Origin of the sequence: Streptomyces sp. NPDC004629 (genome assembly GCF_042873595.1) — a bacterium.
Taxonomy (GTDB): domain Bacteria; phylum Actinomycetota; class Actinomycetes; order Streptomycetales; family Streptomycetaceae; genus Streptomyces.
This window is the reverse complement of the sequence record NZ_JBIALO010000012.1, coordinates 115,344-230,686: the sequence shown is the minus strand read 5'-3', so window position 1 is coordinate 230,686 and position 115,343 is coordinate 115,344. Positions and strand designations below refer to the sequence as shown.

At 70.5% G+C, this 115,343-nt stretch carries 87 protein-coding genes, 4 tRNA genes and 5 pseudogenes (1 of these 96 only partly in view); 21 read left to right on the top strand and 75 right to left on the bottom strand.

All coding sequences use genetic code 11. The features are described from left to right. On the bottom strand, window positions 1–994 hold the 5' portion of the coding sequence (locus ACFYTE_RS20555) for an AMP-dependent synthetase/ligase (RefSeq protein ID WP_388712079.1). 878 nt of this gene lie to the left of the window's left edge; the window shows 994 of its 1,872 coding nt (coding positions 1–994); the start codon lies at window positions 992–994; the stop codon falls past the left edge of the window. 271 nt (window positions 995–1,265) lie between these two features. Further along, window positions 1,266–3,134 (bottom strand): translation elongation factor 4, encoded by a 1,869-nt coding sequence (gene lepA / locus ACFYTE_RS20550; protein ID WP_388712077.1) that lies wholly within the window; start codon window positions 3,132–3,134, stop codon window positions 1,266–1,268. A gap of 222 nt (window positions 3,135–3,356) precedes the next feature. Here lepA and rpsT point away from each other — a divergent pair, with 222 nt between their 5' ends. Next, window positions 3,357–3,623, top strand: a complete 267-nt coding sequence (gene rpsT, locus ACFYTE_RS20545) for a 30S ribosomal protein S20 (protein WP_095748610.1) — start codon at window positions 3,357–3,359, stop codon at window positions 3,621–3,623. A gap of 186 nt (window positions 3,624–3,809) precedes the next feature. Here the strand turns inward: rpsT and holA are convergent, their stop codons facing one another. From holA to ACFYTE_RS20525, 4 genes are all read right to left on the bottom strand, one after another. After that, the gene (gene holA, locus ACFYTE_RS20540) at window positions 3,810–4,799 is read right to left on the bottom strand and encodes a DNA polymerase III subunit delta (RefSeq protein WP_388712074.1); all 990 of its coding nucleotides are present in this window, start codon (window positions 4,797–4,799) and stop codon (window positions 3,810–3,812) included. 780 nt (window positions 4,800–5,579) lie between these two features. After that, window positions 5,580–5,825, bottom strand: coding sequence for a hypothetical protein (locus ACFYTE_RS20535; protein WP_388712071.1), 246 nt, complete (start codon window positions 5,823–5,825; stop codon window positions 5,580–5,582). Between the two features lie 101 nt (window positions 5,826–5,926). Next, entirely contained in the window at window positions 5,927–6,808 is an 882-nt protein-coding gene (locus ACFYTE_RS20530) for a YceI family protein (protein WP_388712068.1), read from the bottom strand. Window positions 6,809–6,993: 185 nt separating this feature from the next. Then, a complete protein-coding gene (locus tag ACFYTE_RS20525; protein WP_388712065.1) occupies window positions 6,994–7,914 on the bottom strand; it encodes a LysR family transcriptional regulator in 921 nt (306 codons plus the stop codon). Between the two features lie 58 nt (window positions 7,915–7,972). On the opposite strand from ACFYTE_RS20525, the pseudogene ACFYTE_RS20520 reads away from it, so the two are divergent. Together ACFYTE_RS20520 and ACFYTE_RS20515 are read left to right on the top strand one after the other, a co-directional pair. After that, window positions 7,973–8,625 (top strand): annotated as a pseudogene (locus ACFYTE_RS20520) (NADP-dependent oxidoreductase); the annotation flags it as partial. Between the two features lie 186 nt (window positions 8,626–8,811). Beyond that, window positions 8,812–9,915, top strand: coding sequence for a DUF4037 domain-containing protein (locus tag ACFYTE_RS20515; RefSeq protein WP_388712062.1), 1,104 nt, complete (start codon window positions 8,812–8,814; stop codon window positions 9,913–9,915). A gap of 91 nt (window positions 9,916–10,006) precedes the next feature. Here the strand turns inward: ACFYTE_RS20515 and ACFYTE_RS20510 are convergent, their stop codons facing one another. From ACFYTE_RS20510 to leuS, 5 genes are all read right to left on the bottom strand, one after another. Then, window positions 10,007–12,622, bottom strand: coding sequence for a ComEC/Rec2 family competence protein (locus tag ACFYTE_RS20510; RefSeq protein ID WP_388712286.1), 2,616 nt, complete (start codon window positions 12,620–12,622; stop codon window positions 10,007–10,009). Between the two features lie 164 nt (window positions 12,623–12,786). Next, window positions 12,787–14,031 (bottom strand): helix-hairpin-helix domain-containing protein, encoded by a 1,245-nt coding sequence (locus ACFYTE_RS20505; RefSeq protein WP_388712059.1) that lies wholly within the window; start codon window positions 14,029–14,031, stop codon window positions 12,787–12,789. Between the two features lie 196 nt (window positions 14,032–14,227). Next, window positions 14,228–15,073 (bottom strand): DegV family protein, encoded by an 846-nt coding sequence (locus ACFYTE_RS20500; protein WP_388712056.1) that lies wholly within the window; start codon window positions 15,071–15,073, stop codon window positions 14,228–14,230. Between the two features lie 72 nt (window positions 15,074–15,145). Continuing rightward, a complete protein-coding gene (locus tag ACFYTE_RS20495) occupies window positions 15,146–15,919 on the bottom strand; it encodes a hypothetical protein (protein WP_388712053.1) in 774 nt (257 codons plus the stop codon). Window positions 15,920–16,050: 131 nt separating this feature from the next. Then, on the bottom strand, window positions 16,051–18,933 hold the full coding sequence (gene leuS, locus ACFYTE_RS20490; protein WP_388712050.1) for a leucine--tRNA ligase: 2,883 nt from the start codon (window positions 18,931–18,933) through the stop codon (window positions 16,051–16,053). Between the two features lie 390 nt (window positions 18,934–19,323). Here leuS and ACFYTE_RS20485 point away from each other — a divergent pair, with 390 nt between their 5' ends. Next, window positions 19,324–20,625 (top strand): cytochrome b/b6 domain-containing protein, encoded by a 1,302-nt coding sequence (locus tag ACFYTE_RS20485; protein WP_388712047.1) that lies wholly within the window; start codon window positions 19,324–19,326, stop codon window positions 20,623–20,625. Then, the gene (locus ACFYTE_RS20480; RefSeq protein ID WP_388712044.1) at window positions 20,622–22,232 is read left to right on the top strand and encodes an NADH-ubiquinone oxidoreductase-F iron-sulfur binding region domain-containing protein; all 1,611 of its coding nucleotides are present in this window, start codon (window positions 20,622–20,624) and stop codon (window positions 22,230–22,232) included. Before ACFYTE_RS20485 ends, ACFYTE_RS20480 begins: the two co-directional genes overlap by 4 nt. Window positions 22,233–22,395: 163 nt before the next feature. Here the strand turns inward: ACFYTE_RS20480 and ACFYTE_RS20475 are convergent. After that, window positions 22,396–22,468 (bottom strand) — tRNA-Ala (locus tag ACFYTE_RS20475). A 138-nt stretch (window positions 22,469–22,606) separates the two neighbouring features. Here ACFYTE_RS20475 and ACFYTE_RS20470 point away from each other — a divergent pair. Beyond that, window positions 22,607–23,827 (top strand): glycosyltransferase 87 family protein, encoded by a 1,221-nt coding sequence (locus ACFYTE_RS20470; protein WP_388712041.1) that lies wholly within the window; start codon window positions 22,607–22,609, stop codon window positions 23,825–23,827. On the opposite strand, the gene ACFYTE_RS20465 is transcribed toward ACFYTE_RS20470, so the two are convergent. From ACFYTE_RS20465 to ACFYTE_RS20425, 9 genes are all read right to left on the bottom strand, one after another. Then, window positions 23,817–24,050 carry a hypothetical protein gene (locus tag ACFYTE_RS20465; protein ID WP_004931461.1) on the bottom strand — a complete coding sequence of 78 codons (234 nt, stop codon included), beginning with the start codon at window positions 24,048–24,050 and terminating at the stop codon, window positions 23,817–23,819. The two genes, ACFYTE_RS20470 and ACFYTE_RS20465, sit on opposite strands and share 11 nt — an antisense overlap. Before the next feature lie 3 nt (window positions 24,051–24,053). Continuing rightward, window positions 24,054–24,227, bottom strand: coding sequence for a hypothetical protein (locus tag ACFYTE_RS20460; protein WP_388712037.1), 174 nt, complete (start codon window positions 24,225–24,227; stop codon window positions 24,054–24,056). A 395-nt stretch (window positions 24,228–24,622) separates the two neighbouring features. After that, window positions 24,623–24,695 (bottom strand) — tRNA-Ala (locus ACFYTE_RS20455). 114 nt (window positions 24,696–24,809) lie between these two features. Beyond that, window positions 24,810–25,478, bottom strand: a complete 669-nt coding sequence (locus ACFYTE_RS20450) for a histidine phosphatase family protein (RefSeq protein ID WP_388712035.1) — start codon at window positions 25,476–25,478, stop codon at window positions 24,810–24,812. After that, on the bottom strand, window positions 25,475–25,921 hold the full coding sequence (gene rsfS, locus ACFYTE_RS20445; protein ID WP_388712032.1) for a ribosome silencing factor: 447 nt from the start codon (window positions 25,919–25,921) through the stop codon (window positions 25,475–25,477). The genes ACFYTE_RS20450 and rsfS overlap by 4 nt, the downstream gene beginning before the upstream one ends. 174 nt (window positions 25,922–26,095) lie before the next feature. Next, window positions 26,096–27,808, bottom strand: a complete 1,713-nt coding sequence (locus ACFYTE_RS20440; protein WP_388712029.1) for a LytR C-terminal domain-containing protein — start codon at window positions 27,806–27,808, stop codon at window positions 26,096–26,098. Between the two features lie 16 nt (window positions 27,809–27,824). Beyond that, window positions 27,825–28,511: a nicotinate-nucleotide adenylyltransferase gene (nadD, locus tag ACFYTE_RS20435; RefSeq protein ID WP_388712026.1), complete on the bottom strand. Its 687-nt coding sequence runs from the start codon at window positions 28,509–28,511 to the stop codon at window positions 27,825–27,827. 80 nt (window positions 28,512–28,591) lie between these two features. Continuing rightward, window positions 28,592–28,756 (bottom strand): hypothetical protein, encoded by a 165-nt coding sequence (locus ACFYTE_RS20430; protein WP_388712023.1) that lies wholly within the window; start codon window positions 28,754–28,756, stop codon window positions 28,592–28,594. A gap of 168 nt (window positions 28,757–28,924) precedes the next feature. After that, on the bottom strand, window positions 28,925–29,086 hold the full coding sequence (locus ACFYTE_RS20425) for a hypothetical protein (protein ID WP_388712020.1): 162 nt from the start codon (window positions 29,084–29,086) through the stop codon (window positions 28,925–28,927). Between the two features lie 91 nt (window positions 29,087–29,177). Between ACFYTE_RS20425 and ACFYTE_RS20420 the strand changes: the two genes are divergently transcribed. Continuing rightward, window positions 29,178–30,281, top strand: coding sequence for a M48 family metallopeptidase (locus tag ACFYTE_RS20420; protein WP_388712017.1), 1,104 nt, complete (start codon window positions 29,178–29,180; stop codon window positions 30,279–30,281). Between the two features lie 81 nt (window positions 30,282–30,362). Here the strand turns inward: ACFYTE_RS20420 and ACFYTE_RS20415 are convergent, their stop codons facing one another. The 7 genes and pseudogenes from ACFYTE_RS20415 to ACFYTE_RS20385 all read right to left on the bottom strand — a co-directional run bounded on the left by ACFYTE_RS20415 (window position 30,363) and on the right by ACFYTE_RS20385 (window position 38,022). Continuing rightward, window positions 30,363–31,433 (bottom strand): hypothetical protein, encoded by a 1,071-nt coding sequence (locus tag ACFYTE_RS20415; protein ID WP_388712014.1) that lies wholly within the window; start codon window positions 31,431–31,433, stop codon window positions 30,363–30,365. Between the two features lie 89 nt (window positions 31,434–31,522). Continuing rightward, window positions 31,523–32,119: a hypothetical protein gene (locus ACFYTE_RS20410; RefSeq protein WP_388712011.1), complete on the bottom strand. Its 597-nt coding sequence runs from the start codon at window positions 32,117–32,119 to the stop codon at window positions 31,523–31,525. Window positions 32,120–32,187: 68 nt separating this feature from the next. Further along, window positions 32,188–33,471 carry a glutamate-5-semialdehyde dehydrogenase gene (locus ACFYTE_RS20405; RefSeq protein ID WP_388712008.1) on the bottom strand — a complete coding sequence of 428 codons (1,284 nt, stop codon included), beginning with the start codon at window positions 33,469–33,471 and terminating at the stop codon, window positions 32,188–32,190. A 60-nt stretch (window positions 33,472–33,531) separates the two neighbouring features. Further along, window positions 33,532–33,960: a hypothetical protein gene (locus ACFYTE_RS20400; protein WP_388712005.1), complete on the bottom strand. Its 429-nt coding sequence runs from the start codon at window positions 33,958–33,960 to the stop codon at window positions 33,532–33,534. 140 nt (window positions 33,961–34,100) lie between these two features. Beyond that, complete coding sequence (gene proB, locus ACFYTE_RS20395) at window positions 34,101–35,207, bottom strand: glutamate 5-kinase (RefSeq protein WP_388712283.1); 1,107 nt, start codon at window positions 35,205–35,207, stop codon at window positions 34,101–34,103. A 222-nt stretch (window positions 35,208–35,429) separates the two neighbouring features. Continuing rightward, window positions 35,430–36,233: a S1 family peptidase gene (locus ACFYTE_RS20390; protein ID WP_388712002.1), complete on the bottom strand. Its 804-nt coding sequence runs from the start codon at window positions 36,231–36,233 to the stop codon at window positions 35,430–35,432. Between the two features lie 547 nt (window positions 36,234–36,780). Beyond that, a pseudogene (locus ACFYTE_RS20385) lies at window positions 36,781–38,022 on the bottom strand (transposase). Between the two features lie 286 nt (window positions 38,023–38,308). Here ACFYTE_RS20385 and ACFYTE_RS20380 point away from each other — a divergent pair. Then, entirely contained in the window at window positions 38,309–39,490 is a 1,182-nt protein-coding gene (locus tag ACFYTE_RS20380) for a phospholipase D-like domain-containing protein (protein ID WP_388711999.1), read from the top strand. A gap of 177 nt (window positions 39,491–39,667) precedes the next feature. On the opposite strand, the gene ACFYTE_RS20375 is transcribed toward ACFYTE_RS20380, so the two are convergent. From ACFYTE_RS20375 to crcB (ACFYTE_RS20290), 18 genes and pseudogenes are all read right to left on the bottom strand, one after another. Next, window positions 39,668–40,066 (bottom strand): BTAD domain-containing putative transcriptional regulator, encoded by a 399-nt coding sequence (locus ACFYTE_RS20375; protein WP_388711996.1) that lies wholly within the window; start codon window positions 40,064–40,066, stop codon window positions 39,668–39,670. 21 nt (window positions 40,067–40,087) lie between these two features. Then, a pseudogene (locus ACFYTE_RS20370) lies at window positions 40,088–40,264 on the bottom strand (winged helix-turn-helix domain-containing protein); the annotation flags it as partial. Window positions 40,265–41,182: 918 nt separating this feature from the next. Then, the gene (locus ACFYTE_RS20365) at window positions 41,183–42,340 is read right to left on the bottom strand and encodes a glycosyltransferase family 2 protein (protein ID WP_388712281.1); all 1,158 of its coding nucleotides are present in this window, start codon (window positions 42,338–42,340) and stop codon (window positions 41,183–41,185) included. A gap of 383 nt (window positions 42,341–42,723) precedes the next feature. Then, complete coding sequence (locus tag ACFYTE_RS20360) at window positions 42,724–44,835, bottom strand: hypothetical protein (RefSeq protein WP_388711993.1); 2,112 nt, start codon at window positions 44,833–44,835, stop codon at window positions 42,724–42,726. 139 nt (window positions 44,836–44,974) lie between these two features. Next, on the bottom strand, window positions 44,975–46,474 hold the full coding sequence (locus tag ACFYTE_RS20355; RefSeq protein ID WP_388711990.1) for an SDR family NAD(P)-dependent oxidoreductase: 1,500 nt from the start codon (window positions 46,472–46,474) through the stop codon (window positions 44,975–44,977). 213 nt (window positions 46,475–46,687) lie between these two features. Next, window positions 46,688–47,053 carry a hypothetical protein gene (locus tag ACFYTE_RS20350; RefSeq protein ID WP_388711987.1) on the bottom strand — a complete coding sequence of 122 codons (366 nt, stop codon included), beginning with the start codon at window positions 47,051–47,053 and terminating at the stop codon, window positions 46,688–46,690. Window positions 47,054–47,110: 57 nt separating this feature from the next. Then, window positions 47,111–48,062: pseudogene (locus tag ACFYTE_RS20345) on the bottom strand (alkaline phosphatase D family protein); the annotation flags it as partial. A gap of 232 nt (window positions 48,063–48,294) precedes the next feature. Further along, a complete protein-coding gene (obgE, locus tag ACFYTE_RS20340; protein WP_388711984.1) occupies window positions 48,295–49,734 on the bottom strand; it encodes a GTPase ObgE in 1,440 nt (479 codons plus the stop codon). A 137-nt stretch (window positions 49,735–49,871) separates the two neighbouring features. Beyond that, complete coding sequence (gene rpmA, locus ACFYTE_RS20335) at window positions 49,872–50,126, bottom strand: 50S ribosomal protein L27 (protein WP_071384751.1); 255 nt, start codon at window positions 50,124–50,126, stop codon at window positions 49,872–49,874. Window positions 50,127–50,139: 13 nt separating this feature from the next. Next, entirely contained in the window at window positions 50,140–50,460 is a 321-nt protein-coding gene (gene rplU, locus ACFYTE_RS20330; protein ID WP_133911667.1) for a 50S ribosomal protein L21, read from the bottom strand. A gap of 260 nt (window positions 50,461–50,720) precedes the next feature. Beyond that, window positions 50,721–55,211 carry an Rne/Rng family ribonuclease gene (locus tag ACFYTE_RS20325; RefSeq protein ID WP_388711980.1) on the bottom strand — a complete coding sequence of 1,497 codons (4,491 nt, stop codon included), beginning with the start codon at window positions 55,209–55,211 and terminating at the stop codon, window positions 50,721–50,723. Between the two features lie 261 nt (window positions 55,212–55,472). Continuing rightward, window positions 55,473–56,273, bottom strand: coding sequence for a TIGR03936 family radical SAM-associated protein (locus ACFYTE_RS20320; protein ID WP_388711977.1), 801 nt, complete (start codon window positions 56,271–56,273; stop codon window positions 55,473–55,475). A gap of 48 nt (window positions 56,274–56,321) precedes the next feature. After that, window positions 56,322–57,425 carry a hypothetical protein gene (locus ACFYTE_RS20315; protein WP_388711974.1) on the bottom strand — a complete coding sequence of 368 codons (1,104 nt, stop codon included), beginning with the start codon at window positions 57,423–57,425 and terminating at the stop codon, window positions 56,322–56,324. A 106-nt stretch (window positions 57,426–57,531) separates the two neighbouring features. Next, complete coding sequence (locus ACFYTE_RS20310) at window positions 57,532–58,245, bottom strand: DUF2637 domain-containing protein (protein ID WP_388711972.1); 714 nt, start codon at window positions 58,243–58,245, stop codon at window positions 57,532–57,534. Between the two features lie 428 nt (window positions 58,246–58,673). Beyond that, on the bottom strand, window positions 58,674–59,228 hold the full coding sequence (locus tag ACFYTE_RS20305) for a hypothetical protein (RefSeq protein WP_388711969.1): 555 nt from the start codon (window positions 59,226–59,228) through the stop codon (window positions 58,674–58,676). A 208-nt stretch (window positions 59,229–59,436) separates the two neighbouring features. Further along, entirely contained in the window at window positions 59,437–59,859 is a 423-nt protein-coding gene (locus ACFYTE_RS20300; RefSeq protein ID WP_388712278.1) for a hypothetical protein, read from the bottom strand. Window positions 59,860–60,098: 239 nt separating this feature from the next. Continuing rightward, the gene (crcB, locus tag ACFYTE_RS20295; RefSeq protein WP_388711966.1) at window positions 60,099–60,473 is read right to left on the bottom strand and encodes a fluoride efflux transporter CrcB; all 375 of its coding nucleotides are present in this window, start codon (window positions 60,471–60,473) and stop codon (window positions 60,099–60,101) included. Beyond that, a complete protein-coding gene (gene crcB, locus ACFYTE_RS20290; protein WP_388711963.1) occupies window positions 60,470–60,862 on the bottom strand; it encodes a fluoride efflux transporter CrcB in 393 nt (130 codons plus the stop codon). The genes crcB (ACFYTE_RS20295) and crcB (ACFYTE_RS20290) overlap by 4 nt, the downstream gene beginning before the upstream one ends. A gap of 217 nt (window positions 60,863–61,079) precedes the next feature. Between crcB (ACFYTE_RS20290) and ACFYTE_RS20285 the strand changes: the two genes are divergently transcribed. From ACFYTE_RS20285 to fmdA, 3 genes are all read left to right on the top strand, one after another. Next, window positions 61,080–61,358 (top strand): FmdB family zinc ribbon protein, encoded by a 279-nt coding sequence (locus ACFYTE_RS20285; protein WP_388711960.1) that lies wholly within the window; start codon window positions 61,080–61,082, stop codon window positions 61,356–61,358. A gap of 68 nt (window positions 61,359–61,426) precedes the next feature. Beyond that, entirely contained in the window at window positions 61,427–62,065 is a 639-nt protein-coding gene (locus tag ACFYTE_RS20280) for an AmiS/UreI family transporter (protein WP_388711957.1), read from the top strand. Between the two features lie 27 nt (window positions 62,066–62,092). Beyond that, entirely contained in the window at window positions 62,093–63,343 is a 1,251-nt protein-coding gene (gene fmdA, locus ACFYTE_RS20275) for a formamidase (protein ID WP_388711954.1), read from the top strand. Window positions 63,344–63,431: 88 nt separating this feature from the next. Here the strand turns inward: fmdA and ACFYTE_RS20270 are convergent. From ACFYTE_RS20270 to ACFYTE_RS20215, 12 genes and pseudogenes are all read right to left on the bottom strand, one after another. After that, window positions 63,432–64,513: pseudogene (locus tag ACFYTE_RS20270) on the bottom strand (restriction endonuclease); the annotation flags it as partial. Window positions 64,514–64,975: 462 nt separating this feature from the next. Next, window positions 64,976–66,946, bottom strand: a complete 1,971-nt coding sequence (locus ACFYTE_RS20265; protein ID WP_388711951.1) for a TIGR03960 family B12-binding radical SAM protein — start codon at window positions 66,944–66,946, stop codon at window positions 64,976–64,978. A gap of 69 nt (window positions 66,947–67,015) precedes the next feature. After that, a complete protein-coding gene (locus ACFYTE_RS20260) occupies window positions 67,016–68,530 on the bottom strand; it encodes a CHAD domain-containing protein (RefSeq protein ID WP_388711948.1) in 1,515 nt (504 codons plus the stop codon). Window positions 68,531–68,631: 101 nt separating this feature from the next. After that, complete coding sequence (rodA, locus tag ACFYTE_RS20255; protein WP_388711945.1) at window positions 68,632–69,831, bottom strand: rod shape-determining protein RodA; 1,200 nt, start codon at window positions 69,829–69,831, stop codon at window positions 68,632–68,634. After that, complete coding sequence (gene mrdA, locus ACFYTE_RS20250; RefSeq protein ID WP_388711942.1) at window positions 69,828–72,077, bottom strand: penicillin-binding protein 2; 2,250 nt, start codon at window positions 72,075–72,077, stop codon at window positions 69,828–69,830. The genes rodA and mrdA overlap by 4 nt, the downstream gene beginning before the upstream one ends. 80 nt (window positions 72,078–72,157) lie before the next feature. Next, on the bottom strand, window positions 72,158–72,835 hold the full coding sequence (gene mreD, locus ACFYTE_RS20245; protein WP_388711940.1) for a rod shape-determining protein MreD: 678 nt from the start codon (window positions 72,833–72,835) through the stop codon (window positions 72,158–72,160). 14 nt (window positions 72,836–72,849) lie between these two features. Beyond that, complete coding sequence (mreC, locus tag ACFYTE_RS20240; RefSeq protein WP_388711937.1) at window positions 72,850–73,887, bottom strand: rod shape-determining protein MreC; 1,038 nt, start codon at window positions 73,885–73,887, stop codon at window positions 72,850–72,852. Window positions 73,888–74,049: 162 nt separating this feature from the next. Continuing rightward, on the bottom strand, window positions 74,050–75,069 hold the full coding sequence (locus tag ACFYTE_RS20235) for a rod shape-determining protein (RefSeq protein WP_388712275.1): 1,020 nt from the start codon (window positions 75,067–75,069) through the stop codon (window positions 74,050–74,052). A gap of 756 nt (window positions 75,070–75,825) precedes the next feature. Continuing rightward, window positions 75,826–76,239: a nucleoside-diphosphate kinase gene (ndk, locus tag ACFYTE_RS20230; RefSeq protein WP_388711935.1), complete on the bottom strand. Its 414-nt coding sequence runs from the start codon at window positions 76,237–76,239 to the stop codon at window positions 75,826–75,828. A 64-nt stretch (window positions 76,240–76,303) separates the two neighbouring features. After that, on the bottom strand, window positions 76,304–76,669 hold the full coding sequence (locus ACFYTE_RS20225; RefSeq protein ID WP_388711932.1) for a DUF4233 domain-containing protein: 366 nt from the start codon (window positions 76,667–76,669) through the stop codon (window positions 76,304–76,306). 7 nt (window positions 76,670–76,676) lie between these two features. Continuing rightward, complete coding sequence (locus ACFYTE_RS20220; RefSeq protein WP_388711929.1) at window positions 76,677–78,191, bottom strand: bifunctional folylpolyglutamate synthase/dihydrofolate synthase; 1,515 nt, start codon at window positions 78,189–78,191, stop codon at window positions 76,677–76,679. 266 nt (window positions 78,192–78,457) lie between these two features. Continuing rightward, complete coding sequence (locus ACFYTE_RS20215) at window positions 78,458–81,109, bottom strand: valine--tRNA ligase (protein ID WP_388711926.1); 2,652 nt, start codon at window positions 81,107–81,109, stop codon at window positions 78,458–78,460. 137 nt (window positions 81,110–81,246) lie between these two features. Here ACFYTE_RS20215 and ACFYTE_RS20210 point away from each other — a divergent pair, with 137 nt between their 5' ends. Then, window positions 81,247–82,263: a hypothetical protein gene (locus ACFYTE_RS20210; protein WP_388711923.1), complete on the top strand. Its 1,017-nt coding sequence runs from the start codon at window positions 81,247–81,249 to the stop codon at window positions 82,261–82,263. Window positions 82,264–83,620: 1,357 nt separating this feature from the next. Here ACFYTE_RS20210 and clpX read toward each other — a convergent pair. From clpX to ACFYTE_RS20185, 5 genes are all read right to left on the bottom strand, one after another. Next, on the bottom strand, window positions 83,621–84,907 hold the full coding sequence (gene clpX / locus ACFYTE_RS20205; protein WP_121888706.1) for an ATP-dependent Clp protease ATP-binding subunit ClpX: 1,287 nt from the start codon (window positions 84,905–84,907) through the stop codon (window positions 83,621–83,623). A gap of 212 nt (window positions 84,908–85,119) precedes the next feature. Beyond that, entirely contained in the window at window positions 85,120–85,785 is a 666-nt protein-coding gene (locus ACFYTE_RS20200) for an ATP-dependent Clp protease proteolytic subunit (protein WP_388711921.1), read from the bottom strand. A 67-nt stretch (window positions 85,786–85,852) separates the two neighbouring features. Continuing rightward, window positions 85,853–86,458: an ATP-dependent Clp protease proteolytic subunit gene (locus ACFYTE_RS20195; RefSeq protein ID WP_388712272.1), complete on the bottom strand. Its 606-nt coding sequence runs from the start codon at window positions 86,456–86,458 to the stop codon at window positions 85,853–85,855. A gap of 751 nt (window positions 86,459–87,209) precedes the next feature. Then, window positions 87,210–88,610 (bottom strand): trigger factor, encoded by a 1,401-nt coding sequence (tig, locus tag ACFYTE_RS20190; RefSeq protein ID WP_388711919.1) that lies wholly within the window; start codon window positions 88,608–88,610, stop codon window positions 87,210–87,212. A gap of 179 nt (window positions 88,611–88,789) precedes the next feature. Then, window positions 88,790–88,866, bottom strand: a tRNA-Pro gene (locus ACFYTE_RS20185). 164 nt (window positions 88,867–89,030) lie between these two features. Between ACFYTE_RS20185 and ACFYTE_RS20180 the strand changes: the two genes are divergently transcribed. Continuing rightward, a tRNA-Gly gene (locus ACFYTE_RS20180) sits at window positions 89,031–89,101 on the top strand. Between the two features lie 596 nt (window positions 89,102–89,697). Here ACFYTE_RS20180 and ACFYTE_RS20175 read toward each other — a convergent pair. Beyond that, complete coding sequence (locus tag ACFYTE_RS20175) at window positions 89,698–89,892, bottom strand: hypothetical protein (protein WP_388711916.1); 195 nt, start codon at window positions 89,890–89,892, stop codon at window positions 89,698–89,700. A 449-nt stretch (window positions 89,893–90,341) separates the two neighbouring features. On the opposite strand from ACFYTE_RS20175, the gene ACFYTE_RS20170 reads away from it, so the two are divergent. Further along, on the top strand, window positions 90,342–91,505 hold the full coding sequence (locus ACFYTE_RS20170; protein ID WP_388711913.1) for an acyltransferase family protein: 1,164 nt from the start codon (window positions 90,342–90,344) through the stop codon (window positions 91,503–91,505). Window positions 91,506–91,821: 316 nt separating this feature from the next. On the opposite strand, the gene ACFYTE_RS20165 is transcribed toward ACFYTE_RS20170, so the two are convergent. Next, window positions 91,822–93,003, bottom strand: a complete 1,182-nt coding sequence (locus tag ACFYTE_RS20165; RefSeq protein WP_388711911.1) for a PP2C family protein-serine/threonine phosphatase — start codon at window positions 93,001–93,003, stop codon at window positions 91,822–91,824. 162 nt (window positions 93,004–93,165) lie between these two features. Here ACFYTE_RS20165 and ACFYTE_RS20160 point away from each other — a divergent pair, with 162 nt between their 5' ends. Then, on the top strand, window positions 93,166–94,422 hold the full coding sequence (locus ACFYTE_RS20160) for a GNAT family N-acetyltransferase (protein ID WP_388711908.1): 1,257 nt from the start codon (window positions 93,166–93,168) through the stop codon (window positions 94,420–94,422). Window positions 94,423–94,447: 25 nt separating this feature from the next. Here ACFYTE_RS20160 and ACFYTE_RS20155 read toward each other — a convergent pair whose 3' ends face one another. The 3 genes from ACFYTE_RS20155 to ACFYTE_RS20145 form a co-directional block, all read right to left on the bottom strand. After that, complete coding sequence (locus ACFYTE_RS20155; protein ID WP_388711905.1) at window positions 94,448–95,257, bottom strand: Fpg/Nei family DNA glycosylase; 810 nt, start codon at window positions 95,255–95,257, stop codon at window positions 94,448–94,450. 44 nt (window positions 95,258–95,301) lie between these two features. Next, window positions 95,302–95,790, bottom strand: coding sequence for a ribose-5-phosphate isomerase (locus ACFYTE_RS20150; RefSeq protein WP_388711902.1), 489 nt, complete (start codon window positions 95,788–95,790; stop codon window positions 95,302–95,304). A gap of 169 nt (window positions 95,791–95,959) precedes the next feature. Next, entirely contained in the window at window positions 95,960–96,541 is a 582-nt protein-coding gene (locus ACFYTE_RS20145) for a biotin transporter BioY (RefSeq protein ID WP_388711899.1), read from the bottom strand. 498 nt (window positions 96,542–97,039) lie between these two features. Here ACFYTE_RS20145 and ACFYTE_RS20140 point away from each other — a divergent pair, with 498 nt between their 5' ends. Further along, entirely contained in the window at window positions 97,040–97,246 is a 207-nt protein-coding gene (locus tag ACFYTE_RS20140) for a hypothetical protein (protein ID WP_388711896.1), read from the top strand. Window position 97,247: 1 nt separating this feature from the next. Here ACFYTE_RS20140 and ACFYTE_RS20135 read toward each other — a convergent pair whose 3' ends face one another. Then, window positions 97,248–97,892 (bottom strand): DsbA family protein, encoded by a 645-nt coding sequence (locus ACFYTE_RS20135; RefSeq protein ID WP_388711893.1) that lies wholly within the window; start codon window positions 97,890–97,892, stop codon window positions 97,248–97,250. A gap of 151 nt (window positions 97,893–98,043) precedes the next feature. Here ACFYTE_RS20135 and pepN (ACFYTE_RS20130) point away from each other — a divergent pair, with 151 nt between their 5' ends. Further along, a complete protein-coding gene (gene pepN, locus ACFYTE_RS20130) occupies window positions 98,044–100,629 on the top strand; it encodes an aminopeptidase N (protein WP_388712269.1) in 2,586 nt (861 codons plus the stop codon). A gap of 193 nt (window positions 100,630–100,822) precedes the next feature. Then, a complete protein-coding gene (locus tag ACFYTE_RS20125) occupies window positions 100,823–101,860 on the top strand; it encodes a hypothetical protein (protein WP_388711890.1) in 1,038 nt (345 codons plus the stop codon). An 89-nt stretch (window positions 101,861–101,949) separates the two neighbouring features. On the opposite strand, the gene ACFYTE_RS20120 is transcribed toward ACFYTE_RS20125, so the two are convergent. The 3 genes from ACFYTE_RS20120 to ACFYTE_RS20110 form a co-directional block, all read right to left on the bottom strand. Beyond that, on the bottom strand, window positions 101,950–103,089 hold the full coding sequence (locus tag ACFYTE_RS20120; RefSeq protein WP_388711887.1) for a serine hydrolase domain-containing protein: 1,140 nt from the start codon (window positions 103,087–103,089) through the stop codon (window positions 101,950–101,952). 113 nt (window positions 103,090–103,202) lie between these two features. Beyond that, entirely contained in the window at window positions 103,203–104,951 is a 1,749-nt protein-coding gene (locus tag ACFYTE_RS20115; protein WP_388711884.1) for a TIGR03767 family metallophosphoesterase, read from the bottom strand. 200 nt (window positions 104,952–105,151) lie between these two features. Beyond that, window positions 105,152–105,643 carry an NUDIX hydrolase gene (locus ACFYTE_RS20110; protein WP_388711881.1) on the bottom strand — a complete coding sequence of 164 codons (492 nt, stop codon included), beginning with the start codon at window positions 105,641–105,643 and terminating at the stop codon, window positions 105,152–105,154. 288 nt (window positions 105,644–105,931) lie between these two features. Here ACFYTE_RS20110 and ACFYTE_RS20105 point away from each other — a divergent pair, with 288 nt between their 5' ends. After that, on the top strand, window positions 105,932–109,240 hold the full coding sequence (locus tag ACFYTE_RS20105; RefSeq protein WP_388711878.1) for a S8 family serine peptidase: 3,309 nt from the start codon (window positions 105,932–105,934) through the stop codon (window positions 109,238–109,240). Between the two features lie 86 nt (window positions 109,241–109,326). On the opposite strand, the gene ACFYTE_RS20100 is transcribed toward ACFYTE_RS20105, so the two are convergent. Next, window positions 109,327–110,058 carry a hypothetical protein gene (locus ACFYTE_RS20100; protein ID WP_388711875.1) on the bottom strand — a complete coding sequence of 244 codons (732 nt, stop codon included), beginning with the start codon at window positions 110,056–110,058 and terminating at the stop codon, window positions 109,327–109,329. A 1-nt stretch (window position 110,059) separates the two neighbouring features. Further along, complete coding sequence (locus ACFYTE_RS20095) at window positions 110,060–110,596, bottom strand: sigma-70 family RNA polymerase sigma factor (RefSeq protein ID WP_351730683.1); 537 nt, start codon at window positions 110,594–110,596, stop codon at window positions 110,060–110,062. Between the two features lie 396 nt (window positions 110,597–110,992). Here ACFYTE_RS20095 and ACFYTE_RS20090 point away from each other — a divergent pair, with 396 nt between their 5' ends. Then, window positions 110,993–112,009 (top strand): aspartate-semialdehyde dehydrogenase, encoded by a 1,017-nt coding sequence (locus ACFYTE_RS20090; protein WP_388711871.1) that lies wholly within the window; start codon window positions 110,993–110,995, stop codon window positions 112,007–112,009. 46 nt (window positions 112,010–112,055) lie between these two features. Here ACFYTE_RS20090 and ACFYTE_RS20085 read toward each other — a convergent pair whose 3' ends face one another. Continuing rightward, window positions 112,056–112,403, bottom strand: coding sequence for a type II toxin-antitoxin system PemK/MazF family toxin (locus ACFYTE_RS20085; protein ID WP_388711868.1), 348 nt, complete (start codon window positions 112,401–112,403; stop codon window positions 112,056–112,058). A gap of 219 nt (window positions 112,404–112,622) precedes the next feature. Between ACFYTE_RS20085 and pepN (ACFYTE_RS20080) the strand changes: the two genes are divergently transcribed. Then, the gene (pepN, locus tag ACFYTE_RS20080; RefSeq protein ID WP_388711865.1) at window positions 112,623–115,205 is read left to right on the top strand and encodes an aminopeptidase N; all 2,583 of its coding nucleotides are present in this window, start codon (window positions 112,623–112,625) and stop codon (window positions 115,203–115,205) included. Window positions 115,206–115,343 lie beyond the last annotated feature (138 nt).

The window sequence follows — 115,343 nt, the reverse complement described above, 5'->3', positions numbered from 1 at the left end:
GCCGGAAGGTGTCCTGGCTGGCCTTGGCGTACTCGCGGGCGACCCCGGCCGCCCACTGGAAGATCCGGTACTTGGCGGCGCCGCCGGCGCGGGCCTTGGCGGCCACTCCGTTGTAGACCTTCTCGAAGATGCGCGGCACGGCCGCCATGTACGTCGGCTGGACGACCGGCAGATTCTCGATGATCTTGTCGACGCGGCCGTCCACCGCGGTGACGTGACCGACCTCGATCTGGCCGGAGGTGAGCACCTTGCCGAAGACGTGTGCCAGCGGCAGCCACAGGTACTGCACATCCTCGGCGCTGATCAGCCCGGTCGCGGCGGTCGCCTTCGCCATGTACGACCAGTTGTCGTGCGGCAGCCGCACGCCCTTGGGGCGGCCGGTGGTGCCGGAGGTGTAGATGAGGGTGGCCAGCTGGTCCTTGGTGATCGCCGCCACCCGCTCCTTGACCAGCTCGGGGCTCTTCTCCAGCCGGGCGGCGCCGCGCTGCTCCAGCTCGGCCAGGGTGAGCACCCCGTCACCGGTCTCCACGCCGGCCGCGTCCAGCACCACCACATGGGTGAGGGCGGGCAGTTCGGCGCGCTTCTCCCGCACCTTGGCGAGCTGGGCGGCGTCCTCGGCGATCAGGACCCGGCTCTCGGAGTCGGCGAGGATGAACGCCGACTCGTCGGTGTTGGTCTGCGGGTAGACGGTCGTGGTGGCGGCGCCGGCGCACAGGATGCCGAGGTCGGCGAGGATCCACTCGACCCGGGTGGAGGAGGCGAGCGCGACACGCTGCTCGGGCTCGACGCCCAGCTCGATGAGGCCGGCGGCGATCGCGTAGACGCGTTCGGCCGCCTGCGCCCAGCTCAGCGACTTCCAGTCGTCGGGACCCTGACCGGCGGGGGGCACCGGGTAGCGGAAGGCCTCGGCGTCCGGTGTGGCCGCGACGCGCTCCAGGAACAGGTTCGCCACGGACGGCGGACGGTTCTCGATCAGTGTCTGTGTGTCGCTCACGACATCCTCCGGGGCCCGCGGCGGTGCGGCTGGCTCAGTGCGGCTGGGTGCACCCGCGGGCCGCGCGCCCGGGCCGCCGCCCGGCGTTGTTTAACCCGCGAGTAACTATCGAGCAGAGATCAGAGTAGAGCCCGACCCGCCGACGCGTAAGGGGCGGCGGCCTGTCACTTCCTACAGAGAGCGACCTTACGCACGCGTAGGGGCCCGCCGCACTTTCACACGGCGGACCCCCGTTGGTCCCGGTTTGCCGGCGGACCCGACGCGCCGGCGGTTACTTCTTGCCCTTGCCCGACCCCGCGCTGTCATCGCTGGACAGCACGGCGATGAAGGCCTCCTGCGGAACCTCCACCGAACCCACCATCTTCATCCGCTTCTTGCCTTCCTTCTGCTTCTCCAGCAGCTTCCGCTTGCGGGAGATGTCACCGCCGTAGCACTTGGCGAGGACGTCCTTGCGGATGGCGCGGATGGTCTCGCGGGCGATGACCCGGGAGCCGATGGCCGCCTGCACCGGCACCTCGAAGTTCTGCCGCGGGATCAGCTCCTTGAGCTTGGCGACCAGCCGTACCCCGTACGCGTACGCCTGGTCCTTGTGGGTGATCGCCGAGAAGGCGTCGACCTTGTCGCCGTGCAGCAGGATGTCGACCTTGACCAGGGAGCTGCTCTGCTCGCCTGTGGGCTCGTAGTCGAGCGAGGCGTAGCCGCGGGTCTTGGACTTCAGCTGGTCGAAGAAGTCGAAGACGATCTCCGCGAGCGGCAGCGTGTAGCGGATCTCGACGCGGTCCTCGGACAGGTAGTCCATGCCGAGCAGGGTGCCGCGCCGGGTCTGGCACAGCTCCATGATCGCGCCGATGAACTCGGTGGGCGCGAGGATCGTGGCCCGCACGACCGGCTCGTACACCTCCTCGATCTTGCCCTCGGGGAACTCGCTCGGGTTGGTCACGACGTGCTCGACACCGTCCTCCATGATCACGCGGTAGACCACGTTGGGGGCGGTGGCGATCAGGTCGAGGCCGAACTCACGCTCCAGGCGCTCCCGGATCACGTCGAGGTGCAGCAGGCCCAGGAAGCCGACGCGGAAGCCGAAGCCCAGGGCGGCGGAGGTCTCCGGCTCGTAGACCAGCGCGGCGTCGTTGAGCTGCAGCTTGTCCAGGGCCTCGCGCAGGTCGGGATAGTCGGAGCCGTCCAGCGGATAAAGGCCCGAGAAGACCATCGGCTTCGGGTCCTTGTAGCCGCCAAGCGCCTCGGTGGCGCCCTTGGACTGGCTGGTGATCGTGTCACCGACCTTGGACTGGCGGACGTCCTTCACACCGGTGATGAGATAGCCCACCTCGCCCACGCCGAGCCCGTCGGCCGGCAGCATCTCGGGCGAGCTGACGCCGATCTCCAGCAGCTCGTGGGTGGCGCCGGTGGACATCATCCGGATCCGCTCGCGCTTGTTGAGCTGACCGTCGATGACCCGGACGTAGGTCACGACACCGCGGTAGGAGTCGTAGACCGAGTCGAAGATCATGGCGCGGGCGGGAGCGTCCTGGACGCCGACCGGGGCCGGGATCTCGGCGACCACCTTGTCCAGCAGCGCCTCGACGCCGAGGCCGGTCTTGGCGGAGACCTTGAGCACGTCGCCGGGCTCGCAGCCGACCAGGTTCGCCAGTTCCTCGGAGAACTTCTCGGGCTGCGCGGCCGGCAGGTCGATCTTGTTCAGCACCGGGATGATCGTGAGGTCGTTCTCCATCGCCAGATACAGGTTGGCGAGGGTCTGCGCCTCGATGCCCTGGGCGGCGTCCACGAGGAGGATGGTCCCCTCACAGGCGGCGAGCGACCGCGAGACCTCGTACGTGAAGTCGACGTGCCCGGGGGTGTCGATCATGTTGAGGATGTGCGTGTTGCCCGGGTCGTGGCTGGGAGCCCACGGCAGACGCACCGCCTGGGACTTGATCGTGATGCCACGCTCACGCTCGATGTCCATGCGGTCGAGATACTGAGCACGCATCTGCCGCTGCTCGACCACGCCGGTCAGCTGGAGCATCCGGTCGGCGAGCGTGGACTTGCCGTGGTCGATGTGCGCGATGATGCAGAAGTTGCGGATCAGAGCCGGGGCGGTACGGCTCGGCTCGGGCACATTGTTAGGGGTCGCGGGCACGCAGGGTCCTGTCTCTTGAGGCGCCTTATGCCTCGGGTCGGATCGATACGTAGCCTCCATGGTCCCACGGGCGGGGACCGTGCACGGGTTTGGGCTGGCCGCGGGGCCACTGGTACCGTGAGTGGCTGTGCCTCATGCCCTCTCGGCGCGGGGCCACACCTCAAGAGATCATCGGCGCGGGACCCGTTGGGGGCCCGTACCAGAACCTGAAAAGGCTCATTCGTGGCGAACATCAAGTCCCAGATCAAGCGGATCAAGACCAACGAGAAGGCCCGGCTGCGCAACAAGGCCGTCAAGTCCTCCCTGAAGACCGCGATCCGCAAGGCCCGCGAGGCCGCTGCCGCGGGTGACGTCGAGAAGGCCACCGAGTACCAGCGCGCGGCTGCGCGCCAGCTCGACAAGGCCGTCTCCAAGGGCGTCATCCACAAGAACCAGGCCGCCAACAAGAAGTCGGCCCTGGCCTCCAAGGTCGTCTCCCTCAAGGGCTGAGTCAGCTCCGACTTGACCGCCGGAAGGACCAAGAGCGGGCCCTCTCTCATCCGCTCCCACCCGGCACCCCGAACTCGTACGCGGCCTGCGTTCGCCACGCGGGTGCGAGTTCAACCATCTCGATCCGAAGGCCCCGCCGCCCTTCCCCAGGGCAGCACGGCGGGGCCTTCGACTGTCCCGGGCCGGCTACCCCCGGCCTCTTGAGCGTGCGGCTCGGGCGATGGTCACCACGGCCTTCTCCAACGCGTACTCGGGATCATCTCCGCCCCCCTTCACTCCGGCGTCCGCCTCGGCCACCGCCCGCAGGGCCGTCGCCACTCCGTCGGGCGTCCACCCGCGCATCTGCTGCCGCACCCGGTCGATCTTCCACGGCGGCATCCCCAACTCCCGGGCGAGGTCGGCAGGCCGCCCGCCCCGCGCCGACGACAGCTTTCCGATCGCCCGCACGCCCTGCGCCAGCGCGCTGGTGATCAGCACCGGAGCGACCCCGGTCGCCAGCGACCACCGCAGCGCCTCCAGCGCCTCCGCCGTACGCCCCTCGACGGCCCGGTCCGCCACCGTGAAGCTCGACGCCTCGGCCCGGCCCGTGTAGTACCGCCCGACGACGGCCTCGTCGATCGTCCCCTCGACGTCCGCGACCAACTGCGCCGCCGCGGACGCCAGCTCCCGCAGATCGCTGCCGATCGCGTCGACCAGCGCCTGGCACGCCTCGGGCGTCGCCGACCGGCCGAGGGTGCGGAACTCGCCGCGCACAAAGGCGAGTCGGTCCGCCGGCTTGGTCATCTTCGGGCAGGCCACCTCCCGCGCCCCCGCCTTGCGCGCGGCGTCGAGCAGCCCCTTGCCCTTGGCTCCGCCCGCGTGCAGCAGTACGAGCGTGATCTCCTCGGCCGGCGCCCCCAGATACGCCTTCACGTCCTTGATCGTGTCGGCCGAAAGATCCTGCGCGTTGCGTACGACCACGACCTTGCGCTCCGCGAAGAGCGACGGGCTGGTCAGCTCGGCGAGCGTGCCGGGCTGGAGCTGGTCCGGTGTCAGATCACGTACGTCCGTGTCGGCGTCGGCGGCCCGGGCGGCGGCCACCACCTCCCGCACGGCACGGTCGAGCAGGAGGTCCTCCTGGCCCACGGCAAGCGTCACCGGGGCGAGAGGGTCGTCTTGAGCGGTCTTTCTGGCCATCGCGACAAGCATCGCACGCCCCACTGACAACGAGGCCCCCGAACAGCCCCGGCGACCGGGCACGGGGGCCGCGGAACCCGGGGGTGTAGGCGGCGGCTGAAGGCCGGGAGCCTGAAACCTGGCTCGGAACGGCAGGGGCCAGGGGCCAGATACGGGTGCCTGGAGCCGGGCCAGGGCCCAGATACGGGTGCCTGAGGCCGAGCCAGGTGCCGAGGACCGGGGGCATGGGCGGCGGGTGCCGGGTGCCGGAAGCCTGGGCCAAGACCGCGGGAGCCGGGGCCGGATGCGGAGTGCCTGAAGCAGGGGCTGAGGCGGCTGGGCCCGATGCCGGATGCCGGACTCGGGTTGGCGAATGCGGGGTGTTGGGAGCCCAGAGCCTGGCCGTGGCGACGGGGGCCGGGATGCCCGATGCCGGATACGGGAAACCGGATGCCGGGGCCAAGACGGCGAGAGCCGAGGCTGGACGCCAGAAGCCGGGGGGCCAAGGCGGCGGGGGCCGCGGGTGTGGGGTGCCGGGGGACGGAATGGCGGGGGCAGATGCCGGCGGTGTTGGGCTCCGGGCGCGGGTGCCGTCGGAACCAGGTGCCGAGTGCTGGGAGTCGTCGGGCCGGCGGCACCGCAGGCAGGCCCCGAGAGCCGTCGGGGCGACAGCACCGCCAGCAGGCGGCGGAAGCCGGTGGGTTGACAGCAACCGTGTCGGGGGGCCGGTGTCGAAAACCGGTGGGGGTTGCCATCGGTGTGGAGTGTGGTGGGTCCTGGGCTCGTGGTGGTGGCGTGGGGCTACGGTTCCTCGCGCCAGCCCTCCCACTCCCCCGCGAGCGCGTCCAGCTCCGCCGGGTCCAGCCGGTGTTCCGCGTCCCGCAGGACGACGAGCCACTGCGCGTCCTCGGCGTCGTCCTCGCCGGCCAGCGCGTCTCGTACCAGCCGGGGCTCCTCCGCGACGCCGAACCGCTCCGCTAGCGCCTCCGCCACCTCCTGCGCGGCATCGCGGTCGGGCAGCACCAGCACATGTCTCACATCGCTCACGGAGCCATTGTCCGGCAGCCCGGCGTGACCGGCCCGGCGGCGACGGACGGCGGCGACGGACGGCGGCGACGGACGGCGGCGACGGAGGACCGGTTCGGACGTCAGCTCTTGGGCACGAGCTGAACGTCCAGGTCGATCTTGATGCTGGGCCCGACCACGGCGATCCCCCGCGCCAGCATCGTCTGCCAGCTCACGGTGAAGTCGTCCCGGTGCAGCTCCGTCGTGGCCCGGCAGGCGGCCCGTACCTCGCCCTCCATCCCGTTGCCGAGCCCGAGGTACTGCGTGTCGAGCGTGACCGTACGCGTCACCCCGTGCAGCGACAGCGCGCCGGTGACGGCCCATCGGCTGCCGCCCCGGTGCACGCACCGCTCGCTATAGAACTCCAGCGTCGGATACCGCTGCACGTCGAGGAAGTCCGCCGAGCGCAGATGGTCGTCACGCATCCGCACATTCGTGTCGATGGACGCCGCGTCGATCACCACATGCATCGCGGACTGCTCCACCGGATCGGCGATCCGCACCGCCCCGGCGAAGGTGTTGAACCGCCCGTGGATCCGGGCCAGTCCGATGTGCCGCGCGGTGAAGCCGATCGAGGAATGCGTCGGCTCGATCTCCCAGTCGCCCGGCGTCGGCAGGTCGGGTCCCGGGGCGACCTGGAGCGTCACATCGCCCAGCGAGGCCAGCGAGTTCTCGCCGACCAGCGTGGTCGCCCGGTAGGGCGTGTAGCCCTCCGCGGAGACCGCGAGCCGGTACTCGCCGGCCGGCACCGTCGTCACGAACGACCCGTAGGGGTCCGTTCCGCCGGTGACCACCGTGCGCCCCCTGGCGTCGCTGACCGCGAACTCCGCATGCGAGACGGGCTCGTGGACCGGGTCGAGCACCCGGCAGCTGAGCACTCCCGCGTCGGGTGGGGTGTGGACCGCCGCGAGTGGGCTCGCCCGGTGCACCCGGTTGGTTCGGTTTCCCAGCCAGCGGCCGAACATCTACGACACCCCTGTGCGCCTCGACATCAACTGTTGCCGAAGATACATTCGATCACTGATGCGGCTTTCGAGGCAACACGCGCCCACATCGCGGGAATCCAGCACATGTGATGGGACTACGTACGACTGGCATCAACTGATCATCTGTGGACCGAATTAGCCAAGCAGGTTCCTATTTCGCACAGTCAACGCCCAGGGAAACTCCCCTCGCTCTGCGGGGGTCTGGTGACCAGACAGGACCGGACGAAGTCCTGGACGACCGGGTCGGTGTCGTCGGCGGGGGCCCAGGCGACGGCGACCCGGCTGGGGCTGACGCCGCTGACGGGGCGGTAGACGATGCCCGGGCGGGCGTAGTAACGGGCGGCGGATTCGGGGGCGAGGGCGATGCCGTAGCCGTTGGCGACCGCGCCGAGCCAGTCGTCGGGCCGGTCGGTGACGGCGCCGATGCGGACCGGGTGACCCTCCCGTTCGTCGGCGGCCAGCCAGTGGTCCCGCCAGGCACCGGATTCCGGCGGTGCCGCCACGAACGGCTCGTCCCACAGGTCCCGGAAGGGGATCAGGTCGCGCCCGCTGAAGGGGTGTCCCGCGGGCAGGGCAATCCAGCGCGGCTCGCTGAACAGCACCGCCACCCGCAGGGCGTCCTGCCCGGGGAAGGGCAGCCGCAGCAGGGCGACGTCCGTGTCACCGTCGGCGAGCCCCGCGGTCGGGTCCGACCAGGCGGACTGCCGCATGTCGGCCCGCCAGCCCGGCCGGCGGCGGGCGAACTCCGCGACGATGCGCTGGGTCGCCTCGTTGGCGGCGCTGGCCATGAAGCCGACCCGCAGCACACGGGCCGCCCGGTCGGCCGTGCCCTTGGTCTCCCGCAGCAAGCGGTCCCAGTCGGCCAGCAGCGCAGGAGCGCGCGCCGCCAGGGTGCGACCAGGCTCGGTGAGGGTCATCCCGGCCCGGGACCGGGTGAACAGCCGTACCCCGAGCCGGGTCTCCAACTGCTTGATCTGCTTGGTCAGCGCCGGCTGGGAGAGAAACAGACGCTCCGCGGCACGCGTCAGGCTCCCCGTGTCCGCCACGGCGACGAAGGAGCGCAGCAGCCGGGTGTCCACATCCATTCTTTCAGGTTATAGATGCAGGTATCGGACGCCAAACCGGAGATCGACAAGGCTGGTCGGTCTTCTGCGTTTTCCCAGCTTCGACGGCAGCGCATACGCCGAGTACGTGGCCGCGCCCGCGTCGGACCTCGCACGCAAGCCGGCCGGCATCGACCATGTGCACGCCGCCGGGGCGCCCATGGCCGGACTCACCGCGTGGCAGTTCCTGATCGAACTCGGACACGATCACCCCTCGCCCTTCCAGAAGGCACGGCATCGCCCGATGGCACTCGACGCCGGGACGACGGTGCTCGTCAACGGCGCCGCGGGCGGCGTGGGGCACTTCGCGGTCCAGCTGGCGAAATGGCAGGGCGCACATGTCATCGCGGTGGCGTCGGGCGCGCATGAATCGTTCCTGCGCGAACTCGGCGCCGAGCAGTTCATCGACTCCACAGCAGTCGCTTCCTGCGCACGCTCAAGCGCGGCGGCGCCCAGTTCCCCGTGTTTCCCGGGGACTTCGACGAAGAAGAGACCGCGAAGCTGGGCGTCACGGTCTCCGTCACCCAGGTCCGCTCGAACGGCGCGCAACTCGGCGAACTGGGACGCTTGCTCGACTCGGGCACGGTCCGCGTCGCGATCGACAGCACGTTCCCGCTCGCGGACGCCCGAGCGGCCCACGAACGCGCCGCCCGAGGTCACATCCAGGGCAAACTCGTACTCACCGCCGCTTAGGAATCCCCTGGACATCGGCTCCCTCGCCCACGCACAGCGCGATGAACAGCGCGGCGGTCGCTTCCAGCAGCCCCGCCCGTCCCACACCGACTCACATACACGTGGAGCACTGCGCCGGAGACCGGGCGGGGCCGGCAGCTCGGATAACCGGTGGCCTCGGGTGAGTGCGTCCAGCACAGTGGGGCCATGACGATCTCCGGGGCCCCGTTCATGCCTGGCGTCGAGCTGTCTGAGGTCTTCTACGAGGAGGCGGTGGAGCCGATTCTCCGGGAGGCGTTTCCCGGGCTGCGACACGCGGCCGCCCGGATCGGCAGCGGTTCCGAGGTGCTGGGCTTCGACACACCGCGGTCCGCAGATCATGAGTGGGGTCCGCGGCTGGAGATCTTCCTGACCGCCGCGGACCGCGCTCGGCACGGTGCCGCAATCCGTCACACCTTGGCTCAAAAGCTGCCGAAGCACATTCGAGGCTGGCCCACCCACTTCGAGGAGAGCGACGATCCGCTGGATCCCGTCGGGCGTATGCAGTTGACCGACGGCCCGGTCAACCATCGCGTAGCCGTGTACGACGTGGACGAATGGCTGGCCGCGCGGCTCGGAGTGCGTTCCGCCGGTGCGGAACCGACCACTCGTGAATGGCTGGCGATGCCGCAGCAGCGGCTTGCTGAGACCACGGGTGGAGCGGTGTTCCATGACGGGCTCGGTACTCTCACCGACGTCCGGCGGCGGCTGGAGTGGTATCCGGGCCAGGTATGGAGGTATCTGCTGGCTTGCCAGTGGCAACGCATCTCGCAGGAAGAAGCGTTCGTGGGACGCTGCGCTGAGGTCGGTGACGACATCGGTTCGGCCGTCGTAGCCGCTCGTCTGGTGCGTGATCTGATGCGCCTTTGCCTGCTGCTGGAGCGCCGCTACGCCCCCTACGGCAAGTGGCTCGGCAGCGCCTTCAGCCAGCTGCCTGCGGCGAAGTCGCTCAAGCCGGCTCTTCGTGGTGCGCTGGCAGCGACAGACCACCGGACCCGGGAGGCGCACCTGTGCGACGCCTACGAGGTTGTCGCTGCTTCGCAGAACGCGTCGGGGCTCCACACGCCGGTGGACCCGAAGCGGCGGCCCTACCACTCGCGCCCGTTCCAGGTTCTGCGCGCCGAGCGTTTCGCGCAGGCTCTTGCGGAGACGGTCACGGACCCGGACCTTCGGACGTTGGCCCTTGTGGGAAGCGTGGACCAGTGGGCAGACAGCACTGATCTGCTCAACCGGCCCCAGGCCCTTCAGGCCGCGGCACGCGCTCTCACATGAGAGTGGAGCCAGAACAACGGTTTCCCTTGCTTGCTCCCGGCGTCCGGACCGCGCAGGTCCCGCTGCCGGGGGTGCCGGGAGCGCGGGGGGCTCAGTCGTGGGCCACCCGTAGGGCGCCGGACGGGCCTCCTGAACCGGTGACCGCGAGGGACCCGTCCCGGTCCGTGCGCAGCACCACCGCGCCCACCGCCCGCAACGCCGCCATGGTCACCGGCGCCGGGTGACCGTACGGATTGTCCGCACCGCAGGACACAAGCGCCACCCGCGGAGACACGACGCGTATCAACTCCGGGTCCTGATAGGCCGAGCCGTGATGGGCGACCTTGAGGACGTCCACGCCGGTCAGCCCGGCCACCGCCGGGGATCTGAGCAGCGCGCGCTGGGCCGTGGGTTCCAGGTCGCCGAGCAGCAGCAGCCGCAGCCCGGCCGATCGCACGAGCAGCGTGACGCTGGCGTCGTTGGGGCCGTCCGGCTCCGGCCCCGGGCGCGGCCACAGCACCTGCCAGGCGAGCGGGCCGGTGCGTCGCTGTTCCCCGGCCGTGGCACGGGTCACCGGAATGTGCCGCCCGGCTGCCTCCCTCCTGACGAACTCGGCCTGCTCCGTCGGTTCTTCGTAGCCCGTCGTCTCGATCGCGGCCACCGAGCGCCCGCGCAGCACACCGGGCAGACCCGCGACGTGGTCGGCGTGGAAGTGGGTGAGCACGAGGAGCGGAATGCGGGTGATGCCGAGGTCCCGCAGACACCGGTCGACGAGCGTGGGGTCGGGGCCCGCGTCCACGACCACCGCGCTGCCCTCCCCCGCCGCGAGCACCGTCGCGTCCCCCTGCCCCACGTCGCACATCACGTACCGCCAACCGGGCGGCGGCCAGCCCGTGATCACCCGGGTCAGCGGCGCCGGGCGCACCACCACCAGCAGCAGAAGCAGCAGCGCACACAGTGCGCACCACCACGGCTGCCGGGCCAGCCGCCGCCCGACGAAGACGAGGGCCACCGTGACCGCGGCCAGCAGCAGCGCCCCCGTCCAGCGGCCCGGCCAGTCCACCCCTGCGCCGGGCAACGCGGCCCCGGTCCGTGCGACCCTCGCGATCCAGTCGGTCGGCCAACTGGCGCACCAGGCCAGCGCCTTCGCCACCGGCATCGCCACCGGCGCGATGGCCAGCGCCGCGAACCCCAGGATCGTGGCGGGCGCGATCGCGATCTCGGCGAGCAGGTTGCACGGCACCGCCACCAGGCTCACCCGCGCCGACAGCACGGCGACGACCGGCGCGCACACGGCCTGCGCGGCGGCGGCCGCGGCCAACGCCTCCGCCGCCCGCCGCGGCACCCCGCGCCGGCGCAGCGCCGCGCTCCATCCCGGAGCGAGCACCAGCAGCGCGCCGGTGGCCAGCACCGACAGCAGGAAGCCGTAACTGCGGGCCAGCCACGGGTCGTAGAGCACCAGCAGCAGTACGGCCGTCGCCAGCGCCGGGATCAGGGACCGGCGGCGGCCGGTGGCCAGGGCGAGCAGCGCCACGGCTCCGCAGGCCGCCGCCCGCAGCACGCTCGGATCGGGTCGGCACACGACGACGAAGCCGAGTGTGAGCGCCCCCGCGAGCAGCGCCGTGGTCCGCAGCGAGAGGCCGAGGCGGGGGGCGATCCCGCGGCGTTCGACGTGCGCGGCCAGGCCGGGCGGTCCGACGAGCAGGACGAGCAGGATGGTGAGGTTGCTGCCGGAGACCGCCAGCGTGTGCGTCAGGTCCGTCGCTTTGAATGCCTCGTCCAGTTCCGGGGTGATCCGTGAGGTGTCCCCGACGACCAGGCCGGGCAGCAGCGCCCGTGCGTCCCCGGGCAGTTCGTCGGTCGCCGTGCGCAGCCCGGCCCGCAGCCGGTCGGCCAGCCGCTGCGGCCCGTTCGGCCCGCCCACGACCTCGGGCACGGTCTCCTCTGTCACGCGCAGCACCGCGGCGAGCCCGTCGCCGCCCGTCAGCACGGGCGCCAGCCGCGCGCTCACCCGCAGCCGGGTGGAGGGCAGCAGCGCCAGCCAGGTCGAACGCGCACCGCACGGGTCGGCGCCGGTGGTGCGTGACGGTTCCGGGACGCCCCTCCGGGCCGGCCCATGGATATGCGTCAGAGCCGGTGCCGGGACGTCCGCATCGATGATCATCAGCACCGGCGCCCGCGTCGTCACGGCTGTTCCGTCGGCACGCTCCACGCGCCGTACCTCGGCGCGGGCCAGCACGGCGGCCGGCGCGGTGCGATCGCCCCGCACCCGTGGTCTGCTGAGCCAGGGGTCGGAGCCGAGCCGTACCTCCACCGTCACCGTGGCGTACCGGCGGGCCAGTTCGGGCACCGGTCCGCGGCGCGTGTCCGCCCCGTGCAGCCCGGCGGACACGGCTGCCGCGGCGACGCACAGCAGTACGGCGGCGACCGAAGCGCGCGGCCAGGTCCACCACGCGGGCGCGCGCACCATCCGCCAGGGACCCGTGGGCGGGCCCTTCGTCCGCCGCGTCGCACGGCGCCGGCCGGCCGCGACCCCACGGGTCAGGAGCAGCAGGGCCGTTCCCAACAGAGCGCCGGCCGCGACACCCGCGGTCCACGAGGGCGACGCGTCCAGTGCCACCGCCGCCGTCGCCCAGGCCGCCAGCGCGGGCGGCACGAGACGCAGGTCCGTCGGCCCCTCCTGACGGGGGTGCGCAGCGCCGAGCCGCCGCCCCGAGGCGGCGTGCACGGCGGGGCGGTCGGCCCGGCCCGCGGGCGAGGCGCCTCCCGTCACGGCGGGCTCGGGAACAGTCCGCTCGGGCGGGGTCAGCTCGGGCACGGTGCACTCGGGAACAGTCCGCTCAGGCGGGGGCCGCTCAGGCGGGATGGACTCAGGCGGGGTCGGCTGGTGGCTCATGGCTGGACCAGGTTTCGCAGGTCGGCGAAGCGCCGGTCGCCGATCCCGTTGACCTCGCGGAGTTCGTCGACCGAGCGGAAACCGCCGTGCTGGGTGCGGTAGTCGATGATGTGCTGGGCCAGCACGGGGCCCACGCCCGGCAGGGTGTCGAGCTGGTCCGCGGTGGCCGAGTTCAAGGAGACGGGGGTCGCGGGGCCGGCCGGCCCCGCCATGGCACCCGCCTGGCCGGATCCGGACGCCCCACCGGCTCCGGGGCCGGTCGCCGCGGCGGGAGCGCCGACCACGATCTGCTCGCCGTCCACGAGGAAGCGAGCCCGGTTGAGGCCGTCGGTGTCGGCTCCCGGACGCACTCCGCCCGCCGCGGTCAGCGCATCGACGACCCGCGAACCCGCGGGCAGGCGATGGATTCCGGGCTTGCGCACCTTGCCGCCGACGTCGACCACGATCTCCGCGCCCGCCGTCCCCGGAGCGGCCCCGGCCGAGCCGCCCGCGCCGATACCGCCACCGCGCCCCGCCTTCCCACCGTCCTCGCCCGCCGCGCCTTCTTCCTCGATGCCTTCCGCCGCGAACGGCGCCTCCGCCCGCACCACTTGGGGCGCGCGCACCGACTGGGTACGGCCCGCCCAGAAGTGCAGCACGGCGAACACCGCGACTGCGGCGAGCAGCACCGCGAGCGCGATCACACCGCGTCGCTCCAGCCCGCACCTGGCCTGCAACCACAGCGGCATGCGCTCCCGCAAGGCGGTCCCCGCACGCTCCCGCCAGCCCGGCACGGCGGACCCGATCGGCACGGCGGACCCGATCGGGACGTCCGCCCGGAGGTTGTCCCCCTCGTCCGGGTCGTCCGGGTCGGGCGACGCGGCCACGGCTGCCGTCCGCGCAGGACTCGGCTCGGGCGCCCCGCCGGTCCCGGCCGCCGTCGCCTTCGCTGCCGCCGTATGCCCAGGGAGCGGTGCACCCGGCGGGCCATGGCCCGACTCCCGGCGTTCGCCCGGCTCCCGGCCCTCCTCCGGTTCCTGGCGCGCGCCGTACGCCCAGTGTCGGCCCCGCTCCCATGGTTCCCCGGCGTGCTCGCCGAAGAGGAGTTCCGCGCGGCGGCGCAGTTCCTCCGCCGGTGCATGGCGGTGGCGTGGTGGACGGCGGGCGAGTGGGCGGCGGTGTCGGGTGCGGCCGTCGGAGGCGGGGCCGCGGCCCGGGCCGCTGGTCGCGGTCGTGATGCGTGAGCGTGATCGAAGTGGCATGCGACGAGGATCGGGCATTCCGCCACTTCGCGATGATCTTGCTCAATTCCCGGGGATTACCGCCCGGTTGTGGAAAACCCCGTCACCCGTACGAGTGCCGCAGCCTGCACCGGCGTGCCCCAGCCCGCGACGGCGCGGCACGGCCCACGACGGCATGGCACGGCCCACGACGGCCCGCAACGGCATGGCACGGGCGTCACCTCGGCGAGACGACGGCGCCCAGCAGCCCCGGCCCGGTGTGCGCGCCGATCACCGCCCCGACCTCGCTCACATGCAGGTCGGCCAGCCCCGGCACCCGCGTCCGCAGCCGCTCGGCCAGGGCCGACGCCCGGTCGGGGGCGGCGAGATGATGGACGGCGATGTCGACGTCGGCGCCGCCCGCACGGTCGGCGACGATCTCCTCAAGACGGGCGATCGCCTTCGACGCCGTACGCACCTTCTCCAGCGGTTCGATCCGGCCGCCTTCCAGTTGCAGCAGCGGCTTCACGGCGAGAGCGGACCCCAACAGGGCCTGTGCGGCGCCGATACGGCCGCCGCGACGCAGATAGTCGAGCGTGTCGACGTAGAAGTAGGCGGTGGTGCCCGCGGCCCGTTTCTCGGCCGCCGTGACCGCCTCGTCCGCGGTGCCGCCCGCCTCCGCCGCCTCGGCCGCGGCGAGCGCGCAGAAGCCGAGGGCCATCGCGACCATGCCGGTGTCCACCACCCGCACCGGCACGGGCGCCTCGCGGGCCGCGGCGACCGCCGCGTCGTACGTACCCGACAACTCGGCGGACAGATGCAGCGAGACGATGCCGGCGGCGCCGGACTCGGCGACCCTGCGATAGGTTTCCGCGAACACCGCCGGGCTCGGGCGGGACGTGGTGACGGGGCGCCGCTTCTGCAGTGCCTGGGCCAGAAAGCGGGTCGAGACCTCGGTGCCCTCTTGGAGCGCCTGGCCGCCGAGGACCACGGTCAGGGGTACCGCGGTGATGCCGTGCCGATCCATCGTCAGGGGCGGCAGGTAGGCCGTTGAATCGGTGACGATCGCGACATGGCGGGACATGAGCTGGAGGTTACCTGGCGTATCGCCCGCACTGCAGCCCGACCCCTCTCGCCTGGGCCGGAACCGGCGGGTTCAGGTGGTGCTCTCGGGCCGGGGCTTCTTCTGCCAGGGATAGGCCGGACGCGGGTCCGGCGGGGTGATGGCGGGCCGGTTCGGTTCAACGGCCGGTTCGGATCGCGGTGTCCGGGGCCAGGTCTGCGGGCCGTTGGAACCGTCGGCCGCGGGGGCGTCGGGCCATGAGGGCGCCGGGGTGCCCGGCTGCCGGCCCGGCTGCGACGGTGCGGCGGAAGCGTCCGGCTCGTCATGCTGCCAGTGCCGCAACGCGCCGGTCTCGACGTCGATCTGTGCGCTCAGCGTGTCCAAGTCGTCGTCGGTGAAGCGGTGGGCGCGGTCCCGGGCGGCCCAGCGCAGCGAGTCCGCGGACCGGGTGATCCGTTCGGTACGGCTGCGCAGTTCGGGCATGCGCGCGGCGAGTTCGGCCCGATCCGGCTCGGACTCCAGGCGCTTGAGTTCGCCGTCCAGTTCATGGCCGTGTGCGCTCAGCCGCTCGAAGAGCCCGAGGGACTCCTTCAGCGACGCGTCCTCCACCACGCCCGCGTGCAGCGCGTCCCGCGTGGCCCGCATCGAGGTGCGCAGGTCGAGCCGGAGCTTGGCGATCTCGCCGGCCGGGCCCAGCTGGGCGAAGGACTTGGCGCGCAGTGTGTGGTCCTCGACCGTGCGGCGGGCCTGGGTGACCGTACGGTCGACGCCCCGTTTGGCCGCGCCGATCACCTTGATCGTGGCGTACCCGCCCAGGACGACGAAGAGCAGGAAGAGCACGGCGAACACTGTGATCACTGTTTCCACGACGCTCCTCCTCCGGCCTCACGGCGCTACCCGCCCCGCTCCTCCACGGTAAACGCAGCGGGCAGGCCCGGGGTTCCGAAAAACCCCGAACCTGCCCGTAGGGGATGCCCCGGAGGCAGTGACCGGCGCGTTTACGCGGGGACGATGTTCACCAGCTTGGGCGCGCGCACGATCACCTTGCGGATACCGGCGCCGTCCAGCGCGGCGACGACCTTCTCGTCGGCCAGCGCCACCTTCTCCAGGTCCTCCTCGGAGATGGACGGCGGGACCTCCAGGCGGGCCTTGACCTTGCCCTTGACCTGGACGACGCAGGTCACGGTCTCGTCGACGACGTAGGCGGGATCGGCGACCGGGAAGTCCCGGTGGACGACGGAGTCGGTGTGACCCAGGCGCCGCCACAGTTCCTCGGCGATGTGCGGGGCCAGCGGGGCGATCATCAGCACCAGCGGCTCGGCGATGGTGCGCGGGACCGCTGCGCCCGCCTTGGTCAGGTGGTTGTTCAGCTCCGTGACCTTGGCGATGGCGGTGTTGAAGCGCATGCCCTCCAGGTCCTGGCGCACGCCGTCGATCGCCTTGTGCAGGGCGCGCAGCGTGTCCTCGTCGGGCTCGGCCGCGGAGACGGTGACCTCGCCGGTGGTCTCGTCGACGATGTTGCGCCACAGCCGCTGCAGCAGCCGGAACTGGCCGACCACCGCGCGCGTGTCCCACGGCCGGGACACGTCCAGGGGGCCCATCGCCATCTCGTACAGGCGCAGCGTGTCGGCGCCGTACTCGGCGCAGATCTCGTCGGGGGTCACCGCGTTCTTCAGGGACTTGCCCATCTTGCCCAGCAGACGGGTGACCTTCTCGCCCTGGTAGAAGTAGGCGCCTTCGCGTTCCTCCACCTCGGCGGCCGGCACCGCGATGCCCCGGCTGTCCCGGTAGACGTAGGCCTGGATCATGCCCTGGTTGAACAGCTTGTGGAACGGTTCGGCCGAGGAGACATGCCCCAGGTCGTACAGCACCTTGGACCAGAAACGGGCATACAGCAGGTGCAGCACGGCGTGCTCGGCGCCGCCGACGTACAGGTCGACGCCGCCGTGCGGCATGCCCTCGCGCGGGCCCATCCAGTAGCGCTCGACCTCGGGGTCGACCAGCTGCCGGTCGTTGTGCGGGTCCAGGTAGCGCAGCTCGTACCAGCAGGAACCGGCCCAGTTGGGCATGGTGTTGGTCTCGCGGCGGTACTTCTTCGGTCCGTCGCCCAGGTCCAGGGTGACGTTGACCCAGTCCTCGTTGCGCGACAGCGGCGTCTCGGGCTGGGTGTCGGCGTCGTCCGGGTCGAAGGTGCGCGGCGAGTAGTCCTCGACCTCGGGCAGTTCCAGGGGCAGCATCGACTCGGGCAGGGCGTGGGCGATGCCGTCCTCGTCGTAGACGATCGGGAAGGGCTCGCCCCAGTAGCGCTGGCGGCTGAACAGCCAGTCGCGCAGGCGGAAGTTGACGGTACCCTCGCCGATGCCCCGGCGCTCCAGCCATTCGGTGACGCGTGCCTTGGCGTCGGCGACGGGCAGGCCGTCCAGGGAGATGTCGTCGTTCGAGGAGTTGATGATCTTCGCGTCGTACGACGCGAAGGCGTTCTCCCACGTCGAGGTGTCGGTGCCGCGGCCGTCGGTCGGCTCGACGATGCAGGTGATCGGCAGCTCGAAGGCCCGCGCGAACTCGAAGTCGCGCTGGTCGCCCGCCGGCACGGCCATGATCGCGCCGGTGCCGTAGCCCATCAGGACGTAGTCGGCGATGAAGACGGGGATCCGGTCGCCGTTGACCGGGTTGGTCGCGAACGCGCCGGTGAAGACGCCGGTCTTGTCCTTGGCCTCGGCCTGCCGCTCGACGTCCGACTTCGAGGCGGCCTGCGCGCGGTAGGCGGCGACGGCCTCGGCGGGGGTCGCGTGGCCGCCGGTCCACACCTCGTGGGTGCCCTCCGGCCAGGTGGCCGGGGTGAACTTCTCGACCAGCGGGTGCTCGGGCGCCAGCACCATGTAGGTCGCGCCGAACAGCGTGTCCGGGCGCGTGGTGAAAACCGTGATGTGCTCGCCGTCGATCGGAAAGTCGACGCGGGCGCCTTCGGAGCGGCCGATCCAGTTGCGCTGCTGCAGCTTGATGGCCTCGGGCCAGTCCAGCTCCTCCAGGTCCGCCAGCAGCCGGTCGGCGTACGCGGTGATGCGCATGTTCCACTGGCGCAGCTTGGCCTTGAAGACCGGGAAGTTGCCGCGCTCGGAGCGGCCGTCGGCCGTGACCTCCTCGTTGGCCAGCACGGTGCCCAGGCCAGGGCACCAGTTGACGGGCGCGTCGGAGGCGTAGGCCAGCCGGAAGCCGCCCAGCACGTCGGCGCGCTCGGTGGCGGTCAGCTCCTGCCACGCGCGCGTGTGGCCCGGTACGGCGCGCTCGCCGGACTCGAACTGGGCGATCAGCTGGGCGATCGGGCGGGCCTTGCCGGCCTCGTCGTCGTACCAGGAGTTGAAGATCTGCAGGAAGATCCACTGGGTCCACTTGTAGTAGTCCGGGTCGATCGTGGCGAACGACCGGCGCTTGTCGTGGCCCAGGCCCAGCCGGCGCAGCTGGGACTTCATGTTCGCGATATTGGCCTCGGTGGACACGCGCGGGTGCGTGCCGGTCTGCACGGCGTACTGCTCGGCGGGCAGTCCGAAGGCGTCGAAGCCCAGGGTGTGCAGGACGTTGTGGCCGGTCATCCGCTGGAACCGGGCGAACACGTCGGTGGCGATGTAGCCCAGGGGGTGGCCGACGTGCAGACCCGCACCGGAGGGGTACGGGAACATGTCCATGATGAACTTCTTGGGCTTGGCGACCGTCGCGGGGTCGCCGGCCAGGTCACCCTGCGGGTTCGGTGCGGCGTAGGTGCCCTCGGCGTCCCAGAAGTCCTGCCAGCGTGCCTCGATCTCGGCGGCCATGGCAGCCGTGTAGCGGTTCGGCGCTGCCTCTGCCGACGCGGCGGCAGCGACAGCGGGGTTCGTCTCGCTCATGATCCTCAAAGCTCCATCGATCGTCTCTGCCTGCGGAAACGAAAAATCCCCTCGCACAGGAGGGGACGCCGCGCCGATGCCGACCACAGCATTCACCGGTGGTCGGGACTGATCAGCGCGGCCCGCTAAGCAGAAGGCGTACGGCACGCATGGCGTCAGGGTACCGCAGGGCTTGAGCAAGCCGCGACGCGCTTCCGTATGCCTGGTTGACCCGACGAGCACGGAATGAGGTTCACGTATTACTTCGCGTAACAGTCGCTAACGGACATCACAACAGTCGCATTGTCCTTTGATAACAACGCAATAACTCAAACCTCGTACTGATCGGTATGACGCCGCTTAGAGTGCGGCAGCGGGACCGCTCACCCGGACTGCTCGGAGTTACCCCCCATGAACCCTCGTCGTAGTAACAGTTCCCTCCCCAAACCGGGCCGGTCGGCCTATGGGGTGGCGACCGCCGTCGTCCTGCTCCTCATACCCGTGGTCGTGCTGCTCGGAGGCAACTGGCTCCAGGACTTCCTCAACTTCGGTGCGGGCGTCCTGTCCCTCGTCTGCCTGACCTCCTCGGTGATCTGGGGTCTCGTCGCCCAGGACCGGCTGATCCTCAACACCCGTCAGCGGATCGTCGCCCAGGGCGTCCACCGCGTGACCGCCGTCGCGTCGATCGCCTTCCTCCTGGTGCACATCACGATCAAGCTGGCGCTGGACCACACGGTTCTGATCGCCGCCGTGATCCCCTTCAGCCTCGGCGTCACGGGCAGCGCCGGGCTCATCGGTCTCGGCTCCCTGGCCGCCCTGCTCATGATCTTCGTGGGCGTCACCGGCGCGCTCCGCAACCAGTTCGCGTCCCCGGCCCCGGTCGCGGCGCGCTGGCGTGCCATGCACATGCTGGCCTACCCCGCCCTGTGCGCGGCCCTGATCCACGGCCTGTTCGCGGGCCGCCCGGCCAAGACGTTCTTCATGGTGTCCTACGAGCTGTGCCTGGCCGGGGTGATGGCGGCCCTCGCGTTGCGCGCGGCGCCGCGCCCCTTCAAGCGCAAGGTCGCCGACCGGATCGTCGCCGTCCTGGGCAGCGAGGAGCGGGGCCCGGGCCGCGACGACCTGGAGGCGAGCCGGGCCCGCCTGAGCGAGGGCGGCGCCGCGCTGCCCGGCTACGAGAAGCAGGCCGCGTACGCCGACGCCGCCGACCCCGCGCGACGCGCCCCGGCACCGCAGTACGACACCCAGGCCGCTCCCGCCGCCCCGGAGGCCGCTCCCGGCTTCGCGGCCGCCTACCGGGCCGTCTCGACGCCGCAGTGGCCCCAGCAGCCCTTCGCGGCCGACCAGACCGCGCGCATGGACCTGCCGCTGGATCTGCAGGCCACGGAGGCGATGCCGCGCACGGACGCTCCGTCGAGCACTTCGGGCAGCTGGCCGATCCCGTCCCCGCCGCCGGTCGGCGAGGCGCCCCCGTCGGCGTACGACCCGCTCCAGGACACCGGATACAACATCCCGGTCTATGGCAATCCGGGCGCCGGCGGCTACGCCGGCAGTGACGTGTACGACACCGGTGAGACGAACACCCGCTACGGCACGTACCACCGCGATGACACGTACAACAGCGGTCCCGCCACTGAACCATCGCCCGGCGCGTCGTTCGACGCACCGGGTTCGGGCGAACCTTGGAACACGCCTTCCGGAGGCTACAGGTGAACGAGGCCCTGCCCGACGTCCCAGAAGTCCGCGTGGTCGGCCTTCCCCAGCTCACGTCGGGCTTCGACCTTGTCGAACGGCTCGATCTGCCCATGCACCTGAAGGTGCACGGGCCGCTCGAACCCATGGGCGGCGAGCAGCTCGCGCAGCTCGCCGAACGCATCAATCTGAAGGGCCGCGGCGGCGCGGGCTTCCCCTTCCACAAGAAGCTGCGCTCGGTCGCCGAATCGGCGATCAAGCGCGGCGTCCGGCCGGTCGTCGTCGTCAACGGAAGCGAGGACGAACCGGCCTGCCGCAAGGACACCGTGCTCATCAACCGTGCCCCGCACCTGATCCTGGACGGGGCGCTGCTGTGCGCCGAGGCACTGGGCGCCCGCACGCTCGTGGTGGGCGTCACCCGTGAGTCCACCCAGCGCTCCATGGAGGCCGCCCTCGCCGAACGCGGCCTCAGCAACAGCCGGCGTTCGGCGCTACGGGCGAGCGTGCAGCGCAACCCGGTCCGCATGGTCACCGGCGCCGCCGCGTCACTGATCCGCTCCATCGACGGGGGCCCGGCGATCCCGCCCGGCCGCAAGATCAGCGCCTCGCAGAGCGGCGTCGGCGGCGCGCCCACCCTGCTGTCCAACGCCGAGACGTTCGCCCAGCTGGCGATCGCCGCCCGCATCGGTCCCGACCGCTACGGCAACACCGGCCTGTACGACGAGCCGGGCACCGTCATGCTGACCGTGTCCGGCGCGGTCGCCCGCCCCATGGTGATCGAGGTCCCCACGGGCGTGCCCCTGCGCTACGTCCTGCAACTGGCGGGCGCCCCGCCGGTACCGCAGGGCGTGCTGACCGGCGGCTACCACGGCAAGTGGATCGACGCGGCCACCGTCAACGAGGCGGTCGTATCCCGCAACTCCCTGGATGCCGTGGGCGGTTCGCTGGGCGCGGGCGCGATCCTGCCGATCAGCCAGGAGACCTGCCCGCTGGGCGAGTCGCTGCGGGTGGCGCAGTGGCTGGCCGAGGAGAGCGCGGGTCAGTGCGGTCCCTGCTACCTCGGCCTGCCCGCCGCCGCACGCGGCATGGAGGACATCCTCAACGGCGGCGGACCGGCCGCCCTGGAGGCGCTCAAGCAGGTCGCGAAGAACGTGAAGCGGCGCGGCGCGTGCTCGCACCCGGACGGCTCGGCGATGTTCCTGGAGTCGACCGTCAAGGCGTTCACCGACGACCTCGCCGCGCACGTCCTCGGAAACGGCTGCGGGCGGCCTGTGGAGGGCGTGCTACCGCTGTTCGAGGGCGGCAAGGCCCCGACGGGCATCCCGGGCGGCGGGGAGGCCGAGGAGACCGGCCCGAGCCGCCAGAAGATCTACGTCGACTGGACCCTGTGCCGGGGTCACGGGCTGTGTGCGGACATCCTCCCGGAGGTCTTCGAACTGGGCGCCGACGGATTCCCGACCGTCGCGCAGGCACAGGTGCCCCGGTACGCGGAGGCCAAGGCGCTGCGCGCGGTGCGCCGCTGCCCCGCGCTGGCGCTGCGCATCGAGGAGGACACCCGCTCCCAGGCTCCGTCCCGCAACCTTCCGGTCCTCTCCCAGGGCCGCGGCCGCCGCGCCCTCGGCCGCTGAACACGACCGGCGGCGGGTCGCCCCGGATCGGGCTGACCCGCCGCCGCGCAGGGACGGGCATGCGCGGGAAGGGGCACCGCACAGGAGGGGACGTCGCACGGCAACGGGCGTCGTACACGCCGAAGGCGGACCATCCGTTCGGATGATCCGCCTTCTACTCCTGTGGAGCTAAGGAGAATTGAACTCCTGACCTCCTGCATGCCATGCAGGCGCTCTACCAACTGAGCTATAGCCCCTTGTGGTCCTGCGGCTGAGCCGCTTGCCGACCGTGCTGCCCGGTTCCCCCGGCGGCGACGCCAACATTACACGGTCGACGGGGTACAGCACCAAATCGTTTCCTTTCTGCCCCGATATGAAGGCTAGTGTCGGCCTTCGTGACCGTGATCGCGCCCTCCGGAGCCAGCCTTCGTGTGCCGGTCGCCCTGGGGGCGTGCCTGGTGTCCTTCGCCGCGTTCTGGGCCGCGCAACGGGCCGCCCACGTGTCGATGATCGACCTGATGGTGTACCGGGCGGAGGGCGCGGCCGTCCGCGCGGGAGGCGATCTGTACGCCCTGCGGGCGACCGAGGCCCAGTTGCCCACCACCTACCCGCCGTTCGCGGCCCTGCTGTTCACGCCGCTGACCCTCCCGGAGACCGCGCTCCTGCGCACCCTGGCGACGCTCGGGAATCTGCTGCTCCTGGTGGCGTTCGTACGGCTGTCGCTGGGACTCGTCGGGCACACGCGCGTAGTCGGGCACGCGCGCGTGGAGAGCGTCTGCTGGATCGCGGCGGCGGCCGTGTGGTGCGAACCGGTCTGGACGACGCTGCGCTACGGACAGGTCAATCTGCTGCTCGCCGTCCTGGTGCTGTGGGATCTCGCACGCCACCACCCGGGCGGCCGGAACCGCTGGGCGGGCACCGGGCTCGGGCTGGCCGCCGCGGTCAAGCTGACGCCCGCGCTGTTCGTGGTCCTCCTGGTCGCCACCGGTGTCGCGGCCCGACTACGGGGCGGCGACGGAGGGCCGTGGCTGCGGCACGCGCGCGGGGCGGCCGTCGCCTTCGCCGCGGCGACCCTGCTGGCGGCGGCCGTGCTGCCGTACGACTCGTGGCGCTTCTGGACCGGTACGGTGTTCCGCGCCGACCGGGCGGGCCACGCGGAAGACACCGCCAACCAGGCCCTGCGCGGCGTGCTGGCACGGCTGTTGCACACTCCGGAGCCGGGATCCTGCTGGGCCCTCCTGGCGGCTGTGACGGCCGTCGCCGGGTTGTGGGTTGCGGTCACCGCGGAGTTGCGGGACCGGCGCTCCTGGGCGGTGGCCGCCTGCGCGGTGACGGCGCTGCTGATCAGCCCGGTGTCGTGGTCGCACCACTGGGTCTGGTGCGTACCCGTGGTGCTGCTGCTGTGGACGCACGGCCGCCGGGCGGTGGCCACGGGCACACTGGTGGTGTTCTGTTCGTACGCCCTGTGGTGGGTGCCGCACGGCGACGGGCGGCCCGAGTTGCACCAGGGCGGCGCGGAGTTGACGCTGTCGGCCCTCTACGGAGGCTTCGGTCTGCTCTTCCTCGCGCTCGCCGGACATCGTTGCCGGGCCCGGCGAGCGGTGGTCAGGCCGTGACGAACGAATAGAACCGCTTGAGGGTGCAGTGCTCCTCCAGAAGACGGCCGTAGATCGGCTCGCCCTCCAGTTCGCGGTACGTCTCGATCGGGTCGCCTTTTATGATCAGCGCCCGCGCGCATTCCTCGCACCAGTACTGGTACTCGGGGTTGATCGGCTCCATGTCGCGGACGATCGGCGTACCGCTCCCGCACCAGTCGCACTTCCGCCGGTGTGCACCCATCGATCAGCTCCAGCTGTGGCCGCAGGCCGTGCACACGTAGGAGATTCCACCGTTGTCGCCCAGGACTTGGGCCACGTGCGCGGAACCGCAGGAAGGGCAGCTGAGCCGGGTGGCCGTGTCCCGTATCAACGCCGCGTCGAGGAGGTGGCCGCCCTCCTCAAGGATGCTCGCAGGCATCGCTACTCCCTCCCGTCGGGCCGCGCCCCCTTCCGGCCGTTTGATTCTGCCACGGCCGGACCAATACGGTCAGCGACGCCTCAGTACCAGTCCGGACACGGCAGCCGCCGCGGCCGAACCGGCCGGCGCCCGTGTGCACACCCGAAGCGCCTCCGCGGAGGTATACGCCCACGGGGCCCCAAGTGACTCAAGCCGGTGCGAAGACGTTCCGTCACGAGGCGGTCGCCGAGCCGAGAATGCCGAGGATGACGCGGATGACACGGCGGGCGAAAATCACCCGTATGTGGAACCCGCGTGTGGAATGCGAAAGATCCCGCCCCTGAAGGGACGGGATCCTCATCAACGATCTTCGCCGACTCGGCAGGTATCGAGGAAGATCTCGATCCATGAAGCTGTGGAGCTAAGGAGAATTGAACTCCTGACCTCCTGCATGCCATGCAGGCGCTCTACCAACTGAGCTATAGCCCCTCGCGCCACGCGGCGGAGCCGCATGGTGTCTCGCCCCGCTCGGCGGGGCGAACAAGAAGAACTTTAGCCTGCGACCTGCCGGAAAGTGAAATCAAGGTCCGGGCCGGAGCGGGCTCAGTCGTCGTCCCCGAGGACGGGCTCCGGGAGGGTGCCCGCGTTGTGCTCCAGGAGCCGCCAGCCGCGGGCGCCTTCGCCGAGGACCGACCAGCAGCAGTTGGACAGACCGCCGAAGCTCTCCCAGTGCCGGGCCTCCAGGCCGAGGAGACGCCCGATGGTGGTGCGGATGGTGCCGCCGTGACTGACCACCACGAGGGTGCCGTCCTCGGGCAGCTTCTCGGCGTGCCGCAGCACAACGGGGGCCGCCCGCTCGGCGACCTCGGTCTCCAGTTCGCCGCCGCCGCGCCGGACCGGCTCGCCGCGCTTCCACGCGGCGTACTCCGCGCCGTACCGGTCGATGATCTCCTCGTGCGTCAGCCCCTGCCAGACGCCCGCGTAGGTCTCGCGCAGCGCCTCGTCGCGGGCGACGTCGAGGCCGGTGAGCGCGGACAGCTCGGCGGCCGTGTGCGCGGCCCGCCGCAGGTCCGAGGCGACGATCGCGTCGGGCTGCAGGGAGGCGAGCAGCCGGGCGGCGCGGCGGGCCTGGCCGACGCCGGTCTCGGTCAGCTCGACGTCCGTGGTGCCCTGGAAGCGGCGCTCCACGTTCCAGGCGGTCTGGCCGTGCCGCCACAGGATGATGCGCCGCCCCCGGCCGGTGCGGCCGGTCACCTCACCGGTGACGCTCATCGCCACTCCCCGCCCGCCTCGGCCGCCTCCTCGGCGTCCTGCAGCCGTGCGTGCTCCTCGGCCTTGCCGCGGGTGGCCTTGGCGTCGGCCGGCAGCTCGATCTCGGGGCAGTCCTTCCACAGCCGCTCCAGGGCGTAGAAGACGCGCTCCTCGCTGTGCTGGACGTGGACGACGATGTCGACGTAGTCGAGCAGGACCCAGCGGGCCTCGCGGTCGCCCTCGCGGCGCACCGGTTTGGCGCCGAGTTCCTTCTGGAGCCGCTCCTCGATCTCGTCGACGATGGACTTGACCTGGCGGTCGTTGGGCGCGGAGGCCAGCAGGAAGGCGTCCGTGATCGACAGCACATCGCTCACGTCGTAGGCGATGACGTCGTGGGCGAGCTTGTCGGCGGCCGCCTGGGCGGCGGTGTTGATGAGTGCGAGGGAACGATCAGTGGCGGTCACTACGAGGCTGGCTTTCGGTCGGGGACACAGGTCGGCTGCAGGCGCGGCGGCGACCCCGACTCGGCACGGCCCGTCGGCGGTCACTCGCCATCAAGGGTCTCACGGACCGCCCGGGGCACCCCACGTGATTATCGGATCACCTGGGGTGCCCGCGCCGCCTTCCGGTGCCGTCCGTCAGGAGGACGACGGCTTGTAGTCCTGGCCCAGGACCACCGAGACCTCGGCGTTCGAGGCGACCGTGCCCTTCGTCACGGCGCCGTCGGGCAGGCCCAGGGTCTTGGCGACCTCCGTGGCGTCGTCCTTGTGGGCGACGTCGGAGTAGAGCACCTTCGAGGCGGACTCGGCGGCGTCCGCGGTGCCGCCCTCCAGGAAGGTGAAGCCGCCGTTGAGGAGGACCACGCGGGCCTTGTCGGTGGTGTCCTTGACGCCGGTGGCGTTCTGCACGGAGACCCGGACGGCCGAGCCCTGTTCGGGGCTCTTCGCGGTGCCGCCGAGGATGTCCTTGACGACGCCTGCGCTGGTCTGGGCGCTGAGCGTGCCGTCGGACTGCACGGGCAGCAGGGCCGTCTTGTAGTCGCCGCCCTTGGCGAGATCGGCGAGCTTGGCGAGGAAGGCGCCGAGGTTCCTGTCGGACAGCGGCGGCTCGATGATCTGGCCCAGCGTCTGCACGGTCACGGTCGCGGCCTCGGCGTCGGATGACATCTTGCGCAGTACGCCCTGGAGGACCTGGCCGAACCGCTCCAGCTGGGAGTTCGCGGCCTCGCCGGAGCCGCGGTAGGTGGCGTAGGCGACGGCCGCCTTGCCGCTGAGGGTCTGGCTCTTGCCCTCGCGGACGAGCGGGGCGGCGCCCTTCTTCTTGCCGTCCTCCGGGTCGGGGACCTCGGCGTTGGTGTCGATGTCGATGTTGCCGACGAGTTCGACGAGGTTCTGCAGGTAGGGGGTGTCCAGCCGCCAGGTGCCCTCGATGTTCGTGCCGAGGACGGTGTCGAGCTGGTCGCGGGTGCCGCCGGAGCCGTCGTCGTCGACCGACTTGGCGAGGGTGGTCACGGCGCCGGAGTCGTCGGACAGGGAGAGGGAGTTCGGCAGCAGGACGGTGGTGCCCTGCTCGGTGGTGGTGTTGTCGACGAGCAGCGCCGTGGACGTGCCGCCCTTCGCGGTGTTGTGCAGATGGACGACGATCACATCGCGCTTCTGGGCGCCGGCCGCCGTCGAGGTGCCGGACTTGGCGTCCGACGAGGACAGGCCGGGCAGCTTCCCGGCGTACCAGAGGTAGCCCACGCCGCCGACCGCGACCAGGGCGAGGACGACGACCAGGGCGATGACGCGGCTGCGGGCGCGGCGGCGGGCCTCCTCGCGGCGTTCCGTGCGGTTCTCGGTGAACTTCAGCCAGTCGATGACGTCCTCGGAGTCACCGTCCGGCTCCTCCACGAAGGCGAACTGCTCGGTGTGGTAGTCCCGTTCGCGGCCGGCCGGGGATTCGTCCGGTACCTCGGACGGGCCGGGCTGCTGCGGGATGTGGGCGGTCTGCTCGGCGACCCGGGGCTGCTGCTGGGCGCCCGGCGCCGGCTGCCCGTAGGGGTCGTAGGCGGCCGTGCCGCCCGCGGTGGGCGTCCCCCCGGTGCCGTACGGATCGTAGGCGGGGTCGTAGGAGTCGTACGGCGGCACGGGTTGCTGCCGGCCGGTGTCGTAGGAGTCGTACGGCGGCACGGCCTGCTGCTGCCCGGTCGCGTACGGGTCGTAGCCGTAGCCCTGCTGCGCGTACGGGTCGTACGCCTGCTGCGGGGCCTGCTGTGCCGGGATCCGGCGGTACACGGGCCGCCCGTACTCGTCGTAGCCGACGAGTTCGTACTGGTCGCCCCCGTACCCCGGGTCGTATCGGTCGTTCACCGGTGCCCCTCTCGGCTCACTCGCCGCGGTACAGCTCGCGCTTGTCGATGTAGCGCACGACTCCGTCGGGCACCATGTACCAGATGGGATCGCCCTTGGCGACTCTCGCACGACAGTCTGTGGAAGAGATGGCCAGCGCGGGAACCTCGACGAGCGAGACGCCACCCTCCGGGAGTCCGGCGTCGGTCAGGTGGTGGCCGGGACGGGTGACCCCGATGAAGTGCGCGAGGGAGAACAGTTCCTCGGTGTCCCGCCAGGTCAGCAGCTGGGCGAGGGCGTCGGCACCGGTGATGAAGAACAGGTCCGTGTCCGGGTTGAGCGCGCGCAGGTCACGCAGGGTGTCCACGGTGTAGGTGGGGCCGCCGCGGTCGATGTCGATACGGCTGACCGAGAACTGCGGGTTCTCGGCGGTCGCGATGACCGTCATCAGATAGCGGTCCTCCGCCGGGGAGACCTTGCGGTGGGACTTCTGCCAGGGCTGGCCGGTGGGCACGAACACCACCTCGTCGAGGTGGAACTGCGCGGCGACCTCACTGGCCGCCACCAGGTGCCCGTGGTGGATCGGGTCGAACGTTCCGCCCATGACGCCGAGACGGCGCTTGCCCGAGTGCGCGGGGCCGCCGCCCGGACGGTCCTGCGGGGTCCGCACCGTGCCGCTCGTCGCGTCGACCGCCGGACCGGTAGGCATGTCCTGCTCTCCCATGCGTGCAGACCCTACCGGCCCGGTCCACGGGGTCCGCCCGCCAGACCCCCGGGTACGGCCCCCGGGACGGGCCGTCGGGTTCAGCGGTCGCGGTTGAAGCGGGTGGTGATCCACAGCAGGAGCAGGAGGATGAGCAGCGCGCTGCCACCCGTCACGAGCGGGCTGAGGCTGTTGTGGTTGCCGCCGTGCTCCTCGCCCTCGGCGGCGAGGGTTACCAACTGGGCAGCGGTGCTGTGGAAGCTCATCTTCGGCAGGACCTATCCGGTGTGGGCGGGATAAAGATGTCGGCCCATGGTAAGCGGGCGCCGCGACGGCGACCACGCCGACTCCGCCGTTGCGGACGGACAGGGCACGGCGGGCATCGTCCCCGGAGGTGGGGAGCCTTCCGGGGGGCGGGGAACCTTCCGGGAGGCTCAGTCGTCCTTCTGCTTGTACCCGCGTAGCAGGAACCAAGCGGTCACCACACAACCCAGGACCATCACGACCAGGACGATCCGGAGCAGATTCCCCGCCCCGTGCTGCGGTGCGGCGTCGGCGGCCTCGACCAGCCAGGCGGCCGCGGGGATGTGCTCCATGATGTGGACTCCTTCGGCTGTACTGCCCGTCCACGGTATCTCCGCCTAGGCTGGGCCCCGCCTCGGGGGCACATCGGGCACACCAACGCACATGGGGGACGACATGACCGACGACGGCCATGAACACCACGAGCACGAGCACGTGCCGGGCAGACAGCGCAGGCGCTTCCCCGGAATCTCCTCGCGTGCGTACGAGCACCCCGCCGACCGTTCCGCCCTGGTGGCGCTGCGCCGGCTGAGCGGCTTCGACACGGTCTTCAAGGCGCTCAGCGGGCTGCTTCCGGAGCGGAGCCTGCGTCTGCTGTTCCTGTCCGATTCGGTGCGGGTCTCGGAACAGCAGTTCGCGCATCTGAACGACATGCTGCGGGACGCCTGCTACATCCTGGACCTGGAGAAGGTCCCGCCGATGTACGTCAACCAGGACCCGCAGCCGAACGCGATGTGCATCGGCCTGGACGAGCCGATCATCGTCGTCACCACGGGTCTGGTCGAACTGCTCGACGAGGAGGAGATGCGGGCGGTCGTCGGCCACGAGGTGGGGCACGCCCTGTCCGGGCACGCGGTGTACCGCACGATCCTGCTGTTCCTGACCACCCTCGCACTCAAGGTCGCCTGGATCCCGCTCGGCAACATCGCGATCATGGCGATCGTGACCGCGCTGCGGGAGTGGTTCCGCAAGTCGGAGCTGTCGGCGGACCGGGCGGGCCTCCTGGTGGGGCAGGACCTGCGGGCCTCGATGCGCGGTCTGATGAAGATAGCCGGCGGCAACCATCTGCACGAGATGAACGTGGACGCGTTCCTGAAGCAGGCCGAGGAGTACGAGGCGGGCGGTGACCTGCGCGACTCGGTGCTGAAGATCCTGAACGTGCTGCCCCGCTCCCACCCCTTCACCACGGTCCGTGCGGCCGAGCTGAAGCAGTGGGCGGAGACCCGGGACTACCAGCGGATCATGGACGGTCACTACCCGCGGCGCGACGAGGACAAGGACACCTCGGTCAGTGACTCGTTCAAGGAGTCCGCGGCCAGTTACGCCAGCGATGTGAAGAGTTCCAAGGACCCGCTGATGAAGCTGGTCTCGGACCTCGCGGGCGGCGCCGGGAACCTGGGCGGCCGGGTGCGGCGGGGCTTCGACGGCTTCACCAGCCCGCCACGGCCGAAGAACACGCCGCCCGACGACACCAGCACCGATAACTGACCCGCCCACCACCCACAAACGTCACACGCCCCACCGTGCCGGTGAGAGGGGGCGTTGCCGGGGGGGCTCGGGAGTGTGGGGTTATGGCGTTGGCTGGGCTGTGGTGGCCAGCGTGCCGCACAGTGCTGTCACGGTCCCGGTCGCATAGGGGTCCGTGCCCGCCGGACCGCCCGCCTTGGCGGTCTGCCCGGCCAGCAGCGGGCGCAGATGACTGGCGGAGTCCTCCGCGCAGGACAGGGGGCCCGCCTGCACGGAGGAGACGGCCAGCTGTACCTGGTGCAGTCGCAGGTCGTCCTGGCCGAAGCGGAAGGTCAGCTCGCGGCGGACGGTGAACAGAGAGACCCGTGCCTTGTCGCCGGAGCCGGTGGGCTTGAGCGCGTAGACGAAGGTGTGGTCCGCGGTGACCTCCAGGGTCGCCGAGTTCGTCTCGACGGCCTGCAGCGAGCCCTGCACCCGGATCTTCTGGTCGGCCAACTGGGCCCGGGTGGGGTCGAAGCGGACCAGCCATCCGGTGGCCGCGTGCCGGCCGTCCGCTGCGGGATGCTGGAAGCTCTGGTCGAACTGGTCCAGTTGGTCCGGGTTGAGCAGCATGCGCGCGGGCCGGATCTGGCTGCCGTCCAGCACCTCGGGGTCGAGCGAGGAGCTGACGAGGTAGTCCTTCGCCGTGGTCAGGGCGGTCAGGACCTGGCTTTCGGAGAAGTGCTCGGTGCGCCGGGAGGCGGGCAGCGGGATGCCCTCGGCGCCGACGCTGAACTGCGCCGCGGGGCTGTGGTCGTACAGGCGTTCGGCGTCGCTCGCCCCGGGCACCTTGCCCTGCGGGGCGAGCGGGATGACGGTCATGCGCAGGGGGGCGACGGCCTCCCGGACCCGGGGTGCGCCGTAGGGATGGCGCACGCCCATGTAGATCGCGGTGCCGAACGCGACGGCGATCAGCACGACGAGGATCAGGGCCTGTCGGGACAGCCCGCGGTACAGGTGCGGGCGGCGGCGCACGGCGGGCGCGTGGTCGGTCATGCGCTCCTGTGCGGAGTACTCCTGGAGGCGGGCAGCGCGCACGAACGACTCGTCGAAGACGACGGATCGGTATTCGTCCTCCCCACCACCGGGAGCGCCCTCGGGTGTCCCCTCAGGTGGGTCTCCAGGCCCGCCCATACTTTCAGAGTAGGTCTCAGGAGGCTCAGGTAAACGCCCTGGTACACGACAAGTTCTGACAGGTTCTCACCACAAGCGTGCGCGGGCGTTCAGGGTGTGCGGGGCACCGCGGAGACGGCCGGCCGGGGGTGGTCGGCGGAGCCGGAGGGAGCCGCCGCCGTGCCCTGCTCAAGCCCGGTGGAGGCGGGCGGCGGGACCTGGTCCCGACTGCCCGAGGAGGCGCCGCGGTAGACCGCGGCGAAGGCCAGCGCGACCATGCCGACGCCCATCACGACGGCGAGCACCCAGGCGACGGGGCGGTGCCAGCGGACGTGCCTGCCATAGCCCGCGGCGCCGTAGTGGTCGTCCGGATCGTCGGAGTCGTCCCAGTCGTCGAGGTCGCGGTCATGGCCGAAACCGTGTCCGTGGGGGCCGTACCCCTCGTCGTACCGCTCGCCTCGGGCGTGGGCGCGGCGGGCCTCCGCCTCGGAGGCCTCGGCTCTCGCCTGTGCGGCGGCCAGGAGGCGTTCGACGGCGGTCGGCTCGTGCACCACGGCCGCCCGTACGAAGGCCTCGTCGAAGACCACGGAGGCGAACTCTTCGTCCGACACCCCGCGGTCGTGGTCGTCGTCGGGCTCCCAGCCGTCAGGGAACGGCGTGCCCCCCACGTCCTCCGGCACCGTTCCAGAGTAGACCTGGGGGGTCATTTTGGGCAGACGGTAGGGAAATTCATCCGCCTGCTGAGACGCCTTCGGCGCGGTGCCGGGCGTCCCGGTCAGCGCACGTGGCCGTCGCCGGTCACGATGTACTTGGTGCTGGTCAGCTCCGGCAGGCCCATCGGCCCGCGGGCGTGCAGCTTCTGCGTGGAGATGCCGATCTCCGCGCCGAAGCCGAACTGGCCGCCGTCGGTGAAGCGGGTGGAGGCGTTCACGGCGACGGTGGTGGAGTCGACCAGTTGGGTGAAGCGGCGGGCCGCCTGCTGCGAGGTGGTGACGATCGCCTCGGTGTGGCCCGAGGTCCACAGCCGGATGTGTTCAACGGCCTTGTCCAGCGAGTCCACGACCGCGGCGGCGATGTCGTGGGAGAGGTACTCGGTCTCCCAGTCCTCCGGGGTCGCCTCGACCACGGTGGCCTTGGAGCCCTCGGCGTAGGCGAGGACACGCTCGTCGGCGTGGACGGTGACCCCGGCCTCGGCGAGGGCGTCCAGGGCGCGGGGCAGGAAGGCGGCGGCGATGTCCTGGTGGACCAGCAGGGTCTCGGCGGCGTTGCAGACGCTGACCCGCTGGGCCTTGGAGTTGATCAGGATCTCGACGGCCATGTCGAGGTCGGCCTGGGCGTCGACGTAGACGTGGCAGTTTCCGGTGCCGGTCTCGATGACCGGCACCGTGGACTCGGAGACGACCGTGCGGATGAGGGAGGCGCCGCCGCGCGGGATGAGGACGTCGACCAGGCCGCGGGCGCGCATCAGCTCGCGGACGCTCTCGCGGCTCTCGCCGGGCACGAGCTGCACGGCGTCGGCGGGCAGCCCGGCCCCGCCGACGGCGTCCCGGATCACCCGGACCAGCGCGGTGTTCGACTCGTAGGCGGAGCCCGAGCCGCGCAGCAGGACCGCGTTGCCGGACTTCAGGCACAGTGCGGCGGCGTCCGCGGTGACGTTCGGGCGGGCCTCGTAGATGATGCCGACCACGCCGAGCGGGACGCGGACCTGGCGCAGGTCGATGCCGTTCGGGAGGGTGGAGCCGCGGACGACCTCGCCGACCGGGTCGGGCAGCGCGGCGACGTGCCGGACGTCGGCGGCGATGGCCCGCACCCGCTCCGGGGTGAGGGTCAGCCGGTCGACGATCGCCTCGCTGGTGCCGGCCTCACGGGCCTTGGCGACGTCTTTGGCGTTGGCCTCGATGATCTCGCCGGTCCTGACCTCCAGGGCGTCCGCGATGGCGAGCAGCGCGTCGTCCTTCACGGCGCGCGGCAGCGGCGCGAGGTCGGCGGCCGCCGCCTGGGCGCGGTAGGCGGCCTGGGTGACCGGGGACATTGCGTCGTACGGCGAGAGCGTGGTCATGGGGGAAGGGTAGTGCGCGGCGCGGGGCCGGGCGGCAGTCGTTCCACACCGCGAGACGGGTCAAAAGGGGTGAACACCGACCGGGGTCGCGGGTGCCGGGCCGTAGCCGTCGGCGATGCGCTGGTGGTAGGTCTCGCGGTCGATGACCTCCAGGCCGACGATCTCCCACGGGGGCAGTCCCGCGGTCTGGCGGTGCTCGCCCCACAGGCGCAGGGCGACGGCGGCCGCGTCGTGCAGGTCGCGGGCCTCTTCCCAGTAGCGGATCTCGGCGTGATCGTTGGCGTATCTGCTGGTCAGCAGGAAGGGGTGGTCATGGGCGAGCTGTTCCAGGCCGCGGCGCAGCTCCTTCAGGGGGACCGCCTCGCCGGAGACGCTGAGGGTGACGTGCCACAGGCGGGGCAGGTCTTTCGGCTCCTCGTAGGACTCCCCGGCCGCGACACTCGTCAGAGCACCACGGGACGCCGCAGCCCCAGGGCGCACTCGTCTCACGACGGCCTCCTTCAACCCAGCGCTCGGACGGATGATCGTGCCGCTGAGGCACGTCCCTGGAACAAAGTTGAGCAGGCCGCGCGGCTCCGTGTGGCGGTTTTACGGAACGTCCCCCACCGGGGGCGTCGTTACGCCCTGTTTTACGGGTGCAGGATCACCAGATCGTCCCTGTGTACGACCTCGCGTTCGTACGCCCGGCCCAGCTCGCGCGCCAGTTCCCGGGTCGAACGTCCGAGCAGCTGGGGGATCTCCTTGGCGTCGAAGTTGACGAGGCCGCGGGCCACCGCGTGCCCCCGGGTGTCGCGCAGTTCCACGGGGTCGCCCGCGCTGAACTCGCCCTCGACGGCGGCGATCCCGGCGGGCAGCAGCGAGGTGCGGCGGTGCACGACCGCCTGCACCGCACCGTCGTCCAGGGTCAGCGAGCCCTGCGGGGTGGAGGCGTGCTGCAGCCACAGCAGCCGGTCGGCGGAGCGCTTGCCGGTGGGGTGGAAGTAGGTGCCGGTGTCGCCGCCGGCCAGCGCGACGGCGGCGTGGACGGCGCTGGTGAGCACCACGGGGATGCCGGCGGCGGCCGCGATCCGGGCGGCCTCCACCTTGGTGACCATGCCGCCGGTGCCGACCCCGGCCCGGCCGGCGCTGCCGATCTCGACGCCCTCGAAGTCGGCGGGGCCGCGCACCTCCGCTATCCGCGAGGTCCCGGGCCTGGTGGGGTCGCCGTTGTAGACGCCGTCCACGTCGGACAGCAGCACCAGGAGGTCGGCGTGGACGAGGTGGGCGACGAGGGCGGCGAGGCGGTCGTTGTCGCCGAAGCGGATCTCGGCGGTGGCGACGGTGTCGTTCTCGTTCACGACGGGCAGGGCGCCCATGGCGAGGAGCTTGTCGAGGGTGCGGGAGGCGTTGCGGTGGTGGGCGCGGCGGCTCATGTCGTCCGAGGTGAGCAGGACCTGGCCGACCCGGACGCCGTAGCGGGCGAAGGAGGCGGTGTAGCGGGCGACGAGCAGGCCCTGACCGACGCTGGCCGCCGCCTGCTGGCGGGCGAGGTCCTTGGGGCGGCGGCGCAGGCCCAGCGGTGCGAGGCCGGCGGCGATGGCGCCGGAGGAGACCAGGACGACCTCGCGTTCCCCGCCGCTGCGGCTGCGGGCGAGGACGTCGACGAGCGCGTCGACACGGTCGGCGTCCAGGCCGCCCGAGGCGGTGGTCAGCGAGGAGGAGCCCACCTTGACGACGATCCTGCGGGCCTCGCCCACGGCCTGCCTTGCCCTTGCCACCTTGCGCTCTGTCCCCTCGTCCGCGTCCGGGTGCCTCGCTGGGCAATCTACGCGAAGGACAGCGGATGGTGTGCGTCAGTCCAGTCCGTGAGCAGCCCTCCGTGACCAGCCGAGCACTCTGGGTGCCTCCCGGATCCGACGCGGTGCGGCGGCCCGTACGGCAGGGAAGCCGTGGGCCGGCCGCACGGCGCGGCGGACGGACTAGATGCCGGCGACGCCCTTGATCCAGTCGAGGCTGGTGGGAACGGTCGCCGACCACATCGGGCCGACACACACGTTGTCGCTCACCCGGTAGGTACTGCCGGAGATCACACCAACCTGGTACCGCAGGCCGTCGACGAGCTTGAACTGCGGTCCGCCGGAGTCTCCGGAGCAGGCGATGCCGTTGCCCTTCGCGCTCTGGATGCCGCGGCCCTCGCCAAGGAGGTCCACGCTGTCGATGTTCGTGACGTTGATCGTCGCTCGCTTGAGGCTCTTCGAGGGCGCACCGCCTATCTTGCTCTGTGAGCCCCAGCCGAAGATGTAGTTCGTGCTGCCCTCCACCGGGCTGGCGCTCGCCAGGCGCACGTGCTCGGCGTTCGCGTCACGGGTCAGATGAAGCAGGGCGATGTCGTGCTTGGTGCGCCACTTGATGTCATCCACCTGGATGACGCCGCCGCCCTCGTTGTATTTCTTGCTCTTGACCCGAACCTGGATCTTGGAGGCGTCCTGCCCGACGCTCGTGGTGGAGAAGCAGTGCTTCGCCGTGAGAATCCAGCGTTCCGCGATGATCGAGCCGGTGCAGAGGAGATTGCCTCGACCGGTCCCGGGATCGGCGTTGTCCCACAGGATGGCGGCTATGCCGTCCGCCGATGCCGCGGTTTCTCCGTTCACCACCGTCGGAGACTCGGACACCCCCTCGCCGGTGGTGCCGGTAGGCCCGGTCACAGCGAGGCCGTCATCTGCCATCGCCGTCGGCGCACTCACCCCGACAAGACTTGCGCCGATGATCGCGGTCGTGGTCACGAAGGTACGAAGTCTCAAGGTTCATCCTTCTCTTGACGGAAAGTGGGGTCGTGAAGGGAGGATGCGGATCCGTTCCCGAACGGCCCCTTCAGCCATGAACATGCTTGACCGGGTCGCTGAAACCCCACTGAACGTCCGTTGAAAGGGAGGCAGTTCATTACTGCAGCGACAGCCACTACGGAGTGCGGGATGACGCGAAAACGCCGAAGAGTTTGCACCGGTCTTCAGTAGCGCCTCCCCGTCAGCCGAGTGCTGCAAGCCGCACCCTTCCATCACCGACAGCTGGTACTTCACGCTGCGGAATGCCAGCCGGCCCTGCGTGGGGGATGCCGACCACTCCGCGCCTGGACGTCCGCGTAGCGCCAATTCCGCCAACAAGAACCCAGCCTTGATCTTTCGTAACGACCCGTCAGTCCTTTCGGCGGGCCGTTTCGGTTGTTCGGGTCGGTGGTGGGCTCGCCGGTGGCCCGGCTGTCGCCTGGGGCAGGCGCCGGGTTCCACGGACCCGGCGGGGGTGGTGCTGCTCGTGGGGACGGGAACGTGCTGGTCAACCGGGGGTCGGAAGAGCTTCGAGCCGTGCCAGGGCGTCCGTGTTTACGTCGGTCCAGGGCCAGTGGCGTGCGAACCGCAGGTGCCGGCGGCGGGCGATGGTGACGATCTGGGCGGCGGCAAGGCGGAGCCGGGGGCGGCCGGGGCTCCCACCTGATTTCGCCTGTCAGGGTGAGCATGGGCATCCGGGCCAGGAAATCGAGGGCGATCTGGACGATCTCCAACCAGGTCTGGTTCTGGGCAATGTCTTTCGTGCAGAGGCGGTTGCGCAGGCCGGTGGCGCAGGCGGCGCGAATACGGTCCTCGGCTTTCGCGCGCCGGCGGTGCCGCAGTTCGAGTGCGGCGATCGGGACTCCGGTGGTGTTGGTGGCGAACGCGGTGAGCCGCAGACCGTCGGCGTCGGTGAAGCACAACTGGGCGGCCGGGACAAGGTCGTTCCTTGCGGACGATCAGGCACATTCCCTTCGGCCGGCCCATCAGGCAGTCGCCGGACAACTCGGCGACCTGGGCACCGTCGCGGATCTCGCCGGCCGGCTCGACGGCCACCGTCCATGCGGGGGGTCGAGACCTTGAGGACGGTCTGGTGGACGGCGTCGGTGATAGGCATACCGACCGAGTGCGGCAGCCACCGGCCTCGCTGGGTGAGCCGGGCGACGAACTCGCGGGTGCCGCCGCCGGAGTCGGTACGGATCAGCGTCCGACGGCCTCGCCGGTAGTTCTTCGGCAGCTGTGCCAGGCGAGTTGAGCCGTGGTGATGTGATCAACGGCGGTATTGCTGCCTGTGTCCCGGCCTGAGCAGGCCGGCCACCGGCTCACGGCTGCCACCTCTTCCGTGGTCGACGAACCCCATCAAAGGACGGTGTCCGAAGGTCTTCTTCCGGATCGCGGTGGCGTCCTGCTTCTGGGAGCGGGCCGGCACGAGCACCCCGCACAGGTCTACGATCACCTGCCCCGCGGTACCCGGAGCCGCGGTCTTGGCCACGTTCCAGACACGCTCGCGGGCTTCGGCCCGCGCGGCCCGTATCGCGGACAGGGCCTTCGGCCCAGCGGCGAGGGCGTCGACCAAGGGGAACCGTCGAGTCGGAGACCGACCGAACACGGCCGGCTCAGCCCGCAGCATCCCGACATCCGCGAGGCAGTCCCCACCCACGGACGTCGCCACGGCATCAGTGCCCTCGATATCGCCTGGTTCAGCCTTGCGGGCGATCTCGACCAGTAGCAGCGCTAGAAGCTCAGACACCTGGCGGGGCCGTCAACGCCCACTCGGGTGGATACACCCCAGCTCCCCGTGTCGCCTGATCGTAGTCATTGGGCCTGGCCCCGACGCGACCAAAGACCCTCGTGCGGGTCTGTGGTCGTGCCCGACGACGATCGTCGCTCGCCGTACCGGCCACGCGCACCGACGCACGCGAGGCTCCGCCGTGGTTCGAGTCCCTTCGAGACGCACCACCCGCAGGTCTGCAGTCCGTAGCGGGAATCCGTCCACACCGCCCTCACTGGTTCTGCACATGCCATACGATGCGCCGGTGATCATACTTAGACCCGCGTTAAGGCGGCGTTCCCTGACAAGCGCACTGCTGTTCATCATGGCGTTGATGATGACGGTGGTCTCGGCGCCCACCGCGGCGGCCGAGACCAGTGACTGTGCGGAATCGACTTCCGGCCGTTACGAGACCTGTTTCATCTACGGCGGCGGAGTACAGGATCTCCTGCTGATCTCGAAGATCAAGGGCAAGATCGACGCGACCGCCGATGCGTCTGCGGCCGGCGAGACGGGTAACTACATTCGCATCGCCCTCTACAACTGGTTCGCCACCGGCGGCGGCACGGACATCGCGAACTCGCTCGTGCGCGCCCAAGCGAGCGGCGTGAGCGTCCGCGTCGTGGTGGGCCCGTCGGACCCAGGGATCTTGACGCAACTTGAAAACGCCGGAATCGACGTCAAGTACTGCGCCAATTCGTGCATGGACCCCGACCACGGATCGATGCACAACAAGTTCTTCCTGGTCAAAAAGGGCAACACCAAGCTGGTGCTCCAGAGTTCGAGCAACCTGGGTGCATTCCAGGCCCAGCACGCACAGAACCTGCTGATCAGCCGGGACGATGATGCGTTGTTCTCGGCCTACGTCAACTACTGGCGCCGCCTGTATGCCGGCAACTGGACCTACGACGGGGACACATGGAACACCAACGCCAAGAGGACGATCGACGGAACCAATGATTTCTCGAAGGCCTACTTCTACCCTCAGCCCGACAGCAGCCGGGTCGCCGATGTCCTGGGCAACGTTTCCGCCTGCGAGCCGGGCAATGACCGCATCTGGATGGAGGCCAGCGAATTCGACGACAGCGCCTACTCGCGGGGAATCGCAACCCAGTTGAACCGCCTTCGCGACATCGGATGCGATGTCAAGGTCGTCGTACAGAAGCAGGTCGGATACAACACATTGATGGGTTACGGAGTCAAGGAATCCGACATACACTGCGACGGCTGGAGCCACAACAAACTGCTCCTGATCGACGCGAAGTACGCCAGTGAATGGCGCAAGGCGGTGTTCGTTGGCTCCTACAACATCACCGAGAACTCGGCCTACCGCGCCAACGATGCGATGCTGCGCATCATCGACGGGTCGGTCACCAATCGATACATAGATCAATTCCGAGCACTCTGGACGAATCCACGCACATGCGACGCCCCTGGCGAGGGATAGCCTGCCCGTAACGGCGCTATAAAGAACTGTTCCATCCGGTGAATCGCACCGTCAACTCCGGTCTCGCACTTGCACACGAGGCCGGAGTCGTGCCAGGTCTTCATATCCGCGCCAGTACCGGGCACCGGACGGGGCCGCCACAGCGAACCATGCCCGCGCCCGCACTGACCTCCAGCCCTACCTCGGCCAGGCCAGGGAGGTTCTCTGATCACCACCTTCGGCAACACGCTGCAAGTGCCGCCTCCCTGATCTATGCAGGGCGACCATGAGGAGACTTGCAGAGCGCTCACGGAGGGGGTAATCAGCAACGAGGGGGGTCAATTCTACGATCGCCTCACGAAGACGTCCGACTTCAAGAATGACCGCGGCATGTTCCTCCAGGACGGACAGGCGCTCCTCCTCCAGGCATGTGCCGACCCTGGATGTCAACCAGTGACCGGCCACTCCCGTGAGCGGAGGACCGTGCCACAACTCAAGCGCCTCGTGCAGAATCTCACCGGCATGCACCGCGTCTGCATTCTGCGCCGTTACGACGAGGCGACGGAAACGGTAGAGGTCGACCTTTTCCTTGTCCACCTGCAGGGAATATCCTTGCGGACTGGTTTCTATTTCAGAATCAGGAAATTTTGCCAGCAGGCGTCTGATCTTGGATATGTATCCCTGTATGGCGTTGCGCGCAGACTCGGTCGGATTATCGCCCCATATCGCTCGTATCAGTCTCTCGATAGTGATGACTCGATTAGCGTCAAGAAGCAGCGCGGACAGCGTGCTGCGCTGTTGCGGAGTCGTAGGGCATCCCCAGCAATGCCGAAATTTTACCTTAACAACATCTCACAGCATCCTGGCGTCTCCTGTTTCGTAGCCGTTTCGGCCACCGCGAGCGCATCACCGGTTCCGGTTCACCTTTGAAGCTGTAGAGCAAAATCAGCCAACTGGCGAAACCCTGCCTCAGTCATTGTCCTGCTGCCGCTACCGGTAGTTCGTTAAATCCGGCGCGATGACGGCGCGGCGGCAGGTAGGTAGGGAGAGGGAGCCAACCGCAGCACGGAGGTCCCCGGATAGCCGTCTGGCCTCTTCGTCAGCCTGGCCAACGGCCGAGAGAGTGCACACGTGGGCCGACAGTCACTGGGCGGGTATCGGCGAAGCGGACAACGGCCTCGTCACGGTGACTTCGATGTGGACCGTCGACGGCGTGAACTATCTCCGTGCACACCCGACGCCGTGGACACGCCCAGCACTTACCGCCCCACGGATGCAACCCGGGCCGTCCAAGCTGAACCACCGCCGACCGCCGCTCCAAGCCCCACCGAACCCCGCCACGGCACGACACCGTAAGCAGCCTCCCCAACGCCAATGGGTGCCTATGTAACCGGAGTTGGCCCCTGGAACCGGAGGGCCGGCGAACGGCTCCGCACCGGCCCTCCAGGCCCACCCGGGACCGACCCCCTCAGGCCGCTGCCGTGCCGAAGCCGCCGACGGGCGGGCGGCGGACCTGACCGAGGGCGCGGCCCGAAACCCTCAGAAACGGCCCCGCCCAGCCCCCAGCCTCATCGACCCCCGTCACACACGACCCCATGAGCGGCCCCCTCGAAGCCAACAGGCGCCCTACGGGCGGGAGTTGACTCCCGGGGCCCGGAGGGCTTGCGTACGCGCCCACACCGGCCCTCCAGGCCCACCCGGGGGGCGGTCGCGTCAGGCTGCCACGCCGAAGCCGCCCGGGCGGAGGGTGCGGCGGATTTTGCGGAGGGCTCGGCGGAAGAAGGAGTTGGCGCTCGCCTCGCGGTAGCCCTCGAAGGCGCGGGCCTCGCGGGCCTCGGCGAGGTAGAGGCTGTCGGGGATGCCGGCCGCACGGGAGCGGAAGTGCGGGTAGACGAGGTAGACGCGGGTGCCCCGCCGCTCCAGCACGGCGGCGGCCTGCCGCTTCGCCCGGACGAACTCCACGACGTCCACCAGGAGGTCCGGGCTGCCGGTCGCCACCAGATGCAGGCGCAGGCGCTCGTGCACCTTGAGCCGCCGGGCGACCCCGGGCGTCCAGTGGGCGTCCATCAGCGGCTTGGCCAACGCGAACTTGTCCCGCCTGACCTCCTCGCTGTCCTTCAGATACCTGGGGCCGAACTGCGGCAGGAGCGTCACCAGGAAGGGCCGGACCATCAGGACATCACGCCGGTCGCCGGCCGGGACCATCTCGGCGATCAGGTTCATCAGGGCGCGGGCGGAGTCGAAGCGGAGCGCGTAGCCGCCGGTCTTCGTGACGTGCTTGCCGTCCTCGCGGCCCACCAGGTAGTAGCAGGTGTAGTCGGCGAGCACGGAGACGCCGTCGGCCCGCAGATACGCCTCCATGGTGAACAGCGCGTCCTCGCCGGTCCACAGGGACTCGTCGAAGCGCATCCCGTGCCGGTCCAGCAGCGCCCGGCGGAACAGCTTCTGCGCGCTCAGCGTGAACTTGATGTTGGAGGAGAAGACGTCGGTACGGCCGAGCGTCTTGCCCCACATCGACTTGGGCGGGGTGCGGTTGATGCCCTCGACCCGGCCGAGGACCACATCGGTGCCGTTCTCGTCGGCCATGGCGACCATGCGCTCCAGGGCCTCGGGCCCGAGCCGGTCGTCGGCGTCGAGGAAGAACACGTAGCGTCCGCCCGCCTTGCCGAGGCCGACGTTGCGCGGGCCGCTGGGGCCGCCGGAGTTCTCCTGCCGGATCACGGTGACCGGCATGGGAGCGCGGGCCGCGAACTCCTCCAGGTACTCCCCCGTCCCGTCGGTGGAGCCGTCATCGACCGCGATGACCTCGATGCGCCCCGGGTCGATGGTCTGTGCCTCGACGGACTTCAGGCACTCGACCAGGTACGGCATCGCTTCGTACGCCCCGATGATCACGCTCACATCAGGCTGCGTCACGACGGTCACGTTTCCCCCTAGTCAATGGAATATTTCCCCCGTATCACCTCAATCGCAACCTGTTAGACGAGGAGCGGGGCGTGCTGGTTGCCTTGCGGTACACAATGAGTGGCGCACGTCACACAGCGAACGGACGGGCAGGGGCGGTAATGGGTGACACCGGACAGTACGCGCGGCCGGTAAGAATTGCTCAGGAGTGACGAGAACCGACGGTAAGAAGACGCGGTGAGGAATCCGAAAACGATCCGAAGAGAAAACCGAAGCGAAAACCGAGCCAAAAGGGCCCGGTCTTCCGGAGATCACTCTCCGGAAGACCGGGCCGTGGCTTCGGCGGGGCGTCAGCCCGCCGTCACACCGTCCGTCTCGCCCGCGGACGACAGCCGCTGCCCGGGCAGCAGTTCCGCCAGCGCGCCCGCCTCCGCACCGCCGGCCGCGGCCCGGTTCGCCTGGCCGAGGTTGCGGGTCTCGGCCTTGCGGGCGAGGCCGGCCACCGCGGCGTTGAACTGGTCGATGGACGCCGGCTCGTCCGGGCCGAGCAGATACCGCTTCAGCTCCGCACGGTCGTCGGCCAGCGGGTCGGCCGCCGGGTCGCGTACGGCGGCCAGCAGACCGCCCAGCTCCTGGGCGCCGTTGGACAGGATCACCGCGGCGCGCACGGCCGTGTTCTGCCGTTTGAACTCCTCCACGCCCAGCTCGGCGGAGTCCGTGACCGCGTAGGGCTTGCCGCTCGCGATGAAGTCGGAGACCACGCTGGATATGTCGGAGACCATCGCGTCGGAGACGTTGAAGCAGTCGTACAGACGCGGCTCGGCGCCCGCGATGACCCGGTGCTCGTGCGCCGGGAAGGAGCGCCAGTAGGCGGCGTTCCACTCGGTGCGCAGCCGGGCGATCTCCTCGTGCCTGGTGACGTCGACGACGCCGTCCCGGGACGCCTCGGCCTCGTCGCCCTTCTCACCGCCGGCGCCGGACAGCTCGGCGAGCCGGGCCTCGATGCGGGCCAGCTCGGCCCCGGCCTGTGCCTGCGCGGCCGGGTCGGCGGGGAACCGGGGGTCGGTGGCGCGCTGTGCGGCGGCCTTCTCGACCAGGGCGGTGATCCGCTCGTGGGCGGCCTTGGCCCGGGCGCTGCGGGTGCCGGTGAAGGGGTGCGGCTTGTAGAGGACGCGGACGGGCGGGTCGGCCTGGACCAGCCGGCGCACGATGTTCTCGCCGGCGAGCAGGATCGAGGTGTTGCCCGGGTTGTCGTCCCAGCCCTCCCAGGTGGGCGCGTACAGCACGGTCGGCATCCGGTCCTCGGGCACGCCCTGCCAGGTGCGGATGGGCGCCAGCTGCGGGCGTCCGACCTCGACGATGTCCTCGTCACGGACGCCCACGTCGGCGATGGCATACCGGTCGCGGCCCGCGCGGCCCGCGGTCCACACCTCGTCGTAGACCTTGCTGAACGGGTTGACGCTGGCCAGCTTGTCGCTGTCGCCGTGGCCGATGAAGACGTGCTTCATGGTCGGTACGCGCAGCAGGTGGATGTTCTTGCCGACGTTCGCCACGTACAGCGCGACCCGCACCGTGGACAGGTCCATGTTCATCAGATGCACACCGCCGGGCACGCAGACGACGGGGACCGTGGTCGGGGCGAGGTTCTGCAGGATGACCCGCTCGCGCAGGATGACCAGCGGCCGGGTGTCCAGTTGCTCCATGGTCTCCAGCCACATGTTGACCTGGTACGTGGAGTCCTTGGAGCCGGAGAAGTAGAGCACCGTCTCCGGCTTGTACACGGCCAGCCAGCCGTCGACGGCCGCCAGTACCTGCTCGGCGTTCGGCGGGATCTTGCGGCCGCGTACGTAGGGCATGAGCGCGAGGACGTACAGCAGGGCGAGCAGCACCGTCAGACCGATGCCCGCGTAGCCGTAGCCGGACCTGTCCAGCGCGGCGCCGACCAGGATGCCGGCGACCGCGAACAGGTCGAGGTGGAGCATCTTCTCGGCGGAGCGGTGCAGCAGGCCCTGCGGCGGGGCGTCCGGGATGCGGATCCGGGACTTCAGGTCGACGTTGCGGGTGGCGACCGGCATGCGGCGGCGGTTGCGGATCAGGGTGACCAGCGCGCCGTGCGGGGCCTGCAGGGCGAAGAAGGCGATGAAGCAGGCGATCGCGCCGTAGTAGATCAGGTTGTCCGCGAGGGACATCCGGGCCAGCAGCAGGACCAGGAGCAGCTGCCGGATCAGGAAGCGGATCGACAGCCCTGCGCGTACCTTGCCGAGGCGGTTGATCAGGTAGCTGCCCTTGCGGTGCAGATAGTGGTCCGCGAGGTAGGTCACTGCGGCCGCGGCCGCGAAGGCGTACACACTCGGGACGAGCGCGGCCACCATGAGGCAGGGGAAGCCCAGCATCATGAGGGCCGCCGCGGCCAGCTCGGCCGCGCTTCCCACCCGGGCGACGCGAATGGCGGTGGATATCACGGAGAACCTTTTTGCTGACAAAACGGCCGGAATGAGACCTTACGGACGGTCTGCGAGTTTTAAGGATTCAGGCCCCTGTGAATGCTCCGCTAACGCGCAGCCACAGGGGCCTGAATGACAGATGCTTATTTCCTGTCGATTATGCCACGCCGTCCTGGCGGTCAAGGACGCTGGCAAGTGCCTGCTCGAATCCGGACGCCCTGCTGGCGCCGGCTGTCGGATCCTGCTGACGGACATCGATGACATGACCGGTCAGTTCGGACAGCAGCACGTCGAGCGAGGTGCGGGCCACGGCCTCGGAGGAGAGCAGGGTGCCCGCGGGCTCCTGGCCGAAGGCCTTGGTGCGCATCGGGGTGGCGGTGCGCTCCGGGTTGACGCAGTTGACGCGGATGCCGTCGCCGGCCCACTCGTCGGACAACGCCTGGGTGAGGTTCACCATGGCGGCCTTGGTGGAGGAGTACAGGCTGTACTCGGCCCGGCCGCGGGTGTAGCTGCTGGAGGTGTACAGCAGCAACTGCCCCTTGGTCTCGGCCAGGTACTTGTACGCGGAGCGCGCGATCTGCACCGGCGCCAGGTAGTTGACCTTCAGCGCCTCCTCGATGGTGGCGTTGTCGGTCTCGGCGAGCTTGCCGATGCGCAGCACTCCAGCGGTGTTGACGACGTAGTCGATCCGCCCGGTCTCCGCGTACGCCCTGGACAGCGCGTCGTCGACCTCCTCGGGGTTCTCCACGTGGGTGCCGGTGGTGGAGCGGCCGAGGGCGTAGACCTGAGCGCCGTAGGCCCCGGCGAGTTCGGCGATGTCCTTGCCGATGCCGTAGGAACCGCCGAAGATCACGACGGTCCGGCCGGCGAGCAGTTCCCGGTAGGCTTCCTCGCCCTTCTGCTCGGGCGCGGCGGTGGAGCCGAGCTGGAAGAGCTTGTCGGCGATGAACACGTCGACCGGCTGGGTCACCTTCATGTTGTACTCGTCACCCGCCACGACATGGATCGGCACGTCGGGCAGGTACTTGAGCACGACCGAGCAGTCGTCGGTGGCCTGGAAGTTGGGGTCACCGGCGGCGACCTCGTAGGCGCGGCGGATCGTGGACAGCTTGAAGGCCTGCGGGGTCTGGCCGCGGCGCAGCCGGGAGCGGTCCGGGATCTCGGTGATGAACTCGCCGTCCTGGCCGTGGGTGCGCGTGACGATGATGGTGTCCGCGGACGGGATGGCGACGTCGACGGCCTGGTAGCGCTCCAGGGCGGTGACACAGTCGTCGATGACGCGCCGGGACAGCAGGGGGCGTACGGCGTCATGGAAGAGGACGTTGAGGTCCTCGCCCGGGGCCAGATCCGCACCGAGGGCGGCGATGGCCCGCTCGGTGGTCTCGTTGCGGGTGGAGCCGCCCTCGATGATCTCCTTGACCTTGGTGAACCCGGCCCTGGCGACGATCTTCTCCACGTCCGGCACATAGCCCGGCGCCATCAGCACGATGACGTCGTCGATCGAGTCGGTGTTCTCGAAGGTGGTCAGGGTGTGCTCGATGACTGCCTTGCCGGCGATCTTCAGCAGCTGCTTGGGGATCGACAGACCCACCCGCTGGCCGGTGCCACCGGCCAGGATCACTGCGGTGGTACGGGGCTTGGCTATGTGCTGGGACACAGGTGACCTACCTTGGGGCGTCAGGGAACCCGGAAATGGTCCCACTTCGAGTAACCGCAGTGCAAGGTGAGCGCCCTTCGTTGCATATGTGCGCGCAACCTGTCATTCACCTTCCGGGCCTGGGGATAGGCGATGCCCTGCGGAAGAGGCCCGGGGAATTGCTGTGAGTAACTCCACAGGGCATGTCCTTGCAGAACGTGACGCCTCATCGGCTCAGCGGCGCCGCAGCCGCTTGAGACAGCGGTGGCCGAGCACCCGCACCGGCTCTTCCACGACGCCTGGTGCACGTGCGCACCTTGGCCTGCGCGGTCTGCCGCTCCCGGCGGCGGCCTCGACCGCCCACCGGGGCGTGACGATCTTCACGTTCTGCGGCATGGGACTGCACGTGTTCTTCATATGCATGACCGCGCCGTTACGAACCAGCCAGGAATACCGCGCATCCGGCAGTTCATTACCACGGAATTCCACATCAAGATTCCGCAGCATTTCGGTCTCGGCACGGGTGAGTGAACGATTCGCGGTGTCCGGGACCGGCCGGAGGAGATTGCCGTCTCGCGTACAGTCCGTCTCCATGGTCACCGGGTCCCTGCGCGCTCCCGCGAACGCGCCGACACTTCAGGTGCACGCCCGGCACGTCCGACTCCACCCGCCGAAGTCCAGTCGGCGGTGCATCCGGATGTGCGGGCCGTTCGGGACCGCGCTCGCGCGCACCGGCATGTGCTCGTAGTACGCCTGGTAGGCCGCGGTCAGCCGGGCCACGAACGCGTCGTGCGGCTGCTTGTCGGGGTCCTGCGGAACCTGTCCTGCGAAGTCGTTGTCGACCTCGTGGTCGTCGAAGGTGACCACCCAGGGCGCGTGCGCGTGCATCGCGGCCAGGTCCGGGTCGGTGTGGTACTGGGCGTAGCGGTTGCGGTACTCGGCCAGTGTGTACGGCTCCCCCGTGCCCTCGTGGCGGCGCACCGCCGTCGCCGACGGCGCCGACTCGTAGATGTAGTCGCCGACGAAGAGCACGACGTCGGGGTCCTGGGCAAGCATGTCGGCGTACGGGGTGAAGTAGCCGTGCTGCCAGTTCTGGCAGGAGGCGAGCGCCATGCGCAGCGAGCCGCCCGCGCGGTGCGGGGCGGGCGCGGTGCGGGTGCGGCCGGTGGGCGAGAGCCGGCCGCCGGCCCGGAAGCGGTACCAGTAGGCGCGCTCGGGGCGCAGCCCCCGCACATCCACGTGGACGCTGTGTCCGTACTCGGGCCGGGCCTGGGCCACGCCCCGGCGTACGGTCCGCCGGAACCGCTCGTCCTCGGCGATCTCCCACTGCACCGGGACGACGGCGTCGGGCATCCCGCCGCCGTTCAGCGGGTCGGGGGCGAGCCGGGTCCACAGCACGATGCCGTCGGGCGGGGGTCCCCCCACGCCGTCAAGGCAGTGGGGGAGGGTCGCCGGAGGCGACGCCGAGGCCGAACACCCCGTCGGGCAGCGCTGTCTCGGCCGCCCAGTCCGTGGTGGGCAGCCACAGCGGGGCAACGGCGGCGGCGCCGAGCGCGGCGGCGCCGGCGGTCAGCAGACGACGGCGGTCGGGCGATACTGCTCCGGTCATGCGCAGACTCCCTTGTCACAGTGGCCTCTTGGGCATGGACACTCGGAAGCTGCCACGGCCGGACGACTTGCGCCCTGAACGCAGGCATGCGCGTGCATGACAAAAAGAAGGACGGTAAAAGACCCGTCGCGGCCCTCCGGCCACGCGAACGTGGCCGTGCCGCAACAAGTCTGACGTCAGATCAGCGGTTCGGCTCGGCGGCTGTAACCGCCCGACCCGGGAACCGCGTGGCTCACTCGAAGGGATCGAAGGAGTCGAACTCCTGGGTGGCCTCGTCGCGTTCGGCCTGCCGCTCGCGTCGCCGCTGGACGGCGGGCCGCTGCTCCTCGAACCGGTGGTCCTCGCCGCGCCGGCCCAGCATCTCCGCGCCCGCCATCACCGACGGCTCCCAGTCGAAGACGACCGCGTTCTCCTCGGGGCCGATCGCGACGCCGTCTCCGGAGCGGGCGCCCGCCTTCATCAACTCCTCCTCGACACCGAGGCGGTTGAGCCGGTCGGCGAGGTAGCCGACGGCCTCGTCGTTGGTGAAGTCGGTCTGCCGCACCCAGCGTTCCGGCTTCTCGCCGCGCACCCGGAACAGGCCGTCGTCCTCGCGCGTCACCGCGAAGCCCGCGTCGTCGACCGCCTTCGGCCGGATGACGATCCGCGTCGCCTCCTCCTTCGGCTTCGCGGCCCGTGCCGTGGCCACCAGCTCACCGAGCCCGTATGACAGTTCCTTCAGTCCGATGTGCGCCACCGCGGACACCTCGAAGACGCGGTAGCCGCGCGCCTCCAGGTCCGGTCGCACCATCTCGGCCAGGTCCTTGCCGTCCGGCACGTCGACCTTGTTGAGGACGACGATCCGGGGGCGGTCGCCGAGCCCGCCGTACTGCTTCAGCTCCTCCTCGATGACGTCGAGGTCGGAGAGCGGGTCGCGGTCGGACTCCAGGGTCGCCGTGTCCAGCACGTGCACCAGCACGCTGCACCGCTCCACGTGCCGCAGGAACTCCAGGCCGAGCCCCTTGCCCTGGCTGGCGCCGGGGATCAGCCCCGGCACGTCGGCGACGGTGTACACGGTGGCGCCCGCGGTCACCACGCCCAGGTTCGGCACCAGGGTGGTGAAGGGGTAGTCCGCGATCTTCGGCTTGGCCGCGCTCAGCACCGAGATCAGCGAGGACTTGCCCGCGCTCGGATAGCCGACGAGGGCCACGTCGGCGACCGTCTTCAGCTCCAGCACGATGTCCTGGAGGTCACCCGGCTCACCGAGCAGCGCGAACCCGGGCGCCTTGCGCCGGGCGGAGGCCAGCGCCGCGTTGCCGAGCCCGCCCCGGCCGCCCTGCGCGGCGACGTACGACGTGCCGTGCCCGACCAGGTCGGCGAGCACCCGGCCCGCCCCGTCCAGCACGACGGTGCCGTCCGGTACCGGCAGAATCAGGTCCTGGCCGTCCTTGCCGGAGCGGTTGCCGCCCTCGCCGGGCTTGCCGTTGGTGGCCTTGCGGTGCGGGGAGTGGTGGTAGTCGAGCAGCGTGGTGACCGACTGGTCGACGGTCAGGAGCACATCGCCGCCGCGCCCGCCGTTGCCGCCGTCCGGGCCGCCCAGCGGCTTGAACTTCTCACGGTGTACGGAGGCACAGCCGTGACCTCCGTTACCCGCGGCGACATGCAGTTCGACGCGGTCCACGAAGGTGGTCATGGTGGGTGCCTCCTGGGGATGCCCCGGCCGACGGCAGGGGATACGAATGTCGTGCTGGGTAACACGCGAAAGGCGGACCCGCCTTCCCGCCCGGGAAGTGAGGTCCGCCTCGCGAAACGTACGGTCGGGCGCCTGGGTCAGGCGACCGGAACGATGTTCACGACCTTGCGGCCACGGTGGGTACCGAACTCCACCGCACCGGCCTCAAGCGCGAACAGCGTGTCGTCGCCGCCACGGCCGACGCCCGCGCCCGGGTGGAAGTGGGTGCCGCGCTGGCGGACGAGGATCTCGCCCGCGTTCACGACCTGACCGCCGAAGCGCTTCACGCCGAGCCGCTGGGCGTTGGAGTCGCGACCGTTCCGAGTGGACGATGCGCCCTTCTTGTGTGCCATGTCTCCTCAGTCCTTACTTCGCAGCCGCGGGGATCGCGGTGACCTTGATCGCCGTGTACTGCTGGCGGTGGCCCTGGCGACGGCGGTAGCCGGTCTTGTTCTTGTAGCGCAGAATGTCGATCTTCTGGCCCTTGTGGTGGTCCACGACCTCGGCCTGGACCTTGATGCCGGCCAGCACCCACGGGTCGCTGGTCACAGCGTCGCCGTCGACAACGAGCAGGGTCGAGAGCTCGACCGTGTCGCCAACCTGGGCGGTGGAAATCTTGTCAACCTCGACGATGTCACCGACAGCAACCTTGTGCTGGCGGCCACCGCTACGCACGATGGCGTACACGCGGATCTCTCTTTCGCTCGGAAACGGCACCCCCGCAGGCCAGCCGACCGGAACAGCACGGACGACCTCTCCCGGCCAACCGTGTGCCCGGAAGGAAGAGGTTTACGGGGATGTGGCGTGCCTCTGTGGACGGACACGCCGACGGTCAAGGTTACGGGGAGCTGACCGGGAGGGTCAAACCGGGCCCCGTCCGGCCGGGGTGCGGCCGGTCACAGGGACCGGCCGCACCCCGCGTCGGGCGCACTCCGCGTCGCGCGCGGTCAGCTCTCGTCGGCGGCGGCCGAGACCGCGGTCTTCTTCGCCGTCGACTTGGCGGCGGCCGTCTTGGCGGTCTTCGCCGCCTTCTTGGCCGTCGTCTTCTTCGCGGCCGTCTTCTTGGCCGCGGTCTTCTTGGTGGCGGCCTTCTTCGCCGTGGCCTTCTTGGCGGTCTTGCGGGCCGCCTTCTTGGCCGGAGCCGCTTCCTCGACCGACTCAGCCGACTCGACCGACTCAGCCGACTCGACCGGCTCAGCCGACTCGGCGGCGGCCGGGGCCTCCGCGTGCGGCTCGCCCTCGGTCGTGGCCGCTTCCTCCGCCGCGGTCCCCGGGACCACCACCACGGCGGTCTCCTCGGCCGCGGTCGGCGCGGTGGCCTTGCGGACGGCGCGGCGCCGCGGACGGGCCGGAGCGGCTGCCTCCGCGGGCTCCTCCGCGGCCGGTGCCGCGGGCTCGGACGCCGGCTCCCCGGCCGCGGGCGCGGCCTCGGTGACCGTCACCACGGCCGCCTCGGCGCCCGCGGGGGAACCGGCCGGTGCCGACACCTTCCGGGTCGCGCGACGACGCGTACGGCCGGTCGGCGCCGGCTCCTCGGCGGCGGGCGGCGCGGCGACGGCCGGGTCCTCGACCGCCACCGGCTCGGCCTGCGCCTCGGCGGCCGGCACCGGCTGCACCGGCTCCGCCTCGGCCGCGGGAGCCGTCGCCTCCGGCCGTACGGACTCGCCCCTGGGCGTGCCCGCCGGAGCCGAGGCCCGGCGGCTCGCCCGGCGTCGGCTGCGCCCGCGGCCGGACGCCGCGGCCTCCGCCTCGGCGACGCTGCTGTACAGCTCCTCGTCGGGCGCGAAGTCGGGCGCGGGGAGCGCGACCGGCACGGCGGCCTCCGCCGCGGCCTCGGCCTCGCTCTCCGCCTCCTGCTCGGCGGTCACGGTCGCCTCGACGACCGCGGCCTCGGCCTCGTGCACCTGTCCGTCGCCGCCGCGCCCGCGCTTCTTGCGCTTGCCGCCGCCGCCCAGGGACGCCGGCTGCTCCATGTGCACGATGACGCCGCGGCCGTTGCAGTGCACGCAGGTCTCCGAGAAGGACTCCAGCAGGCCCTGGCCGACCCGCTTGCGGGTCATCTGCACCAGGCCCAGCGAGGTCACCTCCGCGACCTGGTGCTTCGTGCGGTCCCGGCCCAGGCACTCCAGCAGGCGCCGCAGCACCAGGTCCCGGTTGGACTCCAGCACCATGTCGATGAAGTCGATGACGATGATGCCGCCGAGGTCGCGCAGCCGCAGCTGGCGCACGATCTCCTCCGCCGCCTCCAGGTTGTTCCTGGTGACGGTCTCCTCCAGGTTGCCGCCCTGACCGGTGAACTTGCCGGTGTTGACGTCGATGACGACCATCGCCTCGGTCCGGTCGATGACCAGCGAACCGCCGCTGGGCAGCCAGACCTTGCGGTCCAGCGCCTTGGCCAGCTGCTCGTCGATCCGGTACGTGGCGAAGACATCGACCTCGCTGGTCCACCTCTGCAGCCGGTCGGCGAGGTCCGGCGCGACGTGCGCGACGTAGCCGTGGACGGTCTCCCAGGCGTCGTCACCGCTGACGATGACCTTGGAGAAGTCCTCGTTGAAGATGTCGCGCACCACCCGGACGGTCATGTCCGGCTCGCCGTACAGCAGCGAAGGCGCACTGGAACTGCCGCTCTTCGCCTTCTTCCGGATGTCCTCCCACTGCGCCTGAAGCCGCTCGACGTCCCGGCGCAGCTCCTCCTCGCTCGCGCCCTCGGCGGCGGTGCGCACGATGACGCCCGCGTCCTCGGGGACGATCTTCTTGAGGATGGTCTTCAGCCGCGCCCGCTCCGTGTCGGGCAGCTTGCGGCTGATGCCGGTCATGGAGCCCTCGGGCACGTACACGAGGTAACGGCCGGGCAGCGAGACCTGGCTGGTCAGACGCGCGCCCTTGTGCCCGATGGGGTCCTTCGTGACCTGGACGAGCACGGACTGGCCGGACTTCAGCGCGGACTCGATGCGGCGCGGGCCGTTCGCGAGTCCGAGCGCCTCGAAGTTGACCTCGCCGGCGTAGAGCACGGCGTTGCGGCCCTTGCCGATGTCGATGAAGGCGGCCTCCATCGACGGCAGCACGTTCTGCACCTTGCCGAGGTAGACGTTGCCGACGTACGAGGTCGACTGCTCCTTGTTGACGTAGTGCTCGACGAGCACGCCGTCCTCCAGGACGCCGATCTGCGTGCGGTCGCCGTTCTGCCGGACGACCATCACGCGCTCGACGGCCTCGCGACGGGCCAGGAACTCGGCCTCGGTGATGATCGGGACGCGGCGACGGCCCTGCTCGCGGCCCTCGCGGCGGCGCTGCTTCTTGGCTTCGAGCCGGGTGGAGCCCTTGATGGACTGCACCTCGTCGGACGGCTCGGAGGGCTTGCGGGGCTCACGGACCTTGACGACCGTGCGCTCCGGGTCGCCCTCGCCGGGCTCCGTGTCGACGGAGGTGTCACCGGCACGGCGGCGCCGCCGACGACGGCGCCGGCTGCTGGAGCTTGAGCCGCCGCTCTCCTCGGCGCGGACGTCCTCGGCGTCCTCTTCCTCCTGCTCGGCCGTGTCCTCGGCGTCCTGCGCGGCCTGGTCGGCGGCGAGGTCGTCGGACTCGGCGTCCACGCCCTCGCCGGCCTCGCCGTCACCGGAGTCACCGCGACGCCGGCGCCGGCCGCCGCGGCGGCGGCGACGGCGCGAGCCGGTCTCCTCCGCCTCGTCGCCGTCGGCGTCCTCGGCCGAATCCTCCGGCTCCTCCGGCTCCTCGGCGCTGTCCTCGGCGTGCGTCTCGACGGCCTGGGCCTCGTCGCCGTAGCCGGTGCCCCGGCGGCGACGGCGGCGCCGCGTGCCGGTCTCGGCCTGCTCCGCGACGGTTTCCTCGGTTTCCTCGGGCTCCTCGGTTTCCTCGGGCTCCTCCGGCTCAGCGGCCTCCGCGGCGGCTTCGGCGGCGGCCCGCTCCGGGGTCTGGAACTTCGGCTCGGTGAACACGGGCGCCTGGAACACGGCGACGGCGGGCCGCGCGGGCCGACGCGGCGCTTCGGCCCCGGCGTCCGCTGCGGGCTCCTGGTCCTGCTCCTGGGCGGACGGCTGTGCGGGCTGCCGGGCGGGCTCGGAGAACCCGGAGGCGGCCTGCCGCACGACACGACGACGGGTACGACGCGGAGCGTGCTCCTCGGCGGACTCGGTGGCCTTGGTCTCGACCGCGACGGACCGCGCGGCCTCGGCGCCACTGCCGGCGGCACGGGTCTCGGCGAAGGCGCCGGTCTCGACGGCAGGACCGCCCTCGGCGGCGGGTCCGGTCTCGGCGGCGGGCGCACCGGCGGGCGCGGACACCCGGCGGGCGGCCCGACGGCGGACGCGCCGCGCGCCGGTCTCCTCGGCGCCGGCAGGCACCTCGACGGCGACGGGGGTCTCGGCGGTGACCGGGACCTCGGCGGGTTCCACGACGGGCGCACCGACCTCGGCGCTCTCCACGGCCTCGGCCACCTCGGCGGCCGGGGCACCGGCGGGCGCGGACGCCCGGCGCGCGGCCCGGCGACGCGGGCGGGCGGCAGGCGCGGCCTCCTCACCGGCGGCCGACACCTCGGCGGCGGGCACTTCCGCGGGCGCACCGGACTCGGCGGACGCGGCACTCTCCACGGCCTCGGCCGCCTCGGCGGCCGGGGCACCGGCCGGCGCGGACACGCGGCGCGTGGCCCGACGACGCGTACGGGTGGCGGGCGCGGGCTCGGCGCTCTCGACGCCGGTTTCGGACGCGGGCGCCACGGTGGTCTCGGCGGTCACCGGTACGACGGTCTCGGCGACGGCGTCCTCCACGGTGGCCGGCGCACCGGCCGGCGCGGACGCGCGCCGCGCGGCCCGGCGACGCGGGCGGGCGGCGGGCGCGGGCTCCTCGGCACCGACCGACGTCTCGGCGGCGGGCGCCTCGGCGGGCGCGGTCTCGGCCTGCTCCTCGGCCACCGGCCCCGCGGCCGGTACGACGGTCTCCGCGCCGGTGGGGGACCCGGCGGGCGCGGAGGCACGGCGGGCCGCACGACGACGCGTACGAACGGGTGGCGCGGGCTCCGCTGCGACGGGCTCCTCGACGCCAGGCGCTTCGGCGACCGCGGACTCACTCACCGCCGCCTCTTCAGTCCCCTCTTCAGTCCCTCGGATCTCTTCAGCCCCTTGGATCTCTTCAGCCCCTTGGATCTCTTCAGCCCCTTGGATCTCTTCAGCCCCTTCGGGCTCTTCGGTCTCTTCTGTCTTCACTGGCTCGTCGGTCACGACGGACACGCGCGCCTCGGCGCCCGCCGTCGTCTCGACGGTCACCTCGGCGACCTGGGTCTCGTCGGTCACCTCGGCGTTGGCCTCGGCCCCGACGGGCGGACCCGCCGGGCGCGAGGCGGCACGGCGACGCCTGCGCGGCGGCAGGGTGTCGCTCGGAGTGTTGGGTTCGGAACCCTCGGCGGGTTCGATCGGTTCGAGCATGCGGGCGTTTCTCCCGTCAGGCTCCCGGGCGCCGCGCCTGGTCCGGCGTCGATCCGCTCGATCGACCACCGCTGACGTCCGCGGCCCGCTCGATGCGCGATGACCGCCGTCCGGGGCGCGGGCGCCGCACGGGAGCTCTCTGTGTCCTGTCTCGCCGGTTCCGTACGCCGTGTTGCCTACGGCCTGGCGAAAGTCTTCTGGTGGTGCGCTGCCCGACCCAGGTGGCTCCCGAGTACGAGGGCGGCGCTTCGACGCCCGTCCCTACGCGGGACCTTCCGGCACCGGCGCCGTCGCGGTGGCAGTGGCGGCGGCCGGTTGCGGCTCGGTCGCTGCTGCCTCGCGGTCGGGCGCGAGCGGGTCGGTCACCGTGCCGGTCTCTTCATCGAACGGCCCCTGCGCCAGCCTGGTCACCGCTGCGGGGACCGGCGGCGCCAGGTCGGCCACGGCGCGGAGACCGGACAGGACGTCGTCGGGTCGTACGGCAGGCGTCACGTGCCGAACAACCAGCCGCAGTATCGCACAGGGCCGGCCGGTCGGCCTATCAGGCTGCGAACTGTACGTTTCCGCGCTCGCCGGGCACTCAAGACCGACGACGGCGGCGCGGGCGTCGAACGTACGCACGCCGTTCTTGGTCATGCGCTGCACCTCGACGGTGCCGGCCTCGGTGAAGGCCTTCACCGCGCGTGCCGCGTCGGCCGGGTCGACGCCGTCCAGCCGCAGCTCCCACACGGAGGCGGTCAGCCGGTCGGCGAGCCCCGCCGTGCGGGCCTCGACCGCGTCGACGACGTCGAGCCCGGCGGGCAGCGACTCGTCGAGCAGCACACGCAGCGCCTCCGGGTCGCGGGCGTCGGCGAGCGCGATCTCCAGGTACTCCGCCTCACTGCCCGTGCCGGTGGGTGCGGCATTGGCGTACGACACCTTCGGATGCGGCGTGAACCCCGCCGAGTACGCCATCGGCACCTCGGCACGGCGCAGCGCACGCTCGAAGGCGCGCTGGAAGTCACGGTGGCTGGTGAACCGGAGGCGGCCGCGCTTGGTGTAACGCAGTCGGATGCGCTGCACCGCCGGTGCGGGCGGCGGGCCTTCGGGCTGTCGCTTGCCCAGTGTCGTTCAGTCCTTAGTGAGTGCGGTCGTACTGCTACCAAGAGTACGTGTCTCACGGCCGTCGAGTTCCCGGCGCTCGACCGGCTCCGGCCGCCGCGGCTCGCCGAACAGGGCCCTGCGGACATCGGCGCGCACCTGCCGTACCGTCTCGCGCGCGCCGGCCAGCGCCTGCCGGGTGGCCCGCCCCACGGCGCGCGCGATCTCGGCGGCGGGCCGCAGGACCGCGTCCCTGAGGACATGCCCGACCGGAGTGAGAACCGTCCGGTACACCCAGCGCACCGGCTCCACCAGGAGCCACCGGAAGAGGGTGCCGAGGAAGCGTCCGACGGCGCGCGAGACGTACCCGGCGACCCGCCAGGCGTGACCGAGCGCCGTCCCGATCTCCCGGGCGACGACGGCGAGGACCCGGCCCGCGGGCACGAGCACCCAGCGCCACAGCGCGAGGGCGGGCAGCACCAACAGGATGCGGGCCGTCCAGTACAGGACGGCCCCGATCCCGGTGACGAGCGCACCGACCAGCCAGGCCAGGGCCCGTCCGACGGGCGCGACGAGGTGCACGTACAGCCATTGCGCGGGGACGACGAGCAGATGGCGCAGCAGCCAGGCGACGACGGCGAACACCCCGGTGCCCAGGGCGGCGAGCAGCGCCGCGGCACCCTTCAGGAACCGGCCGGCGCCGCGGCCGGCCGGGGCGAGCACGCGCGCGTACAGCCACGCCAGCCCGGCGTCGGCCGCCCGTGCGAGCCCGGCGAGTGCGTGTCCGACGGGCGTCAGCACATACCGGTACAGCCAGTCCAGCGGTACCACGACGAGAACGTGTCCGAGCAGGCCGAGCGCCTTGCCCGCGGGCACGACGACGTACCGCCACAGCGCGACCAGGGGCCGGACGAAGACGGTCCGGCCGAGCCACAGCAGGGCCCGCCCGAGCGGCCGCAGCACGGAGTCGGTGAGCAGCCGTCCGGCCGCGACCAGGGCGTCCCAAGCGATCCGTACCGGCACCACCAGCACGAGCGCGACGATCCGCACGGGCATCCGGATCGCGACGACGAGACACCCCTCCGGGGTCCGCGGCTCGGACGGCGGCGGGGGCGGCGGCTTTTCGAGATCCATACCGGCATAGACGCGCCGAACGCCCGTACGGATGCAGCGGGCCCGGTGGGCGTGACGCGTCTGCCGCCGGTCGGGGCTTCACGTCGGGGGTCGCGGGGTCGCGCCGTCAGGTCTTGGAGTTGCGCTGCGCGTGCGCGCCGTGCCGGGGGCGGAACCGGGGGGAGACCTGGCCGACCAGCTCCCAGAAGCACACCAGGGCGGTGATCGGCGGAATTCCGAGCATCACGTACGACAGCAGCGAGCGCGAGGAGTGGCTGACGCACAGCGCCACCGCCATGGCCGAGGCCGCCAGGATGACCCCCCAGGACCGCCGTGCGCTGCGGCGCTGCACCGTCGCGCGCAGGATGGACAGGGCCGCCACGAACCACGGCCCGTACACCGTGAGCGGCCACCACTGCGCGAGGTGCGAGGGCAGCACGGAGAAGGCGATGGTGCGCAGTTGCCCGTAGGAGTAGGAGACGGACCAGCCCAGCATGGAGGCGGCGCACAGGGTGATCGCCACGATCAGGACCGTCACATGGGTGACCCGGTGGCCGCCGTCCAGGAAGTGCGACTCCGTGCGCAGCCGCCGTCGGCCGCTCCTGCGGGGCGTGCGCCGGGTCACTCGGGTCGCGGGGCCCGTGGCGGCCGCGGTGGACAGCATCCGGGCCAGTTCGTCGTCCAGGTCCCAGGCGTGGGTGGCCTCCGGCGCCGGCGGGTGCCAACTCTGCTGCGCCGACAGGGACACCGTGTCGTACGCGGGCTGGGTGAGTGTGTCTGGGTCGGTTCTCAGGGCGTAGTGACGGTTGTAGAGACCGGCCTCGTCGTAATTCCCGTCCATCCGATAATTCCTCCGCGCTCCCGCTCAGCACGTTCCGTCGAGAGCGCGCAGATATTCGCTCTCCATTTTTCTGATCTTGTCCAGGAAATCATCGAGCAGGTCCGAGCAGTGGTTGGGTCCAGACCCCCCGCCGACCGACCCGCATTCGTCAACGACCGACGGGTGGTTCATGGCTCCGCATCCCTCTTTCCAGATCACGGTGGCTTAACGAGCGCAACCGTGGGCCAGGTGTCGGACATTCGGGGGATTGAATCGCCCTCAAGGGGTATCCGGGTGCCTGATGACAACATTTAATGCACGAAAGTATGACCGCTCGGCGGGGTGCGCCAGGTCCCCGTAGGGCCCCCATCGCGGCGGAGCCGCATGTCGATACGGTCCGCGCCCCTTCAGGGCGCTGTCGCACCCGCAACGGACCTCGCCGGGCCCGCTCAGCGGGCGGGCTGGGCCCTGCCGCCTTCGGAGAGCAACTCGTCGAAGAGCGCCCGGTAATGGACCATGGCGCCGCGCAGTTGCTCGGTGGTGGCCTGCTGGCGGGTGCTGAGCGCCTCGATCTCGTGGGCGGACCGGTAGTGTTCGAGGGTGCTGCCGTGTTCCACCGAGAGGTCCTTCATCTGCTGTTCGTACCCCTCGGTCGGGTAGCCGCGTTCATGCATGAGGGAGGTCACCAGCCGGTCCGCGTCGTGCACCGCGTCCCGCGGCCGGTCCACGAACTCCTCCTGGACGCCGCGCCATTCGCCCACGTACCGCTCGCGGGCGGCGGCGAGCAGCGGCTTGATCTCCAGGGCGTCGTGCCGCTTCTCCCGCTCCCTGAGTTCACGCTCACCGGCCAGCCGGCCCCCCGATCCCTCGACCGTCCGCTCGTACTCGGGGCCGAAACGCTCACGGAGACGACGTCGCCTCATCAAGAGCGAGGCCGTCACAGCAGCGAGTACGACGACCGCGACCGCCAAGACGATGATCGCCGCAAGCGCGCCTGTTGACATCGGACGCACCTCCTTCGAGGCGTCTCTGCGGAATCGGACAACCTCCGGTTCCCCCGTTTCGTCCGGTTCAACCGTCCCGTCGGGGCGCTAGGGATCATCCCGCGCCGGGCGCCTCGCCCCGGTGATCAGTCCCGCGGAGGCCGGCCGCCGCGCGCCGGAGCTTGCCGCCCATTCAGAGCTTGCCGCCGATTCAGAGCTTGCCGCCGGCTCAGAGCTTGCCGCCGATTTCGCAGGCGCGGCACGGCGGGCGGCCGCAGATGCACTGCGTGAGGGCTTCCACGACCCCGCGGTCGTGGTACAGGCACTCGTCCTGGCAGGTGTGGCGCGGGATGAACCCCGCCTCGATCTCGCCGGGCCACGGCTCATGGCCGTCCCGGCAGCGCGCGAACCGCTCCGGGTCGGTGGAGTGCAGGTCACGCATCCCCGACCGCGCCTCGTCCTCCAGCCGGCGGACCCGCTCCACCAGGTCCTTCAGTTCGGCGGCGAGGCTGGAGTAGTGATCGGCGCCGGTCCGCACATGGGCGGCCCGCAGCGCCATCGCCGCGTTGCCCAGGAATCGGCCGGCGTCTTGAAGGTCGGTCACGTGATGCATCTGAATGCCGTTCACGCCTCGTACCCATACGGCGTCCATACTGCTCACTGATCCACCTTCCCGATGTGCACCCCGTTTAGCGTGCACCCCGTTTAGCGCGAGACACTGGTGCGCGGCGCAGACTGCCTCCGCACAGAAAAAACGAACTTAATTAACGAAGCTAAAGGCTTGGGCCGCGCACGTCCAGTAGATTCCTGGTGAATCGGCTCACAACGGGCATTGGGCTTACCGCGGCCCGGGATTTCTGGATCTTCCCGGCCAAGGATTTGATCTTCCGGCTATCGGAATACGGCCTCGGCAAGGGCCACGCCCAGGTAGACCGACCCGAGTCCCGCGAGGATGGAGACGATCACATTGGCCGCCGCGAGAAACCGCGAACCGGCCTCGGCCAGCCGCAGCGTCTCGTACGAGAACGTGGAGTACGTGGTCAGGGCGCCGCACAGGCCGGTGCCGAGGAGGAGTCGCACCTCCTGCGGGACGGCGGTGGCCAGGGCCGCCCCGGTCAGCGCGCCCAGGATCGCCGACCCGGCCGCGTTGGCGGCGAAGGTGCCCCACGGGAAGGCGGTGTCGTGGCGGGCCTCGACGGCCCGGTCGATCAGGTACCGCAAGGGGGCGCCGACGGCGCCGCCGAGCGCGACGAGCAGAAACCTCATCGGCGCGGTCGCCTCCTCGCCAGGGCGAACCGGCGGGCGGCGACCGCGCCGATCCGCACGGCCACGAGCGCCAGCACGACGGTCGCCACCAGGTATCCCAGCGCAAGGCCGACCCGGTCCTCGCGCACCAGGCGCTCGATGTCGGCGCAGTACGTCGAGAAGGTCGTGAAACCGCCGAGGACCCCGGTGCCGAAGAACGGGCGCAGCAACGGGTGCGCGGTCCAACCCTCGGTGATCGCCACCAGGAAGACACCGATGACGAGACATCCGACGGCGTTCACGCCCAGCGTCGTCCAGGGGAAACCGGCCGCCCCGGTCGGCCACAGCAGCGCCGCCGCATACCGGGCACAGGCGCCGATCGCCCCGCCCACGGCGATCACGGTCAGCACCTGGGCATGTCCGTGGGGCGCGTTCCGGCGCTGACGAGCCACTTCCACTGCGGACCCTTCCGGCGGCCGATCGGGCACGGCGCGCACGTTCTGGCCTGCTGCCACTCCGCCCGTGAATCGTACGGCACCGGCCGACGGGAGCCGCGGCGCGCGGATTTGACACACGGAATTGCCGGACGTCTCCTGGAAGAGGGAAAACTGCTCCCGGAGGCTGCTGATGGCAACCTACGAGTATCTGTGCAGCCGGTGCGGGCCATTCGATGTGAAGCTGGCCATCGGAACGGCGCCCAAAGCCCATGGATGCCCTGAATGCGCGGGCGAAGCGAGACGTGTGTTCTCCTCCCCCGGCCTTTCGCGGACGTCGAATGCGGCCGCTGCCCTGCGGGCCCGGGAGGAGCAGTCCCGTGAGGCCCCGGCGGTGGTCTCCGAACTCCCGCCGGGCACGGGGGTGCGCCCTCGTACGCACCCCTCGCTGCCGCGGTTGCCGCGCCCCTGAGGGCGGTGGCCGACGAGCGGAACGTCTCATGACTCCGCTGCCCACGCTGGCTTAGGAGGTGCCTCCCCGTGGCGAACGTGGGACTGCTCTTCGTCGGGGCGGTGCTCTACATCAACGGGCTGCTTCTGCTCGGAAAGGTCGAAGCCCGCTCCGGGGCGGTGTTCAACCTCTTCGTGGGCGCGCTCCAGGTCCTGACGCCGACCTACCTCATCTTCGTAGCCGACAACGACCCCAAGAAGATACTGGCGGCGTCCGGCCTCTATCTGTTCGGCTTCACCTACCTCTATGTGGGCATCGGCCTGCTGGCCGGCCTTGACACCACCGGGGTCGGCTATTACTCGCTCTTCGTGGCCATCACCGCCCTTGGATATTCGTTCGTCAATTTCCGGCTCGTGAAGGACAACCCGTTCGGAGTCATCTGGCTCTACTGGGCGTTCCTGTGGTTCCTGTTCTTCTTGCTGCTCGGTCTCAAGAAGGAAAGGCTCACCGCCTATACGGGCTGGGTCACGGCGATCGAGGGCTGGGTGACGGGCGTGATCCCCGCCGCTCTGCTGCTCTCCGGCTACTGGAAACACCCCGACGAGATCGCCATCGCGCTGGGTGCCTTCGCGGTCGTGGTGTTCGGGGCGCTGTGGCCGCTCACCCGGAATACCCGGAACCGTCCGACCTCCGCCGCTTCGACGACCGAGTCGAGCACATCCACATGACCGGACCAGAAGCAATGAGGAATTGCCATGCCTGAAGTTCTCTTCACCGTCGACCAGAGCAAATCCATGCGCGAGCAGGACGTACCGGGTCACAACAGGTGGCATCCCGACGTCCCCAACGTCACCATGGTCAAGCCAGGAGCGGAATTCCGCGTCGAGTGCCGTGACTGGACCGACTGCCAGATCGGCGACAACGACTCCGCCAACGACGTACGCGACATCGACCTGACCATCCCCCACATGCTCAGCGGGCCGATCGGCGTGGAAGGGGCCGAACCCGGCGACCTGCTCGTCGTCGACATCCTCGACCTCGGTCCCGTGCCGCAGCAGCGCGGGGGCGCGGCCGGCCAGGGCTGGGGCTACACCGGCATCTTCGCCAAGGCCAACGGCGGAGGGTTCCTGACCGACTACTTCCCGGACTCCTACAAGGCCATCTGGAACTTCCACGGCCAACAGGCGGTCTCCCGCCACCTGCCCGGCATCCGCTACACCGGGATCACCCACCCCGGTCTGTTCGGGACGGCGCCGTCGGCCGAAATGCTCGACCGCTGGAACGCCCGCGAGAAGGCGCTGATCGACACCGACCCGAACCGGGTCCCGCCCCTCGCCCTGGTTCCCGACGCCAACCACGCGCTCGCCGGAACGGCCACCGGGGACCTCGCCACCCGCATCGCCGAGCAAGGCGCACGCACGGTGCCGGCCCGCGAGAACGGCGGCAACCAGGACATCAAGAACATGACCCGGGGTTCGCGGGCCTTCTTCCCCGTGTACGTCCAGGACGCCAAACTCTCCGCGGGCGACCTGCACTTCAGCCAGGGCGACGGAGAGATCACCTTCTGCGGCGCCGTCGAGATGGGCGGCTACATCGACTTCCACATCGACCTGATCAAGGGCGGCATGGAAGCGTACGGCATCACCACCAACCCGGTGTTCATGCCCGGCAACGTCGAGCCGCGCTACACGGAGTTCATGAGTTTCATCGGGGTCTCGGTCGACCACGACACGGACACCAACTACTACATGGACGCCACGCTGGCCTACCGGCGGGCCTGCCTCAACGCGGTCGAGTACTTCAAGAGGTTCGGCTACAGCGGCGAACAGGCCTACCTGCTGCTCGGCTCCGCACCCGTCGAGGGACGCATCAGCGGCATCGTCGACATCCCCAACGCATGCTGCTCGCTGTATGTGCCCACGGCCATGTTCGACTTCGACGTCCGTCCCACCGCCGCGGGCCCGACCAAGGCCGACCGCGGCCAATGCGCCCTCACCAGCGCCTGACCCCCACCCCGGCCCCGCAGCCCACCCTGCGGGGCCACCCCGTCTCAGTGCGATGCCAGTGCCATTACTCCACTTCGATGCCGTAATCCTGGACGGGCCGGGTCGTGAGCTGTCCCCGTAGCGCCCCCGTCAGGCAGCTCGTCGCATCCACCTGTTCCAGATGCAGGTCCGTGAAGGCCGCGCGCTGGGCCATGACGGTCGCCAGGAAGATATGCGCCCGCCTGCCTGTCGCAGGATCGTGGGCATCCACGAAGCCGTTCAGCGCGGCTGAGTCGAGGATGCCGTACTCGTCCGCCGCGAAGAGCTGGTGCAGGACCAACAGCACACTCTGCGCCAGCACCTCCCGGTACAGCGCACGGCGCTGCGTCACAGGACGCACCGTTTCCTTGTCCTGGTCCTGGGCCGGCACGTACCTCACCGATTTGGCTTCCGGAACCACGTCGTAGCCAGGCAGCTCCCAGTCCAGTACCAACTGCCGCGCCGCCGAATCGAAGGCCGCCACCACCTGCCGGGGAAATCCTTCGGGCCAGGCAGTGGACGAGTACAGGGCAGCCGAGAAGTACTCGACCACGGATTCGGGGTCGCCCCGCCGGACGCCCGCGGTGGCCTCGGTGATGCCGGCGTTGTGTCGACGGACCTCGGCTCGCTGCGCCTCGGCCCGCTGGTCGTAGTCGCGCTGGGCGGCGGCTAATCGCGCTGGGCGGCGGCTAACTGCTGCTGTCGCTGCGCCTCTGCAGCCTGTGCCGCGTACCAGGCGCGCTCAAAGCGGGATCGCACCTCAGCCTGCGCCTGGGCACGCCGGTTGGCCGTCCAGCCGCCCTGTGCCTGGTACTGGTTCGGATCCGGCATGCGCACGGGCCATGCGAGCCGGCCGGGGTCGAACGGCGGAATGTCTTCCACACGCATCAGGGATGACGCCGTGAAGGCCGACGCCTGGCATCCCGCGGTCAAAAGCCCCCGCAAGGTGGCGACCTGCGCATCCAGCTCTTCGGTACGCCGCCTGGCCTCCGCCTGCCGATACTCCCGGTGCCCCTGAGCGGCCCGACGTTGATAGTCCCGTGCCTGCCGGGCTTCCTCTCGGCGTCGCCTTTGCTCGGCTTCGATCTGCCGCTGGTACTGGCGCTGCGCTTCAGCCCAAGTGTTGACGAAACCAGCAGAGCGACGACTCATGCGCCACAAACCGACTTTATCCAGCAATCGCCGTCCTGGATATCAACTTGCCAAGGGCAACTGGAATCAGCAGTGCGCCCAACTTCTTGCCGGTCGGGCCGATTTGGATGTGGGAGTTCATCCATTGCCGAGCCGTCCACCGCTTCAGTAGGTATGAAGACCGGCCGTGTGAGCAGGTGGTCGCCCGCCCGCCGCACATCGATCACGACGCCCAGGGTGTGAGAGCCAGGTACGCCTGCGTCCAACTTGAGGCCCGCGCAGGGCATCCACCACAACACCGGCGAGTCGCTCATGCCGTCTCGCTCGTAGACCGGCCGCGCGTGTGCCGTTGGGGTTCCGCCGTGACGTCGCTCAGAGGAAACCCCTCCCAGGCTCAGACCCGCTCCACCTCTCACGGCCGCTCTGTCTTCCTCACTGCCGTCCGCCAAGGCGGCGACGATGCGTCGCAACGCCTCACTCACGTCAGTGAGCGTGTCCGCTGGTCGCAGCGTCCTTCTTGACCGTCAGCGGTAGCAACTTCTTGCCGCTGTTGCTTACTTGTGGCCACGTGTCCATCTGCGGGCACACGCCGCAGTCGAAGCAAGGGGTCCAGCGGCAGTCTTCTACCTCTGTTTCGTCCAGGGCGTCCTGCCAGTCCTCCCAGAGCCAGTCCTTGTCGAGGCCCGAGTCGAGGTGGTCCCAGGGGAGGACTTCCTCGTAGGTGCGCTCGCGGGTGGTGTACCAGTCGACGTCGACGCCGAACGGGGCCAGGGCCTTGTCGGCGCAGGCCATCCAGCGGTCGTAGGAGAAGTGCTCGCGCCAGCCGTCGAAGCGGCCGCCGTCCTCGTAGACCGCGCGGATCACCGCGCCGATGCGGCGGTCGCCGCGGGAGAGCAGGCCCTCGACGATGCCGGGCTTGCCGTCGTGGTAGCGGAAGCCGATCGAGCGGCCGTACTTCTTGTCGCCGCGGATCTTGTTCCGCAGTTTCTCCAGGCGTGCGTCCGTCTCCTCGGCCGACAGCTGCGGGGCCCACTGGAAGGGCGTGTGCGGCTTGGGGACGAAGCCGCCGATCGAGACCGTGCAGCGGATGTCGTTGGAGCCGGAGACCTCGCGGCCCTTCTGGATGACGTGGGTCGCCATGTCGGCGATCTGGAGGACGTCCTCGTCGGTCTCGGTCGGCAGGCCGCACATGAAGTACAGCTTCACCTGGCGCCAGCCGTTGCCGTAGGCCGTCGCCACCGTACGGATCAGGTCCTCCTCCGAGACCATCTTGTTGATGACCTTGCGGATGCGTTCCGAGCCGCCCTCCGGGGCGAAGGTCAGGCCGGAGCGGCGGCCGTTGCGGGTCAGCTCGTTCGCCAGGTCGATGTTGAACGCGTCCACGCGGGTGGAGGGCAGGGACAGACCGATCTTGTCGTCCGTGTAGCGGTCGGCCAGGCCCTTGGCGATGTCACCGATCTCCGAGTGGTCGGCCGACGACAGCGACAGCAGTCCGACCTCCTCGAAGCCCGTCGCCGTCAGGCCCTTGTCGACCATCTCGCCGATGCCGGTGATGGAGCGCTCGCGCACCGGGCGGGTGATCATGCCGGCCTGGCAGAAGCGGCAGCCGCGCGTGCAGCCGCGGAAGATCTCCACCGACATGCGTTCGTGGACCGTCTCCGCGAGCGGCACCAGCGGCTGCTTGGGGTAGGGCCACTCGTCGAGGTCCATCACCGTGTGCTTGGAGACGCGCCACGGGACGCCCGACTTGTTGGGGACCACTCGGGCGATACGGCCGTCGGGGAGGTATTCGACGTCGTAGAACGCCGGCACGTACACCCCGCCCGTCCTCGCGAGCCGGAACAGGACCTCCTCGCGGCCGCCGGGGCGGCCCTCGGCCTTCCACTCGCGGATGATCCGGGTCATGTCGAGCACGGCCTGTTCGCCGTCGCCGATCACGGCCGCGTCGATGAAGTCGGCGATCGGCTCCGGGTTGAAGGCCGCGTGGCCGCCGGCCAGCACGATCGGGTCGTCGGCCGTGCGCTCGCGTGACTCCAGCGGGATCCCGGCCAGTTCCAGGGCCGTCAGCATGTTCGTGTAGCCCAGCTCCGTGGAGAAGGACAGGCCGAACACGTCGAACGCGCGGACCGGGCGGTGGCTGTCCACCGTGAACTGCGGTACGCCGTGCTCACGCATCAGCGCCTCCAGGTCCGGCCAGACGCTGTAGGTGCGCTCGGCGAGGACGCCGTCCTGCTCGTTGAGGACCTCGTAGAGGATCATGACGCCCTGGTTGGGCAGGCCGACCTCGTACGCGTCCGGGTACATGAGCGCCCAGCGGACGTCACAGGAGTCCCACGGCTTGACCGTGGAGTTGAGCTCCCCGCCGACGTACTGGATCGGCTTCTGCACATGCGGGAGCAGAGCTTCGAGCTGTGGGAAGACGGATTCCGCGGCCTCGGCGGCTTCGGCAGGCATCTCGCGAACCTTCGTGAGCTGACAGGGTGACCACCAAGCCTAACCCGCTCGGGGGCCTCCCCCGTACGCTCAGCCGGGCGCCCGGGACGCGGCCTGCTGCCAGGCTTCGGGCAGGCCGGCCTCCACCGCCGCGGCCCGCTGCTCCTCGCGCCCGTACAGCACCCCGTAGGTGAATGTGTTCTCCCCGGCCGCGTGGGCGACGGCGGACAGCTCACGCAGCGCCTGGCGGGCCATGACGCTGTCCTGGTGGTCGCCGAGCAGGGTCTGCAGGGACTTCATGGCCTGGGCGAGGTCGGCGGCCGGGTCGCCGAGCACCGGGGTGGCGGCCTCAGCGGCGTACCGGGTCCGCTTGGACTTCTTGCGGGCCTCGTGGATCGCCACGTCGCGTTCGCGGCTGGACGGGATGTCGATCGCCTGTTCGATCAGCGCCGAGACCTTGCCGAATTCCTTGCGTACGGCCTTGGCGATCACCTTTTTCGGCTTCCCGGCCGCGGCCGGGAGCAGCGGGGGCTCGGCGACCAGGGCGTCGAGGGTGTCGAGCAGGGTCAGATAGCGCCGGGAGTCCAGGACGCCGGCGAGCCGGCGGCGCGATCCGCCGCGGCGGGCCTTCGCCCAGGTGCGCAGCCGGGCGCGGACGGGTCCTGAGACGAGGGTGCGGGGCAGCTCGCCGAGGGCCGCGGTGATGCGTTCGGTGAGGACTTCGCGGTCGCGGTCCACGCCCAGTTCGGCGGCGAGCCACTTCAGCTCGTCGCCGACGGGGTCGGTGACGGTGCGGTCGAGGACCGTGCCGTAGCAGCGGAGGGCGCTGCGCATCCGGCGGGTGGCGACGCGCATGCGGTGCACGGAGTCGTACTCGTCGCGCCGTACGGCCGGGTCGAGTTCGATGATCGCGTCGCGCTGGGCGCGGACGTAGGCGAGGACGTGGTCGCCCGCGGTGACGGGTTCGGCGGGTGTCTTGGGGCGTTCGGGGTGGCCCGTGCCGTCCGGCGGGGCGGTGTCGGCGAGGGCACGGGCCAGCTTGGACGGGGACGCGGAGGGCCGTACGCCCGCCTTGCGCAGCCGCTTGTCCACCTTGTCGAGGAAGCCGGGGGCGGTTCCTTCGGCGAGTTCCACCTCGATCTCGGTCCACTGGGCGGTGCCGCCGTGGCCGGTGAGCCGTTCGGCGGTGACGGCGTCCACGCTGACCTCGGCGAGGAGTGTGCCGTCGGCGTCGACGAGGTGGCGCAGGTCGCGGGCGGAGCGCAGCCGGACGACGGGGATCAGTGCGGCGTCGCGGGTCCGGGAGCGGGTGAGGGCGGCGAGGGTGCCGGGGAGGCGGTCGGAGAGCGGGGCCTGGATCTCGTCGCGGACGCCGGGGGCGACCGGGAGCTTGAGGTGCCAGCCGGCGTCGGTGCCGCCGGTGCGGCGGCGCAGGGTGACGGCGTGCGCGGCCAGGCGCTCGTCGGCGGTGTCGTAGTAGGTGGCGTCGAGCTGGACGACGCCCCTGTCCAGGATGTCCGCCACCCCGGCGACGCCGGTCAGGTCGGGCAGGCCGCTCTCGTCGGCTTCGTACTTGCGCTCGATCTCACGCTTCGCATCCGCCATGGACCGAATCTAGTGGCAGCCGGGCCGGGACGGCAGGGTCAGACCCGGGTGAAGGGCGGGAAGACTCCCGCCGTCACCCGGGTGAACCCCGTCGGCCGGCCTCAGGCGGACATCGGGCGTTGCACCCGGATCGACTGCAACAGCCCCACCGCCACCCACACCGCGAACATCGATGTGCCGCCGTAGGAGACGAACGGCAGGGGCAGTCCGGTGACCGGCATGATGCCGAGGGTCATGCCGATGTTCTCGAAGGCCTGGAAGGCGAACCAGGCGACGATCCCGGCGGCGACGATGGTGCCGTACAGCTCGGTCGTCTCGCGGGCGATCCGGCAGGCCCGCCACAGGACCACGCCGAGCAGGAGGATGATCAGGCCCGCGCCGACGAATCCCAGTTCCTCGCCGGCGACCGTGAAGACGAAGTCCGTCTGCTGTTCCGGGACGAACTGGCCGGTGGTCTGCGAGCCGTGGAACAGCCCGGCGCCGGTCAGTCCGCCCGAACCGATGGCGATCCGGGCCTGGTTGGTGTTGTAGCCGACGCCGGACGGGTCGAGGCTCGGGTTGGCGAAGGCGGCGAACCGGTTGATCTGGTAGTCGTCCAGGATGTGCAGCTGCCACACGGCGATCGCGCCGAAGGCGCCCGCCGCGATCAGGCCGAAGATCCAGCGGTTGGACGCGCCGGAGGCGAGCAGCACGCCAAGGACGATGATGACCATGACCATGACCGAGCCGAGGTCGGGCATGAGCAGCACGACCAGGATCGGTACGGCGGCCAGCCCCAGGGCCTGTAGGACCGTGCGGTGGTCGGGGTGCTTCTTGTCGCCCGCGTCGACCCGGGTGGCGAGCAGCATGGCCATGCCCAGGATGATCGTGACCTTCACGAACTCGGACGGCTGGAGGGAGAAGCCGCCGCCGAGCACGATCCACGAGTGGGCGCCGTTGACCGTGGAGCCGAGCGGGGTGAGCACCAGCAGCACGCCGAGGAGCGAGAGGCCGTACAGGATCGGTACGGCGTTGCGCAGGGCGCGGTGGCCGAGCCAGACGGTGCCGATCATCAGGCCGAACCCGATGCCGGTGTTCATGAGGTGGCGGATGAGGAAGTAGTACGGGTCGCCCTGGTTGATCTCGGTGCGGTTGCGGGTCGCGGAGTAGACCAGCAGGGAGCCCAGCAGGGACAGGGCGAGGGCGGCGAGCAGTATCGGCCAGTCGAGGCGGCGGGCCAGTGAGTCGCGGGCGAAGAGGCGGGTCCAGCCGGCCCGCTCGGGGCCGTACCCGGAGACGGAGAAACTGTTCGCGCCGGTCATGTGAGCATCCTCCGGCTGCCCCGGCGGTGTGGCCGCCGTCTGCGGGTGTTGCTGTTGCCCGTGCCGGGCGAGGTGGTCGCCGCGGGCGGTGTGCCGTCCGCGGACGTCGACGGCGACGGGGAGGTCAGCACGTCCTTGACCGGGTCGTCGGAGATCTTCGGGGAGGTGATCGTGCCGTCCGTGCGGACCTTCGGCAGGCCCTTCTGCGGGGCGGGCAGCAGCGCCTTCTTGTTGTCGATGGAGCCGTCCGCCTGGACGCCGTACATCGCGTTGTAGATGTTGCGCACGGCCTCACCGGAGGCCCCGGAACCGGTACCGGCCTGGGCGATGGTCATGATGACCGTGTAGTCCTTGGAGTACGTGGCGAGCCAGGACGTGGTCTGTTTGCCGTAGACCTCGGCGGTGCCGGTCTTGGCGTGCAGCGGGATCTTGTTCTGCGGCCAGCCGCCGAACTTCCAGGCGGCGGTGCCGCGGGTGACCACGCCGGCGAGGGCGTCGTCCATGCCCTTGAGCGCGGCCTGGTTGATGGGCAGCTTGCCGTGCGCCTTGGGCTTGATCTCCTGGACGGTCTTGCCGTCGGCGCTGATGACCGCCTTGCCCAGGGTCGGCGTGTACATGGTGCCGCCGTTGGCGAGGGCGCCGTAGATCACGGCCTCCTGGATCGGGGTGACGAGGGTGTCGCCCTGCCCGATGGAGTAGTTGATCTCGTCACCGGCGCGCATCTGGTTGCCTTCGAGGCAGTTCTCGTAGGCGATCTTCTCGACGTAGGAGCCGTCCTTCTTGCCGCTCTTGCACCAGGCGTCCTTGTTGGCCTCCCAGTACGCCTGCTTCCACTGGCGGTCGGGGACGCGGCCGGTGACCTCGTTGGGCAGGTCGATGCCGGTCTCCTTGCCGAGGCCGAACTGGTGGGCGGCCTTGAAGAAGTAGTCCTTGGGCTGGCCCTTCTTCGGGTTGATGCCGCCGTCCTTCTTCCACTCGTTGTGGGCGAGGCCGTAGAAGACGGTGTCGCAGGAAACCTCAAGGGCCCGGCCGAGCGAGATGGGTCCGAAGTTCTCGCCCTCGAAGTTCTTGAAGACCTGGTTGCCGACCGCGTAGGAGCTGGTGCAGGGGTACCCGCCGTCCCAGACGTAGCCGGCCTCGACCGCGGCGGCCGTGGAGACCACCTTGAACGTCGAACCGGGCGCGGACTGACCCTGTATGGCCCTGTTGAGCAGCGGGTAGTCGGAGTTCTTCCCGGTGAGGGCCTGGTAGTCCTTGGCGGAGATGCCGCCGACCCACGCGTTCGGGTCGTACGTCGGCGCGGAGGCCATGGCGACGACCCGGCCGGTCTTGGCCTCCATGACGACGACGGCACCGGAGTCCGCCTTGTAGTTCGTCCCGGTGATCTTGTCGAACTGCTGACGGGCCGTCTTCATCGCCTTGTCCAGTTCGAACTCGGCGACGCGCTGCACCCGGGAGTCGATGCTGGTGACCAGGTTGGCACCGGGTTCGGCGGCGTCGGACTCGGCCTGGCCGATGACACGGCCGAGGTTGTCGACCTCGTAGCGGGTGACGCCGGCCTTGCCGCGCAACTCCTTGTCGTACTGGCGCTCCAGACCGCTGCGGCCGACCATGTCGGAGCGCAGATACGGCGAGTCGCTGTCCTTGGCCTGCTGGATCTCGTCGTCGGTGACCGGCGAGAGGTAGCCGAGCACCTGGGCGGTGTTGGCCTTGCCGGGGCCCGGGTAGCGGCGCACGGCCTCCGGTTCGGCGGTGATGCCGGGGAAGTCCTCGGAGCGCTCGCGGATCTGCAGGGCCTGCTTGGGGGTGGCCTCGTCGGTGATCGGGATCGGCTGGTACGGCGAGCCGTTCCAGCACGGCTGCGGGGTCTTGGCGTCGCACAGCCGGACCTTCAGCATGACCTCCTCGGGGGACATGCCGAGGACACCGGCCAGCTTGGTGAGGACCGCTTTGCCGTCGTCCTTCTGCTTGAGCAGTTCGGTACGGGAGGCGGAGACGACCAGCCGGGTCTCGTTGTCGGCGAGCGGCACGCCGCGCGCGTCCAGGATCGCGCCGCGTACGGCGGGCGCCACGACCTGCTGGACGTGGTTGCCGGACGCCTCCTTCTGGTAGGCGGCGCCCTCGCGGATCTGCAGGTACCACAGCCGGCCACCGAGGGTGCCGAGCAGGGAGAGGACGAGGATCTGGATGACGACGAGCCGGATCTGAACCCGTGGGGTCCGCCCGGTCTCGGGGATGTTGGTCACTGTGCTTGCTGCCCCCTCTCAGTGTGTGTCTGTGTCATATCCGATGAAGCTGTGTGCGCCCGTGGTGAACTGCCGTGGTCTCACAGCCTCTTGACCCCCTTGATGCGGCCGACGCGCGTGCCGCGGATGCGGGCCTTGGCCTTCAGACCGCCGAGGCCGCCGCGCTGGCCGCCGATGCGCAGCCCCGTGCCGGAGGAGAGCCAGCCGGAGGAGATGTCCGTGCCCTTGGCCGCCGAACCGCTCTCGGCGAGCGGGTCGTTCTCGGCGCGGCGGGCCAGGGCCATGATCCCGGGCACCACGAACGGCGCCAGCAGCAGGTCGTACAGGGCGGCGGTGAACAGCAGTCCGCCGAGGCCGACATGGCGGGCGGCGGTGTCGCCGACGAGGGCGCCGACGCCCGCGTACAGCAGGGTCGAGCCGATCGCGGCGGCGACCACCACGAGCATGGAACCGGTGGCCGACTTGAGCCGGCCGTAGTCGGGTTTGGCGAGCCCGGCGAGGTAGCCGATGACGCACAGCACCAGGGCGTAGCGGCCGGCGGCGTGGTCGGCGGGCGGCGCGAGGTCGGCGAGCAGGCCCGCGCCGAAGCCGACGAGGGCGCCGCCGACATGGCCGTACACCAGGGCCAGGCCGAGGACGGTGAGCAGCAGCAGATCGGGGACGGCGCCCGGCAGATGCAGGCGGGAGAGGACGCTCACCTGGAGGACCAGGGCGACCACGACCAGGGTGGTGGAGAGCAGGATCCGGTTGACGCGCATGGGGGATTCAGCTCCTACTGCTGCTGATCGGTCGTGTCGGTCTGCGGCTGATCGGTGCTGCCGTCCTGCTGCCGGCCGGTGCTGTCGTTCTGCTGCTGGTCGCTGCTGTCGTTCTGCTGCTGGTCGCCGGCGCCGGCCACGTTCGCGGACGGGGTCACCGTGACGGTCACCGTCGGGGTCGGGGTCGGCTTGGGCTTGGCCGGGAGCACCGCGTCACGCGGGTCCTTCTTCGGGGCCTGGACGACGACGCCGACGATGTCGAGCTTGGTGAAGCCGACGTACGGCGTGACGTACAGGGTCCGGGTCAGACCGCCGCCCGAGGGATCGACACGGGAGACGACGCCGACGGGCACGCCGGGCACGAAGGGCCGGTCGGCCTGCGAGCCGAAGGTGACGAGCCGGTCCCCCTTCTTCACCTCCGCCTTGCCGTTGAGGAGTTCGACGCGCAGCGGGCGGTCGCCCTGCCCGGAGGCGAAGCCGAGTTCGTCGCTGCCCTCCAGACGGGTGCCGACGGTGAAGTCGGGATCGCTGGCGAGCAGCACCGTGGCGGTGTCGGGTCCGACGGTGGTGACCCGCCCCACGAGTCCATCGCCGTTGAGGACGGTCATGTCGCGCTTGATGCCGTCGTTGGCGCCGACGTCGACGGTGATGGTCCAGGAGAAGCCCTGGGCCGCTCCTATCGCGATGACCTGGGCGCCCTTGATGCCGTACTGGCCCTCACCCGCGATCTTCAGCATCTTGTCGAGCTGATGAAGGCGGCTGCGGTTGCGGTCGTCGCTGCCGAGCTTCGCCTTGAGGGCCGCGTTCTCCTTCTCCAGCCGGGCGAGCCGGTCATGGCGTTCGCCGGAGTCGCGGATGGCGGAGACCGCGTTGCCGACGGGATCGACCGCCGAGGACACCCCGTTCTCGATCGGACCGAAGACCGCGGCCGCGGCCTGCCGGGCACCGTCGACCGGGGAGTTCTGGCCACCGCGGATGTCCACCGTGATCAGCGCGAACGCGATGGCGATCAGCAGCACCAGGACCAGCCGGCTCTCTTTCGTGTCCCTCACGTGCGGCGGCCGTGCCCTTCCTATAGGAATTCGGGTGGCCCCCTCGGAGCGCGAACCCTAAGCGCACACCCTGGGGGCCCATTTGCGGGAGCTTATGCCTCTATATCAACGATCCGCCGTACGAGAGGGGATCATCTCGTACGGCGGAATCGAAGAGTTGTGTCATCTGCGCGGCTGGGCGTCCAGAACCTGCTGGAGCGCCTCGAACTCCTCGACACACTTGCCGGAGCCCAACGCCACGCTGTCCAGCGGGTCCTCGGCGATGTGGATCGGCATGCCGGTCTCCCGGCGCAGCCGCTCGTCGAGGCCGCGCAGCAGGGCGCCGCCGCCGGTCAGGACGATGCCACGGTCCATGATGTCGCCGGACAGCTCCGGCGGACACTTGTCGAGGGTCGTCTTGACGGCGTCGACGATCGCGTTGACGGGCTCCTCGATGGCCCTGCGCACCTCGGCGGCGGAGATGACGACCGTCTTGGGCAGCCCGGACACGAGGTCCCGGCCGCGGATTTCGGTGTGCTCGTCGGCGTCCAGGTCGTACGCCGAACCGATCGTGATCTTGATCTGCTCGGCCGTCCGCTCACCGAGGAGGAGGGAGTACTCCTTCTTGATGTGCTGGATGATCGCGTTGTCCAGTTCGTCGCCCGCGACGCGGATGGACTGGGCGGTGACGATGCCGCCGAGCGAGATGACCGCGACCTCCGTGGTGCCGCCGCCGATGTCCACCACCATGTTGCCCGTGGCCTCGTGGACCGGCAGCCCGGAGCCGATGGCGGCGGCCATGGGCTCCTCGATGATGTGCACCTGGCGGGCGCCGGCCTGGGACGACGCCTCGATGACGGCGCGGCGCTCGACGCCGGTGATACCGGAGGGCACGCAGACGACGACGCGCGGCCGGGCGAGATACCGCCGCTTGTGGATCTTCAGGATGAAGTAGCGGAGCATCCGCTCGGTGATCTCGAAGTCGGCGATGACGCCGTCCTTCAGCGGGCGCACGGCCACGATGTTGCCCGGCGTCCGCCCGATCATCTTCTTCGCTTCGGCGCCGACCGCGAGGATGCCACCGGTGTTGGTGTTGATCGCGACCACGGACGGCTCGTTGAGTACGATCCCGCGACCCCTGACGTACACCAGCGTGTTGGCGGTCCCGAGGTCGACAGCCATGTCACGGCCGATGAACGACATTGAGTTCCCCATCAGGATTCGTCTGGCCTTCCTGGGAGCTTTGAGGGCTTTTCAGGTCGGCGAAGTGGGTGCGGTGACGTGAAGGCTTCCATCGTAGACGCGCCTGCACGAACACTGCGCGAGGGTCTTCGCCATTGTCATCATGCGCGGAGCCGCCTCGCTTGTGGAGACGGGCCAACGGGGGCACTCGTTCCCCCGATCGCCACGCATATGCCGAGCGGCGGCCGATAAGGTACGCCAGCCGCAGCTCTGCCGCCCGCTCCCACTGACGCGTCCTCAGAAATTTCCGCAGAACTTCCCCGAACGACGGACACGACAACCCGTCTGACCGAACCCAGACGTCCCGCCTACGGCGGCAGCGGGGCGGTGGGGGGCGTGATTCGGGTGCGGCGCCGTCTTGGCTGAGCGCGCTGTTCCCCGCGCCCCCTGCGGGGCAGTGGGGGGCCTGAATCGAGTGCGGCACCGTCGTGGCTGAGCACGCCGTTCCCCGCGCCCCCTGCGGGGCAGTGGGAGGCGTGAATCGAGTGCGGCACCGTCTTGGCTGAGCACGCCGTTCCCCGCGCCCCCTGCGGGGCAGTGGGAGGCGTGATTCCAGTGCGGCACCGTCTTGGCTGAGCACGCCGTTCCCCGCGCCCCCTGCGGGGCGCCGACCCCGCCCGGAGTCGATCGGGCAGCGATGCCGCGGGGGGCAGGTGCGGCACCGTCGTGGCTGAGCGCGCCGTTCCCCGCGCCCCTTGCGGGGCGCCGTGGGTGGGGTCAGGCGTGGTGGGGGAAGAAGATCTTGATCTCGCGGCCGGCCGACTCCTCGGAGTCCGACGCGTGGATCAGGTTCTCGCGGACGATCACACCGTAGTCCCCGCGGATCGAACCGGGCGCCGCAGCGATCGGGTCGGTCGGACCCGCCAGGGCGCGCAGCCCCTCGATCACCCGCTCGCCCTCGACGATCAGCGCCACCACGGGACCGGACGCCATGAACTCGACCAGCGGCTCGTAGAAGGGCTTGCCCTTGTGCTCGCCGTAGTGCTGCTCCAGCGTGTCCTGGTCCAGCGTGCGCAGCTCCAGCGCGGTGATCCGCCAGCCGGCCTTCCGTTCGATACGGCTGATGATCTCGCCGGTCAGGCCACGTCGGACGGCGTCGGGCTTGAGGAGGACGAGGGTGCGCTGAGTCACGGGAGGGCTCCTTCGTGCGGACATGTGCGGTGGGATGAGGTTACAGGGCGTGTCCGGCCCCTCCTTACGCAGCGTCAGCTCCCGAGGCCCCGGCCTGCGCGGTCTGCGCCGCGAACCTCGCCTTCGCCTCGTCGATCTTCCGCCCGAAGTGCACGGACGCCCACCACAGCGCCGCGAACATCACGCCGAGGAAGAACATCGTCGGCACGACGAACCCGGAGGCGATCAGCGCGATCTGCAACGCCCAGCCGAGCGCCACGCCCCCACGCCGGGTCACCACACCGCACAGCAGCACGCACAGGAACATCGCGATCCCGCTGACCGTCCACACCGTCGACGTCGTCAGGTCCGGGTCCTTCATCGCGACGAGCCCGGCGAACCCGATGATGAAGACCTCGCCGATCAAGGTCGAGGAGCACAGCGTACGCATCGGTCTCTCAGCCCTTTCCGAGCAGCAGTCGGGCCTCGCCCACGGTGATGACCGAGCCCGTGACCAGCACACCGCCGCCCGCGAACTCGCCCTCCTCCTCGGCCAGGGTGATCGCGGCCTCCAGGGCGTCCGGCAGCCGCGGCTCCACCTGGACCCGCTCCTCCCCGAACACCTCCACGGCGATCGCCGCCAACTCGTCCGCGTCCATCGCACGGTGGCTGGAGTTCTGGGTGACGACGACCTCGGCGAAGATCGGCTCGAAGGCCTCCAGCAGCCCGCGGACGTTCTTGTCGCCACTCGCGCCCACCACGCCGATCAGCCGGCTGAAGTCGAAAGCCTCCGCGACCGCCTCGGCCGTGGCCCGCGCGCCCGCCGGGTTGTGCGCCGCGTCCAGGACGACGGTCGGCGAGCGCCGTACCACCTCCAGGCGGCCCGGCGAGGACACGGCCGCGAAGGCCCTGCGGACGGTGTCGATCTCCAGCGGCACGGCGCGCTGTGCGCCGACGCCGAAGAACGCCTCCACCGCGGCCAGCGCCACGGCCGCGTTGTGCGCCTGGTAAGGGCCGTGCAGCGGGAGGTACACCTCCGGGTACTCGCCGCCGAGCCCGCGCAGCGTCAGCAGCTGGCCGCCGACCGCGACCTGCCGCGCCAGAACGCCGAACTCCAGGCCCTCACGGGCCACCGTCGCGTCGACCTCCACGGCCTTCTTCAGCAGCACCTGCGCCGCGTCCACGGGCTGCTGCGCCATGATCACGGTCGCGTCCTGCTTGATGATCCCGGCCTTCTCGGCGGCGATCTCCGCGTGGGTGAGGCCGAGCCGGTCGGTGTGGTCCAGGTCGATGGGCGTGACCACGGCGACATCCCCGTCGATCACGTTCGTCGCGTCCCAGCTGCCGCCCATGCCCACCTCGACGACGGCCACGTCGACGGGCGCGTCCGCGAAGGCGGCGTACGCCATGCCGGTCAGCACCTCGAAGAAGGAGAGCCGGTACTCCTGCTGGGCGTCGACCATCTCGATGTACGGCTTGATGTCCCGGTACGTCTCGATGAACCGCTCGGCGGAGATCGGGGCGCCGTCAAGGCTGATCCGCTCGGTGATCGACTGGACGTGCGGCGAGGTGTAGCGGCCGGTACGCAGCTCGAAGGCGCCGAGCAGCGCCTCGATCATGCGGGCCGTGGACGTCTTGCCGTTGGTGCCCGTGATGTGGATCGACGGGTACGCCCGCTGCGGCTCCCCCAGCACGTCGACGAGCGCCGCGATGCGGGTGACGGAGGGTTCCAGCTTGGTCTCGCCCCAGCGGGTGGCCAGCTCCGCCTCGACCTCGCGCAGGGCCTTGTCGACCTCGGGGTCCGTCGGCCGGGCGGGTGCGTCGGACTGGGCCGGGCCGCCCTGTGTGCGCAGGGTGCGGCTGCCGGCCTCGATCACCGCGAGGTCGGGGTCGCGGGAGGTCTCGGCTTCGATGATCTCGTCGAAGCCGTCGAGGGGGTCGGGCCGGTCGTTCTCGTGCGGGGCGTTGCTCACGGCTCAAGTCTACGGACGCGCTGCGCTGGCTTTGGCGGTTGGGGGTGGTTGGGGCTGGCTTGTGTGTGCGGGTGCGTTGTGGCGCGGTCTGGTTTGTGGGTGCGGGTGCGTTGTGGCGCGGTCTGGCTTGTGGGTGCGGGTGTGTTGTGGCTGGTCGCGCAGTTCCTCGCGCCCCTTTGGGGGCGCTGGGCATCGTCTTCGGGTGCCGGTGCGTTGTGGCTGGTCGCGCAGTTCCCCGCGCCCCTTTGGGGGCGCGGGGGGAATGGTCAGGGCTGGGGGAGGTTGCTCAGTTGGGACTGGATTCGGGTGATGTCCTCGTCCGCCTTGGCCAGGCGGGTGCGGATCTTTTCGATCACGTGGTCCGGGGCCTTGGCCAGGAACGCCTCGTTGCCCAGCTTGGCCTGCGCCTGCTGGCGTTCCTTCTCCGCGGCGGCCAGGTCCTTGGCGAGCCGCTTGCGCTCGGCGGCCACGTCGATCGTGCCGGACAGGTCCAGCGCGACCTCGGCGCCAGAGACCGGCAGGGTCGCCGTGGCCGTGAAGGAGTCGCCCTCCGGCTGGAGGCGCAGGAGCTGGCGGATGGCCGCCTCGTGCGGCGCCAGCGCCGTGCCGTCCAGGGTGAGCCGGGCCGGGACCCGCTGGCCCGGCTGGAGGCCCTGGTCGGCGCGGAACCGGCGGACCTCGGTGATCACGGACTGCAGGGTCTCGATCTCCCGCTCGGCGCCCGCGTCCCGGAAGCCGCCCGGTGCGTCGGCACCGGGAACGGACACGGCCGTGGGCCAGTCGGCGATGACGACCGACTCACCGCCGGTGAGGGTCGTCCACAGGGTCTCGGTGACGAAGGGGACGACCGGGTGCAGCAGCCTGAGGGTGACGTCCAGGACCTCGCCGAGGACGCGCTTGCTGACCTCGGCCGCATCACCGCCCGCCTGGAAGGTGGTCTTGGACAGCTCGACGTACCAGTCGAAGACCTCGTCCCAGGCGAAGTGGAACAGCGCGTCGGAGAGCTTCGCGAACTGGAAGTCGTCGTAGTACGCGTCGACTTCGGCGACGACCGAGTTCAGGCGGGAGAGGATCCAGCGGTCCGTCGCGGACATCCGCGACGCGTCCGGCAGCGGGCCCTCGACCGTGGCGCCGTTCATCAGCGCGAACCGGGTCGCGTTCCAGATCTTGTTGGCGAAGTTGCGCGAGCCCTGGACCCAGTCCTCGCCGATCGGCACGTCGACGCCGGGGTTGGCGCCGCGCGCGAGGGTGAAGCGGAGCGCGTCGGAGCCGTACTTGTCCATCCAGTCCAGCGGGTTGACCGCGTTGCCGAAGGACTTCGACATCTTCTTGCCGAACTGGTCGCGGACCATGCCGTGCAGGGCGATGGTGTGGAACGGCGGGGTGCCGTCCATCGCGTACAGGCCGAACATCATCATCCGGGCGACCCAGAAGAAGAGGATGTCGTAGCCGGTGACCAGGACGGAGTTCGGGTAGAACTTCGCGAGCGATTCGGTCTGTTCGGGCCAGCCCAGCGTGGAGAACGGCCACAGGCCGGAGGAGAACCAGGTGTCGAGGACGTCGGTGTCCTGCGTCCAGCCCTCGCCGGTGGGCGGCTGCTCGTCGGGGCCGACGCAGACGACCTCGCCGTCCGGGCCGTACCAGACCGGGATGCGGTGACCCCACCACAGCTGCCGCGAGATGCACCAGTCGTGGAGGTTGTCGACCCAGTCGAAGTACCGCTTCTCCATCTCCTGCGGGTGGATGGTGACCTTGCCCTCGCGGACGGCGTCACCGGCGGCCTTCGCCAGCGGGCCGACCTTGACCCACCACTGCATGGACAGGCGCGGCTCGATGGTGGTCTTGCAGCGCGAACAGTGGCCGACGCTGTGGACGTACGGCCGCTTCTCGGCGACGATCCGGCCGTCGGCGCGCAGAGCACCAACAATGGCGGAGCGGGCCTCAAGGCGGTCCAGGCCCTGGAAGGGGCCGGGGGCCGTGATGACGGCATGCTCGTCCATGACCGTGATGGCGGGCAGGTCGTGCCGCTGGCCGATCTCGAAGTCGTTCGGGTCGTGGGCCGGGGTGACCTTGACGGCGCCGGTGCCGAACTCGGGGTCGACGTGCTCGTCGGCGACGACCGGGATGGAGCGGTCGGTGAGCGGCAGCTTGATGAGCTTGCCGACCAGGTGGCGGTAGCGCTCGTCGTCGGGGTGGACGGCGACCGCGGTGTCGCCGAGCATGGTCTCGGCCCGGGTCGTGGCGACGACGATGGTGTCGTCCCCGTCGCCGTACTTCATGGAGACCAGTTCGCCGTCGTCGTCCTGGTACTCGACCTCGATGTCGGAGATCGCGGTCAGGCACCGGGGACACCAGTTGATGATGCGCTCGGCGCGGTAGATCAGCTCGTCGTCGTAGAGTCGCTTGAAGATGGTCTGGACGGCCTGCGAAAGGCCCTCGTCCATCGTGAAGCGCTCACGGGTCCAGGCGACGCCGTCGCCCAGGCGCCGCATCTGGCCGCTGATCTGCCCGCCGGACTCGGCCTTCCACTGCCAGACACGCTCGACGAAGGTCTCGCGGCCCAGGTCGTGCCGTGACTTGCCCTCCTTCGCCAGCTCCCGCTCGACGACGTTCTGGGTGGCGATGCCGGCGTGGTCCATGCCGGGCTGCCACAGCGTCTCGTAGCCCTGCATGCGCTTGCGGCGCGTGAGGGCGTCGATGAGGGTGTGCTCGAAGGCGTGCCCGAGGTGCAGGCTGCCGGTGACGTTCGGCGGCGGGATGACGACGGTGTACGGAGGCTTGTCGCTCTTCGCGTCGGCCTCGAAGTAACCCCGCTCTACCCAGCGCTCGTACAGCGGCCCCTCTACGTCGGCCGGCGCGTACTGGGTCGGCAGTTCGGTGTCGGGCGCTGGTGGCTGCTGCTGAGCGTTCTCGGTCACGGGGGTCAGTTTAGAGGTGTCACGACCCAGTCCCGAAACGCCTTTGTTCCGTAACGGTGCAACCCCCGATGCGGTGTGCTTCGTGTGACTGAGCGAGGATGTCAGGAACACATAAGCATCTGGAGGGGAACCCAGAGATGAGTCACAACCAGCCGGGCCCGTACGGCGGGCAGCCCCAGCAGCCTGGACCGTACGGCCAGCCGGGCCCCTACGGCCAGCCGCCGCAGGCACCCCAGCCCGGCTATGGCTACCCCCAGCAGCCGCCCGGGCCGCAGCAGCAGCCGCCGGTGCCGCCGCAGCACCCGCAGCCCGGTTACGGCCACCCCCAGCAGCCCCCTCCGGCCCAGCCCGGCTACGGCTATCCGCAGCAGGGCGGGGTTCCCCCGCAGCAGAACCCGTACGGACAGCAGCCCTACGGACAGCAGCCGTACGGCGCCCCGCAGCCCCCGGCCGCCGGCGGCGGCAAGAAGACGGGCCTGATCATCGGCGCGGTGGCGGTGGTGGCGGCCATCGCGGTCGGCGCCTACTTCGTGATCGGCGGGGGCGGCGGCAGCGGCTCGGACATCGCCGACGACGGCCCGCACAAGCTGACCACGCCGGAGACGGTGATTAACGCGACTTACAAGAAATCAGGTAGCGCTGATTCGACGGAATCCATGTCGGACTCGGATCGCTCGGACTTCGAGAAATGGGGCGTGAAGAACCCCACGGATGTGAGCGCAGGGTACGAGAACGGAACTGGCCTGTCCGCGAAGAGTATCTCCTTCGCCGGCGTGTACGGCACGATCGACAACCCGGAGGCCGTCGTCGATGCCATGTTCGCGAAGATCAAGGCAGAGTCGGAGGACGGCAAAAGCAGCCCCGACAGCAAGGGTAAACTCATCGGCAACCCTGAGAAGGTTAGTCCCTCGGGCTTCTCGAATGGTGTCATGAAATGTCAGATTGCCGAGTTCGAGAATACGGGTTCCTCGGCATCGAGCGCAGGTGCCGCTGCGACCGCGAAAATGCCCTTCTGTATCTGGGGTGACCACAGCACCGTCGCCTACGTGACGGCGTTCAGCCTCGCTGGCCTAGCTGCAGGCGACGGCGGCACAGTCAACGACACCGCAGACCTAGCCGCCAAACTCCGCAACGACGTGCGCGTCAAGATTTGACATCCGCGTTCGGCGTGCACCCAAAGAGGGCTCGGTCAGTAACCGAGCCCTCTCACCTTGCTGCAATTCAAGCAGACAACCCTACGTCAACGCGTCATCACGCGTACTGGCAAGCTGTTGTTGCGTCTTTCGATTTGACCCCAGCTTCCACAAGCGGGAAGTAACATGCGGGGTTCACCGCAGGAGGCCCAATGGGTGTGGGTATGGACCGGTTCGAACAGGCAGCCTTTACCTTGGGACCGACATCGTATCCCGCCCATGCCAGATAAGATCGGCACTCTGCGGCAGTGGCCGATGCGGGCGTAGCCGCAATGAGGGGAACAACCCCCGCCACAGCCATCACGCTCAATGATGCGAAAACGCGCGTCAACTTCACTTTCCGCTCCCTTCATTTCCAGCAGTTCGTCCCTGCATATATCGATCCGACGATGTGAAGCGCCCATGACACAACCGAGTTGAAGGAAGTTGGCTTGATCCTCATAGCTTGACAGTTCGTCCAACCAGCGGCATGACTCCAGGTTCCTGGCCGGCAGTTCCTGTCGCAGTAGCGGCAGATTTGGCTCAACGATCCGGGCTAACGAGGTGCGCGATCGGCCACGTGTGCAGCACAGGTGCCGCCTTGTGAGCGGAAAAGTTGTCACAGATGACGGAGACCGCCAGGCTGGGGTTGGTCTGCGGTTGGTCTCGTCGAGGAGTCACGGAAGCCGACCACCCGGTGCCGTACCGGACGTAGTCAAAGCTACGCCGCTCAGACACCCCTGGGGACCATTGGCAGCGCTGGAGCGGCCTCGTCAAGGGCCTTGGGCCTGCTGTCTCCCGTCCACTGCGAGACAGCGGTGTGCTCCAACGGCACCTGATGCAACCCGACCCCGACAAGGATCTTGTCGGTCAGCAGTAGGCCCGGGGAGATCCTGAAGTTCTTCGCGCGCCAGGACTGAAGCCCGAAGGCCCGCCAGATCCGCAGCACGCACGCTCGTGGGGCGAGATCGCCACCCGTCAGGGCACCACCCATTGGCCGAGGCGGGTGCCGACCCCAGCCGCTCAGCCTCGGACTAAATCACTGGTTCGAGCCCGGATCGCCCACGCCCACAGCGCAGCGTGCAACGACGAGCCATGTCCGACAAGTTCCAAGCTCTGAAACGAAACGCCACTCCCGAGGCGTCCCGAGACATCAAGACCTGGACACCAGGTATGCCGTCGCAAGTCAAGATAGGACTCGGCCACGCGTTTAGACCGACGCCATAACAAGGCGGGCTCAACTCAGGACCGTTCGTTCTTCGCCATCGCCCTACTACGCAGCTCAACATCTCTCCTCGCGGACCCTGGCTGCGCGCACTGGGCGATGTTTCTGGCCCGGCTACGCCGTCTTCTGTTCGCCGGGGCCACGGCCGCGGGCGTCGCGGGGGATCAGGGTCGGGTTGACGTTCGACAGGACGACGTCGGCCGTGATGACGACGCGGGCCACGTCCTTGCGGGACGGCACCTCGTACATCACCGCCTGGAGGACCTCCTCCATGATGGCGCGCAGGCCACGGGCGCCGGTCTGCCGCAGGATCGCCTGGTCGGCGATGGCCTCCAGCGCCTCACGCTCGAAGTCCAGTTCCACACCGTCGAGTTCGAACAGCCGCTGGTACTGCTTCACCAGGGCGTTACGCGGCTCGACGAGGATCTGCAGCAGCGCCTTGCGGTCGAGGTTGTGGACCGAGGTGATCACCGGGAGACGGCCGATGAACTCGGGGATCATGCCGAACTTGACCAGGTCCTCCGGCATGACGTCCTCGAAGACGTCCTTGGACTCCAGCTCGCGCTTGGAGCGGATCGTCGCGCCGAAGCCGATGCCCTTGGCGCCGGCCCGGGACTCGATGATCTTCTCCAGGCCGGCGAAGGCACCGCCCACGATGAACAGCACGTTCGTCGTGTCGATCTGGATGAACTCCTGGTGCGGATGCTTGCGGCCGCCCTGCGGCGGCACCGAGGCGGTGGTGCCCTCCAGGATCTTCAGCAGGGCCTGCTGGACTCCCTCGCCCGAGACGTCACGGGTGATCGAGGGGTTTTCACTCTTCCGCGCGACCTTGTCGATCTCGTCGATGTAGATGATCCCGGTCTCGGCCTTCTTGACGTCGTAGTCCGCCGCCTGGATCAGCTTGAGCAGGATGTTCTCGACGTCCTCGCCGACGTAGCCCGCCTCCGTCAGCGCCGTGGCGTCGGCGATCGCGAAGGGGACGTTCAGCATGCGCGCGAGGGTCTGCGCGAGCAGGGTCTTGCCGGAGCCCGTGGGGCCCAGCAGGAGGATGTTGGACTTCGCCAACTCGATGGCGTCGTCACGGCCTTGGGCGCCGCCGTTCTCGCCCGCCTGGACCCGTTTGTAGTGGTTGTACACCGCGACGGACAGGGCCTTCTTCGCGGCCTCCTGGCCGACCACATAGCCCTCAAGGAACTCATAGATCTCGCGGGGCTTCGGCAGTTCCTCCCAGCGCACCTCGCTGGTCTCCGCCAGCTCCTCCTCGATGATCTCGTTGCAGAGGTCGATGCACTCGTCGCAGATGTACACACCGGGCCCTGCGATGAGCTTCTTGACCTGCTTCTGGCTCTTGCCGCAGAACGAGCACTTGAGCAGATCGCCGCCGTCACCGATGCGTGCCACGGTGTGCTTCCCCTTCGCCTGGGAGCCGCCTGGACGTCACTGGCCCAACGACTCCTGGTGCTGCCTTATGTCCGACGGTACCTTGCCGAGCCCCCCGTTCGGGCCCCCCTTGGCACGGTTCACTTTGACGTGCACCGTGCCAAGGGCGGCGAAGGAGGTCCCCTTCACGCTCATCTTCGCGCTCATCGCACGGGGGAGACCCGCAGTCCGTGTCAGCGGACGCTCTCGTTGTTCATCTTGCGGGTGGAGATGATCTGGTCCACCAGGCCGTACTGGAGTGCTTCCTCCGCCGTGAGGATCTTGTCGCGCTCGATGTCCTCGCGCACCTTCTCGATCGGCTGGTTGGAGTGCTTGGCCAGCATCTCCTCCAGCTGCGTACGCATCCGCGTGAACTCGTTCGCGATGATCTCCAGGTCGGAGAGCTGACCGCGGCCGGTGCTGCCGGCGGGCTGGTGGATCAGCACGCGCGAGTTCGGCAGCGCCATGCGCTTGCCCGGCGTACCCGCGGCGAGCAGGATGGCGGCCGCGGAGGCGGCCTGGCCCATGCACACCGTCTGGATGTCCGGCTTCACGAACTGCATCGTGTCGTAGATCGCCGTCAGGGCGGTCATGTCGCCACCGGGGCTGTTGATGTAGATCGAGATGTCCCGGTCCGGGTCCATCGACTCCAGGCACAGCAGCTGCGCCATGACGTCGTTGGCGGAGGCGTCGTCGATCTGGACGCCGAGGAAGATCACGCGCTCCTCGAAGAGCTTAGCGTACGGGTCGTACTCGCGGATGCCCTGGGAGGTGCGCTCCACGAAGCGCGGAATGACATAGCGGCTGTCGGGCCGGGGCCCGTCGTACTGGCCGCTGGCGGCGCCGGGGAAGTTGTTCATGAGGTTCACCGTCCTGGTGGCGTTCTGGGGGCTGGAGACTCGGCGGTGCGGGGCGTGGCCGGGCCGGTCAGGCACCGGTGCCGCCGCCTCCCGGAACACCGGAGGCATGCGTGATGATCTCGTCGATGAGACCGTACTCCTTGGCCTCCTCCGGGGTGAACCAGCGGTCGCGGTCACCGTCGCGGATGATCGTCTCCACGGTCTGGCCGGAGTGCAGCGCGGTCAGCTCGGACATGCGCTTCTTGGTACGCATCAGATACTCGGCCTGGATCTTGATGTCCGAGACCGTGCCGCCGAGGCCCGCGGAGCCCTGGTGCATCATGATGTCGGCGTGGGGCAGCGCGAAGCGCTTGCCGGCGGCACCGCCGGTCAGCAGGAACTGGCCCATCGACGCCGCCATGCCCATGGCGATCGTGACCACGTCGTTCGGGATGTACTGCATGGTGTCGTAGATCGCCATGCCGGCCGTCACCGAACCGCCGGGGCTGTTGATGTAGAGGTAGACGTCCTTCGTCGGATCGGCGGCGAGGAGCAGCAGCTGCGCGGTGATCTTGTTCGCGATGTCGTCGTCGACCTGCTGGCCGAGGAAGATGATCCGCTCGCCGAGCAGCCGGTTGTAGACCTGGTCGCCGAGGCCGCCACCGATGGAAGGCTCGCCGGCGGCGGAGGGCATCAGATTCGTCACGTATCCACCTGCTCGTCTTACGACGGCGCCGGGCCGTCTCACGTGTTCCTGCGTAATCCTGCGTAATCCTGCCGGGGGCTTCGGGAGACTCCCCTGCCCTCGTATTCATGGACCCTAACGCGCGGGTCCCTTCGGGGAATCCCGTGGACGGGGGTGTTCGCCTCGGGCGTAGCGGGTGGCTCCGCCGGTTGGGCCGTGGGTCTGTGCGCCGGGGCTGTTCGGTGGGGGGGTGCGGTGCGGGTGAGTGGGGGCTGGGGGCGGGTGCGCCGTTGGGGATCGGTGGGGGCGCCCGTGCGGGTGCGTGGGGGTCGGGCGCGCAGTTCCCCGCGCCCCTGGGTGGGGGGCCGCCGGGGGTGGCTACAAGGATGCCGGGGACTGGGGGCGTGGGCGCCGTTGGAGAGCGGTGGGGGCGCCGGTGCGGGTGGGTGGGGCTGGGCGCGCAGTTCCCCGCGCCCCTGGGTGGGGAGCCCTCAGGGGGCTTCAAGGTTGCCGGGGGTCTGGGGGGCGTGGGCGCCGTTGGGGATCGGTGGGGGCGCCCGTGCGGGTGCGTGGGGGTCGGGCGCGCAGTTCCCCGCGCCCCTGGGTGGGGGGCCGCTGGAGGGGGCTTCGAGGTTGCCGGGGGCGCCGGTGCGGGTGGGTGGGGGTCGGGCGGGCAGTTCCCTGCGTCCCTGGGTGGGGGGCCGCTGGGGGATGGGAAGGGCCCCTGGGGGTCGTCCAGGGGCCCTTGGGTGGGGGTGGGTCAGGACTCGGGCTTTTCCTCGGTGGCCTGCGTCGGGGCCGTGGTGGGCTCGGTCTCAGCCTCAGCCTCAGCCCCGTCCTCGGCCTCGTCCTCGTCGTCCAGGTCGATGATCTCGCCGTTGGTGTCCTTCACCGTGGCGGCCTCGACCACGACGGCCAGTGCCTTGCCGCGGGCGACCTCGCCGACCAGCAGCGGCACCTGGCCGCCCTCGACGACGGCCTGGGCGAACTGGTCGGGGGACATGCCGGAGGACGCCGCACGCCGCATGAGGTGCTCGGTCAGCTCCTCCTGGTTGACGTTGAGCTTCTCCAGCTTGACCAGCTCATCGAGGACAAACTGGGTCTTGATGCCCTTGATCGCGGCCTCATGGGTCTCGGTCTCGAACTCCTCGGCGGTCTTGCCCTGAAGCTCCAGGTACTTGTCGAGGCTGAGGCCCATCTGGCCGAGCTGGTGGTGCTCCAGGTTGTGCTTGCGGGTGTTGATCTCGTCTTCGAGCAGCTTCTCGGGGACCGGGACCTCGACCAGCTCAAGCAGCTTGTCCAGCACCCGCTCCTGGGCCTGCGTGGCCTGGTCGTACTGCTTCATGTTCGCGAGGCGCTTGCGGCTGTCGGCCCGCAGCTCCTCCAGCGTGTCGAACTCGGAGGCGAGCTGCGCGAAGTCGTCGTCCAGCGCCGGCAGTTCGCGGGCGGCGACCTGGGTGACCTTGACGGTGACCTCGGCCGACTGACCCGCCGCGGAGCCGCCCTTCAGTTCGGAGGTGAAGGTGGCCTCGCCACCGGCCTCCAGGCCCGTGACGGCCTCGTCGATGCCGTCCAGCAGCTCGCCGGAGCCGATCGTGTAGGACACGCCCTGCGCGACGCCGTCCTCCAGGATCTCGCCGTCGACCTTGGCCTCCAGGTCGACGGTGACGACGTCGCCGTCCCCGGCGGCGCGCTCGACCGGCGTGTTGGAGGCGAAGCGCTCACGGAGCTGCTCGACCGACTTGTCGATGTCCTCGTCGGTGACCTCGATGGCGTCGACCTCGACCTCGATGCCGGAGTAGTCCGGGATCTCCAGGGCCGGGCGGATGTCGACCTCGGCGGTGAAGTTCAGCGTCTCGCCGTCCTTCAGCTCCGTGATGTCGACCTCGGGCTGGCCCAGCGGGTTCAGCTCGGCCTCGTTGACCGCGTCCGTGTAGAACTTGGGGAGCGCGTCGTTGACGGCCTCCTCCAGCACGGCGCCACGGCCGAACCGCTGGTCGATGATGCGGGCCGGGATCTTGCCCTTGCGGAAGCCCTTCACCGTGACCTGCTGGTTGATCTTCTTGTACGCCGCGTCGAGGCTGTCCTTGAGCTCCTCGAAGGGCACCTCGACAGTGAGCCGAACCCGAGTCGGGTTCAGGGTCTCCACGGCGCTCTTCACGGTTCGGTCTCCTTGTGGCTGACTTCTTGGGTTCTGCCGGAGCCAGACAGGTCCGGCGGATTTCGCCGCCCGGAGGAGTTCGTAGGCCGAGTGGGCCGGGACACACGGGCGCGCAGCTTGCATAGTAACCGCAGCCGGTGAGCGCCCCAAAAGGCGATCACGAGGAAACACTCGGTCGGTGGTCGGGGTGGCGGGATTTGAACCCACGGCCTTCCGCTCCCAAAGCGGACGCGCTACCAAGCTGCGCCACACCCCGTCTGGTGTGCGACACGTAGGGTACATGCCCGGACCGGATGCGTCCGCAGGTTTACCGGCCGTCTCCGCCCGGCCTGCCCGCAGCCCGACACGTTGGCCTACGAGGTCCGCGACCCGCTACGATGCCTCCTGTGCCGCGGTCGCCCGACCAGCGGCACACCAGCTGCGGGCGTAGCTCAATGGTAGAGCCCTAGTCTTCCAAACTAGCTACGCGGGTTCGATTCCCGTCGCCCGCTCTGTTCGGCTGAGGCCCAGGTGAGAGGTGGTTTCCCTCTCCCTGGGCCTCAGGTCGTTCCGGGGCCCGATCAGGTGGGGAGACAGATGCGCGGGGCGGGGACGGCTGCGGCCGTGATCGTCGCGGCCGTGGTGTCGCCGAGGTCGTCGCCGGGCTGAAGAACCGCGGCCGGCGCGAGGCGAGGCGGCGCTCGTTCGCCGTCAGCAACGCTTGGGGGCTGGAGAAGAAGGGGTGGATGCCGAGCTTCGTCGCCGAAAGGGTCTCGGAGAAGGCCGTCTCCTTCGGACCGGCGGCCGAACGGCAGGGCCGAGCCCGAACCGTTCGAGGGGCTGGCGTTCCGAGGAGCGGGCCCGTGCAGCGCCCCTTCCGCCACCGCGTCGCCCTGATCTTCGGCAGGGCGCTGCGAGGTTCGCTTCCCGTCGCCCGCTCTGTGGGGCTCGGTCCTGCACAACCGAAGAGCACCGGAGGGCGCCGATCCGCCCGCACCCCTGAGCCAGGGCGAACCGCCGCCCGGTTCACGCCCGGAAAGAGTGAATGGCCGGGCGCAGGGCCACCCCTCGGCCGCCGCGGGGTGCTCCGACGGAGAACGTCCCCCGATCAGAAACTGATCGAGTTGATCGTCTCGGCTATCGAGTTGAGGAAGCGCTGGATGGACGGGGCCATGCCGGTCGAGGCCAGGAAGAAGCCGAACAGTATGGCGACGATGGCGGGACCGGCCTTGATGTTCCCCCCTCGGATCAACACCACAAGGACGATCGCCAACATCAGCACCACGGACAGTGAAATGGCCACACTGATCACACCCTCGGTCGGTCCGCTCTCCCGGCCCGGGGATGCTGCCCCGCACCCCCGCCAGAACCATCGTGCCACCAACGAGGCCTGGCTATGCGACGCGTGACGCATCGTCGGCCACACCCCCGCCCCGGAACGCGGCCCGCACAGCAATTCGAGGGTGCACCCGCACGGACCTCAACCGGTAATTACAGAAGCCGGTTTCACGGCCCACACATCACGTTCGCAGGTAATTCGAATTGCCGCCGCCCATCGGCACGGAGACGGCCCTATGCACCAATGAGTCCGGATGAATCGGTACATTGAGGGCGATCTACTGCCGTCGATGTGCTCATCATCACGCGTCCTAGAGAGGCGAGTTCGGCAAATCCGCGGGTACCCGAAGTCATTAAGCAGGAAACATCAGGGGAGTTTTACGAAAACCCAAGGAGAACGCTAGGGTGCCTCAGATGTTTGATGCCGCCTCGTCCCCCGGCCAGAACCGAAGGTCACTCCCGCCGGCGCAGTCGCCGCGGGACGCAGTACCCGACGCACGCACCCCGCAGGCGAGACCGGGCAAGCAGCGCGACGCGTTCTTCGACAACGCCAAGTACCTGGCGATCGTCCTCGTCGCCGTCGGGCACGCCTGGGAGCCGCTGAAGGGCGACAGCCGCGTGCTCCAGGGCGCGTACATGGTCGTGTACGCCTTCCACATGCCGGCGTTCATCATCATCTCCGGCTTCTTCTCGCGCAGTTTCGACATGCGGCCGGACCGGCTCAAGCGGCTGTTGACCGGCGTCGCCCTGCCGTACATCGTCTTCGAGACGGCGTACCCGCTCTTCAAGCGGTACGTCGACCACTCCCCCGACCAGGAGATCAGCCTGCTGGATCCCTGGTACCTCACCTGGTTCCTGTGCGCGCTGTTCATCTGGCGGCTGACGACGCCGATCTGGAAGGCGATCCGCCTGCCGCTGCCCGTGGCGTTCGCCATCGCGATGCTGGCAACCGTCTCGCCGAGCATCGGCGACGACCTCGATCTGCAGCGCGTTCTGCAGTTCCTGCCGTACTTCGTGCTCGGGTTGTGCATGAAGCCGGAGCACTTCCAGTTGGTGCGCCGCCGTTCGGTACGGATCGCCGCGGTGCCGGTGTTCGCGGCGGCGCTCGCCTTCGGCTGGTGGGCGGTGCCGCGGATGAACGCCGCGTGGTTCTACCACCGGGACTCGGCGCAGGAACTGGGCATGCCGTGGTGGTACGGGCCGCTGATGGTGCTCGCCATGTTCGGCTGCTCGCTGCTGCTGACCGCCTGCTTCTTCGCGTTGGTGCCGCGCCGCAAGACGTGGTTCACCGCGCTCGGTGCGGGCACGCTGTACGGCTATCTGCTGCACGGCTTCGTGGTGAAGTTCGCCGACTACCAGGGCTGGTTGGACCATGGCTGGCTGCATCGGCCGGTCGGCGAGGTTCTGGTGAGCGTGCTTGCGGGGGGCGCCGTCACGTTGTTGTGCACCCGGCCTGTGCAGCGGGTGTTCCGATGCGTGGTGGAGCCGAGGATGGACTGGGCGTTCCGGGCGGAGCCGGTGTCGGCCACGCGGGAGGGTGGGGCGCGGGAGCGGGGGCGGGACAAGGTCCCTGTGTAGGTAATGCGCGGTTGTGCTTCGCGGCGTCGTCGGGGGGGCTGCGGGTGCCTTGCAGGTGCGGGTGCATCGTGGTTGATCGCGCCCGCGCGGCGGAGCCGCAAATCGATACAGCCCCGCGCCCCTATCGGGGCGTTGCAGCTCGGCCAGCCACTGGAGTGCCGTTGGGGCGGGTGCGCGGCAGCGGCGGGGGCTGCGGGGTGCCGTGCGGGTGCGGGTGTGTTGTGGTTGATCGCGCAGTTCCCCGCGCCCCTATCTGGGCGTTGCAGCTCGGCCAGCCATTGGGGGCCGTGGGGCGATACAGCCTCGCGCAGCTCGGTCAGTTAGTGGGGTAGGGGGTTGAGGGGCCCTCTCGGGAGATTAGGAGTAGGGCTCGGTCGTCGTTGACGTCCTTGGCCACCGCTTCGATGAGGTGCCAGGCCGCGCCGTGGAAGCCGCCGGCCACATAGCGGTCGGCCTCGCCGGTGAGCCGGTCCATGCCCTCGACGATGTCCCGGTCCGAGGTCTCCACCAGACCGTCTGTGAACAGCATCAACACATCCCCCGGGCGGAGCGAACCCTTCACGGGGTCGAACTGGGCGCCGTCGTACACACCGAGCAGCGGGCCCTCGGCGGCCTTCTCCTCCCAGCGCCCGCTGCCCGCACAGAGTTGCAGGCCCGGCGGATGACCTGCCGAATACAGCTCGTAGTCACCGGAGTCGAGGTCCAGGACCAGATGGATCGAGGTGGCGAAGCCCTCGTCCCAGTCCTGACGGAGCAGATAGCCGTTGGCGGCCGGGAGGAAGGCGTGCGGGGGCAGCGAGCCCAGCAGGCCGCCGAACGCGCCGGACAGCAGCAGCGCCCGCGACCCCGCGTCCATGCCCTTGCCGGACACGTCCGTGAGGACGACCTCCAGCGTGCGCCCGCCGTTCGTGCGGGCCGCGACGACGAAGTCGCCGGAGAAGGACTGGCCGCCGGCGGGCCGCAGCGCCATCTCCCGGTGCCAGCCCTGCGGCAGCTTCGGCAGCTTGCTCTGCACGCGGATCCGCTCACGCAGGTCGAACAGCATCGTGCCGCCGCGCCGCCAGGGCACCCCCACCCGGCTGCGGAACTGGGCGGTGAGCAGCCCGAAGAAGCCGCAGGCCGCGACGACGAGGACCACGCCGGGGGTGACCCGGGACGGTCCTTCGGTGTACGGGCCGAGCCGGACCGACTCCACGATCAGCGCCGTGGCCGCCGCCGCGTACAGCCCGAGCAGGCTCGCCGGGCGCAGCAGCAGCCCGCCCGCGACGATCGGGAGCACCAGGGCGCCCGGGGAGAACCACACCGAGTTGGCGAGCGTCATGGCCGCGAGCACCGGGACGGTCAGCAGCAGGCCGGCCAGCGCGATCCAGTCGGAGCCGTCGCCGCGGAAGTAGTCCACGGCGCTTCGGCGCAGCCCGACGCGGGCCCGGTGCCACTGGATCCGCCACCGGGCCGTGAAGGTCTCGGCCTTCCCGCGCCGCTCTCGTCCTGCTGCCATCAGTTCGGGACCCTATCCATCGGACCGGCCCCATGGCACGGGAGGTCCCACTTGTCCCCCGTCCGAGGCCCAACTTCACAGTGAACTTCATGGAACGCCGTCCCGCTGCCGCCTGGGGGAAATTCATTCGCTCGTCCCGCAATGCACTGATACGCATGGTGCATGGCGACTGACCTTGTACGGGACGACCGCGGGATCGAGCTGCGGGCGGCGCGGCGCGACGAGCTGGACGAGTGGTACGACAACCTGATCCGGGCCTTCGGTGGCGTGCCCGAAGCGGCCGAGGAGCGTCAGCTGTACCTGGAGCTGATCGAGCCGGAACGCACCATCGGTGCCTGGGACGGTGACGCGTGGGTGGGGACGGCCGGGGCGTTCGACTTCCGGCTGACCGTGCCCGGCGGGGCGCCGGTGCGGGCCGCGGGCGTCACCATGGTCAGCGTGGCCGCCACCCACCGGCGGCGCGGGGTGCTCACGTCGATGATGCGGCGCCAACTTGACGACGTACGGTCCTGGGGCTGGCCGCTGGCGGTGCTGACGGCGTCGGAGCCGGACATCTACGGACGGTTCGGGTACGGCGCGGCGACGTTCCAGGCCCACGCGGAGATCGACACCGGCCGGGTGCGGCTCGCGGTGCCGCCCGGCACCGACGACGTACGGCTGAGGTACGCCGCGCCGGCCGATGTGCTCGACGCGTGCGAGGCGCTGTACGCCCGGCAGGTGCCGCTGCGCCCCGGGATGGTGGCGCGGCTGCCGGGGTGGGAGCGGGTCGCGCTGCTCGACCCGGAGAGCGAACGCAACGGTGCGTCGCCGTTGCAGTGCGTCGTGGCCGAGCGGGACGGGGAACCGGTCGGTTACGCGCGGTTCCGGGTCAGGCCGGACTGGGACCATGCCGGAGCCAAGGGCACGGTGGTGCTGCAGGACCTGGAGGCGGTGGACCCGGCGGCGCAGGCGGCCGTGTGGCGGTTCCTGTTCGACATCGACCTGACCTCGACGCTCCTGGCGCGGGGACGCCCGGTGGACGAGGCCTGGCAGTACCTGGTGTCGGACATCCGGCGCTGTCAGGTGCGGCTGCGGGACTCGCTGTATGTGCGGCTGGTGGACGTGGGGGCGGCGCTGGAGGCGCGGACGTACCAGGCGCCGGTGGACGTGGTGTTCGCGGTCGAGGACGCCTTCTGCCCCTGGAACGCGGGGCGTTGGCGGCTGACCGGGGACGCGAAGGGCGCGTCGTGCTCGCGCACCGAGGAGCCGGCCGAGCTGGCGCTGTCGGTGCGGGAGTTGGGAGCCGCGTATCTGGGTGGTGTGCCGCTGACGTCGCTGGCGGCGGCAGGGCGGGTGCGGGAGCTGCGGCAGGGCGCGCTGACGGAGGCATCGGTGGCCTTCGGCTCACCGACCGCCCCCTGGCTGCCCCACGGCTTCTGAAAACCCCACCCCGGCCGGGGTGGGGTCAGGTGGGTTGGCAGGTGGGGCACCAGAAGAGGTTGCGGGCGGCGAGGCCGGCGGTGCGGATTCCGGTGCCGCAGATGTGGCACGGCTGGTCGGTCCGGCGGTAGACGTACACCTCGCCGCCGTGGTCGTCGACGCGCGGCGGGCGGCCCATCGCCTCGGGGGTGTGCTCGGGGCGCACGGTGTCGATGCGGTTGTGCCGGACGCCCTCGCGCATCAGGGCGACGAGATCGGCCCAGATCGCGTCCCACTCGGCGGGGGTGAGGTCCCGTCCCGCGCGGTACGGGTCGATGCCGTGCCGGAACAGGACCTCGGCACGGTAGACGTTGCCGACGCCCGCGATGACCTTCTGGTCCATGAGGAGGGCGGCGATCGCCGTACGGCTGCGCCGGATGCGGGCGTAGGCGGCGGCCGGGTCGGCGCCGTCGCGCAGCGGGTCCGGGCCGAGGCGCGCGTGGATCGCCCGCTTCTCGGCGTCGGTGATCAGGGCGCAGGTGGTGGGGCCGCGCAGATCGACGTACGAGGTGGCGTCGGCGAGGCGCAGCCGGACCGTGTCGGTGGGTGGCGGCGCGGGGGCGTCGCCGAAGGTCACCTTGCCGAAGAGGCCCAGATGGATGTGGACCCAGTCGGCGCCGCGGAAGCCCAGGAAGAGGTGTTTTCCATGGGCTTCCGTGCGGGTCAGCTCCGCCCCGTCGAGCAGGGCGGCGGCGTCCGAGAACTTGCCCTGGGGGCTGCTCACACGCGCGGGCAGGCCCTGGAAGCAGCCGGCGTAGTCCTGCGCCAGCCGGTGGATCGTGTGCCCCTCCGGCACGGTGCGGCGTCCTCTCCCTCGCCCCGGGCCGCGCCCGGGGTGGCTCAGTCCTGCTGGGGGTGGTGGGCCGGGATGGGAGGCAGGGCGCCCGTCGTCTCGTAGTCCGACAGCATGTCGATGCGGCGGATGTGCCGCTCGTCACCGGAGAACGGGGTGGTGAGGAAGGTCTCGACGAACTTCGTCGCGTCCTCCGTCGAGTGCATGCGCGCGCCGACGGCCACGACGTTGGCGTTGTTGTGCTGCCGGCCCAGGGAGGCGGTCTCCTCGCTCCAGGCGAGGGCCGCGCGCACGCCCTTGACCTTGTTCGCGGCGATCTGCTCGCCGTTCCCGGAGCCGCCGATCACGATGCCGAGGGCGTCGGGGTCCGCGGCCGTCCGCTGCGCGGCGCGGAGGCAGAAGGGCGGGTAGTCGTCCTGGGCGTCGTAGATGTGGGGGCCGCAGTCGACGGGGTCGTGGCCCGCCTTCTTGAGCCATTCGACGAGGTGGTTCTTGAGTTCGAAGCCCGCATGGTCCGAGCCGAGATACACGCGCATGGCAAGCAGTGTGGCATGGGGGCGGACGGGCGGCAGCTTCGGGTTCCGCCGGGCGAGCGCGGAGCAGCGGCCGGACGACCGTACTGCTGTCGCTGACGGTCGCGGCGGTCGTCGCGGTGGTGCGGCGGCCGGACCGCGGACCGCCGCCGCGCCGCGACCGCCGAAACGGTCAGCGCTTGTCGACCAACTTCCAGGTGGTGGGGAGGACGCCCATGGCCAGGGCCGCCTTCAGGGCGTCGCCGAGCAGGAACGGGGTGAGCCCGGCGGCGACGGCGGCCGAGGCGGACATGCCGGTGGCGAGGGCCAGGTAGGGGACGCCGATGGCGTAGATGATCGCCTCGCCCAGGATCATCGTGCCCGCGGTGCGCAGCACCGAGCGGTCGGCGCCGCGGCGGGCCAGCGCGCCCACGGCGGCGGCGGCCAGCAGCATGCCGAAGACGTACCCGAGGGACGGGGCGGCCGTGCCCGAGGCGCCCTCCGCGAACCACGGCACGCCGGCGATGCCTGCGAGCGCGTACAGGGCGAGGGCGAGGAAGCCGCGGCCGGCGCCGAGCGTGGTGCCGACGAGCAGGGCGGCGAAGGTCTGGCCGGTCACCGGGACCGGGGAGCCCGGCACGGGCACCGAGAGCTGGGCCGCGAGGCCGGTGAGCGCGGCTCCGCCGAGCACGAGGGCGACGTCCCGCACACGGGACGAGGGCAGGAGGTCGGCGAGGACGGCGCCGGAACGGGTGCCGGCGGTGGCGGTGCTCATGGGGACTCCACAGGTGTGGGCAGCCGGGGACACCGCGACGCTATACCGCCTGGTCGGGCCGTTCACCGTCAGCGCTCGACAAAGGCGGGTCCCGCACGCTGGTCGGCTCCATACAAAGCGTGCGGGTTACACCCGGGACGGCGTGACAACGGTCACTGAGGGTGCGATGCCTGGCTCACGCCGGCACCTACCGCCGGCGCACGGCCCCGTCCGTCGGCCCCGTTCTACACCCGCAGGGCCCTTTTGTTGCTAGCGTGTAGTTGCAAGCTCTTCGCAATAAGGGCTTCGGGGGGGGCGGCGGCGCACCCCCGGGTCGTCCTGCCTCGTGATCGTCTTCTCACCCTTCACGTGGCGGGCGGAAAGAGGGACCGGCCCCGCGCGGACGTGACGCGCGGGGCCGGTCCTGTTCGCGTACCGGATCGGGGGATTGACGGTCGCCCGGCGCCGTCGGACCCTCGGGAGACACCTCACGGGCCCCGGGGAGGGTGGGGAGCAGACATGGAGTTCAAGCGGTGCCCGAGCTGCGGCGGGCCGCTCCAGGCGTTCCGTCCGCTCACCGAGGAGGAGAAGGCGTTCGTGCGGAAGGAGAAACCGGACTTCGCGCCCGGGGCCTACGTCCGCTGCACCCGGGAGGGCTGCCGTCGCTACCAGCGCAGCCTCAACTGGCACGACGGCGGCTACTTCCCCGCTCCGGAGCCGGACTGACTCAGAGGTTGCTGAAGTCGGGGCCCTTGGTGCGGGTCCGCTTGATCTCGTAGAAGCCGGGCACGGAGGCGACGGCGAGGGTGCCGTCCCACAGCCGAAGCGCCTCCTCGCCCTTGGGGGCGGGGGTCACCACGGGGCCGAAGAAGGCGATCTCCTCGCCGTCGGGACCGGGTACGGCGATGACCGGGGTGCCCACCTCCTGGCCGACCTTGTCGATGCCCTCCTTGTGGGAGGCGCGCAGCTCGGTGTCGTAGGTGTCCTTGTCGGCGTACTCGATCAGGTCGGCGGGCAGGTCCGCGTCTGCGAGGGCGGCGACGATGCTGTCGCGGTCGGCCCCCAGGCCCTCGTTGTGGAAGCGGGTGCCGAGGGCGGTGTACAGCCTGCCGACGGCCTCGTCGCCGTGCAGCTGCTGTGCGGCGACGGCCACCCGCACCGGGCCCCACGCCTTGCCGCCGGGGCGCATGTTCTCGACGTATTCCTCGGGCAGTTCGTCCAGCCTGTTCTCGTTCAGCACGGCCAGGCTCATCACATGCCAACGGACCTCGATCTCCCGGGCCTTCGCCACCTCCAGCACCCAGCGGGAGGTCATCCAGGCCCAGGGGCACAGCGGGTCGAACCAGAAGTCGACGGGGGTCTTCTCTGCCATGTCACTCCTCGGGAGAACGCCTTTAGCGGGGCAACGCGTCGGTCCGTCGCGTCATTCCCCTGCTGACCCCTGTCAGCAGCTCATGGCAGGATCGGTCCTGTTCGGCACCGGCCGGACCCTGCCCCACCGCACCAACGAGGGAGTGCCGCCCGTGCCCGGTGAGAATCTGTCCCGCGACGAGGCCCGGGAGCGGGCCGCCCTGCTGTCCGTCGACGGGTACGAGGTGTCCCTGGACGTACGGTCGGCCGTCGGCGACGGGGCCGGGGACGGTGCGCCGCGCACCTTCCGCTCAGTCACCACGATCCGCTTCCGCTGCAACGAGCCCGGGGCGTCCAGCTTCGCGGACCTGATCGCGCCGAGCGTGACCGCGCTCTCGCTCAACGGCAGGGACCTCGACCCCAGCGAGGTCTTCGACGGCTCCCGGATCGTGCTGGAGGAGCTGGCCGCCGAGAACGAGCTGGTGGTGGACGCGCAGTGCGCCTACTCCCGTACCGGCGAGGGCCTGCACCGCTTCGTCGACCCGGAGGACGGCGAGGTGTACCTGTACACCCAGTACGAGCCGGCCGACTCCCGCCGCGTCTTCGCGAACTTCGAGCAGCCCGACCTCAAGGCCCCGTTCCGCTTCGAGGTGCGGGCGCCGGAAGACTGGACGGTGTGGAGCAACGGGGCCGGTGAACGCGCCGACGGTGTCTGGCGGTTCGCCGAGACCAAGCCCATCTCGACGTACATCACCTGTGTGGTGGCGGGCCCCTACCACTATGTGACCGACTCCTACGAGCGGACCTTCGGGGACGGTACGCGGCTGGAGATCCCGCTGGGCGCGATGTGCCGCAAGGGCCTCGCCCCGCACTTCGACGCGGACGACGTCTTCCTGGTGACCAAGCAGGGTCTGGACTTCTTCCACGACCACTTCGACTGCCCGTACCCGTTCGGGAAGTACGACCAGGCGTTCGTGCCCGAGTACAACCTGGGCGCGATGGAGAACCCGGGTCTGGTGACCTTCCGCGAGGAGTACATCTTCCGCGGCAAGGTGACACAGGCGTCCTACGAGGCGCGGGCCAACGTCATCCTGCACGAGATGGCGCACATGTGGTTCGGCGATCTGGTCACCATGGAGTGGTGGGACGACCTGTGGCTCAAGGAGTCGTTCGCGGACTTCATGGGTACGTACGCGAACGTGGGCGCGACCCGTTTCACCAACGCCTGGATCACCTTCGCCAACCGCCGCAAGGCCTGGGCGTACCGAGCCGACCAGCTGCCCTCCACGCATCCGGTCACGGCGGACATCCGCGACCTCCAGGACGCCAAGCTCAACTTCGACGGCATCACGTACGCGAAGGGCGCCTCGGTGCTCAAGCAGCTCGTCGCGTACGTCGGCGAGGACGCCTTCCTTGAGGGGGCCCGGCGCTACTTCAAGCGGAACGCGTACGGCAACACCCGGCTCGGTGACCTGCTGTCGGTGCTGGAGGAGACCAGCGGCCGGGACATGGCGGCCTGGGCCCGGTCCTGGCTCCAGACGGCCGGGGTGAACACACTGACCCCGCAGGTGCTGCTGGACGCCGAGGGCCGGGTCGGCGAACTGGCCGTGCTCCAGGAGGCGCCCGAGTCGCATCCCCGGCTGCGTCCGCACCGGGTGGCGGTGGGCCTGTACCGCCGCACCCCGGCCGGGGACCTGGAGCGGTACGCGCGCGTGGAGACGGACGTCGACGGCCCGCGCACCGTCGTGGCCGAGCTGGCCGGCGCCGCCGCCCCGGAGCTGGTGCTGGTCAACGACGACGATCTGACGTACTGCAAGACGCGGCTCGACGCCACCTCGCTGGCCACGCTCCGGGACCGGCTGGGCGCCCTGACGGACCCGCTGGCCCGCGCCCAGTGCTGGTCGGCGCTGTGGAACCTGACCCGGGACGCGCTGCTGCCGGCCCGGGACTTCGTCGAGCTGGTGCTGCGCTTCGCGGGCCGCGAGAGCGAGATCGGCGTGGTGCAGATGCTGCACGCGTGGACGAACTCGGCGCTGGTCCACTACGCGGCGCCGCAGTGGCGGGCGACGGGCGAGCGGCTGGTCGCCGACGGCGCCCTCGACGAGCTGCGGCGGGCCGTGCCGGGCAGCGAGCACCAGCTGGCCTGGGCGCGGTTCTTCGCGTCGGTGGCGTCGAGCGAGGCGGACCTCGGGCTGCTGCGTGAGCTGCTGGAGGGCACCACGAAGATCGACGGCCTGGAGGTGGACCAGGAGCTGCGCTGGGCGTTCCTGGAGCCGCTCGCCGCCCACGGGGCCGCCGACGAGGCCGTGCTCGCGGCGGAGCTGGCCCGCGACGACACGGCGTCCGGCAAGCGGCACCAGGTCCGCTGTCTGGCCGCCCGGCCCTCGGCCGCGGTCAAGGCGCAGGCGTGGGCGCAGGTGGTGGAGTCGGAGGCGCTGTCCAACGCGCTGGTCGAGGCGACCATCGCGGGGTTCGCGCAGCCCTCGCAGCGGGAGCTGACGGCGCCGTACGCTCAGAAGTACTTCGCGGCGATCGAGCGGGTGTGGCGGGAGCGGTCGATCCAGATCGGCATGGACGTGGTCAGGGGCCTGTTCCCGGCCTACCAGGACTCGCCGGGGACGCTGGCGGCGGCGGACGGGTGGCTGGAGTCCCACCGGGAGGCGGCTCCCGCGCTGCGCAGGCTGGTGCTGGAGGCGCGGGACGACCTGGCGCGGGCGCTGCGCGGGCAGGCCCGCGACGCCGGCACCTTTGGCCAATGATCGGTCCGTCCGTGACCGTTACGGAATTCGGTCAATAGCAGCCGTAACCCCTGGACCGCACCCGAACGGACCAGGGGTTTTCGGTGTCTACTCGGCATCCGAACAACCGTCCTTTAGTGCCGTCTTGTCCGTATTTGTCGACGAGCGTGTAACAGCGGTTACAGGGCCGTCCAGTGGCGGGAATCTGGAGATCATGACCCACAACACCCCGCTCTCCCCCCGCCCCCTCCACCACCTCAGCGACATCCACCGCCGGGTGCTGACCGCGGCACAGCTGCGCAAGCACGGCGTCCCGGCGGCCGAGCTGACCGAGCGGTGCCGCCCCGGCGGCCCCTGGCAGCAGCTGCTGCCGGGCGTGGTGCTGCTGCGCTCCGGGCCGCCCACGAGCGAGGAGCGCCTGCACGCGACGCTGCTGTACGCGGCCCGCGTCCCGGGTACGGGCGTGCCGCCGCAGCCCAGCCCCGAAGGGCCGCACGGCCCCGTGTACGCCGAGGCGATGATCACCGGGCTGGCCGCGCTGGCCCTGCACGGCTTCGCCTCGACGCCCCCGCTGCCGGGCCTGGACCGCATCGACGTGCTGGTCCCGCGCGCGCGGCGGCTGCGCTCCACGGACGCGGTGCGCATCGTCCGCACGCCGGTCATGCCCACCCCGCAGCAGGTGACCGGCCTGCCGGTGGCGCCGGTGCCGCGGGCCGTGGCGGACGCGGTCGCGGACCTCGCGGAGGCGCACGAGGTGCGTCCGCTGCTGTCCGAGGCGGTCCGCGCCGGCCACTGCGAGCCCACCGCCGTGGTCCGCGAGCTGCACCAGGCCAGGCTGCTGGGCCGGCCGCACGTGGTGGACGCGGTGGACTCGCTGCTGGCCGAGGGCAGGGCCCTCGCCGAGGACCGCCTGTACCGGATGGTGCGGGAGCACGGCCTGCCGGACCCCGTGTGGAACGTGGACCTGCGGCTGCCCGGCGGCCCGCACCTCGGCGGCCTGGACGCCTACTGGCCCGACGAGGCGGTGGCGGTGGAGCTGGACACCCGGGCCGCGCGCCAGGACGAGGACGCGCTCTGGTCGGAGTACGCGCGCAAGCGTGAGCATCTGGAGCGCCTCGGCATCACGGTCGTGCACATCTCCCCGAGGAAGCTCCGGGAGTCGCTGGACCAGCAGGCGGCGGTGGTCCGCACCGCACTGATGGCGGCCGGCGACCGGCCCCCGGCCGCCCACGTCCTGGTCCTGCCCCGGTGATCGGGCCGAGCGAGACCGGCTGCGGTTGGACCAGCCCCGCTGCCGCCGCAGCCGGCCGACGGCCCGTCACGACACCGTTGAAACGGTGGCTAACAGAATTCCCCCTCCAGCACGGCGTCCATGTTCCCGGCCCAGTCCCCGTTGAAGTTGACCGCCAGCGCGTGCCGGCCGTCGGCCGTCGTCACCGCCGAGGAGCCGGAGCCGTGGATGCCCCCGTCGTGCCCCCAGACGTGGACGCCGCAGGACAGGGTGCGGTCCATGAGGCCGAGGCCGTAGCCCGTGTTCGGCGTGCCGCCGGCCTCGACCGTGGTCTTCATCTCCTTCAGCTGCCGCACGGGCAGCAAATCGCCGCGGAGCAGGGCCCGGTAGAACCGGATCAGGTCGGCCGAGTCGGAGATCATCTCGCCCGCGGAGGACGCGATGGACGGGTTCAGCCGCGTGACGTCGTACGAGGGGCCCGTCGTGGTCTGCGCGAGCTTCGAGTAGGCGCGGCTGCTCGGCCGCGGGAGGGTGACCCGGGTGCCCGGCACCGAGGTGCCCTTGAGCTTCAGCGGGCGGATGATCCGCCGGTCGATCTCCTCGGCGTAGGGGCGGCCCGTCACCCGCTCGATCACCATGCCCGCCAGGACGTAGTTGGTGTTCGAGTAGTTCCAGGACGTGCCCGGCGCGAAGTCCGGCCGGTGGCGCATGGCGATCCCCACCAGCTCGCCCGGGGTCAGGGTGTCGTAACGGTGCCGGAAGAAGCCGTCCTTGAGGAAGTAGGTGCGGCCGAAGGTGTCGTCGGCCGTGTAGTTGTAGATGCCGCTGGTGTGGTTCAGGAGCATGCGCAGGGTGATCCCGCGGCCGTCGTGGCCGTGGCCGCGCACCACCCCGGGCAGCCAGGTGTCCACCGGGTCGTCCAGCGACACCCGGCCCTCGGCGTCCAGTTGGAGCAGAACGGTGGCGACGAAGGTCTTGGTGATGCTGCCGACGCGGTAGCGGTCGGCGGCGGAGCGCGGTGCGCCGGTGCGGGTGTCGCCGACGCCCGCCGTCGCCGACCAGGCGCCGTGGGCGTCCCGGACCCCCGCGGTGACGCCGGGCACGCCGTCGGCGACCGCGGCCTCGATGGCCCGGCGGGTGGCCGCGTGGCCGTCGGCTCCCCCGGCGGGCCCGGCCGCCAGCGCCGGTCCCGCGAGCGCCGACGACAGCACCACGACCGTCGCTCCCACCACTGCCGTACGTACGGACATGTCGTTCCCCCTACCTGCTGGGCTCGTTGAGCTGGATCGCGGGGAGGGACACCGAGGCGGTGGCGGAGGTTGCCTCGCCGTGGACCGGTTGAGCGCGTTCCGGCCCTTGTGGCTCAGCCCTTCTTCAGCACCAGCTCCGTGTTGCGGTCGGCCGCGGAGCCCGCGAGCGTCCTGTTGGCGCCGGGGGCGTTGAAGGACAGTTCACGATAGAGGGTGGCCAGGCCGGTCTGGGACAGGTCCGCATAGTCGGACCGGTGCGGTGCGGCGGACTCGACGAGCGTGGTGAACAGCGACAGGGTGCCGTCCTTGTTGTCCACCAGCTCCATCACGCGGGCGAGTTGGGGATGGTCGACGTGCGAGGCGGTGGAGATCTCCCAGAAGGAGCGGCGGCCGGCGGCGGCGTGCGGGGTGATGGCGTTGCGGTGGATGTGCCCGTTCACCCAGGCCAGCACGTTGGCGTGGCGCGTGAGGACGGAGACGACCGCGGCGCCGTCGTGCCGGCGCTCGCCGGGGCGGTCCGGATCGGGGCGGGCGTTGTCCATCGACCCGCTGGTGTGGTGGCTGAAGACGATCGCGTACGCGTCCTCGTTGTCCCGCAGGGTCTTGTCCAGCCAGTTCAACTGGGCGGTGCCGATGGAGCCTTCGTAGTGGCCGCCCGGGTCGGTGGTGTCCAGGCTGATGCCGATCACGTCGTCGGTGATGCGGAACGTGTAGTACTGGGTGCCGGCGTCCACGTTGGCCGACGAGTAACCGTGGCCGACCGGCCCGGATCCGGTGTGCGCCGGGTCGAGATGGGCCTTGAGGTACTCGGCCGGGGTGTACGGGGCGCGCTTCTCGTCGGGTGTGATGGACCGCAGGTCCCGCGCGTGTGCCTTGAGCAGGTCCCGGAAGCCCGCGCCGTGCGGGTCGGTGGCGTTCTTGATGGTGTCCTGGAGCTTCTTCGCCTCGGCCGCGTCCAGGCTCATCAGCTTCCTGCCGCCGACCGCGTACTCGGTGAGATAGGGGTCGCCGTGGGAGCCGTAGCAGCCGAGCGGCAGGGAGTCGTGGTTGCCGACCGTGGAGTACCAGGGCAGCTTCAGGCCGGGGCTGCGCACCGCACGGACCGCGGCCGCCAGATAGCCCTCCAGCCGCGGGAATCCGAACGCCTTGTCCCGGTCGCGGAGCGCCGAGTCGGGCTGCCAGAACATCTTGAGGCCGCTGTTCTGGACGCCTTCGTAGTGCCGCGGATCACCGGAGTTGGGGGTGATGGTGCCGCCGCTCATCACCTTCATGAACCACTCCAGTTCGGAGTGGGCGTTGTTGTCGGTGTTGTCGCCGGTGGTCATGACGCAGTGCAGCGGCGACCCGGTGACCGGCGCGCCGCGCAGCGCGTTGACCCGCTCGACCAGCGAGACGGCGCCCGGCACGGTCAGCGCCTCGTGCGGGCGCCAGGCGTGCGGGTCGGTGGAGCGCAGGAACTCCAGCCGCAGCGGGTGCTGGACGTCCATCAGATGCAGATCGGTGAGCTGCACGAACGCGGCGAGCGGGGTACGGCGGTCCGCGCGGCCGGACTTGGGCGCGGCCAGTTCGTCGCGCACCACCCGCGGCCAGCCGGGCCCGTCGCCGAGGCGCCGGTAGCCGGAGCCGCCCCGCGGGGCGGCGACGGTGTCCACGGTGGTGCCTCTGGTGTAGGGGGCGAGGGGCGGCGCGGGCGCCTTCCGGGAGGAGGCGGGGGGCGCCTCGGAGCCGGTGGCGGCCTGGCTGTCGGTGGGGCGCAGGGCGTAACCGACGCCCGCGGACAGGGACACCGCTCCGACGGCGGCGAGGACGGTACGGCGGTTGACCCCCAGAGCGGAGGTGACGACAGAGCGTGTGCGCGACATGGCGCGATCTCCCCGAGTGCGAACGCGTCGGCAGTGGTCGCGGGCGATCGCCATTGCGAACATCCCGCTCTCTCTGGATCGTTGGCACCGGGGGTGACCTGCGCGTGAACGAGGCGGCAACGTGCGGCGCCGATCACCGTACGTGGATCACCGCGTACGGTGCGCGGTCATGTGACGGACCGCGGGCGGCCCGCGGCCGGTCACTCCGGGTTCATCTGCGGGGGTAGGGGACGGCCGCCGGGCGCCGCCTGGGGCCGTCCCACGGCCGGGCGTTCGCGCCACAGCCGCAGCGCGGCGTCGACGAGCGGCACCCGATTCAGGCCGGCCACCGCGGACAGCTCCTGCCAGGCGGCCAGGTCCGTGGAGCCGTTGACCTCGTTGCGCAGTTCGCCGCCGGTGATCCGGCCCTCGTAGACGAGCCGTACGCCGTGGTGGTCGACGGTGCGGCCGAAGCGGTGCGGCACAGTCCGGCGCAGCGAGTCCACGCCGAGCAGTGCGGTCACCTCGATGCGGTAGCCGGTCTCCTCGCGCACCTCGCGGCGCACCGTGTCGTAGGGGTCCTCGCCGTGCTCCATGCCGCCGCCGGGCAGCACCCACTCGGGCGGACCCGCGGGGGCGGGCGAGCGGGCGAGCAGGATCTGTCCGTCGCGGACGCACACGGCGTAGGCCGCCACCCGAAGTCTGTTGCGCACGGGCCGACGTTAGCCGTGGCACCCCCGGTCCGGGAACGGGGCGGCGGGCCGGGCGACGGGGCGACGGCATTCCGCCGGTGCACGCGTTAACGATCTCGAAACAATCGGCGAAAGATCGCCCTTTGGACACCTAAGTCCCCCATGGCGTATGGCGGATGTACGCCATACCTCCCTCACGCCACGGTCAACTCTCCCCAAAGTTCTCACCTTTGGGTAAAGCTGAGCGATCGTCCGGCACCGAAATCCGGACTGCCGTGCTCAACGTTCCTTTACCTACAAGGGATGCCGATGACCCTCTCCCCCAAGAGCGACCCGATACCGGGCGCGAGACGCGTGGCCCGCATCGCCGTGGCCGCGGGTCTGGTGGCCGCGCTCTCCGCGGCCGGCCCGATACCCCTGGCCTTCGCCGCGACCACCACCGCGGCGACGGCCGACCCCGGCGTCAAACCCGCCCACGACAAGCTGGGTTCGGACGACGCCGACCTGCTCGCCGAGGCCAGGGCGGCCGGCGAGAAGAACGTCACGATGATGATCGCCACCGCGCCCGGCCGGACCGCGCAGGTCGCCGAGCAGTTGGACGCGGTCAAGGGCGGCTCCGTCGGCCGCACCTACGACGAGCTGGGCTACGTCCGTGCCACCGTCCCGACCGGTAAGGCGGACGCGGCCATCGCCGCCGCCGCCGAACTCTCCTCGGTGCACGCCATCGACCTGCGCCAGGAGATCCCGCTCGACGACCCGACGCCCGCCGGGGACACCGCAGGCAAGGCCGGGTCCGCCACGACGGCGAAGACCTATCCGGCACCGGGCAGGAAAACCCCCGCCGAGAACCCGTACAACCCGTCCTTCGAGACGGGCGCCGTCGACTTCGTGAAGAAGAACCCGAAGGCGGACGGCCGCGGCGTCACCATCGGCATCCTCGACTCCGGCGTCGACCTCGGCCACCCGGCGCTGCAGAAGACCACCACCGGCGAGCGGAAGATCGTCGACTGGGTGACGGCCACCGACCCGATCGTGGACAGCGACCAGACCTGGCGGCCGATGGTCAGCGCCGTCTCCGGGCCGTCGTTCGGCTACGACGGCCAGAACTGGACGGCCCCGGCGGGTTCCTACCAGATCAACCTCTTCCGGGAGTCCGCCACCACGGGCGGCGACGCGAAGGGCGACGCCAACCGGGACGGCGACACCACCGACTCCTGGGGCGTGCTCTACGACCCCGCGGCGGGCACGGTCCGGGTCGACCTGAACAACAACAACGACTTCGGCGACGACACGCCGATGAAGCCGTACAAGGACGGCCACCAGGTCGGCTACTTCGGCACCGACGACCCGAAGACCGACGTGGTCGAGCGGCAGCCGTTCGTCGTGCAGATCCGCAAGGACGTGCCGATGGATCCCTACGGCGGGTCCTGGGTCGGCAAGAAGGCCGACTTCGTCAACATCGGCGTCATCGAGTCGGAGCACGGCACGCACGTCGCCGGCATCACCTCCGCCAACGGACTGTTCGGCGGGAAGATGAACGGCGCCGCACCCGGCGCGAAGATCGTCTCCTCCCGCGCCTGCACCTGGAGCGGCGGCTGCACCAACGTCGCGCTCACCGAGGGCATGATCGACCTCGTGGCCAACCGCGGCGTCGACATCGTCAACATGTCGATCGGCGGCCTGCCGGCCCTCAACGACGGCAACAACGCGCGCACCGAGCTGTACACGCGGCTCATCGACACCTACGGCGTGCAGCTCATCATCTCCGCGGGCAACTCGGGCCCCGGCGCCAACACGATCGGCGACCCGGGCCTGGCCGACAAGGTGATCTCGGTCGGCGCCAGCATCTCCAAGGCGACCTGGGCCGCCAACTACGGCTCCCAGGTGGAGAAGAAGTACGCGATGATGCCCTTCTCCTCCCGCGGACCGCGCGAGGACGGCGGCTTCACCCCGACCCTGACCGCGCCCGGCGCCGCGATCAACACCACCCAGACCTGGCTGCCCGGCGGCCCCGTAGCCGAGGCAGGCTACTCCCTGCCGGCCGGATACTCGATGCTCCAGGGCACCTCGATGGCCTCCCCGCAGGCGGCCGGCGCGAGCGCCCTGCTGCTGAGCGCCGCGAAACAGCGGCACATCGACCTCACCCCGGCGACGCTGCGCACCGCCCTCACCTCGACCGCCGACCACATCAAGGGTGCGCAGGCGTACGAGGAGGGCGCGGGCCTGATCAACATCGTCGACGCGTGGAAGGCCGTCCGGAAGGGCGCGAGCGCCCATGACTACACGGTCAAGGCGCCGGTCGACACCGCGATCGACTTCGCGCTGAAGACGCCGGGCTTCGGCACCGGCCTGTACGACCGCGAGGGCGGGCTGAAGGCCGGGCAGAAGAAGACGTACGACGTCACGATCACCCGTACCTCCGGCGCGGACAAGGCGATCCGGCACGAGCTGCACATCGAGAACAACGCCGGTGACACCTTCCGGATCGTCGGCTCGGACCGGGTGAGGCTGCCGCTGAACCAGCCGGTGACCGTCAAGGTCCAGGCCGCCCCGAGGTCCGCGGGCCTCAAGAGCGCGATCCTGGAGGTCGACGACCCGAAGACGCAGGGCGTCGACAAGCAGATCCTCACCACGGTCGTGGTCGCGGCGCCGGTCGACTACACCTACTCCGCGTCGGGTTCGGTGCAGCGCAACAGCACGCAGTCGTACTTCCTGACGGTCCCCGAGGGCGCCAAGTCCCTGGAGGTCGCGATCGGCGGGCTGAAGGACAAGAGCCAGACCCGGTTCATCTCCGTCCACCCGTACGGCGTTCCGGTCGACGAGACCTCGACGCCGTACTGCTACAACAACTATCTGAACGGCAACGGCTGCCGGCCCGACGTACGCTCGTACGCCGACCCGCAGGCCGGGGTCTGGGAGGTCGAGGTCGAGTCGCGCCGCACCTCACCGCTGCTCGACAACCCGTACAAGCTGGACGTCACCGTCCTCGGCGCGGCCTTCGACCCGGCGACCGTGACCGTGCCCGAGGCTAAGGTCGGCGTCCCGGCCACCGCCTCCTGGAAGGTCACCAACCGGTTCGCCGCCCTGGACGGCAAGCTGGTCGGCGGTCCGCTCGGCTCCGCGAAGTCCGACCGGCCCGCCATCGAGGAGGGCGAGAGCGCGATCACCGAGGTGACCGTGCCGGAGGGCGCCCAGTCCCTGGACGTCGCCATCGGCAATGTCTCCGACACCGCCGCCGACCTGGACCTGACCGTGTACGACGCCGACGGCAACCAGGTCGCCCAGTCCGCGGAAGGCGACTCGGAGGAGGCGGTCTCCATCGCCGAACCGGCCGCGGGCACCTACACCGTCGAGGTCTACGGCTACTCGGTGCCTGCGGGCTCCGCCGACTACGACTACCGGGACGTGTTCTTCGCCGCCACGCTCGGCACCGTCACGGTCGACACGACGACGCCGGTCAAGCTCGGCACGGGCGCATCGGCCACGGTGACCGGACAGGTCACGGCCGCCGCGCCGCCCCCGGAGGGGCGCGACTTCTTCGGCCGGGTGCAGCTGGTGAACGCGCGCGGCACGGTCGCGGGCGCCGGCAGCGTGCAGATCGGGAAGGTCACGCCGTGACGTCATGACGTCGTGGGCACCGTGTCACGGTGCCGCGGTGGGCAGGGGGCGGGCGGCCCGGCGGGCGCCCGCCCCTTCGCCGTGTCTCACGGGCACCCGGCGGCGGGCGTGACCGCCAGGCCCCGTTCGACGCTCGTGCGTTGCTCCGCGATCTCCCGCCCGTCCGTCACCCACAGGTCGGGCGCGTCGGCGCCGCGCGGGACGGCCAGCAGGACGTGCTCGCCCGGACGCGGCGCGACGGCCCCGTCCGTCACCACGGTGACCTCGGCCTCGCCTCGCTCGGGCCGGTAGTAGCGGGTCACGCGCAGGGTGACCCGCTCCGAGGCGGTGCCGGGCACCGCCTCGACGTCGACCACATCGCCCTCGACCACGAGCCGGGCGCACACCGCCGGGTAGGCCGAGCCGCTGTCGGACTGACTGTCGGAACGGCTGTCGGAACGGCTCTCGGCCTTGGCCGCGCTGTCGTCGGCGCCCGCCGAGAGGCCGGTGCCGGGCCGGGCCAGCAGCCAGCCCAGGCCGGCCAGGACGGTCACCGCGCAGGCCACGGCCAGGGCGCCGAAGACGAGGGCAGGGAGGCGGCGCCGGGTGCGCTGAGGCCGCGGCGTGCGCGGCGGCGCGGGGCTCTCGGCCGGGGCGGGCGCCGCGAGCGCGTCCCCGATGATCCTCAGCTGCTCCCGCAGCAGCGCGACATCGGCCTGTGCGGAGCGGTGCTCGGCCACGGCCCGGGGGTCCGTGCCGGCCGTCTCCGGGCCCGCCTCGCCGGTGATCGCGGCCAGCAGCGCGTCGGTGCCGTCGTGCGGATCGTGCTCGGCGGTCATGTCACACCACCTCGTCCTCGTGCAGGCGGGCGCGCAGGGCCCGGACCGCCGTGTGCAGCCTGCTCTTGACCGTGCCCTCGGGGATGCCGAGTTCCCGGGCGATCCCGCGCACCGGAAGATCGGCGTAGAACCGCAGGACGAGGACCTGACGCTGGGCGTCGGGCAGGTCGTCCAGGCCCTGGGCGACGGCGAGGGAGAGCAGGCTGGTCTCCTCGCCGGAGGGGTGGTCCGCCTGCCGGAGCGAGGCCAGCCGTTCGCCGAGCCGTTCCTGGCGCCGCTTGGCCCGGTGCCAGTCCATGGCCAGGTTGGAGGCCACGACCGCCGCCCACGCGGACACATCGCGCGGCGCCTCCTCGCCCTTCGCGGCCCGCTCCAGCAGCCGCAGGCGGACCTGCTGCACCCCGTCCGGCAGGTCCGCCTGCGGTACGCCGCCCAGTGCCAGCACCGCCCGCACCCGGCGTTCCTGGGCCGCGTCCAGCGGATCGTCGCCCCGGCCGGCGATCGGCTCCGGGCCGCGCCGGGCCCTTCTGCGCAGCACAAGCCACCCCCCTCACCACGTTTCTCCTACGACGCCGCGGGCGGCCGGAACGTTCGGGGAATTCTCCGGGCGGGTGGAGGCGTACGTCACACCGCCGTGTGGCGGCGTCGGCGGTGGGCAGCGGGGAGGCAGCACAGCTTGCGGCGCAACGGCATCCGCGGGGGAATTTCTCCAGTTCAACGGGGGTGTGAACGGAACACACCGGGTCGGCCGCCGGGCGCGGGCGGCCCGGTCGTCGGCCGTGCCCGGCAAAGAATTGGACATGCGGACCGGGCCGGGCCGCATGATGGAAAGGCCTCCGCCGGGCCGTACCTGCGGGCAGCGCCCGCAGCACACAGGCGGAACACAGCGGAACACAACGGAACACGCGGACAGCACAACGTAGAGGGAGTCGCCGTGAGGGTCGGAATCGTCGGAGCCACCGGACAGGTCGGCACGGTCATGCGCAGGATCCTCACCGAACGGAACTTCCCGGTGGACGAACTGCGCCTGTTCGCCTCCGCCCGTTCCGCCGGGACGGTCCTCGACGGCGTGCCCGTGGAGGACGCGGCGACCGCCGACTACACCGGCCTGGACATCGTCCTGTTCTCCGCGGGCGGCGCCACCTCCCGGGCGCTGGCCGAGAAGGTCGCCGCCCAGGGCGCCGTCGTGATCGACAACTCCTCGGCCTGGCGGCGGGATGCGGACGTGCCCCTGGTGGTCTCCGAGGTGAACCCGCACGCGGTCGCGGACCGGCCCAAGGGCATCATCGCCAACCCGAACTGCACGACGATGGCCGCGATGCCGGTCCTCAAGCCGCTGCACCGGGAGGCGGGCCTGGAGGCGCTGGTCGTCGCCACCTACCAGGCGGTCTCCGGCTCGGGCCTCGCGGGCGTGGCGGAGCTGCACGGGCAGGCCCAGAAGGTGGTGGCCGAGGCGGACCGGCTCACCCACGACGGCTCGGCCGTCGTCTTCCCGGAACCGCAGGTCTACAAGCGCCCCATCGCCTTCAACGTGCTGCCCTTCGCGGGCAACCTCGTCGACGACGGCCTGAACGAGACCGACGAGGAGCAGAAGCTGCGCAACGAGTCCCGCAAGATCCTGGAGATCCCCGGCCTGAAGGTCTCCGGCACCTGTGTCCGCGTCCCGGTCTTCTCCGGCCACTCCCTCCAGGTCAACGCGCGCTTCGCGCGTCCGCTGTCCCCGGAGCGGGCCACGGAGCTGCTCGCCGAGGCGCCGGGCGTGGCCCTCACCGACATCCCGACCCCGCTCCAGGCGGCCGGCCAGGACCCGTCGTACGTCGGCCGCATCCGCCGCGACGAGACGGTGGACAACGGCCTGGCCCTGTTCGTGTCCAACGACAACCTGCGCAAGGGCGCGGCCCTGAACGCCGTCCAGATCGCGGAACTGGTCGCCGCCGAGCTGACGGCCTGACCCCACACGAGGGTGCGCCCACCGCGTGGGCGCACCCTCGTGTGGTTCACAGGGCGAGGTGCCTGCGCAGGGCCACGTCGATCTCCGCCATGTGCTGCCGGGGCACCGATCCGATCGGCCGCAGCAGCCGTTCCAGGGCGAGCGCACGCACCTGCTCGCACTGCACCTTGGAGTCCTTGGGAAGACCGCATTCGTCGGCGGGAAGCAGCACCTGGAACGGATGGACGCGAGCCGTGTTCGACGTCAGAGGAACCAGCGTGACGACGCCACGGCCCGTTCGTTCGACCGCCGCGTTGGCGCCGTCGTTCGAGACGATCACGGCCGGACGCGCCTTGTTCGCCCCGCTGCCCCGTGCCGGCTCGTAGTCGACCAGGTAGATGTCACCGCGCTTCATCGCTCAGCCCGTCCCCCGAGAACCGGTCCCAGAACTCCGCGTCCTCGCTGCCGTCCCACTCGGCGAACGCCTCCGCGTACTCCTCAACCTCCGGGTCACGTCGTCATGCCCCCAGTCCGGCGCGCGTCCGTCCCGGTCACCGGCGGGATCCGGACATCGCGTTCCGTGGACGACCCGTGGAAGGATGGTGCAACGCACACATAACGAGGAGATGACCGCGTGCCTGGCACAAACCTGACTCGCGAAGAGGCTCAGCAGCGGGCGAAGCTGCTCACCGTTGACTCGTACGAGGTCGATCTCGACCTCTCCGGGGCGCAGAGTGGGGGAGGTACCTACCGGTCCGTGACCACGGTGCGCTTCGACGTCGCCGAACAGGGCGCCGAGTCCTTCATCGACCTGGTGGCCCCCACGGTCCACGAGGTGACACTGAACGGCGACCCGCTCGACCCGGCCGAGGTCTTCGCCGACTCCCGGATCGCCCTACCCGGCCTGCTGACGGGCCGCAACGTGCTGCGGGTCGTGGCCGACTGCGCGTACACGAACACCGGCGAGGGACTGCACCGCTTCGTCGACCCGGTCGACGAGCAGGCGTACCTGTACACCCAGTTCGAGGTGCCGGACGCCCGCCGGGTCTTCGCCTCGTTCGAGCAGCCGGACCTGAAGGCGACCTTCCAGTTCACCGTGAAGGCGCCGACGGGCTGGACCGTCATCTCCAACTCGCCGACGCCCGAGCCCAAGGACGACGTCTGGGTCTTCGCGCCGACGCCGCGCATCTCGACGTACATCACCGCGCTGATCGCCGGCCCGTACCACTCCGTGCACAGCATGTACGAGAAGGACGGCCGGAGCGTGCCCCTCGGCATCTACTGCCGTCCCTCGCTCGCCGAGTTCCTGGACTCGGACGCGATCTTCGAGGTGACCCGGCAGGGCTTCGAGTGGTTCCAGGAGAAGTTCGACTACGCGTACCCGTTCGAGAAGTACGACCAGCTCTTCGTGCCGGAGTTCAACGCGGGCGCGATGGAGAACGCGGGCGCGGTCACCATCCGGGACCAGTACGTCTTCCGGTCCAAGGTGACCGACGCGGCCTACGAGATGCGGGCCGAGACCATCCTGCACGAGCTGGCCCACATGTGGTTCGGCGACCTGGTCACCATGGAGTGGTGGAACGACCTGTGGCTGAACGAGTCGTTCGCCACCTACACCTCCATCGCCTGCCAGGCCCACGCACCGGACTCCCGGTGGCCGCACGCGTGGACCACCTTCGCCAACTCCATGAAGACATGGGCCTACCGGCAGGACCAGCTGCCCTCCACGCATCCGATCATGGCCGAGATCCGCGACCTGGACGACGTGCTCGTCAACTTCGACGGCATCACGTACGCCAAGGGCGCCAGCGTGCTCAAGCAGCTCGTCGCATACGTCGGCATGGACGAGTTCTTCACGGGCGTGCAGGCCTATTTCAAGCGCCACGCGTACGGCAACACGCGCCTGTCCGACCTGCTGGGCGCCCTGGAGGAGACCTCCGGCCGCGATCTGAAGACCTGGTCGAAGAAGTGGCTGGAGACGGCCGGCATCAACATCCTGCGGCCGGAGATCGAGACGGACGCCGACGGCGTCATCACGTCGTTCGCGATCCGCCAGGAGGCCCCTGCGCTGCCCGCCGGCGCCAAGGGCGAGCCTACGCTGCGCCCGCACCGCATCGCGGTCGGCCTGTACGAACTCGACGAGGCGAGCGGCAAGCTGGTGCGGGACGACCGGATCGAGCTGGACGTGGACGGCGCGCTGACGGCCGTACCGCAGCTGACCGGGCGGCGCCGCCCGGCCGTGATCCTGCTCAACGACGACGACCTGTCGTACGCGAAGGTCCGGCTGGACGAGGCGTCCCTCGCCTTCGTCACCGACCGCCTCGGCGACTTCGCGTCCTCGCTGCCCCGCGCCCTGTGCTGGGCATCGGCCTGGGACATGACCCGGGACGCGGAGCTGGCCACCCGCGACTACCTGTCCCTGGTGCTGTCCGGCATCGGCAAGGAGTCCGACATCGGCGTGGTGCAGTCGCTCCAGCGGCAGGTGAAGCTGGCGATCGAGCAGTACGCCGACCCCGCCGCCCGGGAGGCGCTGCTCACCCGCTGGACGGACGCCACGCTGGCGCATCTGCGCTCCGCCGCGCCGGGCAGTGACCACCAGCTGGCCTGGGCCCGGGCGTTCGCGGCGACCGCGCGGACGCCGGAGCAGCTGGACCTGCTGGAGAGCCTGCTGGACGGCACGCACACCGTCGAGGGGCTGGCCGTGGACACGGACCTGCGCTGGGCGTTCGTGGAACGGCTTGCGGCGGTGGGGCGGTTCGACGAGGCGGAGATCGCGGGCGAGTACGAGCGGGACAGGACCGCGGCCGGCGAGCGACACGCGGCCACCGCGCGCGCGGCCCGTCCGACGCCGGAGGCCAAGGCGGAGGCGTGGGAGTCGGTCATCGGATCCGACAAGCTCCCGAACGCCGTCCAGGAGGCGGTGATCGGCGGCTTCGTGCAGAGCGATCAGCGTGAGCTGCTGGCGCCCTACACGGAGCGGTACTTCGAGGTCGTCAAGGACATCTGGGCGTCCCGCTCGCACGAGATGGCCCAGCAGATCGCGGTCGGTTTCTACCCGTCGATCCAGGTGTCCGAGGAGACCCTGCGCAGGACGGACGCCTGGCTCGCCTCGGCCGAGCCCAACGCGGCCCTGCGGCGCCTCGTCTCGGAGTCCCGCGCGGGCGTGCAACGGGCCCTGAACGCCCAGGCGGCGGACGCGGCAGCGACAACCGCGTAACCGCCGGCGGGCCGGGGGGTCGAGAGGCGCCGTGTGCGGCGCCCCTCGCCCCCCGGCCCGGCGCGTTCTCGCTCCTTCGGCGCGCGGCTCGCCGCTTCCGCGCTCCCGGCCCGGCGCGCTCTCGGGTCCTTCGGTGCG

What these genes read in the sequence shown, in the direction of transcription:
- ACFYTE_RS20300 (WP_388712278.1), bottom strand. Translation starts at nt 59,859, where the DNA reads ATGGACGCCGTATGGGTACGAGGCGTGAACGGCATTCAGATGCATCAC.
- ACFYTE_RS20460 (WP_388712037.1), bottom strand. Translation starts at nt 24,227, where the DNA reads ATGCCTGCGAGCATCCTTGAGGAGGGCGGCCACCTCCTCGACGCGGCG.
- ACFYTE_RS20135 (WP_388711893.1), bottom strand. Translation starts at nt 97,892, where the DNA reads ATGGCAGAGAAGACCCCCGTCGACTTCTGGTTCGACCCGCTGTGCCCC.
- ACFYTE_RS20410 (WP_388712011.1), bottom strand. Translation starts at nt 32,119, where the DNA reads ATGACCCCCCAGGTCTACTCTGGAACGGTGCCGGAGGACGTGGGGGGC.
- nadD (WP_388712026.1), bottom strand. Translation starts at nt 28,511, where the DNA reads ATGGGAGAGCAGGACATGCCTACCGGTCCGGCGGTCGACGCGACGAGC.
- ACFYTE_RS20210 (WP_388711923.1), top strand. Translation starts at nt 81,247, where the DNA reads ATGAGTCACAACCAGCCGGGCCCGTACGGCGGGCAGCCCCAGCAGCCT.
- ACFYTE_RS20425 (WP_388712020.1), bottom strand. Translation starts at nt 29,086, where the DNA reads ATGGAGCACATCCCCGCGGCCGCCTGGCTGGTCGAGGCCGCCGACGCC.
- ACFYTE_RS20265 (WP_388711951.1), bottom strand. Translation starts at nt 66,946, where the DNA reads ATGCCTGCCGAAGCCGCCGAGGCCGCGGAATCCGTCTTCCCACAGCTC.
- ACFYTE_RS20530 (WP_388712068.1), bottom strand. Translation starts at nt 6,808, where the DNA reads ATGTTCGGCCGCTGGCTGGGAAACCGAACCAACCGGGTGCACCGGGCG.
- ACFYTE_RS20195 (WP_388712272.1), bottom strand. Translation starts at nt 86,458, where the DNA reads ATGCCCTCCGCCGCCGGCGAGCCTTCCATCGGTGGCGGCCTCGGCGAC.
- ACFYTE_RS20105 (WP_388711878.1), top strand. Translation starts at nt 105,932, where the DNA reads ATGACCCTCTCCCCCAAGAGCGACCCGATACCGGGCGCGAGACGCGTG.
- ACFYTE_RS20200 (WP_388711921.1), bottom strand. Translation starts at nt 85,785, where the DNA reads ATGAACAACTTCCCCGGCGCCGCCAGCGGCCAGTACGACGGGCCCCGG.
- ACFYTE_RS20225 (WP_388711932.1), bottom strand. Translation starts at nt 76,669, where the DNA reads ATGCGTACGCTGTGCTCCTCGACCTTGATCGGCGAGGTCTTCATCATC.
- ACFYTE_RS20115 (WP_388711884.1), bottom strand. Translation starts at nt 104,951, where the DNA reads ATGTCGCGCACACGCTCTGTCGTCACCTCCGCTCTGGGGGTCAACCGC.
- ACFYTE_RS20260 (WP_388711948.1), bottom strand. Translation starts at nt 68,530, where the DNA reads ATGGCGGATGCGAAGCGTGAGATCGAGCGCAAGTACGAAGCCGACGAG.
- mreD (WP_388711940.1), bottom strand. Translation starts at nt 72,835, where the DNA reads ATGCGCGTCAACCGGATCCTGCTCTCCACCACCCTGGTCGTGGTCGCC.
- ACFYTE_RS20100 (WP_388711875.1), bottom strand. Translation starts at nt 110,058, where the DNA reads ATGACCGCCGAGCACGATCCGCACGACGGCACCGACGCGCTGCTGGCC.
- ACFYTE_RS20140 (WP_388711896.1), top strand. Translation starts at nt 97,040, where the DNA reads ATGGAGTTCAAGCGGTGCCCGAGCTGCGGCGGGCCGCTCCAGGCGTTC.
- fmdA (WP_388711954.1), top strand. Translation starts at nt 62,093, where the DNA reads ATGCCTGAAGTTCTCTTCACCGTCGACCAGAGCAAATCCATGCGCGAG.
- ACFYTE_RS20235 (WP_388712275.1), bottom strand. Translation starts at nt 75,069, where the DNA reads ATGTCGTTCATCGGCCGTGACATGGCTGTCGACCTCGGGACCGCCAAC.
- ACFYTE_RS20160 (WP_388711908.1), top strand. Translation starts at nt 93,166, where the DNA reads ATGGCGACTGACCTTGTACGGGACGACCGCGGGATCGAGCTGCGGGCG.
- ACFYTE_RS20465 (WP_004931461.1), bottom strand. Translation starts at nt 24,050, where the DNA reads ATGGGTGCACACCGGCGGAAGTGCGACTGGTGCGGGAGCGGTACGCCG.
- ACFYTE_RS20125 (WP_388711890.1), top strand. Translation starts at nt 100,823, where the DNA reads ATGACCCACAACACCCCGCTCTCCCCCCGCCCCCTCCACCACCTCAGC.
- ACFYTE_RS20170 (WP_388711913.1), top strand. Translation starts at nt 90,342, where the DNA reads ATGTTTGATGCCGCCTCGTCCCCCGGCCAGAACCGAAGGTCACTCCCG.
- holA (WP_388712074.1), bottom strand. Translation starts at nt 4,799, where the DNA reads ATGGCCAGAAAGACCGCTCAAGACGACCCTCTCGCCCCGGTGACGCTT.
- ACFYTE_RS20305 (WP_388711969.1), bottom strand. Translation starts at nt 59,228, where the DNA reads ATGTCAACAGGCGCGCTTGCGGCGATCATCGTCTTGGCGGTCGCGGTC.
- ACFYTE_RS20500 (WP_388712056.1), bottom strand. Translation starts at nt 15,073, where the DNA reads ATGTCCCGCCATGTCGCGATCGTCACCGATTCAACGGCCTACCTGCCG.
- ACFYTE_RS20485 (WP_388712047.1), top strand. Translation starts at nt 19,324, where the DNA reads ATGAACCCTCGTCGTAGTAACAGTTCCCTCCCCAAACCGGGCCGGTCG.
- obgE (WP_388711984.1), bottom strand. Translation starts at nt 49,734, where the DNA reads ATGACCACCTTCGTGGACCGCGTCGAACTGCATGTCGCCGCGGGTAAC.
- ACFYTE_RS20505 (WP_388712059.1), bottom strand. Translation starts at nt 14,031, where the DNA reads ATGCCACTTCGATCACGCTCACGCATCACGACCGCGACCAGCGGCCCG.
- ACFYTE_RS20325 (WP_388711980.1), bottom strand. Translation starts at nt 55,211, where the DNA reads ATGCTCGAACCGATCGAACCCGCCGAGGGTTCCGAACCCAACACTCCG.
- ACFYTE_RS20420 (WP_388712017.1), top strand. Translation starts at nt 29,178, where the DNA reads ATGGGGGACGACATGACCGACGACGGCCATGAACACCACGAGCACGAG.
- ACFYTE_RS20450 (WP_388712035.1), bottom strand. Translation starts at nt 25,478, where the DNA reads ATGAGCGTCACCGGTGAGGTGACCGGCCGCACCGGCCGGGGGCGGCGC.
- ACFYTE_RS20165 (WP_388711911.1), bottom strand. Translation starts at nt 93,003, where the DNA reads ATGGCAGCAGGACGAGAGCGGCGCGGGAAGGCCGAGACCTTCACGGCC.
- ACFYTE_RS20525 (WP_388712065.1), bottom strand. Translation starts at nt 7,914, where the DNA reads ATGGATGTGGACACCCGGCTGCTGCGCTCCTTCGTCGCCGTGGCGGAC.
- leuS (WP_388712050.1), bottom strand. Translation starts at nt 18,933, where the DNA reads ATGAGCGAGACGAACCCCGCTGTCGCTGCCGCCGCGTCGGCAGAGGCA.
- ACFYTE_RS20430 (WP_388712023.1), bottom strand. Translation starts at nt 28,756, where the DNA reads ATGAGCTTCCACAGCACCGCTGCCCAGTTGGTAACCCTCGCCGCCGAG.
- ACFYTE_RS20085 (WP_388711868.1), bottom strand. Translation starts at nt 112,403, where the DNA reads ATGAAGCGCGGTGACATCTACCTGGTCGACTACGAGCCGGCACGGGGC.
- ACFYTE_RS20515 (WP_388712062.1), top strand. Translation starts at nt 8,812, where the DNA reads ATGACGATCTCCGGGGCCCCGTTCATGCCTGGCGTCGAGCTGTCTGAG.
- ACFYTE_RS20120 (WP_388711887.1), bottom strand. Translation starts at nt 103,089, where the DNA reads ATGTCCGTACGTACGGCAGTGGTGGGAGCGACGGTCGTGGTGCTGTCG.
- ACFYTE_RS20145 (WP_388711899.1), bottom strand. Translation starts at nt 96,541, where the DNA reads ATGAGCACCGCCACCGCCGGCACCCGTTCCGGCGCCGTCCTCGCCGAC.
- rpmA (WP_071384751.1), bottom strand. Translation starts at nt 50,126, where the DNA reads ATGGCACACAAGAAGGGCGCATCGTCCACTCGGAACGGTCGCGACTCC.
- crcB (WP_388711966.1), bottom strand. Translation starts at nt 60,473, where the DNA reads ATGAGGTTTCTGCTCGTCGCGCTCGGCGGCGCCGTCGGCGCCCCCTTG.
- ACFYTE_RS20415 (WP_388712014.1), bottom strand. Translation starts at nt 31,433, where the DNA reads ATGGGCGGGCCTGGAGACCCACCTGAGGGGACACCCGAGGGCGCTCCC.
- rodA (WP_388711945.1), bottom strand. Translation starts at nt 69,831, where the DNA reads ATGACCGGCGCGAACAGTTTCTCCGTCTCCGGGTACGGCCCCGAGCGG.
- ACFYTE_RS20405 (WP_388712008.1), bottom strand. Translation starts at nt 33,471, where the DNA reads ATGACCACGCTCTCGCCGTACGACGCAATGTCCCCGGTCACCCAGGCC.
- ACFYTE_RS20310 (WP_388711972.1), bottom strand. Translation starts at nt 58,245, where the DNA reads ATGGACGGGAATTACGACGAGGCCGGTCTCTACAACCGTCACTACGCC.
- ACFYTE_RS20150 (WP_388711902.1), bottom strand. Translation starts at nt 95,790, where the DNA reads ATGCGCGTGTATCTCGGCTCGGACCATGCGGGCTTCGAACTCAAGAAC.
- ACFYTE_RS20315 (WP_388711974.1), bottom strand. Translation starts at nt 57,425, where the DNA reads ATGGATCTCGAAAAGCCGCCGCCCCCGCCGCCGTCCGAGCCGCGGACC.
- ACFYTE_RS20285 (WP_388711960.1), top strand. Translation starts at nt 61,080, where the DNA reads ATGGCAACCTACGAGTATCTGTGCAGCCGGTGCGGGCCATTCGATGTG.
- ACFYTE_RS20365 (WP_388712281.1), bottom strand. Translation starts at nt 42,340, where the DNA reads ATGCCGTACCTGGTCGAGTGCCTGAAGTCCGTCGAGGCACAGACCATC.